This window comes from Mesorhizobium sp. WSM4849 (genome assembly GCF_055811385.1).
Window position 1 is genome coordinate 1 of the sequence record NZ_JBVVPW010000014.1, and the last position, 111190, is coordinate 111190.

Annotated in this window: 112 protein-coding genes, 1 tRNA gene and 3 pseudogenes (1 of these 116 cut by a window edge); 51 read left to right on the forward strand and 65 right to left on the reverse strand. The window is 63.6% G+C overall.

Annotation, left to right across the window (positions count from 1 at the left end; translation table 11 throughout):
* Positions 1-139: 139 nt before the first annotated feature.
* Together AC0L3L_RS17255 and AC0L3L_RS17260 are read right to left on the reverse strand one after the other, a co-directional pair.
* A complete protein-coding gene (locus tag AC0L3L_RS17255; protein WP_473485834.1) occupies positions 140-454 on the reverse strand; it encodes a DUF167 family protein in 315 nt (104 codons plus the stop codon).
* Positions 455-464: 10 nt separating this feature from the next.
* Positions 465-752: a YggT family protein gene (locus tag AC0L3L_RS17260; protein WP_473485835.1), complete on the reverse strand. Its 288-nt coding sequence runs from the start codon at positions 750-752 to the stop codon at positions 465-467.
* A 159-nt stretch (positions 753-911) separates the two neighbouring features.
* Between AC0L3L_RS17260 and AC0L3L_RS17265 the strand changes: the two genes are divergently transcribed.
* The 14 genes from AC0L3L_RS17265 (at position 912) to AC0L3L_RS17330 (ending at position 14413) form a co-directional block, all read left to right on the forward strand.
* Positions 912-987: transfer RNA gene (locus tag AC0L3L_RS17265), tRNA-Ala, on the forward strand.
* Between the two features lie 131 nt (positions 988-1118).
* Positions 1119-1499: a hypothetical protein gene (locus AC0L3L_RS17270; RefSeq protein WP_473638488.1), complete on the forward strand. Its 381-nt coding sequence runs from the start codon at positions 1119-1121 to the stop codon at positions 1497-1499.
* 21 nt (positions 1500-1520) lie between these two features.
* Positions 1521-2303 (forward strand): SDR family oxidoreductase, encoded by a 783-nt coding sequence (locus AC0L3L_RS17275; protein WP_473485837.1) that lies wholly within the window; start codon positions 1521-1523, stop codon positions 2301-2303.
* Positions 2300-2482, forward strand: coding sequence for a hypothetical protein (locus AC0L3L_RS17280; protein ID WP_473485838.1), 183 nt, complete (start codon positions 2300-2302; stop codon positions 2480-2482). The genes AC0L3L_RS17275 and AC0L3L_RS17280 overlap by 4 nt, the downstream gene beginning before the upstream one ends.
* Before the next feature lie 166 nt (positions 2483-2648).
* On the forward strand, positions 2649-3563 hold the full coding sequence (locus AC0L3L_RS17285; RefSeq protein ID WP_473485839.1) for a sugar phosphate isomerase/epimerase family protein: 915 nt from the start codon (positions 2649-2651) through the stop codon (positions 3561-3563).
* Between the two features lie 45 nt (positions 3564-3608).
* Complete coding sequence (locus AC0L3L_RS17290) at positions 3609-4643, forward strand: ABC transporter substrate-binding protein (protein WP_473485840.1); 1035 nt, start codon at positions 3609-3611, stop codon at positions 4641-4643.
* Positions 4644-4935: 292 nt separating this feature from the next.
* Positions 4936-6474, forward strand: a complete 1539-nt coding sequence (locus AC0L3L_RS17295; RefSeq protein WP_473638489.1) for a sugar ABC transporter ATP-binding protein — start codon at positions 4936-4938, stop codon at positions 6472-6474.
* Complete coding sequence (locus AC0L3L_RS17300; protein WP_473485842.1) at positions 6471-7442, forward strand: ABC transporter permease; 972 nt, start codon at positions 6471-6473, stop codon at positions 7440-7442. Before AC0L3L_RS17295 ends, AC0L3L_RS17300 begins: the two co-directional genes overlap by 4 nt.
* A 334-nt stretch (positions 7443-7776) precedes the next feature.
* Complete coding sequence (locus tag AC0L3L_RS17305) at positions 7777-8757, forward strand: ABC transporter permease (RefSeq protein ID WP_473638490.1); 981 nt, start codon at positions 7777-7779, stop codon at positions 8755-8757.
* A gap of 153 nt (positions 8758-8910) precedes the next feature.
* Entirely contained in the window at positions 8911-9165 is a 255-nt protein-coding gene (locus AC0L3L_RS17310) for a hypothetical protein (RefSeq protein WP_133254785.1), read from the forward strand.
* A gap of 177 nt (positions 9166-9342) precedes the next feature.
* Entirely contained in the window at positions 9343-9948 is a 606-nt protein-coding gene (locus tag AC0L3L_RS17315) for a helix-turn-helix transcriptional regulator (RefSeq protein WP_165848609.1), read from the forward strand.
* A gap of 28 nt (positions 9949-9976) precedes the next feature.
* Entirely contained in the window at positions 9977-11155 is a 1179-nt protein-coding gene (locus tag AC0L3L_RS17320; RefSeq protein ID WP_473485844.1) for a hypothetical protein, read from the forward strand.
* A gap of 373 nt (positions 11156-11528) precedes the next feature.
* Complete coding sequence (locus AC0L3L_RS17325; protein ID WP_473638491.1) at positions 11529-13550, forward strand: hypothetical protein; 2022 nt, start codon at positions 11529-11531, stop codon at positions 13548-13550.
* A 185-nt stretch (positions 13551-13735) separates the two neighbouring features.
* The gene (locus tag AC0L3L_RS17330; protein ID WP_473638492.1) at positions 13736-14413 is read left to right on the forward strand and encodes a methyltransferase family protein; all 678 of its coding nucleotides are present in this window, start codon (positions 13736-13738) and stop codon (positions 14411-14413) included.
* A 43-nt stretch (positions 14414-14456) separates the two neighbouring features.
* On the opposite strand, the gene AC0L3L_RS17335 is transcribed toward AC0L3L_RS17330, so the two are convergent.
* The 19 genes and pseudogenes from AC0L3L_RS17335 to AC0L3L_RS17425 all read right to left on the reverse strand — a co-directional run bounded on the left by AC0L3L_RS17335 (position 14457) and on the right by AC0L3L_RS17425 (position 30079).
* Complete coding sequence (locus AC0L3L_RS17335; protein ID WP_473638619.1) at positions 14457-14894, reverse strand: EamA family transporter; 438 nt, start codon at positions 14892-14894, stop codon at positions 14457-14459.
* A gap of 411 nt (positions 14895-15305) precedes the next feature.
* Positions 15306-15590, reverse strand: a pseudogene (locus tag AC0L3L_RS17340) (ATP-binding protein); the annotation flags it as partial.
* Between the two features lie 130 nt (positions 15591-15720).
* Entirely contained in the window at positions 15721-16851 is a 1131-nt protein-coding gene (gene ampH, locus AC0L3L_RS17345) for a D-alanyl-D-alanine-carboxypeptidase/endopeptidase AmpH (protein WP_473638493.1), read from the reverse strand.
* A gap of 486 nt (positions 16852-17337) precedes the next feature.
* A complete protein-coding gene (locus AC0L3L_RS17350; protein ID WP_473638495.1) occupies positions 17338-18837 on the reverse strand; it encodes a helicase HerA domain-containing protein in 1500 nt (499 codons plus the stop codon).
* A 105-nt stretch (positions 18838-18942) separates the two neighbouring features.
* Positions 18943-20174, reverse strand: a pseudogene (gene arsK / locus AC0L3L_RS17355) (arsenite efflux MFS transporter ArsK).
* A complete protein-coding gene (locus AC0L3L_RS17360; RefSeq protein ID WP_473638496.1) occupies positions 20171-21604 on the reverse strand; it encodes an NAD(P)-binding domain-containing protein in 1434 nt (477 codons plus the stop codon). The pseudogene arsK and the gene AC0L3L_RS17360 overlap by 4 nt, the downstream one beginning before the upstream one ends.
* A gap of 49 nt (positions 21605-21653) precedes the next feature.
* The gene (locus AC0L3L_RS17365; RefSeq protein WP_123148885.1) at positions 21654-21974 is read right to left on the reverse strand and encodes an ArsR/SmtB family transcription factor; all 321 of its coding nucleotides are present in this window, start codon (positions 21972-21974) and stop codon (positions 21654-21656) included.
* 106 nt (positions 21975-22080) lie between these two features.
* Positions 22081-22809, reverse strand: a complete 729-nt coding sequence (gene arsH / locus AC0L3L_RS17370; RefSeq protein WP_473638497.1) for an arsenical resistance protein ArsH — start codon at positions 22807-22809, stop codon at positions 22081-22083.
* Positions 22802-23224, reverse strand: a complete 423-nt coding sequence (gene arsC, locus AC0L3L_RS17375) for an arsenate reductase (glutaredoxin) (RefSeq protein ID WP_473638498.1) — start codon at positions 23222-23224, stop codon at positions 22802-22804. The genes arsH and arsC overlap by 8 nt, the downstream gene beginning before the upstream one ends.
* Positions 23221-23910 carry an aquaporin gene (locus AC0L3L_RS17380; protein ID WP_473638499.1) on the reverse strand — a complete coding sequence of 230 codons (690 nt, stop codon included), beginning with the start codon at positions 23908-23910 and terminating at the stop codon, positions 23221-23223. The genes arsC and AC0L3L_RS17380 overlap by 4 nt, the downstream gene beginning before the upstream one ends.
* Positions 23911-23914: 4 nt before the next feature.
* A complete protein-coding gene (locus AC0L3L_RS17385; protein WP_473638500.1) occupies positions 23915-24421 on the reverse strand; it encodes an arsenate reductase ArsC in 507 nt (168 codons plus the stop codon).
* Between the two features lie 16 nt (positions 24422-24437).
* Positions 24438-24770, reverse strand: a complete 333-nt coding sequence (locus AC0L3L_RS17390; RefSeq protein WP_077380823.1) for an ArsR/SmtB family transcription factor — start codon at positions 24768-24770, stop codon at positions 24438-24440.
* A gap of 465 nt (positions 24771-25235) precedes the next feature.
* On the reverse strand, positions 25236-26219 hold the full coding sequence (locus AC0L3L_RS17395; RefSeq protein WP_473638501.1) for a TonB family protein: 984 nt from the start codon (positions 26217-26219) through the stop codon (positions 25236-25238).
* Entirely contained in the window at positions 26219-26677 is a 459-nt protein-coding gene (exbD, locus tag AC0L3L_RS17400) for a TonB system transport protein ExbD (protein WP_473638502.1), read from the reverse strand. The genes AC0L3L_RS17395 and exbD overlap by 1 nt, the downstream gene beginning before the upstream one ends.
* A 15-nt stretch (positions 26678-26692) precedes the next feature.
* A complete protein-coding gene (gene exbB / locus AC0L3L_RS17405; RefSeq protein WP_473638503.1) occupies positions 26693-27628 on the reverse strand; it encodes a tonB-system energizer ExbB in 936 nt (311 codons plus the stop codon).
* A 29-nt stretch (positions 27629-27657) separates the two neighbouring features.
* Complete coding sequence (locus AC0L3L_RS17410; RefSeq protein ID WP_473638504.1) at positions 27658-27837, reverse strand: hypothetical protein; 180 nt, start codon at positions 27835-27837, stop codon at positions 27658-27660.
* A 387-nt stretch (positions 27838-28224) separates the two neighbouring features.
* Complete coding sequence (locus tag AC0L3L_RS17415; protein WP_473638505.1) at positions 28225-29190, reverse strand: LLM class flavin-dependent oxidoreductase; 966 nt, start codon at positions 29188-29190, stop codon at positions 28225-28227.
* 137 nt (positions 29191-29327) lie between these two features.
* On the reverse strand, positions 29328-29483 hold the full coding sequence (locus AC0L3L_RS17420) for a hypothetical protein (RefSeq protein ID WP_473485856.1): 156 nt from the start codon (positions 29481-29483) through the stop codon (positions 29328-29330).
* Between the two features lie 203 nt (positions 29484-29686).
* Positions 29687-30079, reverse strand: a complete 393-nt coding sequence (locus AC0L3L_RS17425; protein ID WP_473525804.1) for a hypothetical protein — start codon at positions 30077-30079, stop codon at positions 29687-29689.
* Between the two features lie 231 nt (positions 30080-30310).
* Here AC0L3L_RS17425 and AC0L3L_RS17430 point away from each other — a divergent pair, with 231 nt between their 5' ends.
* On the forward strand, positions 30311-32440 hold the full coding sequence (locus AC0L3L_RS17430) for a DUF294 nucleotidyltransferase-like domain-containing protein (protein WP_473638506.1): 2130 nt from the start codon (positions 30311-30313) through the stop codon (positions 32438-32440).
* Positions 32441-32506: 66 nt separating this feature from the next.
* Here the strand turns inward: AC0L3L_RS17430 and AC0L3L_RS17435 are convergent, their stop codons facing one another.
* On the reverse strand, positions 32507-33139 hold the full coding sequence (locus AC0L3L_RS17435) for a hypothetical protein (RefSeq protein WP_473638507.1): 633 nt from the start codon (positions 33137-33139) through the stop codon (positions 32507-32509).
* A gap of 302 nt (positions 33140-33441) precedes the next feature.
* On the opposite strand from AC0L3L_RS17435, the gene AC0L3L_RS17440 reads away from it, so the two are divergent.
* The 4 genes from AC0L3L_RS17440 (at position 33442) to AC0L3L_RS17455 (ending at position 36318) form a co-directional block, all read left to right on the forward strand.
* Positions 33442-33696 (forward strand): DUF4212 domain-containing protein, encoded by a 255-nt coding sequence (locus tag AC0L3L_RS17440; protein ID WP_473638508.1) that lies wholly within the window; start codon positions 33442-33444, stop codon positions 33694-33696.
* Positions 33697-33710: 14 nt separating this feature from the next.
* On the forward strand, positions 33711-35576 hold the full coding sequence (locus AC0L3L_RS17445) for a sodium:solute symporter family protein (protein ID WP_473638509.1): 1866 nt from the start codon (positions 33711-33713) through the stop codon (positions 35574-35576).
* Between the two features lie 108 nt (positions 35577-35684).
* Entirely contained in the window at positions 35685-35993 is a 309-nt protein-coding gene (locus tag AC0L3L_RS17450) for a hypothetical protein (protein WP_473638510.1), read from the forward strand.
* Positions 35994-35997: 4 nt separating this feature from the next.
* Complete coding sequence (locus AC0L3L_RS17455) at positions 35998-36318, forward strand: hypothetical protein (RefSeq protein WP_473638511.1); 321 nt, start codon at positions 35998-36000, stop codon at positions 36316-36318.
* 22 nt (positions 36319-36340) lie between these two features.
* Here AC0L3L_RS17455 and AC0L3L_RS17460 read toward each other — a convergent pair.
* Positions 36341-37322 (reverse strand): annotated as a pseudogene (locus AC0L3L_RS17460) (AraC family transcriptional regulator).
* A gap of 69 nt (positions 37323-37391) precedes the next feature.
* On the opposite strand from AC0L3L_RS17460, the gene AC0L3L_RS17465 reads away from it, so the two are divergent.
* The 4 genes from AC0L3L_RS17465 to AC0L3L_RS17480 all read left to right on the forward strand — a co-directional run bounded on the left by AC0L3L_RS17465 (position 37392) and on the right by AC0L3L_RS17480 (position 40608).
* Entirely contained in the window at positions 37392-38996 is a 1605-nt protein-coding gene (locus tag AC0L3L_RS17465) for a xanthine dehydrogenase family protein molybdopterin-binding subunit (RefSeq protein ID WP_473638512.1), read from the forward strand.
* 33 nt (positions 38997-39029) lie between these two features.
* Positions 39030-39221, forward strand: coding sequence for a hypothetical protein (locus AC0L3L_RS17470; protein ID WP_473638513.1), 192 nt, complete (start codon positions 39030-39032; stop codon positions 39219-39221).
* Positions 39222-39405: 184 nt separating this feature from the next.
* Positions 39406-40173, forward strand: coding sequence for an SDR family NAD(P)-dependent oxidoreductase (locus AC0L3L_RS17475; RefSeq protein ID WP_473638515.1), 768 nt, complete (start codon positions 39406-39408; stop codon positions 40171-40173).
* A gap of 141 nt (positions 40174-40314) precedes the next feature.
* Entirely contained in the window at positions 40315-40608 is a 294-nt protein-coding gene (locus tag AC0L3L_RS17480; protein WP_473638516.1) for a hypothetical protein, read from the forward strand.
* A gap of 50 nt (positions 40609-40658) precedes the next feature.
* Here the strand turns inward: AC0L3L_RS17480 and AC0L3L_RS17485 are convergent, their stop codons facing one another.
* The 11 genes from AC0L3L_RS17485 to AC0L3L_RS17535 all read right to left on the reverse strand — a co-directional run bounded on the left by AC0L3L_RS17485 (position 40659) and on the right by AC0L3L_RS17535 (position 53512).
* Positions 40659-42203, reverse strand: coding sequence for a winged helix-turn-helix domain-containing tetratricopeptide repeat protein (locus AC0L3L_RS17485; protein ID WP_473638517.1), 1545 nt, complete (start codon positions 42201-42203; stop codon positions 40659-40661).
* A gap of 109 nt (positions 42204-42312) precedes the next feature.
* A complete protein-coding gene (locus AC0L3L_RS17490) occupies positions 42313-43047 on the reverse strand; it encodes a class I SAM-dependent methyltransferase (protein ID WP_473638518.1) in 735 nt (244 codons plus the stop codon).
* A 50-nt stretch (positions 43048-43097) separates the two neighbouring features.
* Positions 43098-43427, reverse strand: a complete 330-nt coding sequence (locus tag AC0L3L_RS17495) for a PQ-loop domain-containing transporter (RefSeq protein WP_473638519.1) — start codon at positions 43425-43427, stop codon at positions 43098-43100.
* Between the two features lie 263 nt (positions 43428-43690).
* Positions 43691-44635 (reverse strand): ABC transporter permease, encoded by a 945-nt coding sequence (locus AC0L3L_RS17500; RefSeq protein WP_473638520.1) that lies wholly within the window; start codon positions 44633-44635, stop codon positions 43691-43693.
* Positions 44632-45687, reverse strand: coding sequence for an ABC transporter permease (locus AC0L3L_RS17505; RefSeq protein ID WP_473485872.1), 1056 nt, complete (start codon positions 45685-45687; stop codon positions 44632-44634). Before AC0L3L_RS17505 ends, AC0L3L_RS17500 begins: the two co-directional genes overlap by 4 nt.
* Positions 45687-47177, reverse strand: a complete 1491-nt coding sequence (locus AC0L3L_RS17510) for an ABC transporter ATP-binding protein (RefSeq protein WP_473525987.1) — start codon at positions 47175-47177, stop codon at positions 45687-45689. The genes AC0L3L_RS17505 and AC0L3L_RS17510 overlap by 1 nt, the downstream gene beginning before the upstream one ends.
* Before the next feature lie 211 nt (positions 47178-47388).
* Complete coding sequence (locus AC0L3L_RS17515; protein WP_473638521.1) at positions 47389-48420, reverse strand: BMP family protein; 1032 nt, start codon at positions 48418-48420, stop codon at positions 47389-47391.
* Positions 48421-48590: 170 nt separating this feature from the next.
* The gene (locus tag AC0L3L_RS17520) at positions 48591-49895 is read right to left on the reverse strand and encodes an NAD(P)/FAD-dependent oxidoreductase (RefSeq protein ID WP_473638522.1); all 1305 of its coding nucleotides are present in this window, start codon (positions 49893-49895) and stop codon (positions 48591-48593) included.
* A complete protein-coding gene (locus AC0L3L_RS17525; protein WP_473638523.1) occupies positions 49895-51247 on the reverse strand; it encodes a glutamine synthetase family protein in 1353 nt (450 codons plus the stop codon). Before AC0L3L_RS17525 ends, AC0L3L_RS17520 begins: the two co-directional genes overlap by 1 nt.
* A gap of 37 nt (positions 51248-51284) precedes the next feature.
* Complete coding sequence (locus AC0L3L_RS17530) at positions 51285-52565, reverse strand: glycosyltransferase (RefSeq protein ID WP_473638524.1); 1281 nt, start codon at positions 52563-52565, stop codon at positions 51285-51287.
* 8 nt (positions 52566-52573) lie between these two features.
* Positions 52574-53512: a GntR family transcriptional regulator gene (locus AC0L3L_RS17535; RefSeq protein ID WP_473638525.1), complete on the reverse strand. Its 939-nt coding sequence runs from the start codon at positions 53510-53512 to the stop codon at positions 52574-52576.
* A 239-nt stretch (positions 53513-53751) separates the two neighbouring features.
* On the opposite strand from AC0L3L_RS17535, the gene AC0L3L_RS17540 reads away from it, so the two are divergent.
* The 8 genes from AC0L3L_RS17540 (at position 53752) to AC0L3L_RS17575 (ending at position 61827) form a co-directional block, all read left to right on the forward strand.
* The gene (locus tag AC0L3L_RS17540; RefSeq protein WP_473525816.1) at positions 53752-54816 is read left to right on the forward strand and encodes a polyamine ABC transporter substrate-binding protein; all 1065 of its coding nucleotides are present in this window, start codon (positions 53752-53754) and stop codon (positions 54814-54816) included.
* 391 nt (positions 54817-55207) lie between these two features.
* On the forward strand, positions 55208-56050 hold the full coding sequence (locus AC0L3L_RS17545) for an ABC transporter permease (protein WP_473486006.1): 843 nt from the start codon (positions 55208-55210) through the stop codon (positions 56048-56050).
* Complete coding sequence (locus AC0L3L_RS17550; protein WP_473638526.1) at positions 56043-56837, forward strand: ABC transporter permease; 795 nt, start codon at positions 56043-56045, stop codon at positions 56835-56837. Before AC0L3L_RS17545 ends, AC0L3L_RS17550 begins: the two co-directional genes overlap by 8 nt.
* Complete coding sequence (locus AC0L3L_RS17555) at positions 56834-57907, forward strand: ABC transporter ATP-binding protein (protein ID WP_473638527.1); 1074 nt, start codon at positions 56834-56836, stop codon at positions 57905-57907. Before AC0L3L_RS17550 ends, AC0L3L_RS17555 begins: the two co-directional genes overlap by 4 nt.
* A gap of 16 nt (positions 57908-57923) precedes the next feature.
* Positions 57924-59198, forward strand: a complete 1275-nt coding sequence (locus tag AC0L3L_RS17560; RefSeq protein WP_473638528.1) for a glycosyltransferase — start codon at positions 57924-57926, stop codon at positions 59196-59198.
* A gap of 239 nt (positions 59199-59437) precedes the next feature.
* Positions 59438-59788, forward strand: coding sequence for a cupin domain-containing protein (locus tag AC0L3L_RS17565; protein WP_473638529.1), 351 nt, complete (start codon positions 59438-59440; stop codon positions 59786-59788).
* A 24-nt stretch (positions 59789-59812) separates the two neighbouring features.
* Positions 59813-60157, forward strand: coding sequence for a cupin domain-containing protein (locus AC0L3L_RS17570; protein ID WP_473638530.1), 345 nt, complete (start codon positions 59813-59815; stop codon positions 60155-60157).
* Between the two features lie 161 nt (positions 60158-60318).
* The gene (locus AC0L3L_RS17575) at positions 60319-61827 is read left to right on the forward strand and encodes an aldehyde dehydrogenase family protein (protein WP_473638531.1); all 1509 of its coding nucleotides are present in this window, start codon (positions 60319-60321) and stop codon (positions 61825-61827) included.
* A gap of 16 nt (positions 61828-61843) precedes the next feature.
* On the opposite strand, the gene AC0L3L_RS17580 is transcribed toward AC0L3L_RS17575, so the two are convergent.
* The 5 genes from AC0L3L_RS17580 to AC0L3L_RS17600 form a co-directional block, all read right to left on the reverse strand.
* Complete coding sequence (locus tag AC0L3L_RS17580) at positions 61844-62605, reverse strand: SDR family NAD(P)-dependent oxidoreductase (RefSeq protein ID WP_473485885.1); 762 nt, start codon at positions 62603-62605, stop codon at positions 61844-61846.
* Positions 62606-62615: 10 nt separating this feature from the next.
* Entirely contained in the window at positions 62616-63428 is an 813-nt protein-coding gene (locus AC0L3L_RS17585) for an ABC transporter permease (RefSeq protein WP_473485886.1), read from the reverse strand.
* Positions 63428-64291 (reverse strand): ABC transporter permease, encoded by an 864-nt coding sequence (locus AC0L3L_RS17590; protein ID WP_473525822.1) that lies wholly within the window; start codon positions 64289-64291, stop codon positions 63428-63430. The genes AC0L3L_RS17585 and AC0L3L_RS17590 overlap by 1 nt, the downstream gene beginning before the upstream one ends.
* 75 nt (positions 64292-64366) lie before the next feature.
* Positions 64367-65530 carry an ABC transporter substrate-binding protein gene (locus AC0L3L_RS17595; RefSeq protein ID WP_473638532.1) on the reverse strand — a complete coding sequence of 388 codons (1164 nt, stop codon included), beginning with the start codon at positions 65528-65530 and terminating at the stop codon, positions 64367-64369.
* Positions 65511-66647, reverse strand: coding sequence for an ABC transporter ATP-binding protein (locus AC0L3L_RS17600; RefSeq protein ID WP_473525824.1), 1137 nt, complete (start codon positions 66645-66647; stop codon positions 65511-65513). Before AC0L3L_RS17600 ends, AC0L3L_RS17595 begins: the two co-directional genes overlap by 20 nt.
* Before the next feature lie 113 nt (positions 66648-66760).
* On the opposite strand from AC0L3L_RS17600, the gene AC0L3L_RS17605 reads away from it, so the two are divergent.
* A complete protein-coding gene (locus tag AC0L3L_RS17605; protein WP_473638533.1) occupies positions 66761-67573 on the forward strand; it encodes a helix-turn-helix domain-containing protein in 813 nt (270 codons plus the stop codon).
* A 34-nt stretch (positions 67574-67607) separates the two neighbouring features.
* On the opposite strand, the gene AC0L3L_RS17610 is transcribed toward AC0L3L_RS17605, so the two are convergent.
* From AC0L3L_RS17610 to AC0L3L_RS17630, 5 genes are all read right to left on the reverse strand, one after another.
* Positions 67608-67766: a hypothetical protein gene (locus tag AC0L3L_RS17610; protein WP_473638534.1), complete on the reverse strand. Its 159-nt coding sequence runs from the start codon at positions 67764-67766 to the stop codon at positions 67608-67610.
* Between the two features lie 153 nt (positions 67767-67919).
* Positions 67920-68867, reverse strand: coding sequence for an ABC transporter permease (locus tag AC0L3L_RS17615; protein ID WP_473638535.1), 948 nt, complete (start codon positions 68865-68867; stop codon positions 67920-67922).
* Positions 68868-68870: 3 nt separating this feature from the next.
* Entirely contained in the window at positions 68871-69851 is a 981-nt protein-coding gene (locus AC0L3L_RS17620; protein ID WP_473638536.1) for an ABC transporter permease, read from the reverse strand.
* A 1-nt stretch (position 69852) separates the two neighbouring features.
* Positions 69853-71373 (reverse strand): ATP-binding cassette domain-containing protein, encoded by a 1521-nt coding sequence (locus AC0L3L_RS17625; RefSeq protein WP_473525828.1) that lies wholly within the window; start codon positions 71371-71373, stop codon positions 69853-69855.
* Between the two features lie 45 nt (positions 71374-71418).
* Complete coding sequence (locus AC0L3L_RS17630) at positions 71419-72432, reverse strand: substrate-binding domain-containing protein (protein WP_473638537.1); 1014 nt, start codon at positions 72430-72432, stop codon at positions 71419-71421.
* Positions 72433-72633: 201 nt separating this feature from the next.
* Here AC0L3L_RS17630 and AC0L3L_RS17635 point away from each other — a divergent pair, with 201 nt between their 5' ends.
* The 6 genes from AC0L3L_RS17635 (at position 72634) to AC0L3L_RS17660 (ending at position 80326) form a co-directional block, all read left to right on the forward strand.
* Positions 72634-75042: a glucan 1,4-alpha-glucosidase gene (locus AC0L3L_RS17635; protein WP_473638538.1), complete on the forward strand. Its 2409-nt coding sequence runs from the start codon at positions 72634-72636 to the stop codon at positions 75040-75042.
* A 33-nt stretch (positions 75043-75075) separates the two neighbouring features.
* On the forward strand, positions 75076-76092 hold the full coding sequence (gene gnd / locus AC0L3L_RS17640) for a phosphogluconate dehydrogenase (NAD(+)-dependent, decarboxylating) (protein ID WP_473638539.1): 1017 nt from the start codon (positions 75076-75078) through the stop codon (positions 76090-76092).
* 16 nt (positions 76093-76108) lie between these two features.
* On the forward strand, positions 76109-77485 hold the full coding sequence (zwf, locus tag AC0L3L_RS17645; protein ID WP_473638540.1) for a glucose-6-phosphate dehydrogenase: 1377 nt from the start codon (positions 76109-76111) through the stop codon (positions 77483-77485).
* Between the two features lie 17 nt (positions 77486-77502).
* Entirely contained in the window at positions 77503-78207 is a 705-nt protein-coding gene (locus tag AC0L3L_RS17650) for an ROK family protein (RefSeq protein WP_473638541.1), read from the forward strand.
* A gap of 147 nt (positions 78208-78354) precedes the next feature.
* Entirely contained in the window at positions 78355-78816 is a 462-nt protein-coding gene (locus AC0L3L_RS17655; protein WP_123148847.1) for a Ros/MucR family transcriptional regulator, read from the forward strand.
* A gap of 271 nt (positions 78817-79087) precedes the next feature.
* Positions 79088-80326: an MFS transporter gene (locus AC0L3L_RS17660; protein WP_473638542.1), complete on the forward strand. Its 1239-nt coding sequence runs from the start codon at positions 79088-79090 to the stop codon at positions 80324-80326.
* An 82-nt stretch (positions 80327-80408) separates the two neighbouring features.
* Here the strand turns inward: AC0L3L_RS17660 and AC0L3L_RS17665 are convergent, their stop codons facing one another.
* Positions 80409-80840 carry a winged helix-turn-helix transcriptional regulator gene (locus AC0L3L_RS17665; protein ID WP_473638543.1) on the reverse strand — a complete coding sequence of 144 codons (432 nt, stop codon included), beginning with the start codon at positions 80838-80840 and terminating at the stop codon, positions 80409-80411.
* Positions 80841-81046: 206 nt separating this feature from the next.
* Here AC0L3L_RS17665 and AC0L3L_RS17670 point away from each other — a divergent pair, with 206 nt between their 5' ends.
* Positions 81047-81403: a hypothetical protein gene (locus AC0L3L_RS17670; protein WP_473638544.1), complete on the forward strand. Its 357-nt coding sequence runs from the start codon at positions 81047-81049 to the stop codon at positions 81401-81403.
* A 94-nt stretch (positions 81404-81497) separates the two neighbouring features.
* Positions 81498-82313 carry an oxidoreductase gene (locus AC0L3L_RS17675; RefSeq protein WP_473638545.1) on the forward strand — a complete coding sequence of 272 codons (816 nt, stop codon included), beginning with the start codon at positions 81498-81500 and terminating at the stop codon, positions 82311-82313.
* 64 nt (positions 82314-82377) lie between these two features.
* Here the strand turns inward: AC0L3L_RS17675 and AC0L3L_RS17680 are convergent, their stop codons facing one another.
* The 6 genes from AC0L3L_RS17680 to hemC form a co-directional block, all read right to left on the reverse strand.
* A complete protein-coding gene (locus AC0L3L_RS17680) occupies positions 82378-83094 on the reverse strand; it encodes a glutamine amidotransferase (protein ID WP_473638547.1) in 717 nt (238 codons plus the stop codon).
* 11 nt (positions 83095-83105) lie between these two features.
* A complete protein-coding gene (locus tag AC0L3L_RS17685) occupies positions 83106-83585 on the reverse strand; it encodes a tellurite resistance TerB family protein (protein ID WP_473638548.1) in 480 nt (159 codons plus the stop codon).
* Positions 83586-83630: 45 nt separating this feature from the next.
* On the reverse strand, positions 83631-85211 hold the full coding sequence (locus tag AC0L3L_RS17690; RefSeq protein WP_473638549.1) for a heme biosynthesis HemY N-terminal domain-containing protein: 1581 nt from the start codon (positions 85209-85211) through the stop codon (positions 83631-83633).
* A 10-nt stretch (positions 85212-85221) separates the two neighbouring features.
* Positions 85222-86706 (reverse strand): COG4223 family protein, encoded by a 1485-nt coding sequence (locus AC0L3L_RS17695; RefSeq protein WP_473638550.1) that lies wholly within the window; start codon positions 86704-86706, stop codon positions 85222-85224.
* 91 nt (positions 86707-86797) lie between these two features.
* Positions 86798-87514 (reverse strand): uroporphyrinogen-III synthase, encoded by a 717-nt coding sequence (locus AC0L3L_RS17700; protein ID WP_473638551.1) that lies wholly within the window; start codon positions 87512-87514, stop codon positions 86798-86800.
* Between the two features lies 1 nt (position 87515).
* A complete protein-coding gene (gene hemC / locus AC0L3L_RS17705; RefSeq protein ID WP_473638552.1) occupies positions 87516-88442 on the reverse strand; it encodes a hydroxymethylbilane synthase in 927 nt (308 codons plus the stop codon).
* A 101-nt stretch (positions 88443-88543) separates the two neighbouring features.
* On the opposite strand from hemC, the gene tsaD reads away from it, so the two are divergent.
* The 6 genes from tsaD (at position 88544) to AC0L3L_RS17735 (ending at position 92725) form a co-directional block, all read left to right on the forward strand.
* Positions 88544-89632 carry a tRNA (adenosine(37)-N6)-threonylcarbamoyltransferase complex transferase subunit TsaD gene (gene tsaD / locus AC0L3L_RS17710; RefSeq protein ID WP_473638553.1) on the forward strand — a complete coding sequence of 363 codons (1089 nt, stop codon included), beginning with the start codon at positions 88544-88546 and terminating at the stop codon, positions 89630-89632.
* Entirely contained in the window at positions 89629-90639 is a 1011-nt protein-coding gene (locus tag AC0L3L_RS17715; RefSeq protein WP_473638554.1) for an NAD(P)H-dependent glycerol-3-phosphate dehydrogenase, read from the forward strand. The genes tsaD and AC0L3L_RS17715 overlap by 4 nt, the downstream gene beginning before the upstream one ends.
* 25 nt (positions 90640-90664) lie before the next feature.
* On the forward strand, positions 90665-90961 hold the full coding sequence (locus AC0L3L_RS17720) for a YciI-like protein (RefSeq protein ID WP_473638555.1): 297 nt from the start codon (positions 90665-90667) through the stop codon (positions 90959-90961).
* A 127-nt stretch (positions 90962-91088) separates the two neighbouring features.
* A complete protein-coding gene (locus AC0L3L_RS17725; RefSeq protein WP_473638556.1) occupies positions 91089-91514 on the forward strand; it encodes an EVE domain-containing protein in 426 nt (141 codons plus the stop codon).
* Between the two features lie 53 nt (positions 91515-91567).
* Positions 91568-92167, forward strand: a complete 600-nt coding sequence (locus AC0L3L_RS17730) for a class I SAM-dependent methyltransferase (protein WP_473638620.1) — start codon at positions 91568-91570, stop codon at positions 92165-92167.
* A 135-nt stretch (positions 92168-92302) separates the two neighbouring features.
* Complete coding sequence (locus tag AC0L3L_RS17735; RefSeq protein ID WP_473638557.1) at positions 92303-92725, forward strand: DUF1761 domain-containing protein; 423 nt, start codon at positions 92303-92305, stop codon at positions 92723-92725.
* A 136-nt stretch (positions 92726-92861) separates the two neighbouring features.
* On the opposite strand, the gene gcvA is transcribed toward AC0L3L_RS17735, so the two are convergent.
* Positions 92862-93797: a transcriptional regulator GcvA gene (gene gcvA, locus AC0L3L_RS17740; RefSeq protein WP_473638558.1), complete on the reverse strand. Its 936-nt coding sequence runs from the start codon at positions 93795-93797 to the stop codon at positions 92862-92864.
* Between the two features lie 163 nt (positions 93798-93960).
* Between gcvA and AC0L3L_RS17745 the strand changes: the two genes are divergently transcribed.
* The gene (locus tag AC0L3L_RS17745) at positions 93961-94197 is read left to right on the forward strand and encodes a hypothetical protein (RefSeq protein WP_473525844.1); all 237 of its coding nucleotides are present in this window, start codon (positions 93961-93963) and stop codon (positions 94195-94197) included.
* 114 nt (positions 94198-94311) lie between these two features.
* Here AC0L3L_RS17745 and AC0L3L_RS17750 read toward each other — a convergent pair whose 3' ends face one another.
* Complete coding sequence (locus tag AC0L3L_RS17750; protein ID WP_473485909.1) at positions 94312-94908, reverse strand: L,D-transpeptidase family protein; 597 nt, start codon at positions 94906-94908, stop codon at positions 94312-94314.
* An 84-nt stretch (positions 94909-94992) separates the two neighbouring features.
* Between AC0L3L_RS17750 and AC0L3L_RS17755 the strand changes: the two genes are divergently transcribed.
* Both AC0L3L_RS17755 and AC0L3L_RS17760 read left to right on the forward strand, forming a co-directional pair.
* Positions 94993-95676: a response regulator transcription factor gene (locus AC0L3L_RS17755; protein ID WP_029349304.1), complete on the forward strand. Its 684-nt coding sequence runs from the start codon at positions 94993-94995 to the stop codon at positions 95674-95676.
* 230 nt (positions 95677-95906) lie between these two features.
* Positions 95907-96362, forward strand: a complete 456-nt coding sequence (locus AC0L3L_RS17760) for a cyclic nucleotide-binding domain-containing protein (RefSeq protein WP_473485910.1) — start codon at positions 95907-95909, stop codon at positions 96360-96362.
* A 240-nt stretch (positions 96363-96602) separates the two neighbouring features.
* On the opposite strand, the gene AC0L3L_RS17765 is transcribed toward AC0L3L_RS17760, so the two are convergent.
* From AC0L3L_RS17765 to tesB, 7 genes are all read right to left on the reverse strand, one after another.
* Entirely contained in the window at positions 96603-97409 is an 807-nt protein-coding gene (locus AC0L3L_RS17765; RefSeq protein WP_473638559.1) for an exodeoxyribonuclease III, read from the reverse strand.
* A gap of 271 nt (positions 97410-97680) precedes the next feature.
* Positions 97681-98364, reverse strand: coding sequence for an outer membrane lipoprotein carrier protein LolA (locus tag AC0L3L_RS17770; protein WP_473485912.1), 684 nt, complete (start codon positions 98362-98364; stop codon positions 97681-97683).
* A gap of 165 nt (positions 98365-98529) precedes the next feature.
* A complete protein-coding gene (locus AC0L3L_RS17775) occupies positions 98530-101184 on the reverse strand; it encodes an FtsK/SpoIIIE family DNA translocase (RefSeq protein WP_473638560.1) in 2655 nt (884 codons plus the stop codon).
* 309 nt (positions 101185-101493) lie between these two features.
* Positions 101494-101769 carry a hypothetical protein gene (locus AC0L3L_RS17780; RefSeq protein WP_473485914.1) on the reverse strand — a complete coding sequence of 92 codons (276 nt, stop codon included), beginning with the start codon at positions 101767-101769 and terminating at the stop codon, positions 101494-101496.
* 265 nt (positions 101770-102034) lie between these two features.
* A complete protein-coding gene (locus AC0L3L_RS17785; RefSeq protein ID WP_473638561.1) occupies positions 102035-103462 on the reverse strand; it encodes an ammonium transporter in 1428 nt (475 codons plus the stop codon).
* A gap of 31 nt (positions 103463-103493) precedes the next feature.
* Positions 103494-103832 (reverse strand): P-II family nitrogen regulator, encoded by a 339-nt coding sequence (locus AC0L3L_RS17790; RefSeq protein ID WP_023800571.1) that lies wholly within the window; start codon positions 103830-103832, stop codon positions 103494-103496.
* Between the two features lie 219 nt (positions 103833-104051).
* The gene (tesB, locus tag AC0L3L_RS17795) at positions 104052-104927 is read right to left on the reverse strand and encodes an acyl-CoA thioesterase II (RefSeq protein ID WP_123148825.1); all 876 of its coding nucleotides are present in this window, start codon (positions 104925-104927) and stop codon (positions 104052-104054) included.
* 94 nt (positions 104928-105021) lie between these two features.
* Here tesB and AC0L3L_RS17800 point away from each other — a divergent pair, with 94 nt between their 5' ends.
* Positions 105022-106284 (forward strand): ubiquinone biosynthesis hydroxylase, encoded by a 1263-nt coding sequence (locus AC0L3L_RS17800; RefSeq protein ID WP_473638621.1) that lies wholly within the window; start codon positions 105022-105024, stop codon positions 106282-106284.
* A gap of 45 nt (positions 106285-106329) precedes the next feature.
* Here the strand turns inward: AC0L3L_RS17800 and AC0L3L_RS17805 are convergent, their stop codons facing one another.
* Both AC0L3L_RS17805 and AC0L3L_RS17810 read right to left on the reverse strand, forming a co-directional pair.
* Positions 106330-106749 carry a hypothetical protein gene (locus AC0L3L_RS17805; RefSeq protein ID WP_473638562.1) on the reverse strand — a complete coding sequence of 140 codons (420 nt, stop codon included), beginning with the start codon at positions 106747-106749 and terminating at the stop codon, positions 106330-106332.
* Between the two features lie 223 nt (positions 106750-106972).
* Positions 106973-107329, reverse strand: coding sequence for a YciI family protein (locus tag AC0L3L_RS17810; RefSeq protein ID WP_095495584.1), 357 nt, complete (start codon positions 107327-107329; stop codon positions 106973-106975).
* 409 nt (positions 107330-107738) lie between these two features.
* Between AC0L3L_RS17810 and AC0L3L_RS17815 the strand changes: the two genes are divergently transcribed.
* The gene (locus tag AC0L3L_RS17815; protein WP_135934169.1) at positions 107739-108164 is read left to right on the forward strand and encodes an OsmC family protein; all 426 of its coding nucleotides are present in this window, start codon (positions 107739-107741) and stop codon (positions 108162-108164) included.
* 134 nt (positions 108165-108298) lie between these two features.
* On the opposite strand, the gene AC0L3L_RS17820 is transcribed toward AC0L3L_RS17815, so the two are convergent.
* The 3 genes from AC0L3L_RS17820 to sdhA all read right to left on the reverse strand — a co-directional run.
* The gene (locus AC0L3L_RS17820; protein ID WP_473638563.1) at positions 108299-108940 is read right to left on the reverse strand and encodes a YceH family protein; all 642 of its coding nucleotides are present in this window, start codon (positions 108938-108940) and stop codon (positions 108299-108301) included.
* 216 nt (positions 108941-109156) lie between these two features.
* A complete protein-coding gene (locus AC0L3L_RS17825; RefSeq protein WP_065007241.1) occupies positions 109157-109936 on the reverse strand; it encodes a succinate dehydrogenase iron-sulfur subunit in 780 nt (259 codons plus the stop codon).
* Between the two features lie 64 nt (positions 109937-110000).
* Positions 110001-111190 carry the 3' portion of a succinate dehydrogenase flavoprotein subunit gene (sdhA, locus tag AC0L3L_RS17830; protein ID WP_473638564.1) on the reverse strand. The gene runs 649 nt beyond the window's last position, so the window shows 1190 of its 1839 coding nt (coding positions 650-1839); the start codon falls outside the window, past its right edge; the stop codon is at positions 110001-110003.

Below are 111190 nucleotides of genomic sequence, written 5' to 3' on the forward strand. Positions count from 1 at the left end.
AAGTCTCCCTCCCCCTTGTGGGGAGGGGTTAGGGGTGGGGGTACATCGTAGAGCGAAAGCCTCGGCTTTCCACCTGCGATAGCCCTGCCCTTGTGGGGGAGATGCCAAGTATTGGCAAAGAGGGCAGGACTGAGACGGTTCAAGCGCTGCTAAGCGCCTCGATGGCTTTCGCCAGCGCAGCCGGATCGCCGAGGATGCGCAGCGTCTTCAGCCGGGCCGTGCCGCCGGCGACGACCGAGACGGCCGATCGCGACACTCCCAGCGCCTTGGCGACCAGCCGTACGAGCGCTTGGTTGGCGGCGCCGTTTTCCGGCACGGCGCGGACGCGCGCCTTCAGGTGGCTTCGCCCGTCTCCCGAGGTCTCGATGCCTTCGAGCCTGTCCATCGCCGCTTTCGGCGTCAGCCGGACGAACAGGTCGACACCGTCATTACGCAAGCGAAACGAGGTGCTCATAAACGCTTGGTCAGACCAGCGGCAACACCGTGGTGAGCAGGAACTGCCTGAGGAAGAACAGGATCAGAAGCAGGATGATCGGCGAAATATCGATGCCGCCGAGATCGGGCAGGAAGCGGCGGATCGGCCGCAGCGCCGGCTCGGTCAGCCGGAACAGCATGTTGCTGACGCTATCGACGAACTGGTTGCGCGAGTTGACGACGTTGAAGGCGTAGAGCCATGAGAAAATCGCCGAAGCGATGATGATCCACCAATAAATGTCAAGCGCCAGGACAATGGTCTGAATGAGGGCTATCATGCCGGTCTCCGATTGGTTGCCGACATGTAGCCATTACGGGCGAAAGCGGCAAGAGCTTCCGCGGCCACGCCAGGCCGGTGGCTGGCCGCGCGGCTTTTGGGCAAAACGCAGTCTTGACAGGAAACCGCCGCGCCCGATAAATGCGGCCATCCGCTGGACGGGGCTGTAGCTCAGCTGGGAGAGCGCGTCGTTCGCAATGACGAGGTCAGGAGTTCGATCCTCCTCAGCTCCACCAGCGGAAATTTACCCCAGTAAAATCAAGAAGATAGCTGTACCGGCGCACCCCGAAGGCGCTCTGGCGGAAGGCCGCTTTGAGCTTGGGGCTTAAACCTGCCCATCAAGCCATTCTCGCAGATCGCGGTCCTCGTGATCTTCAGCGATAGATGGTCTCGTCCTAACGTACCAGATCACGGCAAATCCACCGGCCGCCCACGCGCCAGCAAACACGTCTACGATGATGTCCGTCACTTCAAAACCCCTAAGCCCAACCCACATTTAGCTCGACCGAAATCGCTCCACAACAGCAAAATCAGGTCGTTGCCGGAGTGGGCTGGCGCCCCGCCTGGGGGAGTCATGCTGTTGTCAGATGCCCAATCAGCCGCATCTTTGCAGCGGCCCAACGCCAATCTGCATTTTCTCAATGGCATGGTCGGCGCCTCGCAGGCCTCGCTCGGCCGCATCGACAATGGCCTCGACATCGCTTCGAGCGCATGGTTGATCTGCTGGCTTCCATATCTGAAAAAATGAAACGTTGTTCCGGGAGGAGGAATGGAACTTCGGCTAGACAACAAGGTGGTGCTGGTCACCGGTGCGACGCAAGGCATTGGCCGGGCGATCGCCGAGACGCTCGCGCGTTCTGGTGCCGGCGGTCTGCTGGTCACCGGCCGCGAGCCCGTGCGCGGCAACGAAGTGGCGACGTCGCTCTCCCAGGCCGGCACGCCAACCGCGTTCGTCGCCGCCGATCTGGCGGATACCACGGCGCCGGCGCGGCTGGTGGACGAATGCGTCAGTCGTTTCGGCCGTATCGACGCGCTGGTCAACGCCGCCGGCCTGACCAACCGCGCCTCGTTTCTCGATGCCGACCTCGACGATTGGGCGGCGCTGTTCGCCGTCAATGCGCGGGCGCCGTTCTTCCTGATGCAGGCAGCCATCACGCAGATGCGCAAGCAAGGTCAAGGCGGCGCCATCGTCAACATCCTGTCGATCAACGCGCATTGCGGCTCGCCGGAACTCGCCGTCTATTCGGCCACCAAGGGCGCGTTAGCCACACTCACCCGCAATGCCGCCAATGCGCACCGATTCGACCGCATCCGCGTTAACGGCATCAATGTCGGCTGGACCGACACGCCGGCCGAACGCATCATGCAAGCCGAGACGCTGGGGCATGGCCCGGGCTGGATCGACGCCGCCAACGCGTCGCAGCCTTTCGGGCGCCTGCTGGCAGCCGACGAGGTGGCCAACCTCACTGTCTTCCTGCTCGCCGACGCCTCCGGGCCGATGACCGGCGCGCTGATCGACCAGGAGCAATGGGTCGTCGGGGCGAACCGGTGACGGCTTCCGCATCGCCCGAACCGCTGGGCCCGGCACTGCTTAGCCGGCTTCCTCCTTCCGTCCAAAAGCCGTCCTACGACCGGACAGCGCTGGCCCCGGGCATCGCCCATATCGGCGTCGGCGCCTTCCACCGCTGCTTTGCCGGGTGGCGCGGGAATGGCGGACTGGATCGCCGCTAACGATGATTTCCGCACGGCTGTCACGGCCAGTCACGACGGCTTGCTCTGCGACGATCCGATGGCGTTCGTCGGACAGGTTTGCGCATTGCCGGCGGCCACACGGTTGAAGCGGCCCGCACAATCGGCATAGTAGATCGGTCGTGGATCACGACCAGGGGAGGGCAATATGAAGCTCGGACTGCTCACCGCACCGTTTGCCGACACCTCGCTCGGCGAGGTCGCCGACTGGGCAAGTTCTGCCGGCTTCGAGGCGCTGGAGATCGCCTGCTGGCCGAAATCCTCAGGCGCTGCCCGGCGCTATGCCGGCACCAGCCATATCGACGCCGCCTCGACCTCGGCCACGCAGGCGAAGGAAATCGCCGCCGCACTGGCGGAAGAGAACCTGTCGATCTCCGGCCTCGGCTTTTATCCCAATCCGCTGCATCCCGATGCCGCCCGCCGCAAGGCCGTCATCGATCATTTGAAGAAGGTGATCGTGCTGGCGAGCCATATGGGCGTGCCGGTGGTCAACACCTTCTGCGGCGGCGACGCTTCAAAAACCATCGACGCCAACTGGCAAGAGGCACTCAAGGTCTGGCCCGCTATCATCGCCCATGCGCGCGACAACGGCGTCAAGCTGGCCTTTGAGAACTGCCCGATGATCTTCAGCTATGACGAATGGCCGGGCGGCCACAACATCGCCTATTCGCCCCATATCTGGCGCCGCATTCTCGAGGCGTGGGGCGGCGACGTCGGCATGAATTTCGACCCGTCGCATCTGGTCTGGCAGATGATCGACCAGGCCCGCTTCATCAGGGAATTCGGCCCGTACATGCTGCATGTTCATGCCAAGGACCTGATGATCGATCATGATGGACTTTACGAGCGCGGTATTCTCTCGGCCGGCATGGGCTGGCAGGTGCCGCGCATGCCGGGGCTTGGCGATGTCGACTGGAATGTGATCTTCTCCGGCCTCTACCGGGCCGGCTACGACGGGCCCATCATCATCGAGCACGAGGACCGGGGGTTTGAGGGGAGCGATGAAAAGGTCAAGCGCGGCTTTCTGCTGGCCCGCGACGTGCTGCGCCCCTTCGTGAAATGAGCCCCTTTTCGAACTGAACTGAGATCAATGTGGAGGAAGACTGAAATGAAAAAATATCTGGCAATGGTCCCGCTGCTTGCCGGCGCGGCATTTCTGGCTTCGGTGGGCGTCTCGTCCGCTGAAGCCAAATACACGATCGGCGTCTCCAACACGGTGCAGGGCAACGGCTGGCGCGAGGAGATGATCTGCGCCATCAAGGCGCAGGCGCTCGCCTCCGGCGAGGTGACCAAGCTCAACATTGCCCATCGCAACACCGACGCCGCCGGCCAGCTCGAGGACATCCGCAACCTGATCAGCGCCAAGGTCAACGCCATCGTCGTCAACCCGGCCGATCCCGCCGGCATCAAGTCAGCCCTCGAGGAAGCCACCAAGGCCGGCATCGTCGTCGTCGCCGTCGACCAGGCGGTCACCGAGCCCTCGGCCTACATCATCTCCAACAACCAGGAGCAGTACGCCTATCTCGGCGCCAAATGGCTGTTCCAGCAGATCGGCGGCAAGGGCGACGTCGTCTACATGCGCGGCGCGGCCGGCGCCTCGGCCGACAGCGACCGCGACAAGGGTTTCAAGAAGGCGCTTGCCGAATTCCCCGACGTGAAGGTCGTGCACGAGGTTTTCACCGGCTGGCAGCAGGACCAGGGCAAGCAGCAGATCCTCGATTTCATCGCCACCGGATCGCCGTTCAACGGCATCTGGACCTCGGGCATCGACAATGTGATCGTCGACGCGCTGGTCGAGTCGCAGACGCCGCTGGTGCCGGTGGTCGGCGCCGACAATGCCGGCTTCGTCGGCCAGCTGAACTCGGTCGAAGGCCTTGTCGGCGCGGCGGTGACCAATCCCGGTTCGATCGGCGGCGCCGGCGTGACGCTGGCTCTGCAGATCCTGAACGGCAAGAAGCCGGCGGAGCAGACCGTGCTGGTCGAACCGCAGCTCTGGGAGAACGCCACCGAAGAGGGCAAGGCCAAGCTGAAGGGCGCGGCCGATCCGTCGCTGAGCCCGGAATGGCCGGTCTCGATCTCCATCCCGGAGTGGACCACCTACACCAAGGACCAGATCATCGCCTGCAAGGGCCCGGGTGAGTAAAGATGGGCTTTCGCTTCAGACCATGACCGTTTCCAACTTGTGCGGAGACGGCCAATTGTCGAGGTTGGCGCCGCCCCTCATCGCCCTGCCGGGCACTTCTCCCCGTAGAGTGACGGGGAGAAGGGGGCCGGCCGCAACTCCGGCGCTCTTCCTGCGACGGTGATGATTGGCGAAACCGGCGATGAAAGCGCCCTCTCCCCGTCTCTATACGGGGAGAGGATGCCGGCAGGCAGGTGAGGGGCGGCGCCAGCGTGAAATGATTTGGGCTACATAAATCGAGAGCAACGCGATTTTGACCACCAACCCCCTCCTGGACGCCACCGGCGTCGTGAAGACTTACGGCGCTGTGGTGGCGCTGCGCAACGCGTCGCTGTCGGTTCTGCCGGGCGAGGTTCACGCCCTGATGGGCGCCAACGGCGCCGGCAAATCGACGCTGGTCAAAATTCTGACCGGCGCCATCCGCGCCGATGCCGGGCATATCCTGATCCGCGGCGAGACGCGCGACGTGCGCTCCCCCGCCGATGCGCGCCGCGCCGGCCTGCTTCCGGTTTACCAGGAACCATCGCTGATCCCCGATCTCGACGTCGCCTCCAACCTTCGCCTGACCGACACGCCGGTCGAGCCGTTCCGCGCCTGGGTGCGCGAACTCGGCATTCCCGACCTCGACATACGCGACACCGCGCGCGACATCCCGCTTGCCGTGCTGCGCGTGCTCGATCTGGCGCGCGCGCTGGCGGTCGAGCCCGACGTTCTGCTGCTCGACGAGATGACCGCGGCACTGCCGGCAAACCTTGCCGAAAAGGTGCTGGAGGTCGTTCGCCGCCAGGGCGACAGCGGCCGTTCAGTGATCTTCATTTCCCACCGCTTTGTCGAGATATCGGCACTTTGCGACCGCGCCACCGTGCTTCGCGACGGCGAGACCGTCGGCGTCGTCGACATCGAACCAGGCGTCGAGGAGCGCATCGTCGAGATGATGCTCGGCGCCAAGGTCGAAAAGACGCAAGTGGCGGCGCGCCAGGCGGGCCAGGCCGCTTCGCCTAGGGATAGCCGTCCGCGCCTCGGCGTGGCGAACCTTCGTGTCGGCACCAAGCTCAACGACGTCTCGTTCGACCTGGCCAACGGCGAGGTTGCGGGCGTCGTCGCGCTTGAGGGACAAGGCCAGGACGAGCTCTTCGCCGCCCTCGCCGGCTCCATCCGCCCGTCCGGCGGCACGATCGAGGTGGACGGGAAGCCGATGAGATTCGTGCATCCGGCCGATGCGATCCGCGCCGGCATTGCCTATGTGCCCGGCGACCGCACCGAAGCTTTGACCATGCAGCGCTCCGTGCGCGAAAACATCGCGCTCCCGTTCAGCGCCGCGTTGCGCAACTGGGGGCCGATCAACATGGCGCAGGAACGCTCCAGCGTCGTCAGTGCGATCGAGCGTCTGCAGATCGACACGCGCGCCCAGCGCGAGGTGCAGCGCCTGTCCGGCGGCAACCAGCAGAAGGTGACGATCGCCCGCTGGATCGCCGCCGAAGCACAGACCATCCTCTGCTTCGACCCGACACGCGGCATCGATGTCGGCACCAAGCAGGAGATCTACAAGCTGCTGCGCGAACTCGCCGACCAGGGCAAGTCCGTGCTGTTCTATACATCCGAGCTCGAGGAGGTACAGCGTGTCTGCGATCGCGTCATCGTCATCTTTGGAGGGCGCGTCGTCGATGTCTTCCCCGTCGAACTCGCCGACGAGCCGGCGCTGATGCGCGCCGCCTATGGCTTGCCGCGCGGCGCCAAGGAGGATGTCGGCATTCTCGCCGATATCCACTCGAGCCCGGTGGCGAAACCTTGACCCGCCTCGTCCGCCGTCAGGGCTGGGTCGCAGGCCTGCTTGTCCTCTTCGTGGTCCTCTTCGTGATCACCAGGCTCATCCAGCCGGGCTATGGCAGCGGCGATTTCGGCTCGCTGGTGCGCGCCGTGCTGCCCTACGCCTTTGCCGTGGCCGCCCAGACGATTGTCGTCATCGCCGGCGGCATCGATCTTTCCGTCGGCGCCATGATGGCGCTGACCAGCGTCACCGCCGCCTCGATGATGGACGGCGCCAGCGAGGAATACGCGCTTTTCGTCGTGCCGTTCGTGCTGGCCATGGGACTGGTGCTGGGCGCCGTCAACGGCATGCTGATCGTCGTCACCCGCGTGCCCGACATCGTCGTCACGCTGGCCACCCTCTTCGTTCTGCAGGGCGCGGCGCTGCTGGTCCTCAGTGCGCCCGGCGGCGCGGTCGCCGAATGGCTGAGGGCGACCATCGTCGGGACGGTCGCGATCCCGGGGTTGCCCGGGATCTCCGCCTGGATACCGAAGGCGCTGGTGCTTTTGGTCGTCTGCCTCTGCATCATCTGGATACCGCTCAAGCGCTCAAAACTCGGCCTGTCGATCTACGCCATCGGCAGCAGCGAGCTCGCGGCGTTTCGCAGCGGCGTGCCTGTCGCGCGCACCAAGATCATCGCCTACGCCCTGTCGGGGCTTTTCGCTGCCATGGGCGGGCTGGCGCTGACCATGAGCACAGGCATCGGCGCCCCCATTCCCGGCCCCTATCTTCTTGCCAGCGTGGCGGCGGTCGTGCTCGGCGGCGTCGCACTTGGCGGCGGCAAGGGCGGGTTGCTCGGCCCGATCGTCGCGGTCTTCGTGCTGCGGCTGGTGCGCACCGACCTGACGCTGCTGGCCATCGATCCCAACGTCACCGCAATCATCGAGGGCGCGATCATGGTCGCCGTTGTCATGTTCGGCGCCTTCATCACCATGCGGAGCCGGCCATCATGAGAGGCGAGGTGATGCTGACGATCTCTCCCTTTAAGGCAAAGCAATCGCGTATGAGAGACCCCCTCATCCGGCCGCTTCGCGTCCACCTTCTCCCCGTTGGGGAGAAGAGGCTGGCGTCGACGCTGGCGACCTCCTCTCCCCTCGGGGAGAGGTCGGATTGCCCCGAATTGCCCTTCGCAATTCGGTTGGCAATCCGGGTGAGGGGGCACTTGCTCCTATGCGATCGCCCTGTCCCTCGTGGCGACCGGCAGGACAGAGGGGGGCGCCGTGGAACGCCATCCTCCCCCAACCGGAACAGCACCAACATCGGGCAAAACCAATCGCGAGCAACGTCATGAGCACAACCGCGATCCAACCGGTACCCTTCGGCCGCCGCCTCAAGCGCTTCATGGCCGACCGGCCGCTGATTCCCCTGATCATCCTGCTCGTCATCCTGGTGCTGGTGCTGCAGATCCTGCGCCCCGGCATCGTCAACGAGCGGTGGCTTGCCAACACCGTCAAATTCGCCATCCCGCTGGCAATTCTGGCCGGCTGCCAGACCATGACCATGCTGACCGGCGGCATCGATCTGTCGGTCGGAACCGTAGCGACGATGAGCGCCTTCATCATGGCGACGCAGGTCGTCAATCATGACCCGGCGGTGGCGATCCTCATCGCACTTGTGCCGGCGGTGCTCATTGGCCTGGTCAACGGCATCGGCGTCGGCGTGTTTCGCGTGCACCCGCTGATCATGACGCTCGGCACCAGCCTGATCGGCACCGGCTGCCTGCAGGTCTATCAGCGTACCGTCATCGCTTCGGGCGCCAAGATTCCGCCCTTCCTGGCCTGGCTCGGCACCGGCCTGACCTATGGCGTGCCCAATGCGCTGCTGTTGTTCGTGCCCATCGCCGTCCTCATTGTTTTCACCTTGAACCGCACCGGGTTCGGCCGCCTGCTTTACGCGGTCGGCGACAATGAAGGGGCAGCACGCCTGTCCGGCGTCCGCTACTGGCAGGTCATCACCGCGCTCTACGTCATCTCGAGCGTGCTCGCAGGGATTACCGGGATGCTCTACATCGGCCTGATCAAGGCGCCGTCGCTGTCGCTGGCAGAGCCGCTGGTGCTGCCCTCGGTAGCAGCCGCCGTGATCGGCGGAACCTCGATCTTCGGCGGCCGCGGCGGCTACACCGGCACCATCATCGGGGCGCTGATCCTCACCGTGCTGACGACGCTGCTCACCATCCTGCAGATGCCAGAAGGCGCGCGGCGGATACTGTTCGGGCTGATCGTGCTGTTTGTGACGGCGGCTTATCTGCGGATTATTGAGGATCGGTAGGGGAGGATTGACGCGAGCAGCTGCTTTGACCCGAAGCAGACTCTCGCAAACGGAGCCGTGCATGACAGCTTTGCGCCCCGATGTCGGACATTGAGATCAGAATTGCCGCTTCCTGAGAGCCGACATCCCAAGCGACCACGCTGAGGGTCGTGGTTGCCGGGAGCAGTCATTCGGTGGAAGCTGGATAAATGTCCGCTTTGCGCCGCCAATTACGGACTTCCGCTGACGCCGGCCCGCTGTCAGGACGACCTGCTCGTGGGCGGTGGCGTAGAAGGAACCAACACCTTCCGGTTTTCCGCCACGGCCGGAGAGGGCGATTTCCCTACGCTCGCGGATTTGGTGGCGCGCTTCGATGGCGTCGCGCTCGACACGAATAATGATTTTGGGTTCCGGGGCGACGCGGCGTGACCGGGAGCGTGGAGATCACGCTGTTGGGATCGCGTTGCTCGGCGCCGATGACCTTTTCTTCATCACGTGACTGACGCCCTCGCCCATCTGTTGCACGTTGCGGCTGGCAGGCGCAAAATGGCGGCGACATGGCGAGCCAAGGGCGCGCAGCCGCTACTCGAGCTTCGGAGACAGACTATGGACTGGACCAAGGGACGCGGCCGGCAGATCCTGATTGCGGGTGCGGTGGGGGCCTTCGCCCTCCTGCTCGGCATGGAGGCGGTGAGGGAGGATGAGGTGGTGACCCTCACCGAGCTGTTGACGGAAGCGGCGGGCATTGCACTTCTCGTAGGCTGCTCGGCCTGCGTTGCGCTCCTGTCCTCGCGCCTGCGGGAGCAGGAAGCGGAAAGCTTCGACATGCGCGATGAGATTGCGCGAATCCGTGAGCGCGACACGCAGTGGCGGGCCGGCCTGGATGACCATTTCCAGGAACTCGGCGCCGCCATCCAGCGCCAGTTTGCGGCTTGGGGTTGCACCCAGACGGAGCAGGAGGTCGGGCTCCTGCTGCTCAAGGGCTTCAGCCACAAGGAGATCGCGCGAATCCGGGGAGCAAGCGAAGCGACCATTCGCCAGCAAGCGACTGCGCTCTACCACAAGGCTGAGCTCTCGGGCCGCGCGGCGCTCTCTGCCTATTTCCTCGAGGAGTTGCTTCTGCCGCCGGTGCCGTCGAACTCCTTGGGGGCTCGCAACGGCCTTGCTCGTCCCGAGATGTCGAGCCGGCCGGCCGCTTCGCGCCGGGCGTAGCGCGGAGCTAGCTCCAGGGTCACGGGCCGTGCGCTTTCTTGCCTCAGTTCTCACCGGCCTGGGGTTGCTTGTATTCTCAACTCCAGTACTGGCCGAAGATCCAGTAGCGGAGCTGGTCGAGGGCTGCGCGGCGCCCTGTGTCAGTTACGAACTATCTACGGAACTTCAAAACGACTGGATTTTTGCGGCCGATCCGTCATTCCTGACGTCCGACGTGCTTCAACCGACATTCACAGCCGATTTGCTTTTCGCGCCGACGGACTATCTGCAACTGGAGACTTCCATCATCACCGAGCCGGTGGTGGACTCGGCGCCCGGCGAGAATACGGTTCTTGAAGGAATTGGCACCTACGTAGCCGAACTGTATACCGTGATCGAGGCAGGTCCCGCTACCACGCGGGCCGGAAAATTCGATACGATCTTCAGTCTCGCCAGCGAAGTCGCGCCAGGGATCAATGCCACGGAACTGGTGTCGGATTTCGACGCGGACGAACGTCTAGGCGGGGAAATTGTTCTCCGCTTCGAAAACCTCGGGTTGAACCATGCTTTGGCAGCGACTGCATTCACAACCGATCGCACGATCCTCAGCGAGTCGCTCTTTACCAACCGGGGCCGGGCCAGCCTGTCGGATGGCGGCGCGGGCAACACAAAGGGCGTGTCGTCGTTCTCGGTAACTCTTGATGGCTGCGAAGGTTCGGAAACAGCCGATTGCTATTTGGACGGCGAATTTGGCTACAGGTTCGGCTTTCGGTATCAGAGGGCCGGGCATCCTACCGAGGAGGACATCGAAGACGACGTTAAGCTTGGTGACGAACTTGCCTACCTCGCCGCCGCGACCAAGAGTTTCGAACTGGACGAAATGACGCTCAGGCTGCTGGGCGAAACGTCGTATCTTCGGCATTTTGACGGCCGCCAGGACGATGCCCTGGTCGTCACGGGCTCCGCCGCGCTCGACGTAGACTCCTTAACCTATATCGCGACCTACACGGAGCAGACGAACCTGGTCGCCGGAGGTCCGGATACCCGCGATTACCTAGCTGATTTCGAGGTCATATATTCGTCCGACGACAATACGCCGTTCGTTGGATCAAAATGGCAACTCGCCGCCGCCTATACGTTCGCGCGGAATGCGGATCACGAAAACGCTCACATTCTCAGCGTGCGTGCGGTGTTCGATTTCAGCGGAGGTGTGGAGTTCGGCAGGTAGACTGCCGCACGTCGGCACGGAGATAAGGGCCCCAATTGCGTTCACGCATGATGGCCAAGGCGTCCCTTGAAGAAGCCCGTGAACGCCAAAATTGCCCTCCCTCGTTTTGGTCCGCCGCTGGCCAGCTTCAAGGCTTCACGCCCTCAGATACTCGACTGCAGTCCGTGACCGGGAAAGCTGTCATGCTAACTGCCGCCGGCAGGGCACTCACATCCGTAGGATGTGCCGTCTAGGGCTTTGAAAGGCTGAGTCTTTTTACCCGTCACGCCTGCCGGATTCCCGTGAGGCGGGAGCCAAGCCATGCTGGGGACTGCGGCGTGAGCGTCCGGCCGCGGACGCGCCCGCGACGCGACCCACCTCGGAGGACATTCCCATGGCCATTTTACCCGACTTCGCCGCCGCCACGTTCGGCAATTCCACGAATATCGACAACACGTTCTTTCCGCTGCCCGGAGGCACCATCAACAGCTACGGCGCCGCGTTTATCGATCCCGAGACCGGCGAGGAGGAGACGGAGCGCAACGATCACTTCGCCACGTTCGAGACGAAGATCATCGAGGGCGTCGAGACGGTCGTCGTCCGCGATACGGCCTATGCTGACGGCGTTCTCGTCGAGGACACGCTCGACTGGTACGCGCAGGCCGATGACGGCAACGTCTGGTATCTGGGCGAGATCGCGACGAACTACAACTACAACGACGAGGGCGAGTTCATCGGGACCGACTTCGGCGGATCGTGGGAGGCAGGCGTCGACGGCGCCGCGCCGGGGTGGATCATGCGCGCAGCACCGATGCCGGGCGACAGCTATTTTCAGGAATTCTACGCCGGAGTGGCGGAGGATGAAGGCGAGGTGATCGCGACAGGCCTCACCGTCGAGACCGACTTCGGCTCTTTTGACGACGTCGTGAAGATCCTCGACACTTCCGGCCTGGAGCCCGGCGTGGGCGCCTACAAATACTTCGCGCCCGGCATCGGCCTGGTGTTGGAGGAGGAGGTCGTATTCTCGGAGGATGAGCCCGAGCTCGTCATCGAGATCACGAACAGGCGCGAGGTCGACGTTTCCGCCCCCGTCGATCCGACGGAGCTCGCCTTCGCGGGAGACGGCGCTGCCAAGACCATCACCTTCCTTAGCGAGGACGCGAGCACCAACGGCGCGATCGGCGCCTATACTTTCGACACCGCGACGGGCGAAATTGGCGAGGCGCGCATCCTCTTCGCCGACACCGAGGACGTGAAGGCGGGCGCCCAGGCGACGATGGCAGTCGCGGCCGGGCAGTCGCTCGGCCTGTTCCTCATCCCGGATGTCGAGGATCTCGGCCTCGAGCTCGAGGACTACGCAGACGGCGGCCTCTTCTTCCGCGACTTCACCTCAGGCGATGTCGCCGACGTTTACGACGGCGACGACGCGACGACCTACACGCCAGGCCCGGCCACCATCTACGACCGGGTGGCGCCGGTCGTCACCGATGCCGACGGCAACCTGCTGCCGATCCGGGCGTTCCATTCGGTCGGCAACCGCGACGGCTTCAATTTCCTGAACCCGGTGGCTGGCGAGAACGCCCTTGCAAGCGATATCGACGACGGCCTCGCCGGGGTCGAGGTGGTAAGCTTCGAGGATGGCCTGGCCAGCACCGAGGACTTCGACGGCGATTTCGACGATGCTTTCGTTGCCGTTAGCGATGCGCCGCTCAGCGGCGAGACAGTCAATGCCCTGGTTGAAGCTACCGGCATCAGCCGGCGGGTCGGGACTGACGGCCAGGATCGGCTCGTCGGAACCGATGAGGACGATCAGCTCATCGCGCTCGACGGCAACGACGTGATCCGTGGTAGCGGCGGCGACGACCAGATCGAGGCCGGCGACGGCAACGATCGTGCCTATGGCGGCGCCGGCGATGACGAGATCTCCGGCGAGGAGGGGCACGACCGGCTGTTCGGCGACGAGGGCGACGACGAGATTGATGGCGACGAGGGTCGCGACAGAATCCAGGGCGATGCGGGCGATGACGAACTCGCGGGTGGCGAGGGCAACGACCAGCTCTGCGGCGGCGATGGCTTCGACGAGCTCAAGGGCGGTGAAGGCGACGACCGGCTCCGGGCCGGCGGCGACGGCGCGCGGATGTCCGGCGGCGCGGACGACGATATCCTCTTTGGCGAGGCCGGCGCCGAGGATGTCTTTGTCTTCGACCTGATACCTTTCGGCAGGGACCTGATCCGGGGCTTCGAGAACGGCGCCGATCGCATCGAGATCGCGACCTATACGGGCGTCGAGAGCTTCGAGGACGTCGCCGTCACGCAGGACGGACATTCGACCGTGCTGAGCTTCGCGGAGGGAACCGTAGAGATCGCCAATTTCGACTCCGCGCTGATCAATGCCTCCGATTTCTTCTTCGTCTGACGCGCGGGCGGGGCGCGGTCTCCCTGGCCGCGCCCTTGCCCATCGGCTGGAAGGAGTCACCTGCAAGCGCTACAAGCGCAGCACGGCTCGTGAAGTTCTGATTAATAGTAAGGAATAGGGCCGCATGGGCCGGCGCCGCTTGCTCCGCGGTCATTGGCCCTAAACTTGCGGCGCCTCTCCCGAAAATGAACCGGATGCTTGGCGCGAGCGCCAAAAAAGCCTCTGTCAAAGGAACCATGATGTCCGCTTCAATTGCCCCGCAACCTTTCAATCAGCGAAAGAGACTTCTTGTCGTCCAGGGCTTGAGCATCGCGGCGATCGGATCGCTGTTGTTCTCTCGACCAGGCTGGGACGAAGCATCGACCCTTCATGAACTTATCGAGATGACAGGCTTTGTCCTGATCCTCGTCTGCATATTCGGAAGATTGTGGAGCATCCTATATGTCGGGGGCCGGAAGAACACCGAGTTGGCGGTAAACGGGCCATACTCGATCACTCGCAATCCCCTGTATCTGTTTTCGATGATTGGAGCATTCGGCATCGGCCTCATGTTCGGGTCGATCATCGTTGCCGTCGTTCTCGGAGTGTGCACCTACGCGGTTTTCGGGATGACCGCTAGAAAGGAAGAGGCGTTTCTTCTGGGAAAGTTTGGCCCGAAATACGAGGCGTATGCGGCCAGAACAACACGGTTCTGGCCCAAACTATGGCTTTATCACGACGAGCATCAGCACACGTTCTCCACGAAAGCGCTAAGAAGCACATTCTTCAATGCTCTCTATTTTCTCGCGGTCTTTCCTGCCATCGAAGGCATCGAATACCTCCAGGTGATCGGTTATCTGCCAACCTATTTCTGGCTATTCTAATCCCAAGGTCGAGGCAATCCGCCGTCGCCAACTTGCCTACCATTTAGCCTTTGTAACCCACTAGAACCGCGCCTGTTGCGATCAATATAACACCCACCCAATTCGACAACGACGAGTGCTCCTTGAGGAATGTCACTCCGAACATCGCCACGAGCACGACGCTCAGTTTGTCGATAGGGGCAACGCGTGCCGCATCTCCCAATTGAAGCGCACGGAAATAGCAAATCCACGACGCACCTGCAGCAAGCCCCGACAGGACGAGGGACAGGTAGGTCCTGCTCGAAATAGAGCTAAGCGGCTGGAACTGGTTGGTGGCCGCAAGGATCGTCCCAAGGACTAACAGAATAACAATGGTACGGATGAAGGTGGCGAAGTCCGAGCTAACGTTCTCCACTCCGACCTTGGCGAAAATAGCGGTCAGAGCGGCGAAGCAGGCCGAGAGCACCGCCCAGGACTGCCACGAGAGGAGAAGGTACTTCACACTTCTTACCCACAAATTGTACCGATCAGGAACGGCGGCGTCCAGCGCGACAAGCAAGTAAGCCGCTGTCGCGAGAGGTTGAAGACGCGCCCCATCATTACGGCTGTCACGTTCGCCCGCAAAGATGTTGCCGAGCGCAGCCCCGCTTTTTTTGGTGCAACTTGCTCGTTGGGTGGGACAGAAGGCAGCTTTCCACACTAAGCTGACCATCGTGCAGTCCGGCCGAAAGGTCCGGTTCGGTCAGGTCATGACGATGCTCACGCCGATATGAACGTCCGCTCTTGAAGATCCGCAGCCTGAAGCTGCCAGTCCGCTCGGCCCCAAACGCGACGTCTGAGTAGCACAATGACCGCTCTTGGCGCTTTGCTGATTTTTGAGCGACGTCAGCTTTCGCCCAAGCTGCATCAGCCCTCACACAGCCAAGCTCCCCTGCGCCACCTCCTCCGCATTAGGATCCCCCGGCGCCGTCGCCCAGGCCAATTCCACCAGCGTCACTGTCCGCCTCCCGACCCCGTCAAGCTGGCATACGATCAGCCCCTGCTCCTCGATATAGGTCAGCAGGCGCCGGGCGCGGCGCAGCGAGTGCGAACCATAGGCGCGGGCGATCGCCGCGTCGCTTGGGCAGGGCCAGCCTTCCTTGGCCGCGCGGGCGATCATCATGAACACACCTTGCATATCCTCGGGCAGCAGCGAGGCAAAGGTCTTCCTCAGAAGGGGATAGCTAAGCGGTCGGCCGGAAATAGCCGATGTCGCGCTTGCCTTGCCACGAAACATGCCGTCCGTCAGGCCCCTCCCACCGCATTAATCATTGCGCACGTTCCCCCGATCAGCGTGGAGCGATCTCTGCGACGATATCGTTCGTCATCTTGACCCCAGCCATGAAGCCGGCGGCATTGAATTCGTTCATGACGAAGAAAGCGCCGACGCCGCGTGTCGGTGCAATCGCAACATAGAGAAACATCCCTTGCAGGCCGCCGCTCTTCTGGAGGATGAGCGGGCGATGCTCGTTGGGGAGCATGATGACCCATCCGAGACCCATGGCGTCCATTGGGCCGCCGTCATCCAGCCCCACCACCGACGCGAGCCCGTCCCGGTACAAAAAGGCCGCGTGGTTCACGAGGCGGAACTCGGCGTCGGCCGCGGAAGGCTTGTTGTCAACATGCCAGTTCATCCAGCGGAGCAGGTCGGCCGCGGTCGAGTACAATCCACCGGCGCACTCCATGGCTGTGCTCGTCGGCACGATGGGCATGGCGCTGCCGTCGAAGTTATGGCCCTGCATCAGGCGCGGCTCGTCCTCCGGTCTTGGGTTGAAAACCGTGTCTTTCATGCCGAGGGGATCGAGGACACGCTCCCGAAGGACCTCGGCATAAGGCTTTCCAGAGACATTCGCGAGCGCCGCTCCGAGGAGGTCGTATCCGAAGTTCGAATAGAGAACGGCGGTGCCCGGCGCGAAGAGCAGCGGATTGTCCTTGAGGGCGGCAATCTGCGCCTCTTTGGTGTTCGTAGAGAAGGGGTCGGAGGGGAGCGCCTCGGCCACTGGCACCTCCCGCGGAAGGCCGGAAGCTTGCGCGACGAGATCGATCAGGCGGAGGGCGCGGCCATCCTTCTCAGGGAGCGTGACGTCCCAGCCAAGGCGATCCTGCAGCCGGTCGGTGAGCTGTACCTTGCCGTCGATCGCCAGCGAGGAAAGCACACTGCCGCAGAACACTTTGCTCACGGACGCGATGCGGAACATTGTGTCGCCGTTGGGCACTTTTTCACTCCCGTCGGCAATCTTGCCGAAACCGGCCAAGGCCGTCTCGCCGTTGCGCACCGCGCCGAAGATCAGGCCAGGCACCTCGGTGGAGAGATACAGGATTGTACCGTTGAACTGCACCGCTTCGGTCAGCAGCTTGTCCTCGGCATGTCCATAAGAGGGAAGGGTGACGGCTGCGATTGCCGTCAAAGCGATGGCCATAAGTCGGCGCGATCGAGACAAACGCATTGCCAAAATCCTTTGATAAAGCTGCAGAATAAAATCTTCGGAAAAAGGGCCGCCGCGTAGTATCTCACCATCTCTCCAGAAGCAGGAGATGTCAACAGAACGAACCGAAGGGGGTAATCGGCGGCGGTAGCGTAGTTTCGGCGTCTATTTGCGCTAAAGTCCTGCCGTATTTCTTGTCCTTCGTCAGTTGATCGGGGCTGATCTCTTCATTAGCAGACCGGCCCGCGGGTAATTTAGAAGGTATGTAAAGCGCCGTCGACAGGAGTGCTGTAGCGTCGAACAACTTACAATAGGCGGATCTGCGTCGCGCCAATTCGTCGTCTATGATGAAGATCAGGCGGAAGAGCTGTGGCGGGCCAGCGAGGCCCTATCTGCGCAAAAAAAGTCGCCGCTGTACCTGCCGCTTGGCCATACATCGCCTTGATGCGTGGCATTCCCTTTGCGCGCTCGGCCGCCGCCTCACACAGCCAAACTGCCCTGCTCCGCCTCCTCGGCGTTGGGGTCGCCCGGTGCCGTCGCCCAGGCCAGCTCGACCAGCGTTACTGTTCGCCTTCCAACCCCGTCGAGCTGGCACACGATCAGCCCCTGTTCCTCGATATAGCTCAGCAGGCGCCGGGCGCGGCGCAGCGAGTGCGAGCCGTAGGCGCGGGCAATCGCCGCGTCGCTCGGGCAGGGCCAGCCTTCCTTGGCCGCGCGGGCGATCATCATGAACACGCCCTGCATATCCTCGGGCAGAAGGGAGGCGCGCACCGAGACATCCTGCCACGCGTCATCGCCTGCCATATCGGAGCCGAGGCCGGCGCGGGCGCGTGTCAGCATGCGGCGGAATTCGGGCAGATCCGGCACGACCGAGGCGAGGCCTTCTATGCGGCAGCGGACCACGAACTCCTGATAGAGCACGCCGATGACACGGAACCCTGCGTCGGGCTGCGCCAGCACGGCGCGCAGCACGCGGTCGACGCGCTCACGCCGCTCCGCCAAATCCTCGGCGCTGACCGGCGGCTCGACCGGTTCGGGGCGGATTTCCAGTGCCGCCGATTTTGCCGCCATCAGTTGATCGAGCAGGTCCGGCGACGACCGGCGCTGCGGCCGGACAGTTTCCGGCGGCGGCGCTGCCAGGATGATCGCGCGTGCGTCCTCCAATGCCGCTTCCGGCAGCGGCATCAGCCGCGGCGTGCCATTGCGTGGACTTGTATCCGTCGGGCCGATGCGCAAGCCCAGCGGACGGCGCGACAGCGCCGGGCCCAGCGCCATGAATTGCCCGCGCTCCAGGTCGCGAAACGCCTCCGCCTGTCGCCGCTCCATGCCGAGAAGGTCGGCGGCGCGCGCCATGTCGATATCGAGAAAGGTCCGGCCCATGAGGAAATTGGAAGCCTCGGCCGCGACGTTCTTGGCGAGCTTGGCAAGCCGCTGGGTGGCGATGATCCCGGCCAGCCCGCGTTTGCGGCCACGGCACATCAAATTGGTCATGGCGCCGAGCGAGAGTTTGCGCGCCTCGTCCGAAACCTCGCCCGCCACTGCCGGCGCGAATAGCTGCGCCTCGTCCACCACCACCAGCATCGGATACCAGTGGTCGCGGGCGACCTCGAAAAGCCCGCCGAGGAAGGCAGCGGTGCGCCGCATCTGGTTCTCGGCGTCGAGCCCCTCGAGATTGAGCACCGTGGAGACGCGGTGGATGCGCGCCCGCTCGCCGGCGCTCTGCAGGCCGCGCTCGGTATGCTCTTCGGCATCGATCACCAAATGGCCGAACCGGTCGCCCAGCGAGACGAAATCGCCTTCGGGGTCGATGATTGTCTGCTGTACCCAAGGCGCACTCTGCTCCAGCAGCCGGCGCAGCAGATGCGATTTGCCGGAGCCCGAATTGCCCTGCACCAGCAGGCGGGTCGCCAGCAGCTCCTCAAGATCCAGTGCCGCCGGGGCGCCCGCGGTCGTGTGGCCCATCTCGATCGCAACGGTCATGTCTCGACTCTCCTTGAGGAGAGGGCATATCAACCGCATTACAGCCCGTCGAGCGCCGATGGCCGGCGGCACGGCGTTGCGCACAGGTCGACGCTGCGCGCAGTGTCAGTTCGCCGACGGAAGCATCACGGGCGCAAGAGGCTGTCTTCTGATCAGGACGATTGCCGAGAAGGCCAGTATTCCGAGCATGCCGACCGCGGCAGTCAACCAGAGCGATGGCTGGACGCCGATGCCTGCCATCGCCATGGCTAGGGCAAACGGCGCAAGTGCTGAAGAGAACCGACGCGCGGCAGTCACCCAGCCGAGCCGAGCGCCGTAGCGCTCCCGCCCGAACAGTTCCAGGGGCAGCGTGCCGCCGACGATGCTGGCGAGGCCCGAGCCCAATCCAAACAGGATGACGAAGGCGATGGCGCCAGACAGCGATGGCGTCGTCGCCAGCAGGACGATAAGACCGAGCGGCAGCAATGTCGCGCCGATCACCGCCAGCCAGGTCTGTGCCAGCCCGCCGCCGAACAGCATGTTGATCAACCGGCTTGCCACCTGGGACGGGCCAAACAGCGTGGTTACGACAAGCCCGACGGAGCCAAGCCCGAGCGCCGTCGTCAGCGGGACCATGTGAACGAGGATCGAGGACAGCACAAAACCCTCGACCGCGAAGCCGCCAAGCATAAGCAGAAACACTCTGCTGCGGTCGCGCGGCGTGAAGGCAACCGGACCGCCGACCGACACAATGGCCGCAGCTGTCGCCGAAGCGTTTTTGTCCGCCCGACGCGACAGCCGGGCCAGCCAGGCATGGATGGGCAGGCAGACGGCGACATTGATGACGGCAAAGACCAAATAGACCTCGCGCCAGGTCAGGTATTCGTGAAGTGCGGCCGTCAGCGGCCAGAACAGGGTGGAGGCGAAGCCGGCGATCAGCGTCAGATGGGTGATGCTGCGCTGCGCCCTGGCGCCGCCGATCTGGACGATCGCGACGAAAGCGGCGCTGTAGAGCACGAAGGCGGACGCAAGTTCCATCGCCATCAAGGCCAGCACGAAGGTCACCCGACCGGGTGCTATCGCGCAAGCGACAAGCGCTGCTGGGCGGCAAGCGAGCCAAAGGTCATCACCCGGCCGGCGCCAAAACGATCGGCCCAGCGCCCGGCTGTCGGCGCAAACAGCCCACCCGCCAGCAAGGACGCCGACAGGGCGCCGAAAACCCATTGATCCGGCCAGGCGAACTCGAGCGCGATGGACGGCACCAGGATGCTAAAACTGTAATAGAGCGTGCCGTAGCCGATGATCTGCGTCAGCCCCAACGCCCAGAGTGCGGCAGCCGGGATTTTCCGCTCGCTCATTGAGCGGCGATCTCGAGATCGTCACTGCGCACTGCTGCGATCGCTTGCGTGCTGCCGCAGCCGCATCCCGACTTGCCGCTCGCCTTCGCCTTGGCGTCGTCGACGCAACAGGCATCGACGGCGGCCGGCACCGGTCCGCCGCAGCAACCCTGAGGTGATGCGCCTGAAAGTGACGCCGGCACCGTGCAGACGCCGGTCTCGGGCAACACCAGCTGCACGGCATCGGCGGCCGCCATGTCGCCGGCGATCGCCGCGGCGACCGAGCGGACCTGCTCATAGCCGGTCAGCAGCAGGAACGTTGGGGCCCGGCCATAGCTTTTGACGCCGACCGTGTAGAAATCGGGCTCAGGGTGGCTGAGCTCGCGATGACCATGCGGCGGGACATCGCCGCAGGAGTGTTCATTGGGGTCGATGAGCGGTCCGAGCGCCTTGACGCCTTCGAGCCACGGATCGAGGTCCAGCCGAAGCTCCCGGGTCAAGGTGAGATCGGGGCGCTGCCCCGTCGCGGCGATGATCCGGTCGACGGGCCCGAGCGTGCGCAACCCGTCCTTTGCCTGGCCTTCGACAGCGAGACGGCCGTCGACCTCGCGGATGGCAACCGTGGCAAAGCCCGTCAACAGCCGCACGCGTCCGCTCTCGGCGAGCTGCCGGACATCCGAACCAAGCTCGCCCCGCGCCGGCAGGGCGTCGGCATCGCCGCCGCCGTAGATGCGGACAAGGTCGGTGCTGCGCGTTACCCATAGTGCCGAGGTGCCCGGTTCGGTTTGCGTGAGCCGGTCCAGTTCCAGCAAGGCATTGGCGGCGGAGTGGCCGGCGCCCACCACCAATGTCGTGCGGCCTGCATAGAGATGACGGTCGCGGCCGAGAACATCTGGGATGCCGTAGGCGATGCGGTCGCCAAATTCCGTCTCACCTTCGGCCGGTAAGCCGCCCGCACCGAGCGGGTTCGGCGTTTGCCAGGTGCCGGACGCATCGATGACGGCACGGGCGCTGTCCCGGCGCGTGCCTTTCGCCGTTTCGACCAGCAGCATGAACGGCCGCGTCTCCCGTGCCTTGCTCAACACCTTGTCGGCTCCCCAGCGGGAAATGGTGACAACACGGGCACTGGTCCCGATCGACGGCGCCAGTTCGGAAAGCTTTGCGAGCGGCGCGAGATACTGGTGGACGATCTCATTGGCGGTGGGGAATGCCTCCGGCTCCGGCATTTGCCAGCCGTGGCTCTCGAGAAGTTTTCGGGCGACCGCATCAACACAATAGCGCCACGGCGTGAAAACCCGCACATGGCCCCAGTCCAGAAGGTTCGACCCAACCGCGGAACCTGCCTCGTAAACTTTGACCGGAAGGCCGCGGCTGACAAGTTGGGCGGCGGCCGCCAGGCCGACAGGTCCGCCGCCGATGATGGCGACCGGGAGATCGTTTTCAGAAACCATGGCACACCTTCTATGTTTCTAGGATTATAGAAATATAGCCAAAAAAGAGTTAAGCAGCCGCCTCGCCGACAGCCGGGCCGCATGCGGCATCGGCACAACATTCATCGGCAAGAAAGCCAAGGAGATCGTTCATCACAGGGTAATTGGCACGGCAAATCAGCGTCGTTGCCTGGCGTTCCTGGGTGACCAGGCCGGTCAGGATAAGCCGGTGGAGATGATGCGACAGGGTCGACGCAGCGATGCCGAGGGCTTCCTGCAGATAACCGACCGGTCGCCCGGCCTCACCTGCCCTCACCAGCGTACGATAAAGATTGAGCCGCGTCGGATTGCCGAGCGCCTCGAGCTGTTTTGCTGCTTGTTCGAGTTTCATGGAAATAACATAGCGCCGAGACAACGTCGCGTCAAATATTATTTCGAGCATTCTCGAAATAATCGTATAACGGTATCCAACCGCAGCCGCTGACCACGCACCCGCCTCAAATCGACCGCTGATTGACCCGCCTGGCAACCTCTTCGGCGCTTTCGACACGCTCGGAATAGCGGTCCGTGAGATAGGCGGACCGATCACGCAGGAGCAGCGTGAACTTCATCAATTCCTCCATCACGTCGATGATCCGGTTGTAGTACGGCGACGGCTTCATCCGGCCGGCCTCGTCGAACTCGTTGAAAGCCTTGGCTACCGACGACTGGTTGGGGATGGTGACCATCCGCATCCAGCGGCCGAGGAGACGAAGCTGGTTGACGGCGTTGAAACTCTGCGAGCCGCCCGACACCTGCATCACCGCCAGCGTGCGGCCCTGCGTCGTCCTCACGCCGCCCGCCGAGAGCGGCAGCCAGTCAATCTGCGCCTTCATGACTCCGGTCATCGAGCCATGCCGTTCGGGCGAGCACCAGACCTGCGCTTCCGACCAGATCGACAGGTCTCGCAGTTCCTGGACTTTGGCGTGGTCGGCCGACGTCGAATCCGGCAGCGGCAGGCCGGAGGGATTGTAGATGCGCACCTCGGCGCCGAGGCGGCGCAAAATGCGTGCGGCCTCCTCCGTCGCGAGCCGCGAGTAGGACCGCTCTCGCAGCGAGCCGTAGAGCATCAGCACGCGAGGTTTTTGGATCGACCGCGGCACGTTGAGCAGCGCCTGCAGGTCGATCGGCCGGAACTGGTCTTCATCGACGTTCGGCAGCGAGTCTTCGGGCACCAGGTCAGGCAAGGCGCTTGCCCTGCGCGTCGATGACGACTTCGCCGTCTTCCTTTGTGAACGGGCCGATGTCCGGATTGGGCAGGGTGTCGAGAACCGCTTCGGACGGCCGTGCAAGCATAGTCCCGAGCGGTGTGACGACGATCGGCCGGTTGATCAGGATCGGATGCGCCAGCATGAAATCGATGATCTCGTCGTCGGTCCATTTGGGGTCGCCGAGATTGAGCTCGGCGTACGGCGTACCCTTCTCGCGCAGCAATTGGCGCGGCGTCATCCCCATCGCCTTGATCAACTCGACCAGCCGTTCGCGCGACGGCGGGTTGTTCAGATACTCGATCACCTCAGGCTCTTCGCCGGACTGCCGGATGATGGCGAGCGTGTTGCGCGAGGTGCCGCAGTTGGGGTTGTGATAGATAGTAATGGTCATTTCGCGGCTCTCATCTGTCTGATTGGTTTGGGCTCAGCGAGCAGCCATCCTGCCAAGGCCATGGCAAGGAGCGCGCCCAGCAGCTCGGCGAGGATGAACGCCGGCAGGTCAACTGGACGGATGCCCGCGAAGGTGTTTGACACCGCCCGCGCAATGGCGACTGCCGGATTGGCGAACGAGGTCGAGGCCGTGAACCAATAGGCCGCGGTAATGTAGAGGCCGACCAGCCATGGAATGGCATCCGAACGAAAGCGAAGACCGGCAAGAATGGTGAAGACCAGGCCGAAAGCGGCCACCAACTCCGCAATCCATTGTCCGTTTCCGGTCCGCACGGTTTGCGAGATCTGCAGAATCGGCAGTTCGAACATGGCATGCGCCAGCAGCGTTCCGGCGACGCCGCCGACAATCTGGGCGACGACATAAGCCAGTGCAGCGTTGGCTTCGATTTCGCGCCGCAGCGCAAAAACCAGCGTCACCGCCGGATTGAAATGCGCCCCGGAAATCGGTCCGAGTATGGTGATCAGCACCACCAAAATCGCTCCAGTCGGCAGCGTGTTGCCGAGCAGGGAGAGGCCCACATCATCCGTCAGACGATCCGCCATGATGCCAGACCCGACGACCGTCGCGACGAGCATCGCCGTGCCGAGCGCTTCCGCGACAATGCGACGGGACAGGTCAGCCGCCATGATGTCAGCCGGCCTTCGGCAGATCGCGGCCGATTTCATCGAGCCGTTTCTGCAGGGCGAGCTTGTCGATCGTGTTCATCGGCAGACTGACGAAGATCGAGATCCGGTTGTTGAGCATGCGATAGGCTTCGGCAAACGCCAGATGCTTTTCGGCGTCGGTGCCGTCCACGGCGGCCGGGTCGGGCACCCCCCAATGCGCGGTCATCGGCTGTCCCGGCCAGACCGGGCAGGCTTCATTGGCCGCGTTGTCGCAGACGGTGAAAACGAAATTCATCTCGGGGGCGCCGGCGGCAGCGAATTCCTGCCAGTCTTTCGAGCGGGCGAAGGAGGTGTCGTGGTTGAGGGTTTTCATCAGTTGGAGCGCGTAGGGATGGACTTCCCCCTTCGGCTGCGATCCGGTCGAATAGGCCCTGAACTTGCCGGCGCCGACACGGTTGAGGATCGCTTCGGCAAGGATCGACCGTGCCGAGTTGCCGGTGCAGAGAAAAAGCACGTTGTATGGGTCATTCATGGGGTGGTCCTCCCTCCTAACAGTTGCAAGTCACGGCCTGAATGACCGGCTGGCAGAGTTCTGGCGCGCCGTTGCAGCAATCCTCCATGAGATAGGCAAGCAGATCGCGAAAACCGGTCATGTCGGCGACGTAGCGGATCGTCCGGCCGTCACGCTCGGCGCGGACCAGGCCGGCATGGTCGAGAACCTTCAGATGCGCCGACATGGTGTTCTGCACCGCACCGAGCCGCGCGGCGATCTCGCCGGCAGGAACACCATCTGCGCCCGCCCGCACCAGCAGGCGAAACACTTCGAGCCTGGTGTCCTGGCCAAGCGCTGCCAATGCTAGAAGAGCGGTGTTCTTATCCATGTATCTTAAAATCCGGAATTATCGATGTATATGGCCGGTATGTGACAGACAGGTGACAGAGGCAAGGGGCCGGCCACTACGTCCGGATTGCAGATATATTCCCGAACCACCACGGCTTCGTCATCCCAGCGCGGAGCAGGAGCGAAGCGACGTCGCGAAGACCCTGGGATCCATATGTGGACGGCGCCCTCAGTCGAAGAATGCAGCGGCGCAGAATAAGCGCTCTGTAGCGATCCTTCGCGCCCCCCTCTGTCCTGCCGGACATCTCCCCCACTTTGGGGGAGATCGGCAGCTTCGCGGATAGCGTCCTTTTTGCAAGGTTGGCGGTCGAAATCAGTGATGAAGGCCAATCTTCCTCCCTGTGGGGGAGGAGATGTCCGGCAGGACAGAGGGGGGCCCTCCAGCTGGACGGAATTGTCGACGTTCGCTGCCGGCCCAGACCTGTCAAAATCACTGTGCAGAGGACTAGTTGCGCAGGGCGAACGAGAATGGCGCGGTGCGGGTTATGCGGGAGCCGAGTTCCGGCGGCGGCTCGGGCACCGAAGCGCCCTGCAATGCGTTCAGGGCCGCGCTATCGAGGTCCGGATCGCCGGAGGAACGAGCCAGCCGGGCGGACAGGACTCGGCCGGATCCGTCGATCGTGAAGGTCACGCTCGGACTGCCTTCCGCGCGCCGGGCCTTCGCCGCTCTTGGATAATTTGTGTGCCGTCTTATCCACGCACGCAAGCGCGAGTTCCATCTGTCCGGACTCACACCGCGTCTCGCAGCCGCTGCTTTGGCCGATTTCGGGGCGGCTGCCCTGGCTGCGGCATTCGCAGCGACACTGGCCGTCGTCCGCGGCGGTGCGGCCTTTTCCTTTTTCGGACGCTGTTTGGTCTCTTTGTCAGGCTTCTTCGCCTTGACCTCAGCCGGCTCCTTCACCTCAGTCTTGGCCTGCTTCTTTGGCTTGGCCTCGACGGGCGTGTCGACCGGTTTCGGCTGCGGCAGCGGAATGACCACTTCCGGCGTGACGGCTTCGGCAATTTCGGGCACGATCTCCTCAAGCGGCGGCTGGTCGACCCGTTCGGCCACGGTCGGTGGGGTCGGCTCGACCGTGTCGGCCGGGGCGGCTTCCGACGGCTCGGTGACCGGCTCTGCCTGCTCGACGGGCGGTTCGGGCGGAGGCTCCGTTTGGACTGTGTCGGGCTCCTCGGCCGGATCCGGCTGATCGGGCGCTATCTCATCCGATATCGGCGCCGGCTCGGCCGGCGTCAGCGCCATCGGCGACAGCTCGATCACCTGCGCCTGCGGCGGCCCGCCATCGGGCTCGTCCGGGCGCCAGCCCTGCATCGCATAGCCGACCGCGGCATGCGCCACCAGGACCAGCGCAGCCGCGCCCGCCCACCAGGCGATCTCGCGCGCGCCGAAACGCCGCTGATCGGCCATCGGCAGGGCGGCCGTCGGCGACATTATTGGCCCGTTCCGACTTGCGGCGCCGCGGCATCGCCAGGCGCGGTCTCGAGGCCGACCAGCGCGATCTTCAGGTAACCAGCGCCGCGCAAAAGGTTCATCACCTCCATCAGCTCGCCATAGCCGACCGCCTTGTCGGCGCGCAGGAAGATGCGCGTCTGCCTGTCGCCTTTTGTCCTGCCGACCAGCGTGGCGGCGAAGGCTGCGCGCGGCACGCTGTCGTTGCCGATCGCCAGGCTGAGATCGTTCTTCAGCGTCAGGAACAGCGGCATCTCCGGCCGGGGCGCAGGCGTTGCGGTCGAGCCCGGCAGGTCGACATTGACATCCACCGTCGCCAGCGGCGCCGCGACCACGAAGATGATCAGCAGAACCAGGATCACATCGATGAACGGCGTGACGTTGATCTCGTGGTTTTCCTCGAGATCGCCGTCGATGTTGTCGCGAATTCTAGCCGCCATGGCGTCGCTCCGTGTTCATTCCGCGGCCATCTGCTTTGCCGGCGCGACCGTGCGGAAATCCAGATCCCGGCTGACCAGCCGTTCGACCCCTGCCGACGCATCGGCAAGGATCTGCCTGTAGCCGGCTATCGATCGCGCAAAGACGTTGTAGATGACCACCGCCGGGATCGCTGCGACAAGGCCCATCGCGGTGGCCAGCAAGGCTTCCGCGATACCCGGGGCGACGACGGCGAGATTGGTGGTCTGCGCCTGCGAGATGCCGATGAAGGCGTTCATGATGCCCCAGACCGTGCCGAACAGGCCGACGAAGGGCGCGGTCGAGCCGATCGTCGCCAGCACGCCGGTGCCGCGCGACATGCGCCGCGCCGCCGCCGCCTCGATGCGCGACAGGCGCGAGGTGACCCGTTCCTTCAGCCCCTCGCCGGACACATGGTCGAGCGAGCCGGCCGAAAGTGCTGTCTCTTCCTCGGCTGCCCGCACCAGCAGGGCGCCAGGACCGTTACTATGGCCCAGCGCGCGCCCGGCCTGGTTCAGCGTCGCGGCATTGCCGATCGCTTGTGCCGCGCGGCGGGCGCGCAGCTTGCCGCCAAGGATCTCCAGCGACTTGGCCAGCCATATCGTCCAGGTGACGAAGGACGCAAAAGCCAACCCGATCATCACCGCTTTCACGACGATGTCGGCCGCCATGAACATGCCCCATGGCGACAGATCGCGCGGCAAGGTCAGGGACGTCGCCGTCGAAGGGCCCGTCTCGGTAGGCGTGGTCTCGGTGGGCGTGGTCACAACTGGCTGCGTCGCCGATGGCACGGCCGCGTCTGGCGCAGCCTGCCCAGGCACTGGAGCCGGCGCCTCGATCGCCGGGGCCGCGCCCGGTTGCTCCTGGGCGGCCGCGCCGCCGGCCGACAGGATGACGGATGCGAGCAACGCCGCGAACAAACCATGTCTGGACAAGGGCTTCTTCCTTATTCTCGAGAGTGGCCTCATTGCACATAGCCGATGGGCTGGCCGGTGACGGGGTGCGCAAACACGCCCATCTCGACACCGAAAATTCCATTGAGCACGTCGCCCTGCATGATCTGGTCCGGCGTGCCGCGCGTCAGCAGCCTGCCGTCCTTCGGCGCGATCAACTCGTCGCCGACGCCCGGTTGACTATGAAACATGAGTTTGCGAGTCAACAATGAAGATGGCTATTTGAGTCACAAAAATGTCGTGACGCCGGATTCGCGTCGAAATTCGAAAGGGGGAGCGCGCCGCGATGGTGACTGGTTTTGGTCGCGGAAGAATTCGAGACGAAATGACTGCGCGCCAAACCTGCTGATCGCGGCAATGTCGCTGCCTATGCTGCTTGGCGGCCACGCGTCGCGCAGGAGGCGACCACCACTCGATCCGATCAACATTCGGGAACGCGTCGGAAGCGCTTTGGGACGGTCGACGGCGATGTCGCCACGCAGGGCTCCACCGCCCGACCGAGGAGACCCTCCGCGAGATCGAGCTCGGCGCCGGAAGTTTCGACCGCTATGAAGGAAAGTTCGACTTCAGCGGGGCTGTCAACGCCGACAAGTCGCTGCTGTTCCGCGGGCACGTGTTTCCCGGATCGCGCGAGGCGCAAACGCCCCGGGCTGGGGGACATCGGCCTCGCGGCGGGTCAGCGAATTGCGCAGCAGCGCGATCGTTTCGCGGCCCGCCGCCGCGATCTTATGCGGCCTGTCGACCCCGATCATGAATTCATGGATTCCCAGAGCCGCATAAGGAAGCAACGACAGCGCAACCTGCGCCGGCGGCCCGGCAATTTCGACCGCCTTTTGGCAGGGGGCGTTGTGCTCCGAACGGATCCGGACCGGAAGCGCAAAACGCAGCTTGCCGGCCCGGCCGTGCTCGGCGGCGGCACTGCGCACCCGCCCTATCAGCTGCCGGATCTCGTCGGGCGAACCCGGTGCCAGTTCGAAGACATCGGCATGCCGCCCGGCGACCCTGAGGGCCGTTCCGGACTGTCCGCCCATGCGGATGGTCATGTCGGCGCCATGCGGGCCCTTGCGCGGCACATAGCCGCCCTTGACGCTGTAGAAGGCACCTTCATGATCGAACGGCCTATCGTTCGACCACAGCCGCTTCAGCAGCACCAGATATTCGTCGATCCGCTGCCAGACGATCGTATGGCCGACCGGCCGTGCCTCGGCATCGTCGTCGTTCAGCGGCTCGCTGAGCATCCTGAGCGACAGCCGCCCGCCGCTTTTTGCGTCGAGCGCCGCCAATTGCCGTGCCGCCACCGTCGGCTCGATCACACCGGCCCAATGCGTGAGAACGACCTCGAGTGAGGACGTGCGGTCCAGCGCCCGGGCGGCAATATCCATATTGGTCAGCAGCCCGGCCGGATCGTCGACGACGATCTTCTGAAAACCGATGTCCTCGATCAGCAACAGCTTTGTCGCGGTTTCCGCGAAATCGTAGAAAAACGGCACGGTTGAATCGGCAGGGTGAGTTTTGCCGGGAACATGCGTGAACTCGATCGGCATTGCCATCTCCTCCATCACGTTGGGTCAGGGGGCACGCGCGAAAGCGCACCGGCACTGGGTTCATTCAACTCCGATATTGCGCAACGGCAGATCGCTATCCCTGTAAGTCAGGACCCGATGACTCGGGCGCTCCATGATCAGGGGATAAGGCCCAGGACGACTGCGCCGGTGAACACGAACGCAAGGGCAAAGACGAGATAGGCAAAGGCGCCCTCATAGGCCGGCCGCCAAGTCTGGTCAGAACCGAGTCTTTGGTCTTTGCGGGCAGTCCGGGCGTTCTGGAAATAGGACATATCGATCTCCGTCTCGGCAGTTAATCTATAAAATAAGTAGACTTTGTCGAGTGCTATTTTCCAGCGATCCTTGGAATGTTTTTCTCAAATCAGAAGGCAATTTGGTTTGTTTGCTGCTTAGCGCGGCGCTCCCGAGCCCGATCGGCCCAATGGCAAAAACGCCGGGCCCATGCAGGCGCAGGGACACGGGCCGGGGCGGCGTGCTATTTGCTGGGCGGCCTGTAAGCTTCCAGACCGAACAGCATCAGCACCAGCGACACCAGGAAGAATCCAACCGCTACGCCGAGCGCGATCCGGGCGTAGAGTTTGTAAACATCGCAGATGATGGTGCCAAACACCCGTCGCGCCGGGCCATCGGCTGGGCGCGATTTCTCATCGAGGTAGAGCCAGACTTCGGTGTGCTTGGGATTCTTGCTGCCTGCGGTCGTGGCTTTCCACATCAGTGCCAAAACCATAGTCAGCGTGAGGAACGCGCCGGAACGGAATGCTGACACCGGGTTGAAGGAGAAGCCGACCATGACACAGCCGATGGCAAGCGATCCGAACATTACGGCGCGCCCGATGCATCCCACAGCAACCCGCCTGATCTCATCCATCGGCCGCCTCGGCAACAAACTCGCCGACAATGTGCGAGCGCTTCGACCGTATCAAATCACTTTAAGGCGAATGTGCCGCCTGGACGGGTGTGCCATAGCCTGAAATTCGGCCATCGACGCGGCCCGCCGGCGCGCTCTATGCTGCAGGGCAAGCAGGATCGAACCTTTCCGGCATCGACAGAGCGCTGTTTCGGCAAGCCGGGACATCCGGCAGAGGAAGCCTATCCAGCTATGTCAAAAGGGACGAAATTGAAGCCGGCGACCGGCGCGACACCGCTGATAGCGATTGCGGCTGCCGCCGTCGACACCGAAACAACCGGGCCAGACGCCACAAGGGCACGCGTGGTCCAGATTGGTGCGATCGGCATCGCGCATGGCAAGGTCGTCCGGAAACCTCAACTCGATCTCCTCATCGATCCTGGCGAAGCAATCTCGTCCGAGGCCTCGCTTGTCCACGGCATCACCGATACCGATGTTGACGGAGCCGGGAGCTTCCCTGATGCATGGGGGCAATTCCAGGAGTTCGTCGGCGACCGCATCCTCGTCGGACACTCGATCGGCTTCGACCTGGCGGTCTTGGAGCGCGAATGCCGACGCGCCCGCTTGCCCTGGAAAAAGCCTCGGGCGCTGTGCGTCCGGCTTCTTGCAACCATAGCAAATCCCAATCTGGCAGATCATTCGCTGGAAACGATCGCCGCCTGGCTTCGCCTGGAGATAGCTGGCCGCCATTCGGCCCTGGGCGATGCGATCGCGGCGGGAGACATCTTTGCCGCGTTGATTCCGGAATTGCGCAAGCGCAACATCCGAACACTCGGAGAGACCGAGGTCGCCTGCCTTGCCCTTTCGGACGCTCTCGAAGCCGGCCATCGCGCCGGCTGGGCCGAGCCGGTGTCGCGACCCCAGGCTCCCGCGTTTCAGCCGGTTGATCCCTATGCCTATCGCCATCGCGTCGGCAGCCTCATGAGCGGCCCGCCAGTCGTGGTCAAGTCGACCAAACCGACCAGGCAGGTCATCGACCTCATGGTGAAGCGCAAGATCAGCTCGGTCCTGGTGTCCGACCGTGGAACGCCGGATCAACCGATCGAGGAGTATGGCATCGTTACCGAGCGTGACCTGATGCGCCGCATATCGTCCGACGCCGAGCGGGCTTTTGACATGCCGGTCGGAAGCATCGCAACGCGACCGCTGATAAGCATCCGCGCCGCCGCCTTCGCCTATCGGGCGATCGGCCGCATGGATCGGCTGAAAGTCCGCCACCTCGCTGTCCGCGACGATGGGGGCATGCTGGTCGGCGTGCTTTCGTCGCGTGACCTGCTGAGGCTCCGCGCCGCCGCTGCCATCGATCTCGACGACACGATCGAACACGCCAAGGACGCCGCCGAACTGGCGGCTACCTGGTCGATGCTGCCGGGCGTAGTACGTTCGCTCATCGGCGAAGCGATCGACCCGCGCGTGGTGGCTGAAATCATCAGCGATGAACTTTGCTCCCTTACCCGCCGCGCCGCCGTGCTTGCCGAACAACAGATGCAGATCGAAGGCCACGGCCCGCCGCCCTGCGCCTATGCCGTGCTCGTGCTCGGCTCGGGCGGCCGAGGCGAAAGCCTGATGGCCCCTGACCAGGACAACGCAATCGTCTTCGCAGATGGCGAGCCGGATGGGCCAGAAGACAGCTGGTTCAAAAAACTCGGCACCAAGCTCGCCGACATGCTCGACATCTCAGGCGTGCCGTATTGCAAAGGCGGGGTAATGGCCGCGAACGCCGCATTCCGCGGAAGCCTCGACACCTGGAAGGGGCGCGTCGAGGATTGGGTTCGCCGCCTACGGCCTCAGGACCTGCTCAACGTCGATATTGTCTACGATCTGCGACCGGTGCACGGCGACACGACGCTGGCCGCGCAGTTCATCGAATATGCCTATGACCGTGGCCACGCCGAGCCGGTGTTCGCGAAGCTTCTCGGCGAGCAGATGACAACCGGTAATCCCTTTACTGTCTTTGGCGGCTTTCAGCTTGAAAATGGCCGGCTGGACGTCAAGAAGCATGGCCTTTTTCCGATCGTCGCGACCGCACGCACGCTTGCAATTCGCCACGGCATCCGCGAGCGGAGCACACGTGCCCGGCTCGAGAAACTGATCGCGCAGGATATTGGTGGCGACCGCGACATGAAGGCGATGCTGGCCGGCCATGCCATGCTGATCGGCTTGCTGCTCGGCCAGCAGACGCATGATATCTACGCTGGTATACCTGTATCCAACAGCATCGAGATCAATGCCCTGACGCGCGAGCAGCAGGCAGAGCTCAAGAGCCTCATCAAGCGCCTCCAGTCGGCACCCGACCTGGTGCGGGACCTGATGTTCGCATAGCCGACGACGCTCGCACGGCGCAAGGCCGAAGGGGGAGCCTTCGATATCGGCGCGCCGGCACAAAGCTCAAATGCGCGAGGCACCAAGCAGCTCGTCGACGAGCGCGCCGCGGTCAGCCTGCGCAAGGAAATCCTCATGCGCGCGCAGCAGATTCATCCTCAGGAAGTTGAAGATATAGTCGTAGTCGTTGGTCAGGAGGTTGGGATGGATCGGGACCATCTCGAAAACCGTTCGCGCCAGCGGCTCGGGGATCTCGCGCACCGGCCGCGGCGGACCGATCTGCGTGGCGGCGAGGCGCTGACGAGTGAGCTCGGCGGCGTCCTCCCAGAAACTGGGGGGCGAGCCCTCCGGAACCGGATATTTGGAAAAGCTTGCCAGGGCCACTTTTTCCAGCGCCGCTGGCAGGCCTCGCTGGCGCAAGCCGGCGGGTTCGCGCAGCGCACCCTCCACCATTTCCGCCACGATGGCGTAGCACGCAGGATAGGCGCGCCAGCGTGAATGGTTCAGCGCCGCCTGGAATTCCTTCTCGCTGAACAGCTTCTGCCAGTAGACCCCTGCCCTGACCCGGCAGAACTCGACGATGCTTTTCTGCGCCAGGAAGGCGGCGCGGGAATCCATGAAGTCAGCCAGGTCGTCTACCGTAACGATCGGCCGCGGCTTGCGCAGGAACTCGGGCAACAGGTCGTTCAGCAGGCCCATGACGCTCTCCCTTCGGTCTTGTTCTCCAACCGATGTTGACCGTTTAGCCTCCGCGACGCCGCACCGCCAGCCCTCTTACCGATTCAAGTCCTCTCACCGATTCTCCAGTCCTCTCACCGATTCTAAAGTCGTATGAACAGCAGCGACAAGAAGTGATACTCATACAAAGTTACGGTCGGCTGATTCTATACCTGCCGCGACATATGCCGGAGGGCTTCCGCGTTAGCGGAAGAGGCAAGCGTTAAACGGCGCCTTGCGGTCGAGACGGTTCGCAAGCTGCCAACCAAGGGAGGGTTCAAGCTATGGCGACGCCAGACCGCGTAAGTTATTGGAACAAGACCAAGGGCCTCATGTTCACCATGCTGGGCCTGTGGGTATTCTTCGGTTACGTTATCCACATGTTCGTGGAGCAACTCAACAGCATCGTCATTTTTGGTTTTCCGCTCGGCTTCTACATGGCCGCTCAGGGTTCGCTCATCGCCTTCGTCGTCATGCTGTTCTGGTTCGCACGGCGTCAGAACGCAATCGACGAAGAGCATGGCGTCAATGAAGAATGATCGGGGGAACGTCAATGGCTAACACGACATCTACCACCGCAGGCGGAGGCGACTTCACCTCCAATCTTGGCCGCATCTACGGCATCTACACCGGCGGCTTCATAGCGTTCATCATCCTGATGGCGATCTTGAGCGCCATGGGTGTCGAGAATGTTGTAATCGGCTACCTGTTCATGGGCTTTACCATCGTCATCTACGCGGTAATCGGCATCCTGAGCCGCACCATGCACGTCGGTGAATATTACGTCGCCGGGCGTCGCGTACCGGCGCTCTACAACGGCATGGCGACCGGCGCCGACTGGATGTCAGCGGCCTCCTTCATCGGCATGGCCGGCTCGCTCTACCTGCTCGGCTATGACGGCCTCGGTTTCGTGCTCGGCTGGACCGGCGGCTACGTGCTCGTGGCCATCCTCGTTGCGCCCTATCTGCGCAAGTTCGGCGCCTACACCATTCCCGACTTCCTGTCGGCGCGCTACGGCGGCAATCTTGCCCGCTTCATCGGCGTGATCGTTCTGTTCTCCTGCTCGTTCACCTATGTGGTCGCGCAGATTTTCGGCACCGGGCTGATCTCGGCTCGCTTCCTTGGCATCGACTTCAACGTCGCGGTCTATGTCGGTCTTGCCGGCATCCTGGTGTGCTCGATGCTGGGCGGCATGCGCGCCGTCACCTGGACGCAAGTCGCCCAGTACATCGTGCTGATCATCGCCTATCTCATCCCTGTCATCTGGATGTCGACGGTGAAGACCGGCGTGCCGATCCCACAATTGATGCAAGGCCAGGCGCTGGCGAGCATCACCGCGCTTGAGACGGCGCAGGGCATCACCGTGCATCACATCACGCCGTTCGTGCATGGCGGCTATGATGCCAAGAACTACTTCCTGCTGATCCTCTGCCTGATGGTCGGAACGGCGTCATTGCCGCACGTCCTGATGCGCTACTTCACCACCCCGTCGGTGCGTGAAGCGCGTGTTTCGGTCGCCTGGTCGCTGCTGTTCATCTTCATCCTCTACTTCACCGCGCCCGCCTATGCGGCGTTCGCCAAGTGGACGATGCTCGACCTGGTGGCGTCGGGCCTGACGCCCGAAAACATCGCCGAGAAAGCCGGCTGGATGATGCGCTGGTCCGCTGCCGACAATACGCTCGTGCAGATCTGCGGCAAGGCGGCGACAGACACCGCGGCGATCGTCGCGGCCTGCGCCGAAAAGGGCGTGACGGCACTTTCGTTTGCCGACATCAACCTCAACGCCGACATGATCGTGCTGGCGACGCCGGAAATGGCCGGCATGCCTTACGTCATCTCGGGCCTCGTCGCCGCCGGCGGTCTTGCCGCCGCGCTGTCGACGGCGGACGGCCTGCTGCTGGCCATCGCCAACGCGCTCAGCCACGACATCTACTACAAGATGATCGACCAGAATGCGCCTACGTCGCGGCGCCTGATCGTGTCCCGCATCTTGCTGGTTATGGTCGCCGTGCTGGCCGCCTACGTCGCGTCGACCAAGCCGTCGGACATCCTGTCGATGGTGTCGTGGGCGTTTTCGCTTGCCGCCGGCGGGCTGTTCCCGGCGCTGGTGCTCGGCGTCTGGTGGAAGCGGGCCAACTCGGCCGGTGCGGTCGCCGGCATGATCGCGGGCTTCGGCATCACCATCTTCTACCTTGTCATGACTCAGTATGGCGCCGACTTCGACAAGGCGACGCCGAATATGGAACTGTGGTGGGGCGTGAAGAACATTTCGTCGGCGGCCTTCGGTCTGCCGGTGGGCTTCGCCGTGATGATCATCGTCAGCCTTCTCACCAGGGCACCGTCCCGGGCTATGCAGGATTTCATCGAGGAAATCCGCGTACCGCGCGGCAAGCAGATGATGGAAGAAAAGACTGCCTGATCGCGCATAGCGATCGGCGCTCGAAGCGGGGTCCGGCGACGGACCCCGCTTTCATTTCGGAGGCGTCGCTGGCATAACGCGGCGCCGCCGCTGCCTGGAAAATCCCACATGAACGATTTCTGGTCCTACTGGTATTTCCACATTCCGAATTTCATCCTCGCCGCGGTGATGTACACGCTGATGGGGCGTCTCGTGCTCGGCCTCTTCGTGCCCGAAAGCTGGGACAACTACATCTGGCGCTTCTTCAAGACCGTCACGGACCCGTTCCTGCGGATCGTGCGGATCATTACACCGTCGATCCTGACCCAGCCGGTGCTGATCGTCTTCAGCGTGCTCTGGCTTATGGCCTTGCGCGTGAGCTACCTCGTCTTGCTGATCAATTTCGGCATTGCGCCGATGGCTTCACAGGGGGGTTGAGGCAATGGACAGAAACGCTCTTGTGCCGGTCATGGCGGTCGCCATCGTCAACGGTATCTTTTCGCCGTGGGTGCTGATCGTGTTCCTGTTCTATCCGGTCTGGTATCCGGGCTGGGCGCCCCCGTTAAGCCAGATCGTTTATATGGCAAGTGCGCTGATCCTGTCGACGGTGACCATCATGCTCGCCGGCGTGCCGGCCGCGCTTTATGAGCGCTGGTCGGCGCAGCCCAGGAGCATCGTCGTCTCGTCCATCTGGCTTGCCGGCACGGTTTTGTTGACGCTGCCGGCGCTGCCGAATGTGATGCAGGCGCTCAGCGGCGGCTGAAAATTCCCTTCGGCGGGCTGGGTCAACCGGCTTTCAACCAGCGGGCAGCGGCCGTGTCCTCTGGGCGCGTGTTGAACGCTGAAGGGGAAGCCGGGTTCCGGCCGCGGCCATATTGCCGTGGTGTACAGTTCATGACCCGCTTGAAGGCCGTGCTGAAGGCGCTTTCGGATTCGTAGCCGAGCGACAGGGCGATTATGGAAATTGGATCGCTAGAATTCGCCAGCCTGTCCCCGGCCAGCAGCATTCGCCAGTTCGTTAGGTACTCCATAGGTGACGTCCCAACCATCTCCTTGAATTTCAGGGCAAAGGTCGATCGCGACATACCGGCACGCTCCGCCAGCTCCTGCAATGTCCAGCGATGCGCCGGATCGTCATGCATGGCGTTGATCGCAGCAGCCATCTGTCTATCTGCCAGGGCGAAGAACCATCCAACGCCACGTCCCAGCCCTTCCGCCAGATGCAGGCGCAGGGCCTGAACCAACATCATGTGGGCGAGGTGTTGCGCGACCAGAAAACCGCCAGGCTGCGGCTCGTGCAGTTCCTGCATCATCCGCTCCACCGACCAGCGTAGCGCCGCCTGATCCGTTTCTTTCCGGATATGGACGATGGGCGGCAGCATGCCCAACAGGATGCCGGCATGATTGCCGCTGACGGCAAAGCGGCTGCCGACAAGAAAGTAATCACCGCCGCCATTATACGTCACGACGCCGCCAGCGCGCGCGGGGGGAAAAAATCGTGCCGGCTTCGACAGGCGTCAAAGTCATGTCGCTTGCGAGGCCGAAAGGCCGCCCACTCGGCAGCACGAAGCAGTCTCCCTTCTCCAGGCCCACCGCATCGGCAACGCCTTCCACGGAGAGCCAGCATCCGCCGGAAACCACAGCGTAGCATTTGATGCGTTCGTGCTGGTCGGAGAACCGGATCGACCAGTTTCCACCTGCATCGAAGCCAGCGGACACATAACTGCGCGGCTTCAGCAGCGACAGCACATCTGAGAGCGGATCCATGGGTGCAACCCCGGCTTTTACGGCGTACAGCTCACCGGCGGCAGCGAATCCACGCGGGGCTATTACAATATGCTGCGTCTGGTCGGCGTCCAGACCCGCAAGGTCATCCTGGCGAGTGCTGCCGCCATGCTCAACGTTCCGGTGAGCGAACTCACCACGGAGCCCAACCGGGTCGTGCACGCGCGGTCGGGCCGCTCGCTCGACTATGGCGAGGTCGCCGCGGTCGGTACCCTTCCGGATCCGTTGCCGCAGGCGACCGATACCGATCTGAAGCCGAGCGATCAGTGGCGCTATATCGGGAATCTGACGGTACCGCGTGTCGACGTACCCTCGAAGGTCGACGGCACCGCGATCTTCGGCATCGACGTGCAGCTTCCCGACATGCTGTACGGAGCGGTCCTGCGGGCGCCGGTACAGGGCGAGCAGCCGGAAACCATCGACGATGCCGAAGCCAGGGCCGTGCCGGGCATCACGCACATCGTTCCGCTGCCTTACGGCGTCGCCATCATCGGCGAAACGGTCGAGGCGACGAAGCGGGCCAAGGATCTGCTCAAAATTGTGTGGACCACGTCGTCGCGGATCCGCGGCTACACCAGCGATCGGCTGTTGGAAGAGTACCGCAACGTTGGCCGCGACCTCGCCCAAACCGGCGTCAGCGCTGCCACGGAAGGCGACGCACAGGCCGCGATCTCGAAGGCCGCGACGGTCATCGAGGTCGATTACATGAGCGACCATGTTCACCATGCGACCATGGAGCCAATGAACGCCACGGCGCTCGTGACGGGCGATACGGTTGAGGTGTGGGCTCCGACGCAAGGCCCAACGGGCACCCAGGGCTTTGCCGCGGAGGTGGCCGGCACCACCCCTGACAAGGTCAAGGTGAACACCACCCTGCTCGGTGGCGGCTTTGGTCGCAAAGCCGAGGCCGACTTCATCATCGATGCAGTGTCGCTGGCCAAGGCGGTGCAAGGCCGCCCGGTCAAGGTCATCTGGAGCCGCGAAGACGACGTCCAGCATGGCAAATACCGGCCGCTCGAGGCGCAACATGTGCAGGTCGGGCTCGACGCCGACGGCAACATCGTCGGCTGGCGGCACCGCATCGTGGCGGATTCCATTTTTGCCCGCACGATGCCTCAGCTGTTCGAGAGCGAAGGGGGCCACGACAGTGTGGTGACCGAGGGTGCGCATTTCAACTATGCCGTCCCTGCGCATCAGATCGAATATATCCGTAGGGATAATGGTCTGGACATAGGCTTCTGGTTCGGGGTCGGGGTCGGCTATACCAGGTTCGGCATCGAATGTGTCATCGACGAAATCGCCACCGCCAAGGGCGTCGATCCTGTGGCGCTTCGGCTGGGGCTCCTGAAGGACCAGCCGCGGGCGCGCAAGGTCATCGAGACCGTTGCCGAAATGGCGGAATGGGACCGCCAACGCGACGGGCGGGCGCTAGGCATCGCCTATTCCGATGCCTTTGGCTCCCATTGCGCTGAGATCGCCGAGGTCTCGCTTGACCGGCAAACCGGCGAGATCCGCGTGCACACCGTGTGGTGCGCTGTCGATCCGGGGATAGCGGTACAGGCGCGCACCATCGAAGCGCTGATGATTACCGGGATCAAAAACGGTGCCAGCCACGCGCTGTTCGAGCAGATCAACATCGTCAATGGTGAGGTATAGGAATCGAACTTCGACACCTATCGGGTGATACGCATGTCCGAGGCGCCTGATATCCAGGTCGCCGTGATTCCAACGCCCGAGAACCCGATCGGGGGCGTCGGCCAGGTCGGCCTGCCGCCGATCGGTCCGGCGATCGCCAACGCGGTGGCGCGGCTTACCGGCGGCGTGCGGCTGCGGCATTATCCGTTCCTGCCGGAGCGGGTGCTGGCGGCGCTCAACGCCTGAATTGGAGGTGCTGCTCCTCCTCGGTCTCGTCCCGGTGACTCAGCGACCGCCATCGGCCGGGAACGCGAGATCTGCTTGCGGCCGGCGTCGGCAAGGCACGGCTTGGCCAGCCGATCCATAAGGAATAGCATTGCTGCTCGAGCGGAGGCCGCGACCTCACAACAAGTAGCGCAGGGAGCAACCCATGGGCACAAGGCTGGCTGGCAAGATCGCCATCGTCTCAGGCGGCGCAACGGGAATGGGCGGTGCGGCCTCGGAGCTTTTCGCGGCGGAGGGCGCCAAGGTGGCGATCATCGACCGCAACGGCGAGGCTGCCGCCGCCACCGCAGCCGCGATCCGAGCGCGCGGCCATGTCGCCGAGCACTGGGTGGGCGACGTATCGGACGAGGCGCAGGTCGAGGCTGCGGTGAAGGGCGTGACGGAAAAATTCGGCCCGGTCACCACGCTGTTCAATCATCCCGGCACCATTGTCATCAAACCCTTCCTGGAGACCACGCTGCAGGAGTGGGACTGGCTGCATGCCGTCAACGTGCGCTCGATGTTCCTGATGACGCGCGCCGTGCTGCCCGGCATGATCGCCGCCGGCGGTGGTTCCATCGTCTGCACCTCGTCGATCTCGGCGGTGGCGGCGACGCCGATGGAGGTGCTTTACGACACCACCAAGGGCGCCTGCCACATGTTCGCGCGCGCCATCGCCGTCGAGTTCCGCGACCGCAACATCCGCTGCAATGCGGTCTGCCCCGGCTTCATCAGGACACCGCATGGCCTGCGCGAGGTCGCCGATCTCGGCAAGCTCGGCGTCGATGTCTCCGACGCGGCAATGGCCGCGCAGCAAGGGCGGATCGGCGAGCCGGAAGAGGTGGCGAAGGCAGCACTTTACCTCGCCAGCGACGAGGCCAGCTTCGTCAACGGGGCGCATCTGTTCGTCGACAACGGCTTTACCGCGGTGTGAGGCCTTCCGACGAGTGATCTTGCGGGCAAGTTTCGCCGCAATTTCCCACAACTTTCGCCGCGGTTTCACGATGTCCGACAGGTGCCTGGCTATCCTCGTCCTTGCTGTCACCGACGACAGTTTCAGACGGAGACAAACGCCATGACGACGATCGATCATTTCATCAGCGCCGAAACCGGCTACGGATCGCACGCTTCCTTCTCCCCGCTTTTCCGGCTGTATACGGCAGCGAAATGGACGCTGCTGTGGCTGCCACGCTTCTGGAAAGCACGCAGCGAGCTCGCATGTCTGGCAGCCATGAGCGAATGCGAGCGCCGCGATATCGGCCTCACAGGCTGCGATATCGAGAACGCTTTTACCTGGCCAATCGACCGCGACCCGACGGAGGTTCTGGCACGAGTGGTGGAAGACCGCCGCTTTCGCCGCGAACTCTGATTGGCGTGGCGTGCGATAACGGTGCTGAGGATCGTGAAGGCTGTGCCGGCTCAGTTCGGCAGGCCTGCCTCGCGAAGGCCAGAGACGATCCGTTCCATAGTGCTCGACCCGAAAGGCAGCGCATCGCAGACCTTGGCGATGGTCAGCCCCGGGTAGCTTTCAAGCAACTTACGGCACTCGCGCCGCGCATCATCCCGGCGGCCGGCATGAACCAGCGCCGTCACCAGCTGGCGCAGCGCCCATGTCGCGTCGGGCTGTTGGCTCAAACCACGCTGCGTCTGAGTCACAGCCTCGTCGTAGCGCGAAGCGACGAAATGGGCGGCACCGATACCGATCTGCGCCATGTAGCCCATCGAGTCGAGCGGGCTCAGCCGCTCGAAACGCTCGAAACGCTCGATCGCCGCCGAAGGCCGTTCGCGATAGACATCGAGCCAGGCACTGCGCATCCACACCCAAGCCGAATTCGGGTCGAGAGCGCGAGCCCGCTGCAGATGGGCGTCGGCGACATCGTAGTCGCGCGCGAAGGAGTGCGCCGCGCCGAGCACGGCAAGCACCATCGGGTCGTCACTGGAGAGCGCCGCCGCCTTCTGCGCCAGGCGCAGGCCATCGTTTCGGGAGGCGACCGGGGTCTCGGTCCAGTTGTAGACAGCGCGCTGCTCATGACACCAGGCCAGAAGTGAGAGCGCCAGCGGATAGGTCGGCTCGATTGCGATCGCTCGGTCGAGCAGTGCGCCGGCGGTCTCGTTCTGGGTCCTGTCCAGCGACCAGACCAGCGGAAAGGCACGCAGCACATAGTCGTAGGCGGCGAGGCTTTCAGGTCGCTTGCGCCGCGAGCGCTCGATCTCGGCAGAGAGAATGGATGGTTGGATGGCGCCGACGACGCTTTCTGTGATGCGGTCCTGCAGGTCGAAAATGTCGGCCATGGTGCCGTCGTAGCGATTGGCCCAGATCGTCTTTCCCGAAGGCGAGTCGATGAGCTGCCCCGTGAGACGGATGTGATCGCCGGCCTTGCGCACGCTGCCGGTCAGAACGTAGCGCACGCCGAGTTCGCGGCTTGCCCGCTTCACGTCGTCGGGATGGCCTTTGTAGGCGAAGCTCGAATTACGGGCGATGACGAACAGCCAGCGCATGCGCGACAGGGCCGTGGTGATTTCGTCCACCATGCCGTCAGCGAAATAGTCCTGCGTCGGGTCGCCGCTCAGATTCTCGAAAGGCAGGACCGCAATTGATGGCGTGTCCGCAAGCGTATGGTCCTCGACTTCGGCCGGAGCCTTGCCGCGATCCTCGATACGCCGGACATGGTCTTCATCGATCACATAGCCCCGCCGCATCATGGTGCGGATTAGGCCATCCGCATCCGGCCCGAGCGCCTTGCGGATGTCCTTCATGCATTGCGTGAGGGAATCGTCGGAGACGGCGATATTGGGCCAGACCGCGTTGACCAATTCGTCCTTGCCGATGACACGGCCGGCATTCTCCAGAAGATAGACCAGCAGCGAAAGCGATTTCGGGCGAAGGTCGATATCGACGCCGGCCTTCTGCAGTCTGCCGCGTCGCAGATCGAGTATGTAGCCGGAAAATTCGAACGTTGTCATGTCGCCCTTCATGAAGACGTCAAACCACTTCGACCCGAACGCGACGGCTATCTGTCAGTATCGAGAACCACCCTCGCACATTCGAAAACACCATGCCTGCGCCAGGACATCAAGGCTTGCGCCCACTGAAGATGGCATGGCCCGCGAACAGCCAGGCGCAATCAACGCCGACGAGGCCGACCTCGGAGAACCACGCCAGCTGTTCGGCCAGCGAAGACGGCTTGTCGATCGGCTCGCCGTCGGGATTGCGGAAATAGTTCCAGCCGAGACGGTTGAACTCGGCGAAGGCCGCCAAGTCGCCGTCGATCGCCAAGGCTCGCGAACGCACAGCCTCGTCCCACTGCCGCGCCGCGATCCCGAGACCGCTTTCGCTTGGCGGGCGCACGATGTCGGCCACGACGAGAACACCGCCGGGGCGCAGCGCCGACGCCAGGTCGGCGAACAGCGTTCGCTTCTGGCCGCCGTCGAGATGATGGATGGCGAGTGAGGAGACGATGGCATGCGGCGGTTCGGAAAAATCGCGCCAGTCGCAATGCTCCAGCTCGAACGTTGCCGTGGTCAGACGATCGGCGTAGTCGCGGCAGGTTTCCAGCGTTTGCACGCGCATGTCCGCCGAGCCGTCGAGCGCCAGCACGCGGCACGCCGGAAACCGGGTGAGCAGCGCGCGACTGAGCAAGCCCTCACCCGAGCACAGCTCGACCAGCAGGTCGCCGCTGCGCGACAGCGGGATCAGGTCGGCGACGATCTCGATCTGGCGTTCGCGCTCGGGAACGAAATAGCGGCCGTAATTCAGGAAACTGCGGGAATGATTTTCATCCCAGTGATTGATGTGCGCGTCTGCCATGATGGTTTTCTTCCCATTTCAAGTCGGTCTGTGGTTCTGCGTCTTGCTTCCTACAGCGGTGCCAAAGAGGGGCCGGGCGCCGACGATGTCCATTCGCGATCCCGATGACGCGCCCGTTTCCACGCGGTGAGGAGGAGGATGGCGAGACAGCAAAGCGTGTGCACGGCGTTCACGGCGGCAAGCCAAATGTCCCATATGTTGACGAGCGCATATGCCGTGGTCGCAGCATTGCCGGCGAGCCAGATGATCCAGGTCGAGTAGGCGATGGCCGAGGCACCGTGGCGATCGCGTACGACGCAGACGATCTGCGGGATGTAAGATACAATCTGCAGTGCGTTGAAAACCGTGAAAGCAGCAAGGACAATCTCGGCGGATGTCATGGCGTAATCCTTTAGACGCCCGGAATGCACCCATGGTGCCTCGCCCCCGGCCAACCGTCCTGACCGAAGGCTGAAATTCGGCTGAAATTGGCATGAGAGCCATCCGCGCTTACGCTCCTAGAGAGCCTGCTCCCCAAGTTCAAGCGCATCGACGACCCGGGTACGCGCCAAAGGACTCCATTCAGTGGCCCGCTCTGGGGCGTCGAGCATGATTTCGCGATCGCCGCAGCCGCAGGGTAGCTTGCCTTGCGCCTAGCCAGTGGTTACCGCTCTTCCCTGCGAAACGGCTTGAGCAAGGCTGATGGCGCCACCGCATTGCGCGACATGATAGCCATCGCAACGATGGTGAAGATGAAGGGCAGCATAAGGAACGCCTCATAGGGAATGTGGCCGAGCCCGCTCGCCTGCATGCGCAGTTGCAAGGCATCGACGAAGGCGAACAGCAGGGCGGCCCCTGCCGAACGCCAGGGATCCCAGCGGCCGAAGACAACCAGCGCGATCGCCACCCAGCCACGCCCTGAAACGAGGCCGAAGGTGAATGCGTTGAACTGCACCATCGACAGGAAAGCCCCGGCCAGCCCCATCAAGGCACCGCCGAGGATCACCGCTTGGAAGCGCGTGGCGATGACGCTGACGCCGGCCGAGTCGGCGGCGCGTGGATTTTCGCCGACCATGCGCACCGACAGGCCCCACGGCGTCCGATAGAGCAAGAAGGCGGCCAGGGGAACGGCTGCCATCGCCATGTAGACCAGCGAAAACTGGTTGAATACCGCCGGTCCGAGCACCGGGATGTCGGAGAGAACAGGGATCGGCAGCGTTTCGAAACTCTTGATGCTGGGCGGCACCGATTGCTGGCCGAAGATCAGCCGGTAGAGGAAATAGGCCAGGCCCGACGAGAACAGCGTGACGCCGATGCCGCAGACATGCTGACTGAGGCCGAGCGCCACCGTAAACAGCGCATGCACGGCACCCATCAGCGCACCGGTCAGCACTGCCGCAAGCACGCCGAGACACAGGCTGCCGCTGAGGCTGGTCGCGGTAAAGCCGGTCATCGCCGACAACAGCATGATGCCTTCGATGCCGAGATTGAGCACGCCGGCCCGCTCGGAGAACATCTCGCCCAGCGTTGCGAAAGCCAAAGGCGTGGCAATGCGGATGATCGCGGCGAGGAAGCCGACCTGAAAAATCTGTTCGAGCACCACGCTCATCTGGCTGTCCCCACGCGGCGGACGCGGTAGACGGTGAACAGCAGCGCCACCAGCATGGCGAGCAGCGCGGTTCCCTGGATGACATCACTGAGGAAGGCGGGAACGCCGGTCGCCCGCGACATCGCCTCGGCGCCGGTCATGACGGCGGCGAGGAAGAGCGCCGCCGGCACCACGCCGAGCGGATTGAGCCTCGCCAGCATGGCGACGACGATGCCGGAATAGCCATAGCCCGGCGAGATGTCGCTCATCACCTGGAAATGCACGCCGCCGACCTCGCCGACCCCGGCAAGGCCAGCCAGCGCGCCGGACAGCAGCGCCGTCGAGATCAGCACCCGCTCGACATGGATACCGCCATAGCGCGCGGCCTCGGGATTCTCGCCGATGACCCTGATCCTGAAGCCGAGCGTCGTGCGCGCAATCAGGAACCAGATCACCGGCGCAGCAAGGAAAGCCGCCACGACGCCGAGATGCAGCCGCGTGCCTTCAAGCAGCACCGGGAAATTCGCGGAATCCTCGATCGGCGGCGAGATCGGGTAGCCGCTGAAACTGTCTTTCCACGGGCCTTCGATCAGCGCCATCAGGGCATAGAAGATGACCGAGTTGAGCAGCAGCGAGCTGACCACGTCATCAACCCTGAAGTTTACGCGCAGCGTCGCCGGCACCAAAGCGACTGCCGCACCGGCGGCAGCGCCCGCCACCGCCATCAGAAGCATGGCGAGCGGCCCCGGCATCGGGATGGCGCCGACGGCGCAGCTCGCCACCGCACCGGCAAGCAACTGCCCCTCGGCGCCGATGTTCCAGAATTTGGCGCGGAAGGCGACGGCGACGGCAAGCCCGGTAAAGATCATCGGGGTCGCGCGCACCAGCGTTTCGGTGATGGCGTAGCTGTCGCCCAGCGACGCCGAGAACATCACGCCATAGGCCTCGATCACCCCGGCGCCGGCCAGCGCGATGAGGCCGCTGCACAGCACCAATGTCGCGCCGATCGCCAGCAGCGGCAGGGCGAGATTGAACCAGCCGGGCGTGCTGGTGCGGGCTTCGAGACGGAACATCAACTATGGCCCTCCGCCCCGGTCATCATCAGGCCGAGCCGCGCGATGGTGGCATCGGCGCTGTCGAGCGTGCCGACGATACGTCCCTCATACATCACCGCAATGCGGTCGCAGAGCATGAGCAGCTCTTCGAGATCCTCGCCGATGACGATGATGCCGCAGCCCTTGGCACGCATGTCGAGGAACTTCTCGTGGATGAAGCGCGCCGCACCAATGTCGAGACCGCGCGTCGGCTGCGACACGACCAGCACCTTTGGGTCGAAGGCGAGCTCGCGCGCCAGCAGCGCCTTCTGCAGATTGCCGCCGGAAAGCGCCCCGGCCCGCGTCATCGGTCCCGGGCAGCGTATGTCATAGGCCTTGATCTGTGCTTCGGCGAAGGCGCGGATCGCGTCGGACCTGAGCAGGCCGTTGTGGCTGAACGCCCCCGTGCCGATGCGCGGCAGCACCATCGAATCCGCCAGCGGCAGATTGGTGACCAGCCCGGTCGTCATGCGGTCTTCCGGTATACGCCCGAGACCGAGCGCCTGCACCTCGCGCGGCGAGAATCGCGAGACCATTTTGCCGGCTATCGTCATCCGGCCGGCATCGGGCGCACGAATGCCGGAGACCACCTCCGCCAGCGCCCGCTGGCCATTGCCGGAAACGCCGGCAATGCCGAGGATCTCGCCCGCGCGGACAAAGAGCGAGACATCGGCGAGCGCCATGCCGGAATGGCGCGAGGTCGAGATGCCGTCAAGGGTCAGCACAGCCTCACCCGGCGTGGACGGTCCCCTGGCCGGCGGAACGATCTCGTGGCCGCACATCAGCCGCGCCATTTCCGACGACGTCGTGCTGGCAGGGGCATCGACGCGCCCAGTCACGCGGCCATGCCGCAGCACCACGCAGCGATGGGTCAGCGCGCGCACCTCGTTGAGCTTATGCGAGATGAAGATGATGCCGAGACCCTGGGCCGCCATCGACCGCAACGCCGAAAACAGCCCGTCGACCTCTGTCGGCGCCAGCACCGCCGTCGGCTCGTCGAGGATCAGCAGCCTTGCACCGCGAAACAGCGCCTTGACGATTTCGAGCCGCTGCTGCTCGCCGATCGACAGCGCCGAGACGGGAAGGTCCGGATCGAGCGTAAGCCCATGCTGCCGGCCGATCTCGTTGAGCCGCGCCCGCCCACCGGCGCGATCGATCCGGCCCGATTTGCCGGGAATGCCGATCAGCAGGTTTTCCAGCACCGAAAGCCGCGGCGCCAGATGAAAATGCTGGTGCACCATGCCGATGCCGGCGACGAGCGCATCGGCCGAGCTGTTGATCGTCACCGGCCGGCCCTGAACCAGGATCTCACCGGCGTCCGGCGCATAGGCGCCGAACAGCACGTTCATCAGCGTCGTCTTGCCGGCGCCGTTTTCACCCAGCAGCCCGAGAATTTCGCCCGGCGCGACGCTCAGATCGACGGCTTCGTTCGCCTTGACGGCGCCGAAGCTCTTGGAGATGCCGCGCATTTCGATGAGAGGGGCGGGCGTTGACAAGGGTGCTCCTGGTGAGAGATGGCGCTGACACCCCTCCCCCTTGAGGGGAGGTGCCGAGCGAAGCGAGGCGGGAGGGGTCACCTCAGCTGCCTCGACCTTTAGACCGATAAAGATGGAGCGCGTCACAGCGGACCCCACCCGGCCCTTCGGGCCACCCTCCCCTCAAAGGGGAGGGCTGCGCCGCTCAATCCGAAACCGGCGTTTCCTCGTCGACGTTGACGCGGAAATTGCCGTCGAGGATTTCTGCCTTTTTCGTTTCGACCAGCTCCTTGACGTCGGCGGGCAGCGTCTTCTCGAATTTGTGATACGGCGCCAGAAAGGAGCCGCCCTTGGCCATGCGCGAGAAATCGCCGTAGTCCTGCGCGGTGAAGACGCCGGCCTTGACCAGCTTGATCGCGTGCTCGACCGTCGGATACATGTCCCAGACCGGGCCGGTAATCACCGTGTCGGGGCCGAGGCTCGACTGGTCGGACATGTTGGAGATGGCGAGGATCTTTCTCTCGACCGCCGCTTCGATGACGCCGAAACGTTCGGCATAGATCACGTCGACACCGGCGTCGATCTGGGCGATCGCCGCTTCCTTCGCCTTTGGCGGGTCGAAGAAGGAGCCGATGAAAGCGACCTTCCTCTTGATATCAGGATTGACCTCCCGGGCGCCGGCAAAGAAGGCATTGACCAGCCGGTTCACTTCCGGAATGCCCATCGCCGCAACGGCGCCGATCGTGCCTGATTTCGACATCTTTCCGGCGATCAGGCCGGAGAGATAGGCCGGCTCGTGGATCCAATTGTCGAAGACTGCGAAATTCGGCTCGGCCGGCCCGGCGCCGGAGCCGAACAGGAAGGCGACCTTCGGAAACTGCTTGGCCGTGCGGCGGGATTCGCGCTCGGCCGCGAAAGCATCGCCCAACACCAGCTCATAGCCGCCTTGCGCATATTCGCGCATGACACGGCTGAAATCGGCCGTCTGCACCTTCTCCGACCATTTGTATTCGATGCCGAGTTCCTTCTCGGCCCTCTGCAGGGCGACATGGATCTGGTGGACCCATGGCTCCTCGGTCGGCGTGGCGAAGATCGCCGCCACCTTCAGCTTCTTGTCCTGCGCCAAGGCACTGCCCGGCAGCATGGCTGCCGCCAGGCCAAGCGCGCCGAGTTCCAGCACGTTGCGTCGCGAAAGTCCTTCGCGTTTCGATTGGATTCTGCTCTTCCCATTTTCCATTGCATGCCCCTCTGATTGGCGCCGTGTCGAGCCGGCTGTTTCTTTGAACTATCAGCGAGGGAACTATGGAACGGAGCCCCACCTTTGTCCACATGGTCAAATTTGTCGGCGGGAAGCTGCAGCTGGCCGCCCTCCGTCGCAAAACCACGGCGGCAGTGGATCGCTTGCGCTCAATGCTTGATGCGGTCGCGCATGGCGTACCAGAGCATGCCGAGCACATAGAGCGGGCCGCGCAGCGCGGTGCCGCCGGGAAACGGCATTGGCCTCAGCGTCGAAAACAGATCGAGCCGCGAAGCATCGCCGGTGATCGCCTCGGCAAGCAGCTTTCCCGACAGCGTCGACAGGATCACGCCCTTGCCGGAATAGCCATGCGCAAAATAGACCTCGCCATAGTGGCCGACATCCGGCAGGCGCGATGTTGTCACCGAGACCAGCCCGCCCCAGGCATGATCGATGCGGCGGCCGCGCAATTGCGGGAAAGTTTTCTCCATATGCGGCCGCACGAAGCCGGCAATGTCTGCGGGCGGCGACGGCGTGTAGCGCTCGCCGCCGCCGAACAGCAGGCAGCCATCCGCCGACAGCCGGTAGTAGTTGACCACGAAGCGTGTGTCGGAGACGGCCACATTGCTTGGAATGACGTCGCTCGTGTCATCCAGCGGCTCGGTCGCGACGATGTAGTTGCCGACCGGCATGATGCGGCTGTTGACGCGCGGCTCGAGCCCCTGGAGCAGCGCATCGCCCGCCAGCACGACATGCTTGGCCCGGACCGAACCCTTGGCCGTCGCAACCCTGATGGCAGGTTCCCGCTCCAGCCGCAGCGCCACCGAATTCTCATGGATACTGACGCCCGCCGCTGCCGCGGCGCGGGCAAGACCCAGCGTGTAGTTCAGCGGATGCATGTCGCCGCCGAGCTTTTCGTACATCGCGCCGTGATAGGGCGTGTTCACCATTCCGCGCGCCTGTGCTGACGACAGCATCTCTACATCATGAAAATTCATCACGGTGGCAAGGCAATCGGCCTCTTCTTCGAGGTCGCGCAGGTCGGAGCCATTGACCGCACCGGCCAGATGGCCAGTCAGCCGGAGGTCGCAATCGATGGCGTGGCGCTCGATCAGGTCGAGCACCAGTCCGCGCGCCTCGAAGGCGAGATCGAACAGCGCCCGCGCCCGTTCGGGCCCATAGAGCTTGACCAGGCCCTTGGCGCCCTTGCGCAGGCCGGGAATGATCTGGCCGCCATTGCGCCCCGACGCCCCCCAGCCGATCTTGCCGCCTTCGAGGAGCACCACCTTCAGCCCGCGCTCGGCGGCATGAAGGGCTGCGGACAGGCCGGTACAGCCGCCGCCGACCACCACCAGATCGGCGTCGACGTCGCCTTGCAACGCCGGATGATCCGGAGCCGGACTGGCCGTCGCGACATAATAGGATTTGCCGATATCCAGGCCGGAGTTGAAGCCCCCAGAATTAAAGCCCATCATCATACCTTGAGCAGCAGATGATCGCGTTCCCAGCTGGTGACGACGCTCTGGAACAGGTCGAGCTCGACGCTCTTGACGCGCAGATAGGTCTGGAAGAAATCCTCGCCGAGCAAGTCCCGAACCGGACTGCACGCAGCGAAACGGTCGAGCGCCTCCTCCATGGTTTTCGGCAGCGTGCTCTTGCTGCGATAGGCATTGCCCGATGCCTCGGGCGAACGCGAGAGCTTTTCCTCGACGCCGAGATAGCCACAGAGCAGCGAGCCGGCCATCGCCAGATAGGGGTTGGCATCGGCGCCGGGCAGCCGGTTTTCCACCCGCCGCGCGGCCCGCCCGCCGGCCGGCACGCGCAGGCCGCAGGAGCGGTTGTCATGCGACCACTCGATGTTGGCGGGGGCGCTGTGGTTCGGCCGGATGCGGCGGAACGAATTCACGTTCGGCGCAAACAGCGGCATCACCTCGGGAATGTATTTCTGCAGGCCGCCAATGAAATGCCCGAACATCTCGGTGTCGGCATCATCACGCCCGGCAAACAGCGTATTCCCGGCCTCGTCGATGACCGACATGTGGAGATGCATGGAGCTGCCGGCTTGCGCGGCGATCGGCTTGGCCATGAAGGTCGCATGCATGCCACCTTCCTGCGCGGCCTGGCGCGTCAACCGCTTGAACAGCAGCACCTTGTCGGCCAGCGGCAGCGCGTCGCCATGCAGGAAATTGATCTCGAGCTGCGCCGTGCCCGATTCGTGGATCAGCGTGTCGAGCGGCAGCCCGGCCGCCGCGGCATAGTCGTAGAGGCGCCGGATCACCGGCTCGAACTCCTCCAGCGCCGCCATGTCGTAGGGGTGCTGTACGGTTTCGGGGCGGCCATTGCGCCCGACCGGTGCGGTCAGCGGCCGATCGGGATCTGGATTGGGCGCGGTCAGGTAGAATTCGAGCTCCGGCGCGACTACTGCCCGCCAGCCGCGCTGGCGATAGAGATCAAGCACGGCCCTCAAGACATGACGTGGCGAGGCCATCCACGGCCGGTCGTCCATGTGAAACGCATCGGCGAAGACATAGGCTTTCCCTGCTCCGGCACCGGGTGCAAGGCAGAGCGTCGCGACATCCGGCACCATCCGCATGTCGGGGTCCTGATAGCCGAAGCCCTCGTCGTTGGAACCGGAATAGCGGCCGTCTATGCAGACCAGGAAGGCGCTGCTCGGCAGGTAGAGCGCACGGTCCTCGAGCGACTTCAGGAACCTGGCCTTCGGCAGGGCCTTGCCACGCAACACGCCATTCACATCCGGCACCAGGCACTCGACTTCCCTGATCCCCTGCTGCTCCAGCCATCCCTTCGGATCCTCCGTTGGGGTCATTTGCGGTGCATCCGTTGTCGTGGTGTTGAGCATCAGGTCACGTCCTTACGAGGGCGAGAATGGCTTCGGCGGTGGCGTCGGTTCCCGGCGCCCGTGCCATGGTGGCTGCATTCTCCTTGAGACGAAAGCGCATCTCGCGATCGGCCATTAGGCCAAGGATGGCGTTTTCCAGTTCGTCGTCGCTCCAGCCATCGCGGCTGATGTGGCGGCCGACTCCGGTTTCCTCGGCGCGTCGCGCATTGTCATGCCCGTCCCAGCAATAGGGCATGATCAGCGACGGCACGCCGAAACGCAGCGCTTCGCAAAAGCTGTTGTTGCCGCCGTGATGGATGAAGAGGTCGGATTTCGCAACGACCGACGGCTGCGGAAACCAGGCGTCGAGATAGACATTGTCCGGAACCGCGCGATAGGTGTCACGCAGGCCACCGACATTGACGATGAAGCGGGCCGGAAGCCGGTCGAACAAGGTGAGCATGCGCTCAATCAGGCCGACATCCATGGCGCCCAGGCTGCCGAAGCTGAGATAGACCAGCGGCCCGTCATTGCGCGGAAAGACCGGCACGTCGAACGGCCCTTCCGAGCGGACGCAGCCTTCAAGATAGACGAAGCGGGCCGGGTCGAGCGGCTCTGCCCGCTCCCTGCGCACGATCGTCGGAGTCAGCAGCAAATTGAGGTCAGGCGAAGCTTCCAGAAAAAGACCCTTCGGCAAGGGCGCAAGTCCAGCGTCGGTCCGAAGCCGGTTAAACCGATCATGCGCCGGAGCGACCGCTGCCAGATAACGGACCTCGAAGGCCGCACGGCTCGGGTCGTCGGCGGCGAGCCCGGACAGATAGGGGGGTACATCGGCGTCGGGTAGCTCGGTCTCGGCGCAGGAGACGACGCGCACCCAGGGGCAGCCGGCGGCAGCCAGCGCCGGAAACATGATGACGTTGTCGAGCACCACGGCATCCGGCTTCAGCCTGGCCAGCAATTGGCGCAGCGGCGCCTCGGCATTGACCGCGGTATCGACGATCGCTTCCCAGGTCGGGGCGACGTAGGTTTCGAGCTGGTCGATCGGGCTCAGCCTGAAATGCGGCAGATGGCGGCGCACGAACGCCTGCCAGTAGCTCTGGCGCTCGCTGTCGGTCAGCGGATCGTCGGTCGGCAACTGGTATTCCTGAAACCCGTAGTCGGCAAACACGCCGGAAAAGCCGGCGTGACAGATGAACACCGGCCGGGCGCCCCTTGCGCGCAAGGCCTGTGCGATGCCGACGCAATTGAGCGCGGCGCCGAAGCTCGCTTCGGGAAACAGCGCGATGGTCGGGCTGGCTTTGCGCATGTTCCTCGTTATTCCGGCCGGCTGATCATGCCGAACAATGCGGGGGCCCCGCGACTGGCCGCCTGCGGCCGCTGACTGCGGGACAACCGCAGGTGGACGCGAAGCAGATCGGCTGCAACCTCATACTGCCGGCTTTCCAATTGGTCGAGTATGGTCAGGTGCTCGCGCAGCGATTGTTTCAGCCGGAAGACGTTGACGCCGGCATAAGTCCCCGGCAGCCGGCGCAGCCTGAGGTGATCGGACAGCGCGTCGGTGACGAACCGATTGGCGGCGCCGTCGGCGATCATGCCGTGAAAATCGATGTCCAGCCGCTGGAACTCTCTGATATCGAACGCGGCGTCGGGCAGCGCCAGCAGCGTTTCCATACCCTGGCGCAAGGCTGCCGCGCGGGTCCCGTCCAGCCGAAAGCCAGACGCCAGAATGGCGGCGGGTTCGAGCAGCAGGCGGAACTCGTAGCTTTCCCCTTGTGCCTCTGGATCGTCAGGCGCCCGCCTGAACAGCCAGGCCTGGCCCGGTGCCCGGTCCAGAAGATTTTCATCTGTCAGTTTCTTTAGCGCTTTTAGTACCGTCTTTCGCTCGGCATCATACCGCCGCATCAGCGCGCCGATGGTCACCGTCTGATCCAGTCGGCGCGCCGACCGGTCGCGCAGGATCATTTCCGCGAGTTCGTCTTCTTCGGCGCTCGGCAGGTCGGCGGCAACGGTCGCCTGGTTGGTGAGGTCGACGGCCAGCCGATAGCCGGATTCAGCTTGCCAGCGCACCACGCCTTTTTCGGTGAGCAGGCGCAACGCGGCCCGCACCGGGGTCCGCGAGACGTTGCAGAGAGAAGCGATCTGCTGTTCCGGGAGATGAGCGCCGGCCTCGAAGCCGCGTTGCCGGGCCACATCGAGAATGCGGTGAGCGAGATCGAGATGGTTGGTACGTGGTCGTCTGGCAACGGCTTGCATGGTGATTCTCGTGAGCGGGCTTGACCGCTGCGGTTTGACCGATCGCCCTTGTAGACACAATCGGCGATTTCGCAGCGATCTGGCAAATTATGGATTGACGTACTTTTTTCTGCAATAGTACTGTAACATCAATCGGCAACAAAAAAAGACCGGGGAACAGGATCGAAGCGGCGGCATGATCGCAAGCGCTGGTCCGACGATTGATTGAATTCGACGATCAACCAGAATGGGAGTCTGTCATGACCGCCACCACCCTGCGGCACCGTTCGTTAAAAACATCCTCGATCGCGCTTGGCCTCGCCATGGCGCTGTCGGCGCCGGCGGCCGCCGCCGACCTCGTCATTTCCAACTGGGACGGCTACATGGCGCCGGATGCCATGGCCGCCTTCAAGGCGGCGACCGGCGTTTCCGGCGAGGTCGTCGTTCACGCCACCAATGAGGAGATCATGGGCAAGCTCGTCGCGTCGGGCGGCAAGGGCTATGACGTGGTTTTCGTCTCCTCGCCCTTCGCCGAAGTCCTGAACAAGCTCGGCCTGATCGAGACGATCGACCACGCCAAGGTCCCCAACCTCGCCAATCTCTATCCCGAGGCGGCGAAGCTGCCGCACGACGACGGCAACAATTTTTCCGTGCCTTACACCTGGGGCACCACCGGCCTCTGCTACCGCTCGGATCTGGTCAAGACTGAGCCGGCCAGCTGGAATGATCTTCTCGCCCCGTCCGATGCGCTCAAGGGCAAGACCACCATGCTGGCAACCGACCGCTGGCTACTTGCCGCCGGCCAGCTCGCCAAAGGCTATTCGGTCAACGAGACCGATCCGGCCAAGCTCGCCGAGGTCAAGGACCTGCTGATCTCGGCCAAGAAGACCTTGCTCGCCTATGACGACACCACCTTCTATTCGAAGCTGGTCTCGGGCGAGGCGCTAATGGTGCAGGCATGGGATGGCTGGTGCAATTACGGCATCGCCGAAAATCCTGAGATTAAATACACCATACCCAAGGAAGGCTCGGACCTGTGGGTCGACACGATGGTGGTGATGAAGGCATCGGCCAACAAGGACGCCGCCTTCCAGTTCATCAACTTCATGCTGGACGCCAAGAACCACGCCTGGGCGGCCCAGAACATCGACTACAAGGTGCCGAACAAGCCGGCTATGGAAAGCCTGCCGGCCGATTTCCTCGCCAAATTCCCCAATATGGCCATGCCGGTGGCCGAGCTGGTCAAGTTCGAGCAGTTGCGCGACGTCGGCGATGCCCAGCGCGACTATTCGAAGATCGTCAGCGAGATCAAGGCCGCGCAATAGTTTCGGCATCTGGAATCAGGCTTGCGTTCCTTCACGCCCCCCTCTGGCCTGCCGGCCATCTCCCCCTCAAGGGGGGAGATCGGCTGGATTGCGGCCTGTCGCCAATCTCCGGCGCAGCACCCCCTCATCCGGCCGCGGAGCCTGTCCTCGGGCTTGCCGGAGGCAAGACCCGTGGGCGGCCACTTTCTCTCCGCTGGGGAGAAGAGGCAGGCGCCAGCGCCGACGATCTCCTCTCCCCTCGGGGAGAGGTCGGATTGCCCCGAATTGCCCTTCGCAATCCGGGTGAGGGGGCGCCTGTCCAAACACAAATTCGATGCCTTTGAGATGGCCGGCAGGCCAGAGGGGGTACTCCTCAATGAGATCTTTCGTCCCCTCTCGCTCCTCTTTGCTGATGGCGCCGGCGCTGGCCTGGCTCACCGCCTTGATGGTGGTGCCATGCGCGTTGGTGCTGGCGCTCGCCTTCTTCCGGCGCGGCATCTATGGTGGCATCGAATACACCTTCACGCTGGAGAATTTCGGGCTGGTCTTCGACCCGCTCTATGCCGGCATCTTCTTCAATTCGGCGCGCATCGCCGGCACGGCAACCCTGATCGCCGTGGTGATCGGCTATGCCGCCGCCTATGCGATCGCTGCGGCACCGCGCCGGCTGCAGCCGGTATTCCTGTTCTTCGCCGTATTGCCGTTCTGGTCCAACTACCTGATCCGCACCTATGCCTGGATCGTGCTGCTCAACCGTGAAGGCCTGATCACCCAACTCTTGCGCTGGTTCGGCTACACCGGCGAGCCGCCGTCGATGCTTTACACCGAAGGCGCCGTCATCGCCGGGCTGGTCTACAATTATCTGCCCTTCGTCATCCTGGCCTGCTACGCGCCGCTGTCGCGGCTCAACCCGGAGCTCGCCGAGGCATCGCGCGATCTTGGCGCTTCGGCCATGACCACATTTCGCCGGGTCATCCTGCCGCTGACAGTGCCGGGTATCGCCGCCGGGGCGGTCTTCGTCTTCGTGCTGTCGATCGGCAATTTCGTAACGCCCGCACTGCTCGGCGGCGGCCGTTTCCAGATGATCGGCAATCTCGTCTACGAGCAGTTCCTAACCGCCAATGACTGGCCGTTCGGCGCAGCACTGGCGATGGCGCTGATCGCCATCATGCTGCTGGTGCTGACGGCGCAGGCCGTGGCAGCCGATCACGCCGCCGGCCGTATCGCCGAAGCGAAAGGAGGCGCCGATGGCTGAGCGCTCCCCCGCCACACGGCGCACGCTCTGGCTCATGCTTTCGCTGGTCTTCGCCTTCCTCTACATTCCGATCGCCGTGCTGGTGGCGCTGTCTTTCAATCAAGGCGGGCTGCCGACCGTCTGGTCGGGCTTTTCGCTGAAATGGTATGCCTCGCTCGCCGGAAACGCCGCGATCCTTTCCGCCGCCCTCAACACGCTGATCGTGGCACTGGTCTCGACCGCCATCGCCACGCTGCTCGGCACGCTGCTGGCGATCGGCGTCGAAATGCGCCGGCAGTATGGGAGAGGCCTCGAGGCGCTGATCTTTGCGCCGATGATCATTCCCGACATCGTGCTGGCGATCGCGCTGCTCAGCTTCTTCTCGTTGCTCGATTTCACCCTGGGCCTGCACACCATCATCCTTGCCCATGTCGTCTTCAACCTCGCCTTCGTCTGTTCGGTGGTGCGTGCGCGGCTGAAGAGCTTCGACTGGTCGATCGTCGAGGCCTCCGCCGATCTCGGCGCTTCCGCAATCACCACCTTCAGGCGGGTGACATTGCCGGTCATCCTGCCGGCGGTCGTCGCCGGTGCGCTGCTCGCCTTCACGCTTTCGGTCGACGAGTTCATCATCGCCTTCTTCACATCAGGCGCCGGCCGTGCCTCGACCACGCTGCCGATGCAGATCTATTCGATGATCCGCTTCGGCATCACCCCGGAGATAAACGCATTGGCGACCATCGTCATGGCGGTCTCAATCACCGCGCTGACCCTGTCGCAGCGGCTCAACCGCGGGGTGATCGGCCAATGAGCGCACCCCGCACGCTGCTGGCAATCGACAAGGTGTCGAAGAATTTCGGCCGGGTCACGGCCGCGGACGGCATCTCGCTCGATATCCGCGAGAACGAGTTCTTCGCCTTGCTTGGACCTTCGGGCTGCGGCAAGACCACGCTGCTGCGCATGCTGGCCGGCTTCGAGACGCCCAATCACGGGCGCATCCTGCTCGACGGCCGCGACATCGCCAAAACCCCGCCCAACAAGCGGCCGGTCAATCTGATGTTCCAGTCCTATGCGCTGTTTCCGCATATGAGCGTCAGGGCCAATGTCTCCTACGGCCTCGAAATGGAACGTTTGCCGGCAAATGAAATTCGCTCCCGCGTCGACGCCATCCTGGCGACGACCGAGCTCATTCCTTTCGCCGACCGCAAGCCGGAGCAATTGTCGGGCGGCCAGAAACAGCGCGTCGCGCTTGCCCGGGCGTTGGTCAAGCGGCCGCGGCTGCTGCTGCTCGACGAGCCGCTCGGCGCGCTCGACAAGAAGTTGCGCGGCGCCATGCAGCTGGAGCTGAAGCGCCTGCAGCACGAGGTCGGCATCACCTTCGTCATCGTCACCCATGATCAGGAGGAATCACTTGTCATGGCCGACCGCATGGCGGTGCTCAGGGACGGCAAGCTGCTGCAATGCGACACGCCGCATGCGGTCTACGAGCATCCGGCCGACCGTTTCGTCGCCGACTTCATCGGCGTCATGAATTTCGTGCCGGGCAAGGCCACCGCCGACGGGGTGATGGCAGCGGACGGCACACGGATCGCCGGCACGGTTCCCGCAATACTTTCACCCGGCGCTGCGGCGGTCGCTTCGGTGCGGCCCGAACGCATCCGGCTTTTCCCGTCGCCAGAGACAGCCAACCGGATCGCCGGCACCGTCGAGGCGCTCGCCTATCACGGGCTCGACCTGCAGCTGCATGTCCGCACCGCTCTGTCGCCAAAGCTATTCCTGGTGCGCGTCACCGCCGACGCCGCCGACCGGCGCCCGGTCTCGTCAGGCGATGCGGTCGAACTCGGCTGGGATGCCGCCGACGTCAGAATTTTCGCAGATTGATCGAAGGAGAACTTTCATGGCGCAGAAGACGATCGCGTTTTTTCCGGAAGCGGCCTATGGCCCGGCGCTCAATTCCGTCGGCATCGCCCAGGCGGTCGAGGCGCGCGGCCACAGAGCGGTATTCCTGTCGGACCCCGGCTTCGTCGACGTCTACAAGGGCTACGGCTTCGAGGCTCATCCGGTGAACCTGTCCGAGCCGATGCCGCCCGAGCAGATGGCCAAGTTCTGGGAAGACTTCATCAACGGCCATATCCCGAACTTCCGCAAGTCGCCCTACGACCAGATCGACAACTACGTGAAGGACTGCTGGACGGCGATCGTCGACAGCGCCAAATGGGCTGAGAAGGATCTGCCTGGCGTGCTTGCGACGATCAAGCCCGATGTCATCTGCGTCGACAACGTCATCCTGTTTCCGGCGATCAAGCAGTATGGCAAGCCGTGGGTGCGCGTCATCTCCTGCTCGGAAAACGAGATCGAGGACGAGGATATCCCGCCGCATCTGTCCGGCTGCGGCGAGAACGACCACGCCTGTCATGAGCGCTACCGCAACCATTTCAACGCCGTCATCAAGCCGATCCATGACGACTTCAATGCATTTTTGAAAGCGAACAACGAAGCGCCTTATCCGATCGGCCAGTTCTTCGAGGCCTCGCCCTACCTCAACCTGCTGCTCTATCCCGAGGCGGCAAAGTTCAAGCGCCGCCGTCCGCTCGACCCGGCAAAGTTCCAGTATCTGGAAGGCTGCGTGCGGCAGGAGAAGCCCTACACCGTGCCGACCTTCGCGAAAAACAATGACGGGCCGCTGCTCTATGTTTCCTTCGGCAGCCTTGGCGCCGGCGATGTCGACCTGCTGAAGCGCATCATCGCGACGCTGGGCAAGACGCGCTACCGGGCGCTGGTCAATGTCGGCGGCTACAAGGACCAGTACGCGCAAGTGCCCGAAAACGTCATCGTCGAGAGCTGGTTCCCGCAACCCTCGGTCATCCCGCAGGTCGATGCGGTGATCCATCATGGCGGCAACAACTCGTTCACCGAGTGTCTCTACTTCGGCAAGCCGGCGATCATCATGCCCTACGTCTGGGACGGCCACGACAACGCGACGCGGGTCGAGGAAACCGGCCACGGCTTCGGCATGCCGCGCTACGACTGGACCAACGCCGAGCTGATCGCCAGGATCGAAACCTGCCTGACCGACCCGGCAATCAAGGCCAAGCTGGCGAAGACGTCGGCGCAAATGCAGGCGCAGAACGGCCCGGAGAAGGCAGCGGGGGTGCTGGGACAACTTCTATGAGCGCGATGTTTGACGTGCCGAGCCAAGGCACCCCCCTCTGGCCTGCCGGCCATCTCCCCCTCAAGGGGGGAGATTGGCAGTTTCGCCGACGGCTTCTCACAGTACCCGTTGGCAATTGGCGAAGGCCTAGCGGCAGTCCGATCTCCCCCCTGGAGGGCCTGGAGGGGGAGATGTCCGGCAGGACAGAGGGGGGGCGCCGTAGAGCGAGGGATTGGGCGTCCCACCAGCGGAGCACCCACATGACCTCCTCCGCGCCGCATCTCCACCAAGCCTCGACCCGCACCGACCTCGTCGACTGGGGCGCACAGCCGGATGCGCTGGAAGGCGCTTCGCACTCCACCGGCAGGCTCGTCCACAAGGGGCCGAACAACCAGCCGGAATCCGGCATTTGGGTCTGCACGCCCGGCCGCTGGCGGCTGGCGATCCCGCGCGACGAATTGTGCCATTTCGTTGCCGGCCGCGCGACCTACCAATCGGACGACGGCGAGGTGATAGACGTCTCCGCCGCCACGGTGGTCATGTTCCCGGCCGGCTGGGCGGGCGAATGCACCGTCCACGAGACCATCCGCAACATTTACATGCTGGCCTGAAGCCAGCCACTGGAGCTTTACGACATGCCGACACCGATCATGAAATCGCCGCTCGCCCTCACCGACCTCGTCGACTGGGGCGTCATCCCAAGCATGATCGAGGGCGAATCCGGCTCCTCCGGCAAGCTGCTGCACAAGGGACCGGAGGGCCGCTCCGAATGCGGGCTGTGGGTCTGCACCCCGGGCAAATGGCACTGCCACGTCACCCGCGACGAGTTCTGCCATTTCCTCGAAGGCCGCTGCACCTATGTCCACGAATCCGGCGAGGTAATCGAGATCGAACCGGACACAGCGGCGTTCTTTCCGCAAGACTGGAAAGGCGTCTGCACCGTCCACGAGACCATCAAGAAGGTCTACATGATCCGCTGAGCCTTCTCGACAATTCTACCCTGCCGGACACCTGACGCGGTTTTCTCCGCTTCCCATGCTCACGGACCTAAATGTCCGCCCCGCTTCAGTTCTCGAAAACCACGCCATCTGTCTCGGCAGGGCGAATTCTCAAAAAGGCTCCGTGCACACGGGAGGACAGAATGGATTTTTCACCTGACCGGCCGACCTTCTTCGTCAATCCGGATTATCGGCCGATGACCGGCGCAGCAAAACCGGTGATCGATCCGGCGACGCTGGAAACCGTCGGCGCGATTACCGCAGCCAGCGATGGCGAGGTCGACGCCGTGCTGACCGCGGCGACCAAGGCGCAGGCGGCGTGGAAAAAACTCGACGCCAAGAGCCGCGCCAGGCATCTGCACGCAGTCGCCAACGCCATCGAGGCGGCCGACTTCACGCGCTGCGCCGAACTGATGGTGCGCGAGATGGGCAAGCCGTATCCGGAAGCAATCGGCGAGATCGCCAACTGCGCGCCGATCTTCCGCTACTACGCCGAAATGGCGCGTGACGACGCCGGCAAGATTGCCGGCACGACGCAGACCGGTTCGTTCCAATATGCGCGCTACGAGCCTTACGGCACGTCGGTGCACATCATGCCCTACAACTTTCCGATCCTGTTGATGTGCTGGACCGTCGCCGCCTCGCTCGCCGCCGGCAACGCCTGCGTGATCAAGCCGGCCGAGGCGACGACATTGTCGACGCTGGATTACATGACGGTCTTCCGCTCTCTGCCTGAAGGCCTGGTTTCCTGCCTGCCGGGTGGTGCGGCTACCGCGCAGGCGCTGATCGCTTCGGACCGCACGCATGCGGTCGCCTTCACCGGCTCGGTCGCCGCCGGCAAGGCTGTAGCCGTCGCTTGCGCCGAGCGCATGAAGCCTTGCGTTATCGAGGCCGGCGGCAGCGATCCGCTGATCATCAGCCAACACGCCCCGCTCGAGGTGGCGGCGGCCGGCAGCGTCACCGCCGCGTTCCATCTTACGGGCCAGGTCTGCACCTCGGCCGAACGGTTCTTTGTCGTCGATGCCGTTCACGACCGTTTTGTCGAGCTGTTTGCGCAGAAGACACGTGCGCTGCGCATCGGCAACGGGCTGGACAAGACCGAGATCGGACCGCTGGTCAGCGACGCGGCGCGGGCGAAAGTCATGCGGCTGGTCGATGATGCGATCCGCAGCGGCGCCAAGGCGGTCACCGGCGGGCGCATTCCACCGGCGCATAATGTCGGCTGGTTCTACGAGCCGACGATCCTGGCCGGCGTCACGCCTGATATGGCGATCGTGCGCGAAGAGTGTTTCGGGCCGGTCGCCGCGATCTGCCGGGTCAAGAATTTCGATGAGGCGATAGCGCTTGCCAATGATAGCCCGTTCGGGCTCGGCGCCTCGGTCTTCACCACCGATCTCGCCGAAGCGCATGAGGCTGCGGAGCGGCTCGAGGCCGGCATGGTCTGGATCAACAATCCGCTGATCGACAATGACGCGCTGCCGTTCGGTGGCTGGAAGGCGTCGGGCCTCGGCCGCGAGCTTGGGCGCCAGGGGCTGGATGCCTTCCGCCGCTCGAAGATGGTGATCATCGACCACAAGCCAGCGATCCAGGGCTGGTGGTATCCCTATCCCGACAGCTGGTTCCGCGAAGCCGGCGGCCGCAAGCACGTATGAGATATGAACGGCTGCGTCAGCCGATGCTCTCGCCGCCGTCGATCACCAGCGCTTGGCCGGTCATGAAGGACGAGCGATCGGAGACGAGGAACAGGATCGCCTCGGCTATTTCTTCCGCGCTGGCCCAGCGCTGCATGGGAATCTTGGTGCGAACGTAGCGTTCGATCGCGTCCCGCCCGCCCATCTGGGCGATGAACGGCTCGTTGAAGGGCGTGTCGACCCAGCCCGGGCAGAGCGCGTTGACGCGGACATTGTGCTTGGCATAGTCGAGCGACATCTGCCGGGTCATCGCCACCACGGCATGTTTTGAGGTTGCGTAGGCGATCATCTCGCGGTCGTAGAACACACCCGAATTCGAGGCGGTGTTCAAGATGACACCGCCGCCCTGTTCGATCATCGATGGCATGACGAGCCTGGCCGCGAGGAACTGCGCCCGTACGTTGATCCGCCAGGAGGCATCCATGCCGTCGATGCCGACTTCGGTCAGCGTGCCGCCGACCTGGACCCCGGCATGGTTGTGCAGGATATCGATCCGGCCATGTTTGCCCAGTGTGTCCGCAATGAGTTGCTCGACCGCCGCGTCCTGGCCAACATCGGTCGCGACCGCTTCGGCCCGGCCGCCGGCTGCTCGGATGCCGGAAGCCGTGGCTTCGCCCGCAGGCTGATCCCTGTCGGCGACCACCACCACCGCGCCTTCCCTGGCCATGACCATGGCACCGGCGCGCCCGATGCCCGAGCCGGCGCCCGTCACCACGGCAATGCGATCTTTCAGAATCATGATGCGACTTTCAGTTTGATGGGTTGCGTCGGCGCAATTGCCATTGGGCAAGCACCACAAGCAGAACGGAGGCGACGAGGACGATCGTCGCGATGGCATTGATTTCCGGCGTGACCCCGCGCCGGATCGAGGCAAAGACATAGATCGGCAACGTCGTCTGTGCGCCGGCGACGAAGAAGGCGACGATGAAATCGTCGAAGGAGAAGGTGAAGGCGAGCAGGAAGCCGGCGATCACCGCCGGCATGATCTGCGGCAACACGATGCTGCGGAAGGTCGTCAGCGGGGTGGCGTAAAGATCACTCGAGGCCTCGACCAGATTGCGGTCGAGGCTGCCGAGGCGTGTGCCGACGATCATCGCCACCAGCGCCATCGAAAACAGGCCGTGCGCGGCGATGATCGAGCCGTAGCCGAGCGCCAGGCGTGGCGGCTGGTCGTTCGGCCACAGCGACGCGAGAAACGGATTGACGACCCCAAATAGCTGGACGAGCGCGACCAGCGTCGAGATGCCGATGACGACGCCCGGGACGACGATCGCAGCACCCAAAAGCGCATCGAATACGGCCCGTGTCCGCGCGCCGACACGCGCCAGGCCAAGCGCCGCCGCCGTGCCGCACAGCGCCGCGAGCAAGGCGCTGGTGGTGGCGATGAACAGGCTATTCTTCAGCGCTTCGACCAGGAACGGGTTCGACAGCGCCTTGCCGTACCACTGCACCGAAAAGCCGGTGAATTCGCTGGCGTGGCGACCGGCATTGAAGGAGAACAGCACCACAAGCGCGATCGGCAGGTACAGGAAGGCAAAGACCGCAACGACGAAGGCGCGCATCAGATCAGGTCCACCCGGCGCGCGCCGGAAAGCCGGGTCGAAATGCGGTTGGCGACAATCAGCACCACCACCGAGACCAGAACCAGCGTGATCGCGATTGCCGATCCGAACGGCCAGTTGCGTGATTGCAGGAACAGATCGACCAGCGCGTTGCCGATGAAGAACACCTTGCCGCCGCCGAGCAGTGTCGGGATCAGATATTCGCCGAGCAGTAGGATCATCACCAGTGAGAAGCCGGTCATCACACCCGGCAGCGACAGCCGCAGCGTCACGCCAAGGAATGTCGAGATCGGCATTGCGCCGAGATCGGCGGAGGCTTCCAGCAGTCGGCGATCGAGCCGCTCGAGGCTGACATAGATCGGCAGGATCATCAGCGGCAGATAGCCATAGACGATGCCGAGCAGGACCGCGCCCGGCGTGTTGATCAGCCGCACATCTTCGAACCCGACATAGGTCAGCAACGCCGGGATGCCGCGCCCACCCAGAACGTACATCCAGGCGTAGGTACGCATCAGCAGGCTAGTCCAGAACGGGATGACGACGAGCGCAAGCAGGATCAACCGCCACCGCTCCGGCGCGCGCAAAGCGAGGTAATAGGCGACCGGATAGGCGACGAAAAGACAGGCCAATGCGCCCGCCGGCGCCAACACCATCGTGTTCCAGAAGGCGGTCGCCCGCGCCGGAAGATTGGCATATTGCGCCAAGGTGAAAGCGGCCTGATAGCCGCCTTCCGGCGCCCGCTCGCCGACGCTGAAGACAGCGATTGCGACGAACGGCAAGACCAGAAACACCACCAGCCACGCCGCTGCTGGACCGAGCAACAGCGCAGTCAGGAGATTGTGACGAAGGACATTGCTGCGCATTGAAACCCGCCCGGGTGCCGGCGGACATCTGCCCGCCGGGTGAGTTGCCTGCATCGGACCTATGGCCCGCCCGGTTCAAGCCGACTTGAAGCGTGCCATCAGTTCGGCCCGGCCCGGATCGGTCAGCGTCGCAGCCGCACCGAATTCCAGCGGCTTCAGCAGATCGGCCGCCGGGTAGAGGATCGGATTGTCCAGCACTTCCTTGGGCAGCAGCGCATTGACCCGCGCATCGGTGGAGGGCGCACCGTTGGCCAGATGCTCCTTGACCGCGACTTTCGGGTCCATCAGGTAGTTGAGAAGGGCATAGCCGGCGGGCTTGTTGGGCGCATCCTTCGGAATGGCGTAGAAGTCGGTCCAGATCTCGCCGCCCTCCTTGCCAAGCACATAGGCGATCTCGGGAATGTCGCGGTGAAGCTGAGCCCCGTCATTGGTCCAACACATCGTCATCCAGGCGTCGCCGGCACGCATCGACGGCTGATAGTCGCTGGAAACCGCAAACAGATGCGGCTTGACCTTCAGCAGCAATTCCTCCGCTTTGGCGAGCTCGTCCAGCTTCAGCGAGTTGAACGAGAAGCCGAAATATTTCAGCGCATTGCCGATCGTAGTGAGCTGGTAGTCGTGAACCATGGTCCGGCCGTCGCCCTCCGCCATGGCCGTGTCCCAGAATTCCTTCCAGCTCGTCATCGGCTTGGTGAGCTTCTCGGTATTGACGGCAAATCCGGTGGTGCCCCAATTCTTCGGCACCGCGTAGGTTACGCCGTCGATCGTGCCTTCCGAGGTGAAGCGCAGGTCCTGTTGCGAGCCGTCGAAATTGGCAAGCTTGGCCATGTCGAGCGCTTCGATGATGTCGAGCTTCTTGTAGGTGGAGATGGTGTAGTTCGTCGGAACGAAGAGGCTCCAGCCCGAGGCGCCAGCCTGCAGCTTGGCCAGCATCTCCTCGTTTGACCCGAACACATTGACCTCGACGGCGACGCCCGTCTCGGCCTTGAAATTCTCGAATGTTGCCGGGTCGTGATAATTGGGCCAGGTGGCGATCGACATGCGGTCGCCAAGACCCTCCTGGGCGAAGGCCGGCGACGGCATGATGCCTAGCTCGCGGGCCATCACCGCCGTTGCGATGCCAAGACCGGTGAGGCCGAGAAACTCGCGGCGGCCGATGGAACCGCGCTTGAGGCGCATCAATTGATCGACGAATTTTTCGGGGCTTATCGGCAGTCCGTCACGATATGATTTCGACATGTCTGTTTTCCCTCTGGTTGGTCCCGTTGTTCTTGGGTTCAGGAAACGCGAGCGGCGTTCCGGCTGTAAAGCCGATGGCGACGGGTTCACCCGGCTTGAAGAGATTTCCACTGCCGATCAGGTGATCGGCCTTGGCGAGCAGCGTTCCGATACCCCCAACCTCGATCGCGTATTCCGCGGTCGAGCCCAGAAAGATCCGGTTGCGGACAATGCCGTTGAGCCGGCCGCTTCCCGGCGCGCCGAGGCTTAAAGACTCAGGACGCAGGCTGACCGAAACGGCTTCGTCCTGCCGCAGCGAAGTCCGCTTGCGCGCGGCAATGACGGTACCGTCGGCAAGCGCCACCTCGACCAGGTTGCCCGAATGCCCGGCGACCTTGCCGCTCAACAGGTTGGTCTTGCCTACGAAGTCGGCGACGAACAGGTCGGCGGGCTCGTCATAGATCTCGTTCGGCTGTCCGAGCTGGACGATGCGCCCGCCATTCATGACGCAGACGAAATCGCTCATCGACAGGGCTTCTTCCTGGTCGTGCGTAACAAGGACGAAGGTGATGCCGATCTCGCGCTGCAGGTTCTGCAATTCTATCTGCATGTCTGTGCGCAGCTTCTTGTCGAGCGCCGCCAGGGGCTCGTCGAGCAGCAGCACCGCCGGCTTGTTGACCAGCGCGCGCGCCAGGGCGACACGCTGCTGCTGGCCGCCGGAAAGCTCGTGGATCTTGCGGCGGCCGTAGCCGGCAAGCCGCACCATGGCGAGCGCCTCGCCTGCTCTCAGGCTGATCTCCCGCGACGCCAGCCGCGGCCGCGCCTGGCGCAGCCCGTAGGCGATGTTGTCCTCGACATCCAGATGCGGAAACAGCGCATATTGCTGGAACACCATGTTGACCGGCCGCCGATAGGGCGGCGTACCGGCCATATCGCGGCCGCGGATGAAGACTGCGCCTTCGCTCGGCTGTTCGAAGCCCCCGATCATGCGCAGGCAGGTTGTCTTGCCGCAGCCGGACGGCCCGAGCAAGGCGACAAAGGCAGACGGCGGGATGGCAAGATCGATGCCGCTGACCGCGGTCACGCTGCCGTAGCGTTTGGTGACCCCGCGAAACTCGATATCGGGTACTGCGGTCAAAGCTGCGGCTCCAGCAACAAGACAATCTCGAAACGCTATCAGAGCCAATGCCGGCTAGTATATACCTCGCGGGTGGTATATTTGGTCTATTTTCTCGTTTAAAGGGGTATGGATTGAGCATATCGCGCAGCGACGAATACAACCAGCTCGCTACGCTCATCGCTGCGACACGGGAGACGAGCGGCGAGCTTTTCGGCAAGGCGATGGTCGCCTGGCTCCGGCAGCATGTCAGCTTCGATCACTGTGTGATCTTCGGCTATCGCGGTGCGTCGCGCCCGCCGCTGCTGTTCGAGACGTTCTCCCCAACCGAAAGCCACGTCTTCGTCGCGCTCTATCAGGAAGGGCCTTATCTGCTCGACCCGTTCCACCACGCGGCGGTCGAGCGCAAGGAAGGTTTTTGGCGCATGCGCGAACTGGCGCCGGACCGCTTCTATGCCAGCGAATATTACCGCTCCTACTATAGCCAGACCAAGCTGGCCGAGGAGGTCGGTTTCTTCGTGCCGCTGTCGGGAAAGGACGCGCTGGTGGTCTCGCTGATGCGACTGCACGCTTCGGGACCCTTCGGAACCGCCGATACCAGGCTACTGCGCGACATGGCGCCGGCGGTGATCAGCTTCGTCAGGCTGCGCTGGCCTGGCCTTCCGGCCGACAAACCGGCAGAGACGAAGCACGACGAGGCGATTGCTACAGTCAATGAGTTCGAACGTGCTCATATCTGGAAGAGCCTTTCGCTCACGCCGCGCGAAAAGCATGTCGTCGATCTGGTGCTTCAGGGGCATTCCACGGAATCGATAGCCAGGGCGATGCGCATCGTACCGGGAACCGTAAAGGTTCATCGCCGCAACATCTATCGCAAGCTCAAGATCAAGTCGCAGGCGGGTCTCTTCGCGCGTTTCGTCGAGATCATGGACGCTCGGATTCGGTAGTCCACGATTTCGAAAATGGCCTCGCTCAGGCAATTTAGCTGACAACGCCTTCCAGGAGCCGGATGCTGCCATTTGCCGGAGCAGGGGCGCCGGCTTGAAAACATCCTTGCCGGTCCGCTTGTGCCAGCAGCGGGTTGTCGATGGTCACGACCGCGACGTCGCCATCCCTGGTAACGCTGACGAAATTGGACACGCAAACCTCTCGCAATGATGTCGGCCGAACGATTTACAGGGCCGATGCCGGATGGGAACCGGATGTTTTCGCGGAAGACCTCGCCGCCGCAGCGATCGTCATCCTGGGCGGAGCAAGGAGCGAAGCGACGCGGCGCAGACCCGAGGATGACGATCAGCGCAGCGCCTTCTGGCCGCCGGCAGCGGTGATGACGCCGACGATGATCAGTCCGGTCAGCAGCAGCCGGACGCCGGCGCTGACGCCGAACGTGTTGAGCATGGTCAAGAGCAGCACCAGGAACAGCGCCGCGCCCCAGACGCCCGGCACGTTGGCCTTGCCGCCGGCCACCGACGTGCCGCCGATGACGACGACGGCGATCGAAGCCAGCAGATACTCGTTGCCGATGTCGACATTGGCGCCGCGGAAATAGCCGGCGAGTAGCGCCCCGTCGAGGCCGCCGAGCGCGCCCGACAGCGTGTAGGTAAGAAAGCGGATGCGGCCGACATTGACGCCGGCCAGCCACGCGGCGCGGATGTTCTGGCCGATCGCCAGCACCGAACGGCCATAGATCATGCGCTGCAGCGCGATCGCAGCACCGATGGTGAACAGCACGGTGAGGATCGCCAGCACCGGAATACCAAGAATCTGCCAATTGGTGAAATTGGCAAAGCCCGGCGGCGGCTTGATCTGCAAGCCGCGGCCATAGCTGATGTCGATCGACTGGATAATGAAGCTCGCCGACAACGTGGCGATGATCGGCGGAATGCGCAGCGCCCAGATCAAGAGATAATTGACGGCGCCGATCGCCATGCCGCAGGCCAGCGCCGCCAGCAGCCCGACGGCGATCATCTGGTCATTGCCGTCCATCACCTTCATGGCGACGGCGCTGGCGAGGCCGATATTGGCGGGCAGCGACAGGTCGACATTGCCGGGCCCGAGCGTGATCACGAACATCTGGCCGACACCGACGATGACAGTGAAGACGGCGAGCGAAAGTGCTGCCGTGATCATGCCGCCGCCGCCATATCCGCCGGTGAAGGTGACCGTCGCCAGCCACACCAGCAGCGCGCCGATGAAGGACCAGATCCAGGGTTTGGCGAGCAGCAGTCGCAACGACGCCATCGCTCACCTCTCCCTGCGGCTGATCAGCACCCGGGCCGCCAGCACAATGATGAGGATGGCGCCATTGGCGGCCACCTGCCAGTCGGGCGGGATGTGCATGAAGGTCAGCAGCGGCGAGGCGGCGAGCGCCAGCGTCAGCGCGCCGATCACCGCGCCAATCGGCGATACCCGGCCGCCTACGAATTCGCCGCCGCCGAGGATGACGCCGGCGATTGAAAGCAGCGTGTAGCCATTGCCGATATTTGCATCGGCCGAGGTGGTGATGCCGATCAGGGCCATGCCGGACAAAACGCCGAACAGGCCGGTCAACGCGAACAGCACGACCTTGGTCTTGAGCAGCGACCAGCCGGCACGGCCGAGGGCCGCGGCATTGCCGCCCGAGCCGCGCAGGATCACACCATACGAGGTGCGCATCAGCCCGAAATGGACGACCGCGGCAATCAGCAGCGCCGCAATGATCGGAAACGGAATGAAAGGCGGCTTGAAGGCCATGAGCGACAGCAGCCAGTCCGGCGCCTTGCCGCCGGGCTTCGGCAGGATGAGGATGGCCAGACCCTGCCAGACAAAACTCATGCCGAGCGTCACCACGATTGATGGCAAATTGCGCAGATGGATCAGCGCCCCGAGCAGCGCATAGACGCCGATCGACCCTAGGAGGATCAAGACACCGACCAGCGGCGCCTCCTTCAGCCACGTCGCCGTGACGCAGCCGACGAAACCGACGAAGGTGCCGATCGACAGGTCCAGCTCGTTGCCGGCAATGACGAACATCTGCGCGATCGTCGCCAGGGCGATCGGGATCGCCAGGTTTAGCATCAGGCTGAAGCCGAAATAGCTGATGGCGCGCGGATTGAGCCAGGCGATCGCCAGCAGTACCAGCACTAGCGACAATGCCGGCAGCAGGCCGCGCAACAGGCGCGCCCGCGCCAGCCTGCCGCGCTCGGAGAAACTTTTGATGCCGGTCTCGACGGGTGCTGCCGTCATCTCAGGCCGCATCGCCGAACGAGGACTGGATGATCTTTTCCTCCGTCAGCTCGTCGCGACCAAGGTTGGCGACGATCCGGCCGTTCTTGAAGACATAGACTTGGTGGCAATTGTCGAGCTCTTCGGTTTCCGTGGTGTACCAGAGGAAGGTACGGCCGCGGCCAGCCTCTTCGCGCACAAGGTCGTATACCTCGAGCTTGGTGCCGATATCGACGCCGCGCATCGGGTCGTCCATCAGCACGATCTTCGCGTCGGAGCCGAGCGCCCGGGCAAACAAGGCCTTCTGCTGGTTGCCGCCGGACAGCGAATAGATGTTGTTGTTCATGTCGGGCGTGCGGATGCCGATCTTTTTTTGCCAAAAAGTTGCGAGCTCGGCTTCGCGCTGCGGCGAGATCAGCAGGCCGTTGCGCAATCGCGCCAGCGAACGGATGCCGATATTTTGCGCAATCGACCATTGCGGAAAGATCCCGTCAGACTGGCGGTCGCCGGCCACCAGCGCCACCGGCGCGGTGACCTCGAAGCCGGTTTTGGCGCGGGCAGCGGCGGCGAAGATCGCGAGCAGCAGGTCGGTCTGTCCATGGCCGGCAAGCCCGGCAAGGCCGATGATCTCGCCTGCATGCGCCACAAGTTCGTTGCCGTCCTCTTGCCGCGCCGGCCGGGCCCGGACCCGTAACGGACCGGTCTCCGGCTTTTGGGTCGCGATTTCGGCCGCGATCTTCTCACGCGCTTCCGCTCCCCCCATGGTCGTCACCAGCCTGTCGCGGTCGAAAGCCTTCGCCGCGTCTGACGCAACGACCTTGCCGTCGCGCATCACCACGATGCGGTCGGCATTTCCGAGCACCTCGGCCAGAACATGCGAGATCAGGATACAGCTCTTGCCCCCGGCGACAAAGCGCCTGACGAAGGCCAGCAACTGGCCGGCCGTATGCGCGTCGAGCGAGGATGTCGGCTCGTCGAGGATGACCAGTTCGAGCGGATCCTGCGTCACCGTGAAGGCACGCGCCACCTCGACCATCTGCCGCCTGCCAATGGAAAGGTCGCTGGCGATATCGGAGGCGGAGATGCTGTGGCCCGGGAATATCTCGTCGAGCTTGGCGGCAATAAGATCGGCCGCCTTGCGCCGCCAGCCAAAACCGCGCAGCGCCGGGTGGTTGATACGCGTGTTCTCGGCAACGCTGAGGTTCGGGCACAGCGAGAGTTCCTGGAATACGCAACGAATGCCGAGCTGTTGCGCGCGAGGCACCGAATAATTGTCCTCGATGGCGCCACGCACCGCGATCCGACCGCTGTCGGGCAGGAGCGTGCCCGCCACCATATGCATGAGCGTCGACTTGCCCGCGCCATTGTGGCCGACGAGGCCGACGCATTCGCCGGCACCAACGTGGAAGTCGACGCCGGCGAGCGCCCTGACGGCGCCGAAACGTTTTTCGGTGCCGTCCAGTCTGATGATGTCGATATTGGCGGCGCCGAAATGTTTTTCGGCGCCGTCCAGCCTGACGATGTCTGCGTTACCCCTAGGCATCCCTAGCGATATCCAGTTGGCGATGCAGTTGGCAACGTGCCACGCTCACTTGATGTTGGCTTTGATCGCCGCGATGGCGTCTTCCTGCGTGTATTCGTGGCTGGCGACACCACCCTTAGGGATTTTCGGCAGCGCAGCCTCGAAATCATCCTGGGTGAAGGCGAGGTAGGGCACCAAGAGATCATGCGGGACGTCAGTGCGGCCGTCGAGCACCTGCTGCGCCACCCAGAAGGCCAGCGACGATACGCCCGGCGCGATGGACGCCGACCAGGTCTGGTAGCCGTCCTTGTCCTTCTGTTCCTTCCACCATTGCAGCTCGTCCTGACGGTTGCCCATGATGATGGTCGGACGTGGTTTGCCGGCTGCGGCGAAGGCTTGCGCCGCGCCATAGCCGTCGCCGCCCTGATCGACGACGCCGACGATTTCCGGCAGCGATGGCAGGATCGTCGCGACCGCCTTCTGTGCTGTGGTCTGATCCCAGTCGCCGGTTACCGAACCGACGATCTTGAATTCGGGATGAGCGGCGACGCCTTCCAGAATTCCGGCATGGATGGCGTCATCGATCGAGGTGCCGGCAAGGCCGCGGATTTCCAGCAGATTGCCGCCCTTGGGCTGGAATTTGGCCATCTGCTCGACTTCCTGCCTGCCCATGTCCTTGAAGTCGACGACCACGCGGTAGGCGCAGGGCTCGGTGACGATGCCGTCGAAGGAGACGACGACGATGCCGGCGTCGCAGGCCTGCTTGATGGCGCCGTTGAGCGCGTCCGGCGAGGCGGCGTTGATGACGATGGCGTCATAGCCTTGCAGGATCAGGTTCTGCACCTGGGCTGCCTGGGTCGGCACCTCCTTGTCGGCCGTCGTGAAGATGTCCGCGGCTGCGACCACCCCGTCGGCGACCGCCTTCTTGGTGACGATGGCATAGCTGTCGAGCATCGCCTGTCGCCACGAATTGCCGGCATAATTGTTGGAAAAGGCGATCTTCTTGTCGCTGGTGTCGGCAAACGCGGTGCCTGACGCGAGCATCGCCGCAAGGGCACTCAAGACGAGTATCTTCTTCATATGTTATCCTCCCATGGATTGCTGGTCGTTGTTGGCTGCTGGTGGCTGTTATGACGACCCTCGTTTCAATATTGTCAGACAAATTTAGAAGGGCGCACTTGTCAACAGCGATCGGTGACGGTTTGACGATCAACTTGCGGTGCAATGATTGAAAAGGCTTCGGCTCCTGGTCTAGGGGTGGGGCAGGAGACCGAAATCGAGATGGCAGCGAGGCCGACTGATGCGCTGGGCGCACCCGGAATTCCGGCGCGCTGGACGTCAAGCGCCAAGAGCGGGGTCGGAACCGCGCTGTCTCCGGCCTGCCCTATCTGGTTCACGATCAGCCACGGCATTCTCAACGAGGTCTATTATCCCGGCCTCGACAGCGCCTGCACCCGCGACATGGGGCTGGTCGTCACCGGCCCCGGCGGCTATTTCTCGGAAGAAAAGCGCGATGCCGTGCACAGCGTCGAGCCGTTCGAGGATGGAGTGCCCGCCTACAGGCTGGTCAACACCGCCGCCGATGGCACCTACCGGATCGAAAAGCATATCGTTACGGATCCGGAACGTCCCGCTTTGCTGCAGGAAATCAGCTTCACGCCGCTGAGTGGCACTGTTGCCGACCACCGCGTCTACGCGCTGCTGGCGCCACATCTGGTCAACGCCGGCATGGCCAACACCGCTTGGGTCGGCGACTACAAGGGAAAGCCTGTCCTGTTTGCATCCGGGCGTGGCGTTTGCCTGGCGCTGGCCCCGTCGCTACCCTGGGTTGCATGCTCGGCCGGCTATGTCGGTGTCTCCGACGGCTGGCGGCAACTTCGTCGTGACGGCCGGCTCGACCCGGCCTGCCGGAGGGCTGAAGACGGCAATGTCGCGCTGACCGGCGAGATCGGCTTTTCGGCTGCGAACCAGAAGGCGTTGCTGGCGCTGGGTTTCGGAACGACGCCGCAGGAGGCGGCGGAAAATGCCTCGGCCAGCCTGAAGTGGGGTTTTGAGCCCGCGGCCAAATCGTATGTCGAGAAATGGCGGGATTGGCAGGCTAGCTTGCTGCCGTTGGACCGGCATATAGCAGGGATAAACACCTATCGCGTCAGCACGGCGGTTCTGGCGACACACCGCTCATCCACCGGAGCGGCCGTCGCCAGCCTGTCGATTCCCTGGGGCTTCAGCATGGGCGACGACGATCTCGGCGGCTATCACCTGGTCTGGCCGCGCGACCTGGTCGAAACCGCGGGCGGCTTCCTCGCCGCCGGCGATCCGGCGCAAGCGCTTGAGATCCTCGCCTATCTCCGCTCGATCCAGCAGCCGGATGGGCATTGGCCGCAGAACGCCTGGCTCGACGGATCAGCCTATTGGCCGGGCATCCAGATGGACGAATGCGCGTTTCCACTGCTGCTCGCAGACGCGCTGCGCCGGGCTGGGCATCTGGCAGACGCCGCGTTGCGCTCCTTCATGCCGATGGTCGAGCGCGCCGCTTCCTACGTCGTGCGCAACGGTCCGGCCACCGGCGAAGACCGCTGGGAAGAGGATGCCGGCTACAGCCCGTTCACGCTGGCCGTCGAGGTCGCCGCTCTGCTGGCCGCGGCCGACATGTTCGAAACTTGCGGCAAAGCAGAGCCGGCAAATTATCTGCGGGAAACCGCCGATGTCTGGAACGACCAGATCGAGCGCTGGACCTATGTCACCGGCACTCCACTCGGCGAAGAGGTCGGTGTCAAAGGCTATTACGTCCGCATCGCTCCGCCCGACACCGCCGGTGCGGCCTCGCCGAAGGATGGTTATGTGCCGATCAAGAACCGGCCGCCCGGCGACGCGGACCGGCCGGCCGAGGCGATCGTCAGCCCGGATGCGCTGGCGCTCGTCCGCTTCGGCCTCAGGGCCGCCGACGATCCGCGCATCGTCGACACGGTCAAGGTCATCGACGCGCGGCTGCGCTGCGACCTGCCGCAGGGGCCTGTCTGGTATCGCTATACCGGCGACGGCTATGGCGAGCACGCCGACGGCGCGCCCTTCGATGGAACCGGCCAGGGCCGGCCCTGGCCGCTGCTGGTCGGCGAGCGCGCCCACTACGAACTGGCGGCTGGGCGCAAGGACAAAGCGGCGAGCCTGCTCGAGACGTTCGAAGCCTCAGCCGGGCCTGGCGGCCTGCTGCCCGAGCAGGTCTGGGATGGTCCCGACATGCCGGAACGCGAACTGCGGCACGGTGGACCGACGGGCAGCGCCATGCCGCTGGTCTGGGCGCATTCGGAGCATATCAAGCTGCTGCGTTCGCTCAGCGACGGCGCGGTCTTCGACATGCCGCCGCAAGGCGTGAAGCGCTACATCGAGGACAGGACCGTGGCGCCGCGCCGGACATGGCGCTTCAACCACAAGCTCCGCACCATGCCCGCTGGCAAGATGCTGCGCCTCGAGCTGCTGGCCCGGGCGGTGGTGCATTGGAGCAGCGACGGTTGGGCAACCGTCCATGATGCCGAGACGACCGAGAATGCCTTCGGCATCCATCTCACGGACCTGCCCGTTGCCGATATTCCACCGGGCAATACGATCGTCTTTACTTTTTTCTGGCCCGATGCCGGCTGTTGGGAGAAGGTCGACTTTTCCATCGGTATCGACAAGCTGGATAACCAATAGATCTTCTATCCCTCAACAACCAGGACGAGAAACATGCAGATCGGAATGATGGGACTGGGCAGGATGGGCGCCAACATGGTGCGGCGCCTGCTGCGCGATGGCCACGAATGCGTGGTCTACGACATCAACCCGGCCAGCGTCGCCGCCCTTGTGACGGCTGGCGCGATCGGAGCGGCTTCGATGGAGGAGTTCGTCGGCAAGCTGACCAAGCCGCGCAGCGCCTGGCTAATGCTGCCGGCGGCGATCACCAGCCGGATCGTCGACCAGGTGGCCGACCTGATGGAGCCGGGCGACATCATCATCGACGGCGGCAATTCCTATTATCACGAGGCTGTCGACCATGCAGCGCGCCTGGCATTGAAAGGCCTGAACTACGTCGATGTCGGCACCAGCGGCGGAGTCTGGGGCCTCGAGCGCGGCTATTGCCTGATGATCGGCGGCCCCGACAGCGCGGTCCAGCATCTCGATCCGGTCTTCGCCACCCTGGCGCCGGGCGCCGACGCCGGGGTGCCCGCCCCTGGGAAGGATGCAGGAACCGCCCCCTTCGGCTATCTCCACTGCGGACCGAGCGGCGCCGGCCATTTCGTCAAGATGGTCCACAACGGCATCGAGTACGGTGTCATGGCCGCCTATGCCGAGGGCATGAACATCCTGAGGTCGGCGAATGCAGGCATGGGACAGCGGACGGCCGACGCTGAAACCAGTCCATTGGAAAACCCTCAATACTACCAGTTCGACATCGATATCGCCCAGGTTGCCGAGGTCTGGCGGCATGGCAGCGTCATCGGCTCATGGCTGCTCGATCTGACGGCCGGCGCGTTGAAGGCCGACTCGGCCCTGACGCAGTTTGGCGGACGGGTTTCGGATTCCGGCGAAGGCCGCTGGACGCTGAAGGCGGCGATCGACACCGGCGTGCCGGCGCCGGTTCTGTCCTCGGCCCTGTTCGACCGGTTCTCCTCGCAAGGCGAATCCGAATTCGCCGACAAGCTGCTGTCCGCCATGCGCTACGCCTTCGGTGGCCATGTCGAAAAGCCGAAGACCGGCTCGTGACAGGGAAGGCACGCTCATGAACCAGGAACGGTCCGACACGCTGGTGCTTTTCGGGGCGACCGGCGACCTCGCCCACAAGAAGATCTTCCCGGCACTTTACGCCATGGTCGCCAAGGGAACGCTGATCGAGCCGGTGATCGGCGTCGCTTTCGAGGCCTGGGACCTGAAGCAGCTGCAGGCGCGCGCCCGCGACGGCATCGTCAAGGCTATCGGCAAGGTCGACGAAAAGATCTTCGCGAAACTAGCCTCGCTGCTTCGCTATGTCAGCGGCGACTACCGTAGCGCCGCGACATTCGAGAAGCTGAAAAGCGCGCTCGGAACCGCGCAGCACCCGCTGCACTATCTCGCGGTGCCGCCGACCATGTTCGAGACGGTCATCCAGGGGCTGGAACAGTCGGGCGCGGCCCAGGGCGCGCGCCTGATGGTGGAAAAGCCTTTCGGCCACAATCTGCAATCGGCGCGCTGGCTGAACCGGGTCCTGCACCTGGTGTTCGACGAACAGTCGATCTTTCGCATCGACCATTATCTCGGCAAGGAGGCGATTCAGAACCTGCTCTATTTCCGCTTCGCCAATTCCTTCCTCGAGCCGATCTGGAATCGCAATTTCGTCGAGAGCGTCCAGATCACCATGGCCGAGAATTTCGGTGTCGAGGGCCGTGGCCGCTTCTACGACGAGGTCGGCTGCATCCGCGACGTCATCGAGAACCACCTGCTCAACATCCTGCTGCTGCTTGCCATGGAGCCGCCCGTTGGTCGCTCGGCCGACGATCTGATCGACGAGAAGGTACAGGTGCTGCGGGCGATCCGGACGCTGACCAAAGACGATGTCGTGCGCGGCCAATTCAAAGGCTATCTCAGCGAGCCGGGCGTCGCGCCAAACTCGCCGGTCGAGACGTTCGCGGCGGTGCGGTTTTTCGTCGACACCTGGCGCTGGCAGGACGTGCCCTTCTTCATCCGCGCCGGCAAATCAATGCCGGTGCACGCCACCGAGGTCATTGTCCGGCTGAAGCGGCCGCCGCTCGACGTCTTCGACCCGATCAAACCGGGCGACGCAAACTATGTGCGCTTCCGCATTGACCCACAGGTAGCGATCTCGATTGGCGCCCAACGCAAAGCCGCCGGTGACGATATGATCGGCGAGCAGGTCGAACTCACCGCGCTCGACGACAGCAAGGGCGACATGCCGCCCTATGAGCGGCTGATCGGCGACGCCATGAACGGCAACGGCCAGTTGTTCACCCGCCAGGACGCCAGCGAACTCGCCTGGCGGATCGTCGGCCCGGTGCTTGGCGACACCACGCCGCCGCAGCTTTATGAGCCGGGGACATGGGGTCCTGCCGATGCGATGGCCGGATTCGGACCACCAAACGGCTGGATCAATCCGGCGAAATGATCTCGAGAGGCGACGCAATGGCCAAAACGGCGAAGAAGTCGGCACCGGATAGCGAAAACATCGTGCTTGCGATCGATATTGGCGGCTCCCACGTCAAGATCCTCACCAGCGCCGGCGGCGAGGAGCGCAGGGCCGATTCCGGACCCGGCCTGACGCCGCAGCAGATGATCGCGACCGTGCAGACGCTCGCCGATGGCTTGCCCTATGACGTCATCTCGATGGGTTATCCCGGCCCGGTGCACCACAACAGGCCGCTGACCGACCCCGCCAATCTCGGCAAGGGCTGGGTCGGATGCAACTTTGCAACGCAGTTCGGTAAACCGGTGAAAATCGTCAATGACGCGCTGATGCAGGCAGTCGGCAGCTATGAAGGCGGGCGCATGCTGTTCCTGGGTCTGGGAACAGGCCTGGGTGCGGCGATGATCGTTGACAACGTCGCCCAGCCGATGGAGCTCGCGCATCTTCCCTACAAGAAGGGCGGCAGCTTCGAGGACTATGTCGGCGAACGCGGTCTTGAAAAGCGCGGCAAGAAGAAGTGGCGCAAACACGTCTTCGACGTCGTCGAGCGGCTGCGCGCCGCCATGCAGCCTGACTATGTGGTCATCGGCGGTGGCAATGTCGACGAGTTAGACGAATTGCCTGCCGGTTGCAGGCGCGGCGACAACACACGCGCCTTCGAAGGGGGATTTCGACTGTGGCGCGACAAATCCCTGATTATCTGATATTATAATGGTTTGGGATCAGACCTGTTGATCTGGCCCGGGCGTTAGTATTGTTATTCAAAATAATGTGTGGCGTGGTGCGGCGTCATTGCGTTACGCAGATTTGCCGACTAGGAATTCTGCGACCCCACTAACGGAGAAAATAGATTGACCGACGACAGCAACAAGGCCCGCAAGGACATCGACCTTCTCGAGCTGACCGCTCACATCGTGTCCGCTTACGTCGAGAAGAACCGCTTGCCCGCTTCCGGCCTCGGCGATCTCATCGCCAGCGTCAGCGCGTCGATAAGTGGACTCGGACAACCCGCCGCTCCGGTGGCAGCGCCGCTGATCCCCGCCGTCAATCCTAAGAAATCGGTGACGCCGGACTACATCATCTGTCTCGAAGACGGCAAGAAGTTCAAATCCCTGAAGCGCCATATCGGCGTTCATTTCGGGCTGACGCCGGATGCCTACCGCGCCAAATGGGGCTTGCCTGCCGACTATCCGATGGTTGCCCCCAATTATGCGGCCTCGCGCTCGCAACTGGCGAAGGCGATCGGCCTTGGCCGCAAGGCCGCCCCGCCGGCGCCGGTCAAGAAGGCCAGGAAGCCCAAAGCCACGGTCTGACACGTCGTTCGAAGCCCGGCAAACGCAAGCTTCAAAGATTGGCGAGTCAGAGGGCGCGAAGGAACTCGACCTGCGCGCCCAATAGCCTCTCCACCTCCGCCGAGCGCGTTTGCCCCCATGCAATTAGCATGGTAGCCCGGAAATCCTCGATCCAGAGCCGATTTTTGCGCGCGCCCCGCACCGAACTGCGCTAAAAGCGCTGTGGTTGGACCAGCGCCCTTCGTGGAAGAGCCCCGCCGGCCGATACACAATCTCGTCGGGGCCATTCACAATGACAGCCGAACAGACATCGCCCGACCGGCGCTATGCCGCCTTCCGCCACAAACCCTTCCTGAGTTATTGGGCGGCACGCTTCCTCTCCACATTCGCCACCCAGATCGTATCCGTCGCCGTCGGCTGGCAGATGTACGACCTGACCCGCGATCCATTCGATCTCGGCCTTGTCGGCATTGTCCAGTTCTTGCCTTCGCTGCTGCTGGTGTTGGTCACCGGGGTGGTCGCCGACCGTTTCGGCCGCCGCCTGATCATGGCGCTGACCGCACTGCTGGAGGCGATCTGCGCGTTGGCGCTGCTGCTCCTGACGCTGCGCGGCCTTAGCGGGCCGGGGTTGATCTTCGGCGTGCTCGCCATGTTCGGCATCGCGCGCGCCTTCTTCGGACCGGCGGCAGCGTCGCTGTTCGCCAACCTCGTGCCACCTGAGGATTTCGGCAACGCGATCGCCTGGAATTCGTCAGCCTGGCAGACGGCGACCGTCGTCGGACCGGTCGCCGGTGGCTTGCTCTACGGGCTTTCAGCGGAAGCGGCATACGGCACCGCAGCCGTTCTGATGTTTGTCGCCGCGGTGCTGGTCTTTACTATCCCGAAGCCTGCCCAGCGCAGCGAAACCGACAGGCCGACGATGCAGACCCTGTTTGCCGGCTTCGGCTATATCTGGAGCGAAAAGATCGTGCTCGGCGCCATTTCGCTCGATTTGTTCGCCGTGCTTTTGTCCGGCGCCACGGCACTGCTACCGGTCTACGCGCGCGACATCCTCGAACTCGGCCCATGGGGTCTGGGACTGTTGCGCTCGGCACCGGGCATCGGCGCCATCTGCGTTGCCATCTGGCTGGCCGGACATCCGATCCGCAACCATGCCGGCGTGGTCATGCTCGGCTTCGTCGCGCTGTTCGGCGCCTCTACCGTGCTGTTCGGCCTCTCCACCATCACCTGGCTGTCGATCGCAGCGCTCGCCTTGCTCGGCGCCACTGATATGTTCAGCGTCTACATCAGAGAGACGCTGATCCAGCTGTGGACGCCGGACCAGGTGCGCGGCCGCGTCAACGCCGTCAATCAGGTTTTCGTCGGCGCCTCCAACGAGCTCGGCGAATTTCGCGCCGGCACCATGGCGGCATTGATCGGCACCGTGCCCGCGGTGGTGATCGGCGGCGTCGGGGCAGTCGTTGTCGCCGGGCTGTGGGCGGTGCTGTTCCCGCAACTGCGCAAGGTGCGCCACCTCAACGGGCGAAACTGATCCAGGGCATACTGATCCAGGCGCGGCCCGCGAACTCCGAATGACCCCGCCACGTCTCAGCTCTCATCGATCGGGAAGGATGCTATTCGGGTGTAGCAACGCGAATCGCGCGGGTGCCGATCTTTGCCCCTGTGACGGCATCCACGGCCACCGGCTCGATTTCTGCTCCTGTCTCAGCGTCGATGTATCGCGCCAACCTGCCTTCGCCACGGTACTGGTTTCCCCACGCACCCAGTAAGATCAGCACCGGCAAGAAATCGCGTCCGGCGGCGGTCAGCACGTACTCATCGCGCGGAGGCCGCTCCGAGTAGCGTCGCTTTTCCAGAAGTCCCTCCTCCGTCAGCGTCGCCAGCCGCCGGGTCAGGATGGTTGGGGCGATGCCCAGACTTTTCCGGAATTCGTCGAAGCGGGTGAGGCCCAGGCTCGCGTCGCGAAGGATCAACATGCTCCACGCATCGCCGACGCAGGTCAGGCCGCGGGCGATCGGACAAAAGGCATCGGAAAGATTCTTCATGTTCATATCATTTTGATAGTTACTTCATATCGAAATGATAGTAACGTCCTTTTGAAATGCAATCCAGCACAAAGAAAGGAGTGACTTCCATGAACAGGACCAACCTTGGCGTCCCCCATCCCGAACGCAACCGTCAGCGCGTGCAATCGACACATCATGTCGCCGCGGGCCGGCCGAGAACGGCATCATCCAATCGGAGCGTCGCAATGATCAACCTCATCGGTGGCGTGGCGGCATTCTTCCTGGCCGCGTCTCCGTTGCATGCCGGCGAGCTGTCGGTCATGGCCGGGGAGAGTATCGATCTCGGCGGTTTTCCCGGCGTCTTGCACTACACCGACGAAAATGACGGCTATCGGGTGATCGAAACGATAGCCGATGGTGAGGCCGGGCTCCCGGTGCGCTTCTCGGCCACGCTCGCCGAAGGGCAGTCGGCTACGATATCCGTGCCGCGGAAATTGGGCGAACCGGAGCAAAGCCTCGAGATTTCGCGCGCCGGCGACAAGCTTACCGTCACCGAGCTGGGGTCGGTGTCCAATCAGCGAACTGGGGCCCTTGCCGAGTAATGCCGCTCATCGGATCGCCGGGGCGTGCGCCACATCTCCATTTGGCGCGCATGCCTGCAGCCGCCAATCCAACACAAAGAAAGAAGTGACTTCCATGAACAAGACCAATCCTGGCGTCGCCCTGGTGACAGGGGCATCCACCGGCATCGGGCGCGCAACGGCCATTGCTTTGCAAACCGCCGGCTTTCGCGTGTTCGGCACCAGCCGTCGCGCGGTCGCCGAACGATCCGACGGCATTACCATGCTGACCTGCGACGTCACCGATGACGCGTCGGTGGCGAAACTGGTCGATGACGTGTTGGCCGAAGCCGGGCGTATCGACCTGCTCGTCAACAATGCCGGCATCGGCCTGCTCGGCGGCGCAGAGGAGTCCTCGACCACTCAGGCTCGGGCGCTGTTCGACGTGAACGTCTTCGGGGTACTCCGCGTGACCAACGCGGTCCTGCCGACAATGCGCCGTCAAGGAACGGGCAGGATCGTCAATTTGAGTTCAGTATTGGGGTTAATCCCAGCACCCTATTCCGCGCTCTATGCGTCGACCAAACATGCCATCGAAGGTTATTCCGAATCGCTCGACCACGAACTGCGCCCTTTCGGAATTCGCGTCGTGCTGGTCGAGCCCGCCTATACCCGGACGTCGTTTGAGGAAAATCTCGCAAGGCCGGACCAGTTGCTTGATATCTATGACGCTGCGCGCGCTGGCATGGATGCGATCCTGCGCAAAGCAATCGAAACAGGCGATGCTCCCGAAATCGTAGCCGAGACGGTCTTGAAAGCAGCGACCGAATCCGTTCCGAGGAGGCGCTATGCGGCGGGAAAAATGGCGCGCCAGGTCAGTTTCCTGCGCCGTTTCGTCCCGGCATCCGCATTCGACAAGAGCCTGCGAAAGCAGAACGGGCTGCCGGTCTGACGTCGACAATGACGTCCTGCTTCGGTCGAACCGGCAGGCCACAGCAGACTGCTGTCGCACGACATCAGGACAGTGCGGGCTTGCCGAAAATCGTCTGCAGGAATTCGCCGAGCCAGCGTTTGAGATGCATGTCCCAGATCAGCCGGCCGCCGAGATGATCGCGGCCGGGCTGCGCGCCGGGCAACTCGAAGCGATGCGCGCCGCGAACCACCCAGCGCTGCATCATCGCCCTGGTCAATTCGCCATGGAACTGGATGCCCCAGGCATTGTCGCCATAACGAAAGGCCTGGTTGGGATAGGTTTCGGCCGTCGCCAGCAGCGTCGCGTCCTTCGGCAGCGAGAAGCCCTCGCGGTGAAACTGGTAGACCATCTCAGGCCAGTGCATCAGCTTCTTGCCGTCCTCCGTCGCCTTCAGCGGATACCAGCCGATCTCGACCAGCCCCTCGCCATGACCCTCGACCTTGCCGCCAAGGTGGTTGACCAGCATCTGCGCGCCGAGGCAGATGCCGAGCAACGGCCGGTTCTCCCTGAGCGGAACTTTCAGCCAGTCGGTCTCTCGGCGGACAAAATCGTCATCGTCATTGGCGCTCATCGGTCCGCCGAACACCACGGTTCCGGCGTGACCGTCCAGTGTTTCCGGCAAGGTGTCGCCGAGCGGCGGGCAGCGGAGATCGAGGTCGAAGCCCTCCTCGATAAGCATGTGGCCGACGCGCCCGGGGCTCGAACTCTCCTGATGCAGCACGATCAGGATTTTTGGTCTCGGCCTCGGCGTGGATGGCATCGGGATCCCGTCTATTCGTCGCTCGACGTTCCAGTGGCGCCCGGCGCTTCGGCGGCCGCCTTGCGGCGTGCCTCGACGCGGTCGTGGCGTTCGACGCCGATCAGCTCGGCGACCCGCCAGACGATATTGTCCTCGAGTTCGTGCAATTCGCCATCGGCATAGACGATCTCCCACATCAGGCCGATGAAGGCTTTTCGCGCGTCTAGATCGAGCTGGCGCTTCAACACGCTGGTGAAGGCGTAGAGGTCGATCGCCTCATTGTCGGCCCGCTCGCCGGCAGCGGCAAGCGCGTCGAGTTCGTCGCCGCTGATCGAATAGCTTTCCGCCAGAACTGCCTTGAACCGATCCCATTCGGCATCCTGACGCACGCCGTCGGCACTCAGCACATGGTAGAGAAGGGCGGATGCGGCAACGCGCGGATCATCGGCGTCGTTGCGGGCGCTGCCAGCTGCCGGCAGGTCCTTCAGAAACGACAGAACTCGTTCGAACATGTGATTCTTACTTCCCATCGGCCAAAACTAGCAAGCTCAGCCAAATCAGAACAATCGAAATTTGCGTGGTGATTTTTGGTCTTCGTCGTCCGGATCGACGCCGGGGTCGTCGGGCCGCCGGGCCAGTTCCTCCGCCGGTTCGACGGCTTCCGCATCCGTCGCGGTGACCGGCGTAACATCGTCTTCGCCGCTTTCCGATGCCGTCGCGGTGGCCGGTCTTTCGGCCGAACCAGCGGGGTTCAGCTCGATCACATTTTCCTTTGCCGGCTTGATGGGCGCCGCAATGGTCGGCACCGCGGCGTCCGGCGCGTCCTCGTCACTGTCGATGAGCTGGCCGAGCCGCTCCATCGGCGCCCGCCACTCGAAGGCGTCGAGCTTGCCGGTGATCGGCGACACCGGCGCCCAGCGTTCGGAGACGACGCCGTCGGCAACCCAGGCCGGATCGCGCGGTGCACGCACTGCCTTGGACAAAAGCTGCCGCACCTTGCCCTGATCGCCGGTCTCGGCCTCCTCGATGTCGGCCAGAAGCAGATAGGCGCCTTCGCGGCGATCCATGCGAATGGCCGCCTCGGCCTCTTTCCGGGCGGTTGAAAAGTCCTGCGCGTCGAGCGCGGCGCGCGCCACCGCCAGCGAGGATTCGGCGTGGTTCTTCTTCATCTCCTGCAGCTTCTTCGCCCGGTTCAGGCGGTCGAGCACGGCATCGCCCGGCCGAGCGTGTGTGTAAAGCTCGGCGATCTCCGGATGCGGCTCGGCTTTCCACGCCGCTTCGAGTATCTTCGCGCCCTTGCGCACGTCGTTCTGCCTGAACAGCAGTTTGGCTGCGACGACCGCCGCCGGGGCGAAATCCGGCCGCAGCCGGTTGGCCTCGAGAGCAGCGGTTTTGGCGGCATTGGGATCACTGTCGATCAGCGACTGCGCCTTTGCGGTGAGCAGCACGGCGCGACGCCGGTTGGCGGCGTCGCGCTCGATCTGGCGCGTCGATTTCTGCGCGTCGACCAGTTTCAGCGCGCCGTCCCAGTCGCCGCGCCCGGTCAGGTCTTCCAGCGTCGATTCGGCGGCCCAGGCCAGCTGCGGCGCCATCACCGCGGCGCGGCCGGCATAGTGCCGCGCTGCGTTGCGATCGCCGAGGCGCTCGGCCTCGAGATAAAGACCACGCAGGCCGAGCAGCCGCATTTCCGGATCGTCGAGCATGGTCTCGAACTTTTCGCGCGCACCCTCGTGGTCGCCTTCGAGCAGCGAGGCTTGCGCCTCGAGCAGATGGATCAGCGGCTCCTGGTCGGAGCGGATCAGCTTTGCCGCTTCCTTGGTCTTCTTGCGGGCAAGCGCCCCGTCACCGGCGCCGGCGGCGATCATGCCGGTCGACAGTGCCTGATAGCCACGATCGCGACGGCGCACGCGGAAATAACGCGAGATGGTGTAGGGACTGTTCCACAGCGCCTTGAGCAGCCACCAGACGATCATCACCGCGGCAACCACGGCGACAACCGCCACCGCCGCCACCATCAGGCTGACCTGGTACTGATAGCCGCTGAAGGTGACGACCATCTCGCCCGGCCGGTCGGCCAACCAGGCGAAACCCAGGCCGAGCGCGAAAACGACGGCGAGGAAAAGCAGAATGCGAATCATCGGGTTTTCCTCACGCCTTCATCGCACCTGATATCAGCGCGTCGACCTGCTTCTCGACCTCGGTCCGCGCCTTCAATTTGCCGACAAAATCGGCGCCGGCAGCCTTCACCGCCTCGGGCAGCGTATCGTATTCGCTGAGCGCCTTGGCGTAGTCGCCCTGGTTGACCGCCACCTCCACGCGGGCGACGGTTTCCGGAGCACCAGCGCCTTCGACGGCACCGATCGGCCTGACCTTGACCAGCGATTCGGCGCTCGACAGCAGGCTTTGCAGGAAGCCGGCATTCTGGTCGACGGGCTCGGAGGCAGCGACCATGGCATTGGCGGCGGCAGGCATTTCGGCGGCGATCTCCGCACGGGTCGGAACGCCCTTTTCGGCGTAGGCACGTAAGCCTGCGATCTCTGGCGCATCCGGTGAAATCGCCGCAAAGGTTTCGAGTTCGGCGGCGAATGGCGCACCGCGGTCGAGGGCTGCCTTCAGCGCCGATGCGGCGATGGCGAGCGCAACCTTCGGCTGCCCGGCCTGTGCTTCGACCTTGCCGGAAAGCTGCGCCACCGACTGTTCCAGCGCCGCAAGCCGGCGGTCCTGTGCCGTCGCCGTCTCACCCGCGGATTTTACCGCCGCGTCGAGCCCGGCCAGCCTTTCGTTGAGTGGCCCGAGATCGGCCGGCGCCGTATTGCCGGCCTGGCCAAGCGCAGCGACCGCCGTCTCGATCTGCCTGACCTTGTCGCCAAGCGCTGCAAGCCCGGCAGTGTCGCCTGCTCCGCCCTGCTCGACCGCCGACTTCAGCGCCGCGACATCCGTCTTGACCTGATCCAGCGCCGACGCCAGCCCGTCCACCTTGGCCGACGCATCACTGTTGCCGGCTGTGTCCTTGAGCCCGGCGATCTCGCTCTTCAGCGAAGCGATTTCGCCATTGACGCCATCGAGCGACACGCCGCCCGAGGAGACATCGCCAGCTCCTGGCGCGCCGAGCAGGCCCGCAAACTGCAGCCCTCCAGCGGCAGCGAGCGCGATGACGCCGCCGATAATGCCGGCAGCGATGCCGTTGATGCCGCCACGCTTCGGCTGCGCTGCCATGTCTTCATTCCCTATCTGGGTTTCTTTTGGCGCTTCATCGGTCCCGCTGCCGGTCTTGGCGGATGCGTCGTCGAAACTGTAGTCGAAGGCCCGGTTCGCCGATGCCTCCGAGCCGGCCGGATAAGTCGGTTTGGGTCCTTCGGGACCTTTGGCGCCGCCCTCTGCCGGCTCTTCCGAGCCGGCCGGCGGGGCCGCGTCGGCATGTTCCCACGGCTCGATGTCGGTCTGATCGGCATGCACGGGTTCTTCAGGCGCTTCCGGCTGCGACGCGTTTGCCGCTTCCTCCGCCTTCGCCTCGTCGGTCCGCCCGTTGGCGGCATCCTCGTCGGCAACGCGCGAGACAGCGCCCGGTTCGAGCTCGATGGTCACCGGCTCGCGACGGCTTTTCGAATGCCGCATCTTCGGCGTCTTGACCATGCTTGGGCTCCGCAAAATTCGCTTCGGGATGGTTCAGGAAGGGTCTAGCACATCACCAAGCGGTGAAAAGGGGCGGCGTGATGACACGGGGTCAACGCCACGTCCGCAAAAGCTCCAGCAGTGCCTCCTCGCTGGGCTCCGGCGCAACGCGGAGCTTTTCTGAGGCGACAGTTTCCAAGGCTGCGGCAATACGTCCGGACAGCGCGAAAAACCATGTCTCTTCAAAAAGATCGCGCAGCGCCGGCCGTTCGGTCAGGGCCTGCATCGCTGCCGCCGCCTTGGCCGAATAGAGCAGCACCGCTTCAACCGGCTGGCCGGACAGGCGCGCAAGGATTGCAGCGTCCAAATAGCTTGGCGCAACGGTGTCGTAGGTCTCGATGGCGCGGACGTGGACATCCGCGGCCTTCAGCCGCGCCTCGAACGCCGGAAACCGCACCCGTCCGCACAGATAGATGATCGTCTTTGCCATGAAGCCGCCGGCAAGCGCATCGGCCAGCGCCTCGGCATCGCCGGGGCCTTCGCTGACGGACAGGAATCCCGCCGTGCGGGCCGATTCCGCTGTCCGTCTGCCGACTGCATGGCAGGGCAAGGCGGCCAGCGCCGCGATGATTTCCTTCGGTGCATGGCGCACAGCATTGGCGCTGGTGACCGCAACGGCGGCGGCACTGATTGCGATCCCGTCCGCATCGACCGGCAGAGCCACCGTTTCGGTCAATGGCAGCAGGATCGGCTGATAGCCCTGGTCTCGCAGCCGCTGTGCCGTGCGCGAGGCGCCCGGTTCCGGCCTCGTCACCAGGACGCGAACCATGTCAGGCCCAGCCGTCGAAGAATTTTTCGCCGGCCTTTGCCCGCACGGTCCTGGCCGCGTGTTCGCCGATGCGGGCGGCATCCTGCGCCGGGCCTTCCGCCCTGACCTCATGGGATTGCCTGCCGTCCGGCGAGATGATCAGCCCGGCGAAGAAAACCGTTCCGCCCGATATCGTCGCATGGCCGGCGATTGGCGTGCGGCACGACCCGTCGAGCGCCGCAAGGAAGGCGCGTTCGCAGGCCAGCGCCTGCCCGGTCGGCACGTCGTGGATTGCCGTCAGCATCTTTTCCACATCGCGATCGCCGATGCGGCTTTCGATGCAGATCGCGCCTTGCCCAGGCGCCGGCGGAAAGGTGTCGAGCGGCATCAGGTCGGTGACGACATTTTCGAGCCCGAGCCGCTTCAGCCCGGCATAGGCGAGGATGGTACCGTCGGCGACGCCCTCGTCGAGCTTGCGCAGCCGTGTCTGCACATTGCCGCGGAACATCACCACGTCGAGGTCCGGCCGCATCCGCCGGATCAGTGCCTGGCGCCTGAGCGACGACGAGCCGACCTTCGCGCCGTGCGGCAATCCGGCGATCGTTTTCGCCGCCTTGCCGACGAAAGCATCGCGGGCATCCTCGCGCGGCAGGAAGGCGGCCAGTTCCAGCCCGTCGGGCAACACCGTCGGCATGTCCTTCGACGAATGCACTGCGATATCGATGCGGCGCGCCAGCAGCGCGTCCTCGATCTCCTTGGTGAACAGCCCCTTGCCGCCGGCTTCCGCCAGCGGCCGGTCCTGGATGCGGTCGCCGCTGGTCGAGATGACGACCACCTCGAACGCCTCAACCGGCATGCCGTGCGCCGCCATCAGCCGCGCCTGCGTTTCATGCGCCTGCGCCAGCGCCAGCGGGCTGCCGCGTGTTCCGATTTTCAAGGTTGTTTGCATGGCGCGCCGTCCGTGATAACCCCCGGCAGATTGAGGCCGTTTTCCCGGCTTTCTCCTAACGGGGAAAGGCTGGTTGCACAATCTCTAGGGATGGCGACGAATTGATCCGCGTTCTGGGCATTGAGACGAGTTGCGACGAGACCGCCGCCAGCGTGGTAGCGCTGGACGCCGGCGGCGCACCCAAAATCCTATCAGATATCGTGCTCAGCCAGATCGAGGAGCATGCCGCCTTTGGCGGCGTCGTGCCGGAAATCGCCGCGCGCGCCCATGTCGAGGCGCTGGACGGCATCATCGAGGCAGCGCTCGCCGATTCGGGCGTCGAACTCGCCGACATCGACGCAATCGCCGCGACTGCCGGCCCCGGCCTGGTCGGCGGGCTGATCGTCGGGCTGATGACGGCGAAAGCCATTGCCGCGGCCGCAAACAAGCCGCTGATCGCAATCAACCACCTCGAAGGCCATGCGCTGACCGCGCGGCTGACCGACGGGCTCGACTTTCCCTACCTGTTGCTGCTGGTTTCCGGCGGTCACACGCAGATCGTCGCGGTGCGCGGCGTCGGCGACTACCAGCGCTGGGCGACAACCATCGACGATGCGCTCGGCGAAGCCTTCGACAAGACGGCCAAGATGCTCGGCCTGCCCTATCCCGGTGGACCGAACGTCGAGAAGGCGGCGGCGACCGGCGACGCCGCGCGCTTCGCCTTCCCGCGGCCAATGAAAGGCTCGGCGCAGCCCGATTTCTCCTTTTCCGGGCTGAAGACCGCCGTGCGCCAGGCGGCGACGGCCATCGCCCCATTGAGCGACCAGGACGTCGCCGACATCTGCGCCTCGTTCCAGGCGGCGGTGGCGGCTGCGCTGGACGATCGTGTTGCGAGGGCGCTGAACCGATTCCATCAGGAGTTTCCAGGCGAACTGAAGCCTGCGCTCGTTGTTGCCGGCGGCGTCGCCGCCAACCGGACGATCAAGACGACGCTCGAAGCCCTGTGCGAGAAAGCCGGCTTTGCTTTTGTCGCGCCGCCGCTCAAACTCTGCACCGACAATGCCGCGATGATCGCCTGGGCCGGCATCGAACGGCTGCGCGCCGGCATCGCGGGTGAAAACGCCGCCGATTTCGTGCCGCGCTCGCGCTGGCCGCTGGACAGCATCTCTGCCCCGATGGTCGGTTCGGGCCGGCGTGGGGCCAAGGCATGACCGGCAGCGAGCACAAGGCGCCAAGCGGCTGGCGCATTGCCGTGCTCGGCGGCGGTGCCTGGGGCACGGCGCTGGCGCTGGCCATGTTGCGAGCCGGTCATTTCGTCCGCCTCTATGCGCGCGACCCGGAGACCGTCGCCGCGATCGACCGTGGCGAAAATCCGCGCTATCTGCCGGGCATCGCGTTCCAGGCCGGCATCGTGGCGACAAACGACATCGAGGCCGCGCTCGACGGCGCCGACTGCGTGCTGGCGGTGGCGCCGGCGCAGTCACTGCGCGCCATGCTGACCACCGCGAAAACCCATATGCCCAAAGACGTCCCGCTGGTCCTCTGCGCCAAGGGCATCGAGCGTGACACCGGCGCTTTGCTGTCGGCGATCGTCGACGAGATCCTGCCTAAAAATCCGGTCGCCGCCCTGTCCGGCCCGAGCTTCGCCACCGACGTCGCTAGGGGTCTGCCGACGGCCGTGGTGGTCGCCGCCCGCAACGAGGGTCTGGCGGCCGATCTTGCCGCCCGCTTCTCGGCGCAGAACCTGCGCTGCTATTCGAGCGACGATCTCATCGGCGTCGAGATCGGCGGTGCGCTGAAGAACGTCTTCGCCATTGCCGCCGGCGCGGTCACCGGCGCTGGGCTCGGCGCCAGCGCCCAGGCCGCCATGGTGACGCGAGGCTTTGTCGAATTGCGCCGCATCGGTGCTGCCTTCGGCGCCAGGCCCGAAACGCTGATGGGGCTTTCCGGGCTCGGCGATCTGCTGCTGACCTGCTCGTCCGCCCAGTCGCGCAATTTCGCCTACGGGCTGGCGCTGGGGCAAGGCAAGCCGCTTGCCGGGCTGCGCTTGGCCGAAGGCGTGCCGACGGCGGCGATCGCCGCCCGCATCGCCACCGAACGCAAGATCGACGCGCCGATCATCGCCGCCGTCGCCGCCATACTGGACGGCACGATCACCATCCGGCAGGCTGTGTCGGCGCTGATGACAAGGCCGCTGAAGACCGAAAGCGACGTGTAACCTCGAACGATCCGGAGATGGAAAGATGCTGTTTGCTTTGATTTGCAAGGACAGGGCCGGACGCCTGCAGGTGCGGCTGGATACGCGGCCCGAGCACGTTGCCTTCCTGGAAGGATTGAACGGCGAGAAGAAGCTGGCCTTCGCCGGTCCGTTCCTCGACGTCGACGGCAAGCCGAACGGCAGCCTCGTCGTGGTCGAGGCGCCCGATCTGGCCGCGGCAGAGGCGCTATCGGCAGCAGACCCCTACGCCAAGGCCGGGCTGTTCGAAAGCGTCGAAATCCGGCAATGGAATTGGACCTTCAACAAGCCGGCGAGCGCATGACCCCGAAAATCGGAATCGATTTTCGGAAAGGATCATGCGCAAAATCAAAGTGCCACAGCGTCCTTTGCGCGTCTGAAAGACGCGCGGCGCTGTAGCTGATTTCCAGCCGCCAGGAGGAGCAAAAACAATGAACTATTGGCTGTTCAAATCGGAGCCCTCGGTCTTCTCCTTCGAAACGCTGAAGGCGAAGGGCAAGGCCGGCACGCAGTGGGACGGCGTGCGCAACTATGCGGCGCGCAACAACATGAAGGCGATGCAGATCGGCGATCTCGGCTTCTTCTATCACTCCAACGACGGGCTCGATGTGGTCGGCATCGTCGAGGTTTGCGCGCTGGCCCATCAGGACACCACTACTGACGATCCGCGCTGGGAATGCGTCGATATCCGCGCCGTCAAGGATGTGCCGAAGCCGGTGACGCTGGAACAGGTCAAGGCCAATCCCAAGCTTGCCGAGATGGCACTGGTCCGGCTTGGACGGCTTTCCGTGCAGCCGGTGACGCCGGCCGAATGGAAAGAGGTCTGCCGCATGGGCGGCCTGACGCCGGTTCCGTGACGGCGCTGACGCCAAACAGCGCGAAAAGCTTCATCCTCGACAACTCGGCGCTGATGGCGCCGCCGCATGTGCCGGAGATCCTGCTGCATCTGGCCGACGAAGCGCATGATCTGTGGCAGCGGACCGAGGACGAACTGGCCGAAATCGGCCTGCCGCCGCCTTTCTGGGCCTTCGCCTGGGCCGGCGGTCAAGGCCTTGCCCGCTACATCCTCGACAATCCGGCTGATGTGCAGGGCAAGCGCGTGCTCGACTTTGCCTCCGGTTCCGGCCTTGTCGCCATTGCGGCGGCGAAGGCCGGCGCGGCAGAGGTGATCGCCGCCGACATCGACCCGTTCTGCGCGACCGCGATCCGCCTCAACGCCGAGGCCAATGATGTCGGGATCAAATTCCTCGGCTCGGACTGCATCGGAACCGATGCGGGTTGGGATGTGGTTCTGGCCGGCGACGTCTTCTACGATAAATCCTTCGCCGACCGGCTTATGCCATGGTTCGCGACGCTGAAGGCGCGCGGCGCCGACATCCTCGTTGGCGATCCCGGCCGCTCCTATCTGCCGAAGACCGGGCTGGAACCGCTTGCCGTCTACGAAGTGGCGGTAACCCGGGCGCTGGAAGACGCCCTGGTCAAGCGCACGACCGTCTGGCGGTTTGCTTGACGGCACCGCCGAACAGGCGTTCCATCACGCATCGATTTTGAGACTACGCATGTCGTTGTCCCCAAAACCGCTGGGCACCCCCGGTTCGGGCCCGGGGGCATGCTTTTGGGCGACATGCTTCCGAGGAGGAAGATCATGGATTTTTCAGCAGTGAACTGGCTGGCCGTGATCATCGCCGCCGTGGTGGCGTGGTTGTTCGGCGCTGCCTGGTACATCGGCCTGAGCAAGCCGTGGCTCAAGGCCGCCAAGCTTGATCCGGCGACCATGAGTAAATCGCCGTTGCCCTTCGTCATCAGCTTCATCGCGGAACTTGTCATGGCGCTCGTCATGTCTCTGGTCATTGGAGCGATGACCGGTGGCGAACCGAGCCTCGTTGCCGGGCTCGTCTTCGGCTTCGTTCTCTGGCTCGGATTCGTCGCCACGACGCTATCCGTCAATCATCGCTACCAAGGTTTCGGCTGGGATCTGACCATCATCGACTGCGGCCACTGGCTTGGCGTGCTGCTGATCATCGGCGCGGTGATCGGCTGGTTCGGCGCGGCGGAAGTCGCCGGCTGACCCTGCCGCCATGAAATAATGCATGTCGCGCAAAAGTGTGCAGCGGTTTTGCGATAACGACATGCATAAAAACAACGACTAAAGCGCGTCGCTTTAGTCGATGACCGCCGACTGGCCACTCAGAGCGACCTAAAGCTCATCCAAGCGTCGGGTCCGGCTGCGGGTTGTGAACTTCGTTCAGGAGCCAATCCCTGAACGCCACGATCCTGGGGTCGTTGGCCGAGGCGATGGGATAGACCAGATGATAGGCGAAGTCGGGCGGAACCTTGATGCCAAGTTCGAAGGGCCGGATCAGCCGGCCCTCGGAAAGGTCGTTTGCCACCATGGCAAAATCGGCGAGTGCGATGGCATTGCCGTCGAGCGCGGCCTGTACGGCGTCGGTCGAGGTGTTGAACACGATTGTCCGGCTGTCGTCGAAATCGTCGACGCCGGCCGCCGCCATCCACATCCGCCAATTCGGCCAGGTCACGCCTTGTCGCGCCCACTCGATATGGGCGAGCGTGTGATGGAAGAGATCGCGTGGCTCGCGCAGCGGGGGGCCAGAGGCCAGCAGGCTGGGGCTGCACACAGGTATGATGACATTTTCGAACAGCCGGTGGGTGCAAAGGCCCGGATATTTTCCCGCGCCGAATCGGATGCCGACATCGACGTCGTCCAGGTCGAAATCGCGCAATTCGGAGGCAATGTCGAAGCGGAGCTCGATGCCCGGCCGCTGCTTGCGAAAATCATCGACGCGCCGCATAAGCCATTTTGTCGCGAACTGGGCGTCGAGGGTCACTTTCAGCAGCGCCGTTCCGCGCGCCATCTTGTGCGCTCGTGAGACGGCCCGGCCAAGCAGGTCGAGCGCGTCGGTCGAAGCCTCGAACAGCACCGCGCCCGCCTCCGTCAGCCGAATCGTGCGGCTGGTGCGCGTGAACAGCACGATGCCGAGCTGATCCTCGATTTCCTTGATCTGGTGGCTGACCGCGGCCGGCGTCAGGCCGAGCTCGTCTGCGGCGCGGGTGAAATTGAGGTGCCGGGCCGCCGCCTCCAGCGTCCTCAGTGCACGGGTTCCGGGCAGCAGGCGAGCCATCAGAGTAGGACGAGAAGAGGCCGGTCGAGCATTTCCAATCCTCAAACAAAACTTGAAGATGTAGAGAAAATTACTCGTTTCTCGTTTTAATTTCAATCCGTCATGATGTGACCATCGAACAAACATCAAATCGGATTTGATATCCGGAGAAGCGGATTGCACCATGTCTCACATTGCCTTGAGCTCTGAAACCATCCGCCCGGCCTGGCTGCGCGCGGTGTTTGATTGGTTCCGCCATGCAAAAATCGCGATCAACCTCCCGCATGAGAACGTCGAGGATCTTGCGGACCGCCAATTGCGCGACATCGGCGCCGAACGCAAGGATGTCGCGCACGTGATGGACCGGGAACTCGGCCGGTTGGGTCTGCTCGACATCGGCTGGCAGAGGCCGCGGACGTAGGGGAGTAGGGGAGTAGGGGAGCTAAGCGGCGCGTCTGCGCAATCCTGCTGACACTTTCTTACTGCCCTATTCCCCTACTCCCCTACTGCCCTACTGCCCTACTGCCCTATTCCCCTACCTCACCACCCTCATCACCGTGCGGTCCGACAGCAGCGGCAGCAGCCGGGCCATCGTGCGCGCCGTCACCGCGACGCAGCCTTGCGTCGGCGTGAAGCCGGGGCGCGCCAGATGAAAGAAGATGGCGCTGCCGCGCCCGCGGCGGCGCGGCGAAATGTTCCAGTCGAGCACCAGGCAGGCGTCATAAAGCCGGTCGGCGCGCAGCATCCGCTCGTGGCTGGCGCCATACGGAATCTTGACCGGACGGTTGTAGTTGCGGTCCTCAGGCACTTCGCACCAGCCGAGATCGGGACCGATCGGCGTCATCGCCAGTCGGGTATTGCGGCCGCCGGAGAAATGATCGTTACGGAAATATCCCGACAGGATCCGCATCGAACCAAGCGGCGTGGCGCCATCGCCTTCGCGTTTGCCGGCTGATATGCCGCCGCGCCCCAGCGCACATGAAAACACCAGTTTGCCGGCCTGCAGGAGCCCCTGGCTGGCGTGGCCGGGCCTGGCACGCACCGTGAGAACACGAAGCCCTTTTCGCAAAAATGCGCTCGCCTCATTGCACGCGCGTTTTTTCTTGTATGATCGTGCCACGGAACAAATCATTGTGATCGGCTGTTGTGCCGGTCAGCTTCCGCATAAATAGGCAGCGGTCAACTGAATTTTCTTTTCAAAACAACGGATTGATCCATGACTTCACGCACCATTCTGATCGTCGATGACGATGACGACCTGCGCGGCACGCTCGTTGAGCAATTGTCTCTCTATGAGGAATTCGATGTCCTGCAGGAATCAACCGCCGCCAAAGGCGTCGCCACGGCCCGCGGCGGCCTCATCGATCTGCTCATCATGGATGTCGGCCTGCCCGACATGGATGGCCGGGAGGCGGTGAAGATACTACGCAAGGGCGGCTACAAGTCGCCCATCATTATGCTGACGGGACACGACACCGATTCCGACACGATTCTCGGCCTCGAAGCCGGCGCCAACGACTATGTGACCAAGCCGTTCCGCTTCGCGGTTCTCTTGGCCCGCATCCGTGCCCAGCTTCGCCAGCATGAGCAGAGCGAAGACGCCACCTTTTCGGTCGGCCCCTACACTTTCAAGCCCAGCCAGAAGCTTCTGATCGACCAGCGCGGCGCCAAGGTGCGGTTGACCGAAAAGGAAGCCTCGATCATCAAGTATCTCTATCGCGCCGACCAGAAGGTGGTGACGCGCGACGTGCTGCTCGAGGAGGTCTGGGGCTACAATTCCGGCGTCACCACGCACACGCTGGAAACCCATGTCTATCGGCTGCGCCAGAAGATCGAGCGCGATCCTTCCAATGCAGAAATTCTTGTGACAGAAAGCGGCGGCTACAAGCTGGTTCCTTAAACATTTAATCATTCAATCAGCGGTCGGGGCAGGGGCCGCTTTCGGGGTACGATCCTGAGACTGGAGGTGGTTCTGGATCGAACTCGCTGACGCATCGGCCCAAAAATCGGGTTCGATTTTTGGAAAGCACGGTGGGTCAAGTTCAAAGCGTTCGAGCGTCCTTTGCGCGTCGAAAGGAGGCTCGGCGCTCTAAGGGAGGGATTGGACTGGCCGTTCGGGGACATAGCTAGATGGCGTTGGATGACGACATCCGCATCCTGTCCGCCGTGAGGCTCTTCGAGGGCTTCACGCAGGAACAGTTGCGTCTGCTCGCCTTTGGCGCGGAAACCACCAGCCTGCAGGCCGACCACAAGCTTTACCGCGAGGACGACGAGGCCGATTGTGCCTATATCGTGGTCAGTGGGCGCATCGTCCTCTATCGCGAGCAGGATGGCGCCCGCGTGCCGATAGGAACGGCCGGCCCCGGTACCATGCTGAGCGAACTGGCGCTGATCGCCGACACCAACCGGCTGACCAGCGCATCCGCCGAAATCGATTCGGAAGTGCTGCGGCTCAGCCGCAAGATGTTTCGCCGCATTCTGGAGGAGTATCCCGAGGTCGCGGTCCATCTGCACCAGCGTATCTCGGAGGATTTTCAGGCATTGATCCGCCGCATCGAGAAACTGGCGCCGCGTTTCGACAACTGAACCGGATGCTTTTCAACTCGCACTCGCAACCAACAGACCGTGAAAGCCAATCGGATCAGGGCGGCAAGGGTTGAGGTGTGTCGAGATTCAGATCAGGCCGAGCCGGAGTCGAAGACGGGCGCGAAGCGACCAGAATGGTGGGGTCCGAGAACCGGAGCGGAGCGTACTTTTGGGTACGTGAGCACCGGAAGCGCAGGAGACCACCATTTGCAGGCCGGCCTCATCTGAATATCGATACACCTAATCCAGGTCGAACCGCGCGATCACCGGCACATGGTCCGAAGGCCGTTCCCAGCCGCGGGCCGGCCGCAGGATTTCGTAGCCGGCAAAGCTCGGCACCAGGTTTGGCGACGACCAGACATGGTCGAGCCGCCGGCCGCGATCCGACGCTTCCCAATCCTGCGCGCGATAGCTCCACCAGGTGTAGAGCTTCTGCTCATAAGGCACGTTGAGCCGCATCAGGTCGACCCAGTCGCCGGCGAGCCGCATCGCCTCGAAACTTTCCGTCTCGACCGGCGTATGGCTGACCACTTTCAATAGCTGCTTGTGCGACCAGACATCGTGCTCGAGCGGCGCGATGTTGAGGTCGCCGACCAGGATCGAACCGGACATTTCGCCGTGCTCGGCGCGGATGGCGTTCATCTCGGCGACGAAATCCAGCTTGTGCTTGAACTTGCGGTTGATGATCGGATCGGGCTCGTCGCCGCCGGCCGGGACGTAGAAATTGTGCAGCAGGATCGCCTTGCCGCCGGCCCGGACGGTGACCGACAGATGCCGGCAGTCCTCGATCTCGCAGAAGCGGCGCTTTTCGACCACTTCGAGCGGCCGGCGCGCCACCGTCGCCACGCCGTGATAGCCCTTCTGGCCGTGGAACACGATGTGCTCGTAGCCGAGCTTGCGAAACGCCTTTTCGGGAAACAGCTCGTCGGGAACTTTGGTTTCCTGCAGGCAGAGCACGTCCGGTGCCTGTTCGACAAGCAGGCGTTCGACGAGCGGCATGCGCAGGCGGACGGAATTGATGTTCCAGGTAGCGATGGAAAAGGGCATGTTTGGGATTCCGGGACAACGCAAGGTCCGCCAGATGGCTCCGACGGAAGGTCAATCCCGGAAACTACTGCCAGCCGCGCACCGCAAAAACAAGCCGGGGGCGCGCGCCGCCCCGCCCCGGCGGGGCCGAGGGGTGGGTGAGGTTAAGGGGATCGCGCGGGGGGGAAGGTGGGGTTGGAGGACACCGGGGGAGCCGGCGAAAAGTACGTGAGCACCGGAAGCGCAGGAAACCGCCATTCGCAGGCCGGCCTCACCTGAATAACAGCGGATCCTACCGCGACTTGGTGTTCAGTTCGCGGTTCGCCGTATAGTCGATGGCAAAGGTGTCGGGGGCGAAGCTTACGCCTTCCCTGACGTTGAAGATCATCACCGTCGTGTCCTTGCCTTGCGCATCGGTGATCGTCCATTGGCGCAATTCGTAGGTTTTCGGATCGAACATCATGGTGATCTTCGAACTGCCGAACACCGATTTGTCGGCGAGTTGGATGGTGGTGACGTCGTTCTCTTCCTTGACGCTTTTGACGCGGCCGCCGGAGAGATCGATCTTGTTGTCGAGGAGCAGCTTGAGCGGCGTTTTCGACAGTGGGTAGAGATCGGACGTTTTCAGCCGCTTGTTGAGGATGACCACCGACTTGCCGTCGGAAATCACCCTGAAATTCGACGTCCCGTCATAGTTAAAGCGGATCTTGCCCGGCCGTTCCAGAAAGAACTTGCCGCCGGTCTGCTCGCCCTTGGGTCCGAACTGCACGAATTCGCCGGCCATCGATTTGACCGAGGAAAAATGGTCGGCGATCTTCTGCGCGGTGGGTGGCACCGCCGCTTGCGCCGACGCCAGCAACTGGACCCCGGGCACGACGTTGATGGCCGCAGCACCTGCCAGGACCAGGCCGAGGCCAAGCAGCTGGCGGCGGGTCGGGGCAAAGTCGCTGATCGTGGCAAAAGAAGAGTTTTTCATGCCGGTCACTTTCGTCTGGTTTATCTGTTGTCGCAGTGTTTGGCCCCCCAGTTGGGCTTAAGTTTGGCGGCCGAACAGCGCTTGGTCGTTGCAAACGCGCCAGAAGGTTCAAAGTTGCCGCCGTCAGGTTGCAGCCGCGAAAATCCTATCGGCTTGCCGGGCGGATCAGAACTTGTCGTCCTCCGTCGGCACCAGAATCTCGCGTTTTCCGGCATGGTTGGCCGGGCCGACAATGCCTTCCTTCTCCATCTTCTCGATGATCGAGGCGGCGCGGTTGTAGCCGATGCCGAGCCGGCGCTGGATGTAGCTGGTCGAGGCCTTGCCGTCGCGCAGCACCACGGCAACGGCCTGATCGTAGGGATCGTCGGAATCCTCGAAATTGCCGCCGCCACCGCCCGACCCCCCCTTGCCCGACGGCTCGTCGTCGTCCTCATCGTCATCCTCGGTGATGGCGTCGAGATATTCCGGCACGCCCTGCAGCTTCAGATGAGCGACGATCTTCTCGACCTCGTCATCGGAAACAAAAGGGCCGTGTACGCGCTGGATGCGGCCGCCGCCGGCCATGTAGAGCATGTCGCCCATGCCAAGCAGCTGTTCGGCGCCCTGCTCGCCCAGAATGGTGCGGCTGTCGATCTTCGACGTCACCTGGAAGGAGATGCGGGTCGGGAAGTTGGCCTTGATCGTGCCGGTGATGACGTCGACCGACGGCCGCTGCGTCGCCATGATGACGTGGATGCCGGCGGCGCGCGCCATCTGCGCCAGGCGCTGCACCGCGCCTTCGATGTCCTTGCCGGCGACCATCATCAAATCGGCCATCTCGTCGATAATGACGACGATGTAGGGCATCGGCTCGAGATCGAGGTTTTCGGTCTCGTAGACCGCTTCGCCGGTCTGGCGGTCGAAGCCGGTCTGCACGGTGCGCGAGATTTTCTCGCCTTTCTTCTCCGCCTGCTGCACCCGCGCGTTGAAACCGTCGATGTTGCGTACGCCGACCTTGGACATCTTGCGGTAGCGGTCCTCCATCTCGCGCACGGTCCATTTCAGCGCCACTACCGCCTTCTTCGGGTCGGTGACGACAGGCGTCAGAAGATGCGGGATGCCGTCATAGACCGAGAGCTCCAGCATTTTCGGGTCGATCATGATCAGTCGGCAGTCCTGCGGCGTCAGCCGGTAGAGCAGCGACAGGATCATGGTGTTGATGGCGACAGACTTGCCCGAACCGGTGGTGCCGGCGACCAGCACGTGCGGCATCTTGGCGATGTCGACGATGACCGCCTCGCCATTGATGGTTTTGCCGAGCGCCAGCGCCAGCTTGGCCTTGGTGGTCTCGAAATCGCGGCTGGCCATGATTTCCCTGAGATAGACGGTCTCGCGCTTGGCGTTCGGCAGCTCGATGCCGATGGCGTTGCGGCCGGGCACCACCGCGACGCGGCAGGCGATCGCGCTCATCGAGCGGGCGATGTCGTCGGACAGGCCGATGACCCGCGACGATTTGATGCCGGGCGCCGGCTCCAGCTCGTAAAGCGTGACGACCGGGCCGGGGCGGACATGGATGATCTCGCCCTTGACGCCGAAATCCTCCAGCACGCCCTCGAGCAGACGGGCATTCTGCTCGAGCGCGTCCTTGGACAGGCTGGCGTCGCGCACGACGTTCTTCGGTTCGGACAGGAAATGCAGCGACGGCATTTCGAATTGTTCGGAGCCGATCAGCGAGGTCTGGGCTTCGCGCTGGACACGAGCGCCCGGAACGGGTCGGGGCGCCGGCGCCGCGACGCGTGTGGCCGCATCGGAGCGGAACGGCTGCACCTTCGCATTGGGCGCAGTGCTGCGCTGGCCCACGGGCTCCGGCGCAAAATCCATGTCGTCGTCATCGTCAAAAACATCGGCGTCGTCGGGATCGAGCGAGGCGCTGCGGTCGTTGACCATGGCGGCGAAGAATTCCGGCTCGACGCGGGCGCGGCCATCGGGGCTCATCCGCGCTTCGGCGAACTCGGCCGATTCGACCCTCTCGGCAGCGCGGCGCCAGGCGCTGGCGCGCGGTTCCATCTCCGGTTCGAAATCGTCGCGTTCCCGGCGGCGCGCGGCGCGGCGGCGGATGTAGGCACGCAACGACAGCCACCAATGCGTGATCGCGCCAAGCGCCAGAATGCCCTCGTCGCCTTCGTCCTCGTCATTGTCGAAAAGCAGGTCGTCCTGGTCCCTCGGATCGGGTGCAGCCGGTTGCTCCAGGACGGCGAAACCGTTCTGGCGCGCAATCAGCGCCGAGCCATAGGCAAACAGCCACAGTGCCGGGGCGGCAAGAAGCACGGCGAGCACGCTGGCGATGAGACCTGTCGGGTAGCCGCCGACGACGAGACCGGGAATCTGGAGCACCATGTCGCCGAACACGCCGCCGAGACCGGTCGGCAGCGGCCAGGTCTTCGGCGGCACCACGCAGCCGGCGATGGCCGCGGCAAGCACCGCGTAGCCGAACCAGGCGAGCCCGCGCTTCGGCAGCCTGTCGACGCCGCGCGCCGAAAACAGCAGAAATCCCCAGACCACCGCCGGCACCAGCGCCGCGACGGCTGCAAGGCCGAAGAACTGCATGGCAAGGTCGGAGAAGACAGCGCCCACATAGCCCATGGCGTTGGTGACGATATTATCGGTGGCGTGGGAGAAGCTTGGGTCGGCGACGTTCCAGGTGGCGAGGCTGGCGATACCGAAGGCGACCAGCGCAAACAGGCCGGCGCCGACCAGCCGACCGACCTGACGCCGCGCGAACGCCCGGATGCCGTACCCCGTATCGGCCAGCGCGAGCGGTGCTGAAGCCCCTGAACGCATTCGTCGTTCCCCGTCTGTCATGGACTGGCCGGACGCATGACGCACTCCGGCAGATTCGGATGCCAGACTAGCGGCGGGAAGGTTAAGGCCGCATTAACCATGGGCGTGCCGGCAACTCCCGGGTGGAAAAGCGGTCACAGAAATGGCGGGCACGCCGGCCCGCCATCATTTTGGATCGGCAGGTCGATCAGGCTCAGCCTGATCGCCAGACCTTAGGGCGCCGCGCGTCCCATTAGACGGCCGCGCTAACACTAATTTGATTGGAGCATGATCCTTTCCGAACCAAGTTCATGCGTTCGGGGTCATGCGCTAGTTGGCGCCGCCGAGCGCCTGCACGTTCGCGCAGAACTCGGCATACGGCTTGCTCATCGCCGCGTCATTGCATTCTTTCTTCATGGCTTCCTGCTTTTCCTTCGGCATCGACATGAAGGTGGTCTTGAATTCCGCCATCGGCTTCATGGTCTTCATGCTGGAGTCTGTGTAGAACGGCGCCATGTTGTCGGGTGAGTCGAGAGCGCCGGCAAATGCCGCTCCGCTGATCATGGAAAGAGCAAGCGCTCCGAGGTAGATGTTCTTGATGTTCATGACTGGTTTCCTTCCCTGTTGTTTTCACGAGCGCCCGAACGACGACCGCCACCACAGTTCGGAACCAGCACGGCCGATGTTTCATCGACTAAGGACATCAAGCGCCCGATCAAACGATTGTGATCGAGCCTGAACGCCCACCGGCACGGCGTCCCACAACAAAAGGAGGCCCGGAACGGATCCGGGCCTCAATGCGTGAGCCCTTGCAGGAGCGTCACGACGGGATGGGAGAAGGCGGGGCGGCCAAGGCCGCCCCAGACATGACTTACGGGTGATAGGCCGCTTCGCCATGCGCGGTGAGGTCGAGCCCTTCACGCTCTGCATCGGCTGTCGGGCGCAAGCCTACGATCATATCGACGATCTTGTAGAGGATGGCGCTGCCGATACCCGACCACAGCACGGTTACCAGGACACCCTTGAACTGCGACCACAGCTGGGTCGCCGTGCCGGCATAGCCGGCGGCGAAGTCGGCTGTCGAATAATCGACGATGCCAGCGCCGCCGAGGGCGGGATTGACCAGGATGCCGGTGCCGAGTGCGCCGATGATGCCGCCGATGCAGTGAATGCCGAAGACATCGAGGCTGTCGTCGTAGCCGAACTTGTTCTTCACTACTGAGACAAAGAAGTAGCAGACACAGGTGGCGACGATGCCGAGCACGATGGCGCCCATCGGTCCGGCAAAGCCGGCAGCGGGCGTGACGGCGACAAGTCCGGTAACAGCGCCCGAAACCGCACCAAGCATGGACGCCTTGCCGCGCAGCAGCGTTTCAAGCACGATCCAGGTCACTGCCGCCGCCGCCGTGGCGACGAAGGTGTTGACCATGGCCAGCACCGCATAGGCGTTGGCTTCGAGGTTCGAACCGGCGTTGAAGCCGAACCAGCCGACCCACAGCAGCGAAGCGCCGACCATGGTCAGCGTCATGGAGTGCGGCGCCATGACGTCCTTGTTGTAGCCAATGCGCTTGCCGATCATGAGCGCCCCGACAAGGCCGGCGATGCCCGCATTGATGTGAACGACGGTGCCGCCGGCGAAGTCGATGGCGCCGAAGCCGAAGATGAGCCCCGACGGGTCGCTATAAGCGCTCGGGCCACCCCAGAACCAGACCATATGCGCGATCGGGAAGTAGACGAATGTGACCCACAGGATGGTGAAAAGGATCACGGCCGAGAACTTGACGCGTTCGGCGAAGGCGCCGACGATCAGGGCGGGCGTGATGCAGGCGAAAGTCATCTGGAAGAGGACGAACACCAGTTCAGGAATGGCGACGCCCTTGGTGAAGGTTTCCGACACCGTCGTCACGTCGACCCCGGCAAGAAACATCTTGGAAAGGCCGCCGACGAAGGCATTGCCTGGGGTGAAGGCAAGGCTGTAGCCGTAGAAAACCCAGACGATCATGACCACGCTGGTGATGGTGAAGACCTGCATCAGCACCGACAGCATATTTTTGGCGCGAACCAGGCCGCCGTAGAAAAGGGCAAGGCCGGGAATGGTCATCAACAGCACCAGGATGGTGGAAATCATCATCCACGTCGTGTCGCCCTTGTCGACGGTAAAGGCCGGCACGACTGGCGCTGCCGGTGCGGCCGGCGCCGCTTCCTGCGCGAATGCGGCGACCGTGCCCAGTGCTGCGATAGCGAGCGAGCCCAGCAGCGCGGTGCGCGCCGCCGACTTCAAAGTAGAAGGAATATTCATTGAACTCTCCATTGGAATACGTGTCCGCAGCTCAAAGCGCGTCGGTGTCTGTTTCGCCGGTGCGAATGCGCACCGCCTGGTCGATGCCGAAGACGAAGATCTTGCCGTCGCCGATCTGACCGGTCTTGGCCGCCGCGGTGATGGCTTCGACGGCCTTGTCGACCATGTCCAGGCCGACCGCGACTTCGATCTTGATCTTCGGCAGGAAGCTGACCGCGTATTCCGCCCCGCGATAGATTTCCGTGTGTCCCTTCTGCCGCCCGTAGCCTTTGACTTCGGTGACGGTCAGGCCCTGGATGCCGACTGCGGTGAGCGCTTCGCGCACCTCGTCGAGCTTGAACGGCTTGATGATTGCCATCACGATTTTCATAAGGTTTCACCCTTTGCTGTTGCGGGTCCCCGCGTTTGTACGACGTCGCCGATCCCCATGAGAGCCGGAGAGTGCCCGCTAGGATTCAAGCTCCGTGCCAATTGCCGAAGCAGGGTGTTAACCTGTTGTTAAATAAGGAATTGGGGAAGGTTTGTCGGCTGACTGTTCATAGTCGCAGCAGCACAGCTGATTAAAGAATAGGCAATTTTTCAAAATTGCCTATTCGGCAGGCGGCCGCTTCAGCCTGATCAGGCCTTCCTGGGCAACCGAGGCGATCAACGTGCCGTCGCGGGCAAACAGCGACCCGCGAGTGAACCCCCGCGACCCTTGCGTCGACGGGCTGTCCTGCGTGTACAGCATCCAGTCGTCGAGCGGATGGCTGCGGTGGAACCACATGGCATGATCGAGGCTCGCCGCCTGGATGTCGCTATCGAAAATGGCGCGGCCATGCGCAAAGGTCGAGGTATCGAGCAGCGTCATGTCGGAAAGATAGGCAAGCACTGCCGCCTGCGTGGCGCGATCGGCCGGAACCGGGCCGGTCGTGCGGATCCAGATGTTCTGCTTCGGCTCCAGCTTTTCCCGGCTGGTGTAATGCTCCAGCATCACCGGCTTCATCTCGATCGGCCGGTCACGCTCCCAGTAGCGCCTGATGCCGTCGGGCACGGCCTCGCCGAACTTGCCAATCAGTTCGCGCTGCGACAGCAATGTGTCGGGCGCCGGCACGTCCTGCGGCATCGGCACCTGATGCTCGAGCCCGACCTCTTCCTGCTGGAACGAGGCTTCCAGCGAAAAGATCGCCTGGCCGTGCTGGACAGCCACGACACGGCGCGTGGTGAAGGAGCCGCCGTCGCGGATGCGGTCGACCTGGTAGATGATCGGCACCTTGGTGTCGCCGGGCCGCATGAAATAGCCGTGCAGCGAATGCACGTGGCGTTCGGGCTCCACCGTTCGCTGGGCGGCGACCAGCGCCTGGGCGATGGTCTGGCCACCGAAGACACGCTGCCAGTCGAGTTTGGGGCTGCGACCTCGGTACAGGTTGTGTTCCAGCTGCTCGAGGTCGAGAATGCCGAGAAGCTCGTCCATGGCCGCCGTCATGTTTCGCGCCCTCGCCGTAGAAGTGTTATTGCTTTCCGACAGGAATGACGGGCAGTCAAGGCCGGAAGGGAATTTTGGCCGGAAAGGAATTGCCATGGTGGACCGCAAGGCGGATGCAAAAAACCGAACCGCGCTCGATATCTTGGTCGCCGGCGCCGGCTATGTCGGCCTTGCCGCCGCGGTATCGCTGAAACAGGCACGACCAAGCCTGGCGGTCGCTGTCGTCGACGCCGCGCCCGCCGGTGTCTGGCAAAAGGACGGCCGCGCCTCGGCCATCGCCGCTGCCGCTTGCCGCATGCTCGACCAGCTCGGCGTCTGGGCCGAAATCGCGCCCGAGGCGCAGGCGATCACCGAGATGATCGTCACCGATTCGCGCACTTCCGATCCGGTGCGCCCGGTGTTTCTCACTTTCGATGGCGAGGTCGCGCCCGGCGAAGCTTTTGCGCATATGGTCGCCAACAGGGATTTGAATGGCGCCTTGCGCCGGCGCGCTGAAAAACTCGGCATCGACATCATCGAAGGCGTCGCAGTCAGTGCCTTCGACGTGAACGGCGCCGGCATCACCGTGCATCTTGCCGACGGCGCGACGCTGAAGGCGCGGCTGCTGGTCGCCGCCGACGGCGTCAACTCGAAGCTGCGCGACATGGCCGGCATCAAGACGGTGAAATGGGAGTACGGCCAGTCCGGCATCGTCTGCACTGTCGCCCATGAACGGCCGCACAACGGCCGCGCCGAAGAGCATTTTCTGCCAGTTGGCCCCTTCGCCACGCTGCCGCTCAAGCCGGACAAGGACGGGACCAACCGCTCGTCGATCGTCTGGGTCGAGCGGTCGGAAGATGCCGAAAAACTGGTCGACAGCGACGACCTCGTCTTCGAGCACGAGCTGGAACAGCGGTTTGGCCTGAAGCTCGGCGAAATTCACGTCGCCGACAGGCCACGCGCCTGGCCGCTCGGCCTGACGCTTGCCCGCGCCTTCGTCGCGCCGCGCATTGCCCTCGCCGGCGACGCCGCCCACGGCATCCACCCGATCGCCGGCCAGGGCCTGAATCTCGGCTTCAAGGATGTGGCGGCTCTCGCCGAGGTGGTGGTCGAGGCCGACCGGCTCGGCCAGGATATCGGCGCGCTCGACGTGCTCGAGCGCTACCAGCAGTGGCGGCGTTTCGACACGCTGCAGATGGGCATCACCACCGATGTCCTGAACCGGCTGTTTTCCAACGACATCGGCCCGTTGCGGGCCGTCCGCGACATCGGCCTCGGCCTCGTCGAACGCATGCCGCGCTTGAAGGATTTCTTCATCCGCCAGGCGTCCGGACTGTCCGGCAACACGCCGAAACTGCTCAAGGGCGAGGCGATCTGAACCCGGAAGGGCGGCAAACCAATATTGAGCGTCAGGCAATTTCGTTCAGTTGACCTCGAAGCCCAGCTTCTGCCGCAGCCGCAGTACCCGCTGGTCGGATATCTTCAGGGGCTGTTCACCAGCCTGCGCCGCGCGGTTCACCATCTGCAGCAAATCGTTTCGCTCAGTCACATCCAGACGTTCGCGCAGGAACGGCGCCAGCTTGTCGATGACGATCGTGGCATCGTCGATCTGTGACGCCGCCCATTTGGCGTAGACCACGGCCTCATCGGTCTTCTTGTCGTTCGCAATCTCCGAAATCACCGACCGAATCGCGGCTTCGCGCTGCGGCAGGACAGGGCCGTTCTCGGAAACGATGGCGGTGATCAGCGTCGCGGCCGCCACGACCGGATCGTCGATCGCCGTCAGCGGTGAGAGCGCTGCCTGCTTGCGCAGTCTCTTGCGGCGAATGTTCCCCTTGGACACGCCCGACGACCTCCGCGACCTCGCGCGCCGCATCGTTCATGGCCTTCATCCGATACCACCAGAATGCCGCCGCTCCCAACAGCCCAATTGCAGCAATCAGTATATGCATGCCCGTGATCCCCAAACCGCGGCGACGATAGGAGAAGTGCTGCCTCGCTTCAACACGCAAAAGTTGCGCGCGCCGAAGAAATTTGATTCAGCCGGACGCAAAACAGAATAATCGCTAGGACCCCGGCACGTTGTAGATCGCCCTGACCTCGATCGTGCCGATTTCGGCCAGCGGGATGCCGCCGGCAATCTCCAGCGCCTCGTCGATATCCCCGGCCTCGATCATGACGAAGCCGAGCAATTGCTCCTTGGTCTCGGCGAAAGGGCCGTCTGTGATCAGCCGCTTGCCCTTGCGCCGGCGCACGGTTTTCGCGGTCTTCACCGACTGCAGCGCTTGCGCGATGATCAGCCGACCGCTTTGCTCCACCGATTTGTCATAGGCCAGCGAGTCGGCGTCGAGCTTGGCCAGCCTCTCCGGGCTCATTGCATAAAGGTCTTTTTCCTCACCATAGACTAGGCAAACGTATTTCATCTCTCATCTTCCTTGTTGTGACGAACCGTTGGCAACCAAGGTCTCAGCCGGGCTTTTGAGCGCCGCATGATCGACAAGTGACACCGTAACCCCGATGATGGCGACTGCCACAAGCAGTCGACCGAAACCGGAAGGTGACTGATGCAACCAGTCGGCTTCTGTCCAGCAGCCTTTCGGCCGGTGTGCCTCCAGTGAGCAGAAAACAGACTATTCATGTGATCCTCCATCCGGCCACGAAATCAGGGGCCGCCCGCAGGACGACCGAGGCGGATGGAAGTCGACATTTTTGCACGTGGATTTTTTTAACGCGTCGCCATTGGCGCGAAAGCACGGGTGGCCTTCGTGCCCACGCGCGCTATAGTCGATCAGACGCCGATCACGGCTCAGCCACCACATCAAGGAGGAATTCATGGACCGCACCGCAAACGCTGTCTGGAAAGGCAATCTGAAAGAGGGCAAGGGCACGCTCGACACGCAGAGCGGGACTCTGAAAGGCACGCCTTACTCGTTCAAGATGCGCTTCGAGGACGAGAGCGGCAAATCCGGCACCAATCCGGAGGAACTGATCGCGGCGGCGCATGCCGGTTGCTTTGCCATGCAGCTTTCGCATGTCCTGGCCGAGAACGGCACCCCCGCCACCGAACTCGACGCCAAGGCCGTGGTGACGCTGGTTCCAGGCACCGGCATCACCGGCAGCGCGCTCACGCTGGTCGGCAAGGTGCCGGGCATCGATGCCGCGAAATTCCAGGAGCTGGCCGAACAGGCCAAGGCCGGGTGTCCGGTTTCGAAGGCGCTCGGCGCCATCAAGGTTTCGCTCGACGCCAAGCTCGGCTGAGCAGATGGCATGAGGTGATATACGCCGGCTCCAGGGCTGGCGTTTTCATTTGTGGGGCGTCGGTGATCCTTAACACCCCCTCTGTCCTGCAGGACAGACGGGGGTGCTGTCCATCCGACGCCTCAAAAAGGTCGTTAGCTTGCTTCGCCGGTCAGCGCGTCAATTCGTGCGCGCAATTGTGCGACCTCTTCCTCGAGAACCTGCACGCGCGCTTCGAGGTCCGAAGCCGGCGACGGTGATTGCAGGGGCGTTGCAGCCACCGCTGGCGTCTGCACCGGCCCGCCCAAGAGATGCACATAGCGGTCCTCACGCTGGCCGGGACCACGATCGATCTGCTGAACGAGCGGCGGCTTGCGGCCGATCAACAGGTCGAGATTGCTGCGAAGCTCGTCGATGGAGGGTAACCGCGCCATGCGCTCGCTGCGCGCCAGCAATTCATGCGCGGTCTGCGGACCGCGCAGCAACAGCAGCCCAAGCAGAGCGATCTGCGCCGAAGTCAGCGAAAAGCGCTGCGCAACGACATGCTCGTAACGCTCGACGCGCGAGGCAAAGACCTGCCTGACCAGGCCCTTGTGCTCGAGCTGGCCAAGTGCTCGTCTCACCTCGACAAGCTCAACCGACATCACCGGCTCGCGCGCCGTCTTCTGGTTGGCGGCGGCATGCGCTGCATTGAGCGTCAGCGGGTAGATATCGGGCGTCAGTTCCCTCTTTTCGATCAGGCAACCGAGCACGCGCACTTCGACGGGAGAGAGGATGGGCAGTTCGGTGTCGGTCATTGGTCGGCTATCCTTTGAAGCTGGCGGGACAGCGCCCCCCCACTTGGGGGGAGATTGGATGTCACCTCGGCTTTCGCCAATCTCCAACATTGCAGACGGGGCGAGGTCGGTGAAGCTGCCAATCTCCCTCCTTGTGGGGGAGATGTCCGGCAGGACAGAGGGGGGCGCGAAGGATCACTACCGACGAGATGATCCCTGCAGCAACCCCGTCCGCCGCTACACCCTTCTCTCCACCATCATCTTCTTGATCTCGGCGATCGCCTTGGCCGGATTGAGGCCCTTGGGACAGGTCTGGGCGCAGTTCATGATAGTGTGGCAGCGATAGAGCCGGAACGGGTCTTCGAGGTTGTCGAGCCGTTCGCCCGTGGCCTCGTCCCGGGAATCGATCAGCCAGCGATAGGCCTGCAACAGCGTCGCCGGGCCGAGATAGCGGTCGCCGTTCCACCAGTAGCTCGGGCATGAGGTCGAACAGCACGCGCACAAGATGCATTCATACAGCCCGTCGAGCTTTTCGCGGTCCTCGTGGCTCTGCAGCCATTCCTTGGCCGGCTCGGGCGACACCGTCTTCAACCATGGCTCGATCGAGGCGTGCTGGGCGTAGAAATTGGTGAGGTCGGGCACCAGGTCCTTGACCACCGGCATATGCGGCAGCGGGTAGACCTTGATCGCGCCGGAAATGTCGTCGCAGCCCTTGGTGCAGGCGAGCGTGTTGGAACCGTCGATATTCATGGCGCAGGAGCCGCAAATGCCCTCGCGGCAGGAGCGGCGCAGCGTCAGCGTCGGGTCGATCTTGTTCTTGATGTAGAGCAGCGCGTCGAGCACCATCGGCCCGCAATCGTCCATGTCGACGAAATAGGTGTCCATGCGCGGGTTCTCGTCATCGTCCGGCGACCAGCGGTAGATGCGGTACTCGCGCAGATTGGTCGCGCCTTCCGGCTTTGGCCAGGTTTTCCCGGCCTTGATCTTCGAGTTTTTCGGAAGCGTCAGTTCGACCATTACCTCAGGTCCTTTCGGATGACGAGCTTCAGCCCGGACCAAGTCCCGTTCACGGCGGCCATCGTCAATACACCCTGGCCTTGGGAGCGATCTTGGCCGGGTTGATGCCGCCGTCTGCTTCCCTAAGCAGCGGCTCGGTGTGCACCGGCCGGTAGCTGAGCGACACCTCGCCGGTCTCGCTGAGCCGGGCCAGCGTGTGCTTGCGCCAGTTCGCATCGTCGCGCGCCGAAAAATCTTCCCGCGCATGCGCGCCGCGGCTCTCCTTGCGCGCCTCGGCGCCGTAGACCGTGGTGATGGCGTTGGCCATCAGATTTTCCAGCTCCAGCGTCTCGACCAGGTCGGAGTTCCAGATCATCGAGCGGTCGAACACCTTTACGTCCTTGAGCTCGCCCCAGATCTGCGAAATGCGCTTGCAGCCGCTTTCCAGCGATTCCTGCGTGCGGAACACCGCCGCATCGTCCTGCATCGCCTTCTGCATTTTTTCCCGCAGCACGGCGGTCGGCGTCGAGCCGTTGGCATGACGCAGCCGGTCGAAGCGGTCCATGGTCTTCTCGACCGAGGCCTCATTGGGCGACGGGATCGCCGCGTTGCGGTCGATCACCTTGCCGGCTCGGATCGCCGCCGCGCGGCCAAACACCACCAGATCGATCAGCGAATTCGAGCCCAGCCGGTTGGCGCCATGCACGGAAGCGCAGCCGGCTTCGCCGACCGCCATCAGCCCGGGCGACACCTGATCCGGGTTCAAGGCAGTGGGGTTGAGCACCTCGCCCCAGTAATTGGTCGGCACGCCGCCCATATTGTAGTGGACCGTCGGCAGTACCGGGATCGGCTCTTTGGTCAGGTCGACGCCGGCAAAGATTTTTGCTGACTCCGAAATCCCCGGAAGTCTCTCGTGCAAAACGGCCGGATCGAGGTGGTCGAGGTGGAGAAAAATATGGTCCTTCCTCGGTCCGACGCCGCGCCCTTCGCGGATCTCCAGCGTCATGCAGCGCGAGACCACGTCGCGCGAGGCAAGGTCCTTGGCCGATGGCGCGTAGCGTTCCATGAAGCGCTCGCCTTCGGAATTGACGAGATAGCCGCCCTCGCCGCGCGCGCCCTCGGTGATCAGGCAGCCGGCGCCGTAGATGCCGGTCGGATGGAACTGCACGAACTCCATATCCTGCAGCGCCAGCCCGGCACGTGCCGCCATGCCGCCGCCGTCGCCGGTGCAGGTGTGCGCCGAGGTCGCCGAGAAATAGGCGCGGCCGTAGCCGC

What these genes read in the sequence shown, in the direction of transcription:
- AC0L3L_RS17255 (WP_473485834.1), bottom strand. Translation starts at nt 454, where the DNA reads ATGAGCACCTCGTTTCGCTTGCGTAATGACGGTGTCGACCTGTTCGTC.
- AC0L3L_RS17260 (WP_473485835.1), bottom strand. Translation starts at nt 752, where the DNA reads ATGATAGCCCTCATTCAGACCATTGTCCTGGCGCTTGACATTTATTGG.
- AC0L3L_RS17275 (WP_473485837.1), top strand. Translation starts at nt 1,521, where the DNA reads ATGGAACTTCGGCTAGACAACAAGGTGGTGCTGGTCACCGGTGCGACG.
- AC0L3L_RS17285 (WP_473485839.1), top strand. Translation starts at nt 2,649, where the DNA reads ATGAAGCTCGGACTGCTCACCGCACCGTTTGCCGACACCTCGCTCGGC.
- AC0L3L_RS17290 (WP_473485840.1), top strand. Translation starts at nt 3,609, where the DNA reads ATGAAAAAATATCTGGCAATGGTCCCGCTGCTTGCCGGCGCGGCATTT.
- AC0L3L_RS17305 (WP_473638490.1), top strand. Translation starts at nt 7,777, where the DNA reads ATGAGCACAACCGCGATCCAACCGGTACCCTTCGGCCGCCGCCTCAAG.
- AC0L3L_RS17315 (WP_165848609.1), top strand. Translation starts at nt 9,343, where the DNA reads ATGGACTGGACCAAGGGACGCGGCCGGCAGATCCTGATTGCGGGTGCG.
- AC0L3L_RS17325 (WP_473638491.1), top strand. Translation starts at nt 11,529, where the DNA reads ATGGCCATTTTACCCGACTTCGCCGCCGCCACGTTCGGCAATTCCACG.
- AC0L3L_RS17330 (WP_473638492.1), top strand. Translation starts at nt 13,736, where the DNA reads ATGAACCGGATGCTTGGCGCGAGCGCCAAAAAAGCCTCTGTCAAAGGA.
- ampH (WP_473638493.1), bottom strand. Translation starts at nt 16,851, where the DNA reads ATGGCCATCGCTTTGACGGCAATCGCAGCCGTCACCCTTCCCTCTTAT.
- AC0L3L_RS17350 (WP_473638495.1), bottom strand. Translation starts at nt 18,837, where the DNA reads ATGACCGTTGCGATCGAGATGGGCCACACGACCGCGGGCGCCCCGGCG.
- AC0L3L_RS17360 (WP_473638496.1), bottom strand. Translation starts at nt 21,604, where the DNA reads ATGGTTTCTGAAAACGATCTCCCGGTCGCCATCATCGGCGGCGGACCT.
- AC0L3L_RS17365 (WP_123148885.1), bottom strand. Translation starts at nt 21,974, where the DNA reads ATGAAACTCGAACAAGCAGCAAAACAGCTCGAGGCGCTCGGCAATCCG.
- arsC (WP_473638498.1), bottom strand. Translation starts at nt 23,224, where the DNA reads ATGACCATTACTATCTATCACAACCCCAACTGCGGCACCTCGCGCAAC.
- AC0L3L_RS17380 (WP_473638499.1), bottom strand. Translation starts at nt 23,910, where the DNA reads ATGGCGGCTGACCTGTCCCGTCGCATTGTCGCGGAAGCGCTCGGCACG.
- AC0L3L_RS17385 (WP_473638500.1), bottom strand. Translation starts at nt 24,421, where the DNA reads ATGAATGACCCATACAACGTGCTTTTTCTCTGCACCGGCAACTCGGCA.
- AC0L3L_RS17390 (WP_077380823.1), bottom strand. Translation starts at nt 24,770, where the DNA reads ATGGATAAGAACACCGCTCTTCTAGCATTGGCAGCGCTTGGCCAGGAC.
- AC0L3L_RS17395 (WP_473638501.1), bottom strand. Translation starts at nt 26,219, where the DNA reads ATGTCGCCGACGGCCGCCCTGCCGATGGCCGATCAGCGGCGTTTCGGC.
- exbD (WP_473638502.1), bottom strand. Translation starts at nt 26,677, where the DNA reads ATGGCGGCTAGAATTCGCGACAACATCGACGGCGATCTCGAGGAAAAC.
- AC0L3L_RS17410 (WP_473638504.1), bottom strand. Translation starts at nt 27,837, where the DNA reads ATGTTTCATAGTCAACCGGGCGTCGGCGACGAGTTGATCGCGCCGAAG.
- AC0L3L_RS17415 (WP_473638505.1), bottom strand. Translation starts at nt 29,190, where the DNA reads ATGCCGATCGAGTTCACGCATGTTCCCGGCAAAACTCACCCTGCCGAT.
- AC0L3L_RS17420 (WP_473485856.1), bottom strand. Translation starts at nt 29,483, where the DNA reads ATGTCCTATTTCCAGAACGCCCGGACTGCCCGCAAAGACCAAAGACTC.
- AC0L3L_RS17425 (WP_473525804.1), bottom strand. Translation starts at nt 30,079, where the DNA reads ATGGATGAGATCAGGCGGGTTGCTGTGGGATGCATCGGGCGCGCCGTA.
- AC0L3L_RS17430 (WP_473638506.1), top strand. Translation starts at nt 30,311, where the DNA reads ATGTCAAAAGGGACGAAATTGAAGCCGGCGACCGGCGCGACACCGCTG.
- AC0L3L_RS17435 (WP_473638507.1), bottom strand. Translation starts at nt 33,139, where the DNA reads ATGGGCCTGCTGAACGACCTGTTGCCCGAGTTCCTGCGCAAGCCGCGG.
- AC0L3L_RS17440 (WP_473638508.1), top strand. Translation starts at nt 33,442, where the DNA reads ATGGCGACGCCAGACCGCGTAAGTTATTGGAACAAGACCAAGGGCCTC.
- AC0L3L_RS17445 (WP_473638509.1), top strand. Translation starts at nt 33,711, where the DNA reads ATGGCTAACACGACATCTACCACCGCAGGCGGAGGCGACTTCACCTCC.
- AC0L3L_RS17450 (WP_473638510.1), top strand. Translation starts at nt 35,685, where the DNA reads ATGAACGATTTCTGGTCCTACTGGTATTTCCACATTCCGAATTTCATC.
- AC0L3L_RS17455 (WP_473638511.1), top strand. Translation starts at nt 35,998, where the DNA reads ATGGACAGAAACGCTCTTGTGCCGGTCATGGCGGTCGCCATCGTCAAC.
- AC0L3L_RS17465 (WP_473638512.1), top strand. Translation starts at nt 37,392, where the DNA reads ATGCTGCGTCTGGTCGGCGTCCAGACCCGCAAGGTCATCCTGGCGAGT.
- AC0L3L_RS17470 (WP_473638513.1), top strand. Translation starts at nt 39,030, where the DNA reads ATGTCCGAGGCGCCTGATATCCAGGTCGCCGTGATTCCAACGCCCGAG.
- AC0L3L_RS17475 (WP_473638515.1), top strand. Translation starts at nt 39,406, where the DNA reads ATGGGCACAAGGCTGGCTGGCAAGATCGCCATCGTCTCAGGCGGCGCA.
- AC0L3L_RS17480 (WP_473638516.1), top strand. Translation starts at nt 40,315, where the DNA reads ATGACGACGATCGATCATTTCATCAGCGCCGAAACCGGCTACGGATCG.
- AC0L3L_RS17485 (WP_473638517.1), bottom strand. Translation starts at nt 42,203, where the DNA reads ATGACAACGTTCGAATTTTCCGGCTACATACTCGATCTGCGACGCGGC.
- AC0L3L_RS17490 (WP_473638518.1), bottom strand. Translation starts at nt 43,047, where the DNA reads ATGGCAGACGCGCACATCAATCACTGGGATGAAAATCATTCCCGCAGT.
- AC0L3L_RS17495 (WP_473638519.1), bottom strand. Translation starts at nt 43,427, where the DNA reads ATGACATCCGCCGAGATTGTCCTTGCTGCTTTCACGGTTTTCAACGCA.
- AC0L3L_RS17500 (WP_473638520.1), bottom strand. Translation starts at nt 44,635, where the DNA reads ATGAGCGTGGTGCTCGAACAGATTTTTCAGGTCGGCTTCCTCGCCGCG.
- AC0L3L_RS17505 (WP_473485872.1), bottom strand. Translation starts at nt 45,687, where the DNA reads ATGTTCCGTCTCGAAGCCCGCACCAGCACGCCCGGCTGGTTCAATCTC.
- AC0L3L_RS17510 (WP_473525987.1), bottom strand. Translation starts at nt 47,177, where the DNA reads ATGCGCGGCATCTCCAAGAGCTTCGGCGCCGTCAAGGCGAACGAAGCC.
- AC0L3L_RS17515 (WP_473638521.1), bottom strand. Translation starts at nt 48,420, where the DNA reads ATGGAAAATGGGAAGAGCAGAATCCAATCGAAACGCGAAGGACTTTCG.
- AC0L3L_RS17520 (WP_473638522.1), bottom strand. Translation starts at nt 49,895, where the DNA reads ATGATGGGCTTTAATTCTGGGGGCTTCAACTCCGGCCTGGATATCGGC.
- AC0L3L_RS17525 (WP_473638523.1), bottom strand. Translation starts at nt 51,247, where the DNA reads ATGACCCCAACGGAGGATCCGAAGGGATGGCTGGAGCAGCAGGGGATC.
- AC0L3L_RS17530 (WP_473638524.1), bottom strand. Translation starts at nt 52,565, where the DNA reads ATGCGCAAAGCCAGCCCGACCATCGCGCTGTTTCCCGAAGCGAGCTTC.
- AC0L3L_RS17535 (WP_473638525.1), bottom strand. Translation starts at nt 53,512, where the DNA reads ATGCAAGCCGTTGCCAGACGACCACGTACCAACCATCTCGATCTCGCT.
- AC0L3L_RS17540 (WP_473525816.1), top strand. Translation starts at nt 53,752, where the DNA reads ATGACCGCCACCACCCTGCGGCACCGTTCGTTAAAAACATCCTCGATC.
- AC0L3L_RS17545 (WP_473486006.1), top strand. Translation starts at nt 55,208, where the DNA reads ATGGCGCCGGCGCTGGCCTGGCTCACCGCCTTGATGGTGGTGCCATGC.
- AC0L3L_RS17550 (WP_473638526.1), top strand. Translation starts at nt 56,043, where the DNA reads ATGGCTGAGCGCTCCCCCGCCACACGGCGCACGCTCTGGCTCATGCTT.
- AC0L3L_RS17555 (WP_473638527.1), top strand. Translation starts at nt 56,834, where the DNA reads ATGAGCGCACCCCGCACGCTGCTGGCAATCGACAAGGTGTCGAAGAAT.
- AC0L3L_RS17560 (WP_473638528.1), top strand. Translation starts at nt 57,924, where the DNA reads ATGGCGCAGAAGACGATCGCGTTTTTTCCGGAAGCGGCCTATGGCCCG.
- AC0L3L_RS17565 (WP_473638529.1), top strand. Translation starts at nt 59,438, where the DNA reads ATGACCTCCTCCGCGCCGCATCTCCACCAAGCCTCGACCCGCACCGAC.
- AC0L3L_RS17570 (WP_473638530.1), top strand. Translation starts at nt 59,813, where the DNA reads ATGCCGACACCGATCATGAAATCGCCGCTCGCCCTCACCGACCTCGTC.
- AC0L3L_RS17575 (WP_473638531.1), top strand. Translation starts at nt 60,319, where the DNA reads ATGGATTTTTCACCTGACCGGCCGACCTTCTTCGTCAATCCGGATTAT.
- AC0L3L_RS17580 (WP_473485885.1), bottom strand. Translation starts at nt 62,605, where the DNA reads ATGATTCTGAAAGATCGCATTGCCGTGGTGACGGGCGCCGGCTCGGGC.
- AC0L3L_RS17585 (WP_473485886.1), bottom strand. Translation starts at nt 63,428, where the DNA reads ATGCGCGCCTTCGTCGTTGCGGTCTTTGCCTTCCTGTACCTGCCGATC.
- AC0L3L_RS17590 (WP_473525822.1), bottom strand. Translation starts at nt 64,291, where the DNA reads ATGCGCAGCAATGTCCTTCGTCACAATCTCCTGACTGCGCTGTTGCTC.
- AC0L3L_RS17595 (WP_473638532.1), bottom strand. Translation starts at nt 65,530, where the DNA reads ATGTCGAAATCATATCGTGACGGACTGCCGATAAGCCCCGAAAAATTC.
- AC0L3L_RS17615 (WP_473638535.1), bottom strand. Translation starts at nt 68,867, where the DNA reads ATGGCGTCGTTGCGACTGCTGCTCGCCAAACCCTGGATCTGGTCCTTC.
- AC0L3L_RS17620 (WP_473638536.1), bottom strand. Translation starts at nt 69,851, where the DNA reads ATGACGGCAGCACCCGTCGAGACCGGCATCAAAAGTTTCTCCGAGCGC.
- AC0L3L_RS17625 (WP_473525828.1), bottom strand. Translation starts at nt 71,373, where the DNA reads ATGCCTAGGGGTAACGCAGACATCGTCAGGCTGGACGGCGCCGAAAAA.
- AC0L3L_RS17630 (WP_473638537.1), bottom strand. Translation starts at nt 72,432, where the DNA reads ATGAAGAAGATACTCGTCTTGAGTGCCCTTGCGGCGATGCTCGCGTCA.
- AC0L3L_RS17635 (WP_473638538.1), top strand. Translation starts at nt 72,634, where the DNA reads ATGGCAGCGAGGCCGACTGATGCGCTGGGCGCACCCGGAATTCCGGCG.
- gnd (WP_473638539.1), top strand. Translation starts at nt 75,076, where the DNA reads ATGCAGATCGGAATGATGGGACTGGGCAGGATGGGCGCCAACATGGTG.
- zwf (WP_473638540.1), top strand. Translation starts at nt 76,109, where the DNA reads ATGAACCAGGAACGGTCCGACACGCTGGTGCTTTTCGGGGCGACCGGC.
- AC0L3L_RS17650 (WP_473638541.1), top strand. Translation starts at nt 77,503, where the DNA reads ATGGCCAAAACGGCGAAGAAGTCGGCACCGGATAGCGAAAACATCGTG.
- AC0L3L_RS17660 (WP_473638542.1), top strand. Translation starts at nt 79,088, where the DNA reads ATGACAGCCGAACAGACATCGCCCGACCGGCGCTATGCCGCCTTCCGC.
- AC0L3L_RS17665 (WP_473638543.1), bottom strand. Translation starts at nt 80,840, where the DNA reads ATGAAGAATCTTTCCGATGCCTTTTGTCCGATCGCCCGCGGCCTGACC.
- AC0L3L_RS17670 (WP_473638544.1), top strand. Translation starts at nt 81,047, where the DNA reads ATGATCAACCTCATCGGTGGCGTGGCGGCATTCTTCCTGGCCGCGTCT.
- AC0L3L_RS17675 (WP_473638545.1), top strand. Translation starts at nt 81,498, where the DNA reads ATGAACAAGACCAATCCTGGCGTCGCCCTGGTGACAGGGGCATCCACC.
- AC0L3L_RS17680 (WP_473638547.1), bottom strand. Translation starts at nt 83,094, where the DNA reads ATGCCATCCACGCCGAGGCCGAGACCAAAAATCCTGATCGTGCTGCAT.
- AC0L3L_RS17685 (WP_473638548.1), bottom strand. Translation starts at nt 83,585, where the DNA reads ATGTTCGAACGAGTTCTGTCGTTTCTGAAGGACCTGCCGGCAGCTGGC.
- AC0L3L_RS17690 (WP_473638549.1), bottom strand. Translation starts at nt 85,211, where the DNA reads ATGATTCGCATTCTGCTTTTCCTCGCCGTCGTTTTCGCGCTCGGCCTG.
- AC0L3L_RS17695 (WP_473638550.1), bottom strand. Translation starts at nt 86,706, where the DNA reads ATGGTCAAGACGCCGAAGATGCGGCATTCGAAAAGCCGTCGCGAGCCG.
- AC0L3L_RS17700 (WP_473638551.1), bottom strand. Translation starts at nt 87,514, where the DNA reads ATGGTTCGCGTCCTGGTGACGAGGCCGGAACCGGGCGCCTCGCGCACG.
- hemC (WP_473638552.1), bottom strand. Translation starts at nt 88,442, where the DNA reads ATGCAAACAACCTTGAAAATCGGAACACGCGGCAGCCCGCTGGCGCTG.
- AC0L3L_RS17715 (WP_473638554.1), top strand. Translation starts at nt 89,629, where the DNA reads ATGACCGGCAGCGAGCACAAGGCGCCAAGCGGCTGGCGCATTGCCGTG.
- AC0L3L_RS17720 (WP_473638555.1), top strand. Translation starts at nt 90,665, where the DNA reads ATGCTGTTTGCTTTGATTTGCAAGGACAGGGCCGGACGCCTGCAGGTG.
- AC0L3L_RS17725 (WP_473638556.1), top strand. Translation starts at nt 91,089, where the DNA reads ATGAACTATTGGCTGTTCAAATCGGAGCCCTCGGTCTTCTCCTTCGAA.
- AC0L3L_RS17730 (WP_473638620.1), top strand. Translation starts at nt 91,568, where the DNA reads ATGGCGCCGCCGCATGTGCCGGAGATCCTGCTGCATCTGGCCGACGAA.
- AC0L3L_RS17735 (WP_473638557.1), top strand. Translation starts at nt 92,303, where the DNA reads ATGGATTTTTCAGCAGTGAACTGGCTGGCCGTGATCATCGCCGCCGTG.
- gcvA (WP_473638558.1), bottom strand. Translation starts at nt 93,797, where the DNA reads ATGGCTCGCCTGCTGCCCGGAACCCGTGCACTGAGGACGCTGGAGGCG.
- AC0L3L_RS17745 (WP_473525844.1), top strand. Translation starts at nt 93,961, where the DNA reads ATGTCTCACATTGCCTTGAGCTCTGAAACCATCCGCCCGGCCTGGCTG.
- AC0L3L_RS17750 (WP_473485909.1), bottom strand. Translation starts at nt 94,908, where the DNA reads ATGATTTGTTCCGTGGCACGATCATACAAGAAAAAACGCGCGTGCAAT.
- AC0L3L_RS17755 (WP_029349304.1), top strand. Translation starts at nt 94,993, where the DNA reads ATGACTTCACGCACCATTCTGATCGTCGATGACGATGACGACCTGCGC.
- AC0L3L_RS17760 (WP_473485910.1), top strand. Translation starts at nt 95,907, where the DNA reads ATGGCGTTGGATGACGACATCCGCATCCTGTCCGCCGTGAGGCTCTTC.
- AC0L3L_RS17765 (WP_473638559.1), bottom strand. Translation starts at nt 97,409, where the DNA reads ATGCCCTTTTCCATCGCTACCTGGAACATCAATTCCGTCCGCCTGCGC.
- AC0L3L_RS17770 (WP_473485912.1), bottom strand. Translation starts at nt 98,364, where the DNA reads ATGAAAAACTCTTCTTTTGCCACGATCAGCGACTTTGCCCCGACCCGC.
- AC0L3L_RS17775 (WP_473638560.1), bottom strand. Translation starts at nt 101,184, where the DNA reads ATGCGTTCAGGGGCTTCAGCACCGCTCGCGCTGGCCGATACGGGGTAC.
- AC0L3L_RS17780 (WP_473485914.1), bottom strand. Translation starts at nt 101,769, where the DNA reads ATGAACATCAAGAACATCTACCTCGGAGCGCTTGCTCTTTCCATGATC.
- AC0L3L_RS17785 (WP_473638561.1), bottom strand. Translation starts at nt 103,462, where the DNA reads ATGAATATTCCTTCTACTTTGAAGTCGGCGGCGCGCACCGCGCTGCTG.
- AC0L3L_RS17790 (WP_023800571.1), bottom strand. Translation starts at nt 103,832, where the DNA reads ATGAAAATCGTGATGGCAATCATCAAGCCGTTCAAGCTCGACGAGGTG.
- tesB (WP_123148825.1), bottom strand. Translation starts at nt 104,927, where the DNA reads ATGACGGCGGCCATGGACGAGCTTCTCGGCATTCTCGACCTCGAGCAG.
- AC0L3L_RS17800 (WP_473638621.1), top strand. Translation starts at nt 105,022, where the DNA reads ATGGTGGACCGCAAGGCGGATGCAAAAAACCGAACCGCGCTCGATATC.
- AC0L3L_RS17810 (WP_095495584.1), bottom strand. Translation starts at nt 107,329, where the DNA reads ATGAAATACGTTTGCCTAGTCTATGGTGAGGAAAAAGACCTTTATGCA.
- AC0L3L_RS17815 (WP_135934169.1), top strand. Translation starts at nt 107,739, where the DNA reads ATGGACCGCACCGCAAACGCTGTCTGGAAAGGCAATCTGAAAGAGGGC.
- AC0L3L_RS17820 (WP_473638563.1), bottom strand. Translation starts at nt 108,940, where the DNA reads ATGACCGACACCGAACTGCCCATCCTCTCTCCCGTCGAAGTGCGCGTG.
- AC0L3L_RS17825 (WP_065007241.1), bottom strand. Translation starts at nt 109,936, where the DNA reads ATGGTCGAACTGACGCTTCCGAAAAACTCGAAGATCAAGGCCGGGAAA.